The sequence below is a fragment of the Eisenbergiella porci genome (assembly GCF_009696275.1).
Taxonomy (GTDB): domain Bacteria; phylum Bacillota; class Clostridia; order Lachnospirales; family Lachnospiraceae; genus Eisenbergiella; species Eisenbergiella porci.
Window position 1 is genome coordinate 1 of sequence record NZ_VUMI01000004.1, and the last position, 115343, is coordinate 115343.

Below are 115343 nucleotides of genomic sequence, written 5' to 3' on the forward strand. Positions count from 1 at the left end.
CATCATTAAAACGGCATAAGAGGTCCGCATGTGCGACTTGGTTCAAAAGGAAAGTACTAAATCAGGGGCTTGAAGTTCATATCAAGCTCTTGATTTTGAGCCCCTGACTTAGAACTTTCCTAATCTATTCTGAATAATTATATACCTATGTTCGGCATCATAATTGCATTTAAAAAGATTGATTTTCAGAAGGGCATCTTTGGTAGTCCGTGGAATGGTATAAATAACTTTAAATTCCTGTTTGCAACCAAGGATGCATTTATTATTACAAGAAATACAATTTTATATAATATCGCCTTTTTTATTGTAGGAACAATCTGTTCCATTGCGCTGGCGATTTTTATTAATGAAATCCGTTCAAAGCAGATGAAAAAAATTTATCAGACATTAATATTGCTTCCATTTCTGATGAGCTGGGTAATTGTAAGCTATCTGCTTTACGTTTTCCTTTCAGGAGAAACCGGGCTGGTAAATTCCAGCATTCTCAAGCCCCTGGGGCTGGCGCCTGTCAGCTGGTATCAGGAAAAAAAATATTGGCCGTTTATCCTGGTATTTATGAACCTGTGGAAAGGCGCAGGATACAGTATGATTATCTATTTGTCCAGTATTGTGAGTATCAGCACTGATTATTTTGAGGCCGCAAGAATTGACGGAGCAGGAAAATGGCAGCAGATACGGCTGATCACACTGCCATTGCTGAAGCCGACAGTTATAACTTTGTTTATTATGAGCATCGGACAGATCTTTCGTTCAGATTTTGGGCTGTTCTATCAGCTGCCAAGAAACAGCGGTGCAATTTATTCTGTGACAAGAACGTTGGATGTTTACATATATCAGGCATTGATGCAAAATAGTGATTATGCAATGTCCAGTGCAGCCAGTTTCTACCAGTCCATAGTTGGATTGGTACTGATTGTGGCAGCGAATGCCGTAGTCAGAAAATATGAAAAATCCAGCGCGATCTTTTAGGAGGATGCATTATGAAAACAAGAGAATACAAAATTACGCAGTTTATATCCCATTTTGTTCTGATTATTGCATCACTGGTAGTACTCCTCCCTTTTCTGCTGTTAATTGTTGCATCCTTTACAGATGATGTATGGGCGACAGCAAACGGATTTTCTTTTTTTCCGGCAAAATGGAGTCTTGATGCGTACAGTTATATCTGGATGCAGAGGAGTATGATAGGACAGGCATATCTGATGACAATTCTGGTTACCTTTGTGGGGACTGCATTGAGTTTAATTATCACTACGCTGTTGGCCTATGCTACCAGCAGAGATGATATGCCCGTTATGAAGATTATCAACTTTATGATAATTTTTACTATGCTATTTAACGGCGGACTTGTAGCAACCTATTATTCTTATGTAAATTTCCTTCATATAAGAAACACATTCTGGGCATTGGTGATGCCGGGTCTGATGATGAATGCCTTCAATATCATTCTGATAAGGAATTATTTTAGAAACAGTATTCCGGCCAGTCTGCTGGAAGCCGCAAGGCTGGACGGCGCGGGAGAGTTTTTGGTATTCGGAAGAATTGTTATGCCTTTAAGCAAGCCGATTGTAGCTACCATTGGTCTGATGACCGGTCTGTCTTACTGGAATGACTGGCAGAATGGACTGTATTATCTGACACCCCGGGGCGGAAGCAAATATTATACAATTCAGGTTATTCTGAATAACATCAATGAAAATATACAAACATTGCTGCAAAATGCTAACTTCCTTCCGGGAATGACAATTAAACTGCCCTCCACAACCATTCGTATGGCAATTGCAACGGTGGGAATTCTTCCGATAATGATAATTTATCCGTTTTTTCAGAAGTATTTTGTAAAAGGCATTACACTCGGCGGAGTAAAGGAGTGACATACATATGAAAAAATATATGGACAGCACCTTGTGTCCCAAAGAACGGGCAAAAGATTTGCTGGAACAGATGAGCCTGGACGAGAAGATGGGGCAAATTACAGGATTTATGCCAGTTCCCGGGGAAATGGGCCAGTTGGAAATGGAACATCCCCATGGAGTGGGCGCTGTTTCCTGCCTGTGGATGATGGGCTTTGACAGCATAGAAGAAGCGGCAGATTTTCAGCGAAATATACAGAAACAGGTAATGGAACTGAGCGAACATCATATTCCTGCCGTATTTCATTTGGAAGGATTGTCCGGCGTCTTGCTTCGGGAAGCACCCAATTTTCCATCAGGGATTGGCAGAGGTGCTGCATGGGATCCAGGGCTTGAGTATGAAATAGGCAGTTTGATAGGCAGGGAAGCTGCTGCTTTGGGTGTAACACAGGTTTTTGCCCCTGTACTGGATGTGACAAGAGATGCCAGATTTGGGCGTCATGGGGAAAGCTACGGAGAGGATCCTGTATTGGTGTCGGCTCTGGGCTGTGCTTATGCAAAAGGGATTCATGATAATAGAACATATCTTAAGCCGGAATCCGTTGCGAAACATTTTCTGGGGTATCATGCATCTCCTAACGGAATACATGCTACCAGCGTGAATATTACGGAGCGGGAATTGCGGGAAATCTATGCAAAACCCTTTCAGGCAGCAATTTCAAAGGCCGATCTGCGGGGAATTATGCCGGCATACAGCGCTGTCAATGGAGAACCAATAACCGGTTCAAAAAGCTATCTGACGGATCTGCTTCGTACGGAAATGGGTTTCGATGGTTTGACGGTATCTGACTATACTGCAGTCTGGGAAATGTATGATAGGCAGAAGGTAGCGGCTTCCCTTAAGGAAGCTGGGCTGCGCGCTTTGAAGGCGGGAATGGATATTGAACTGCCAAACTGCCGTTGCTGCGGAGAAGAATTAAAAGAAATGTTCGCTTCAGGAAAAGAAAAGATTGAAGTACTTGACCGGGCGGTGATGGATATTCTGGAAGCCAAGTTCCGTATGGGTCTGTTTGAAAATCCTTTTGCAGCTGAGACAGGAAGTCTTCGGAAGATGTTTCATAAAGAAGGAGAGGGAGAGCTTTCCCTTCTGGCAGCACAGGAATCCATGGTACTTTTAAAGAATGACGGCATACTTCCGTTGAAGAAAGAAAAGTACAGGAAAATAGCAGTAATCGGTTATCATGCGGATAAAATACATGCTTTGTTCGGCGGGTATACATATTTAAGCTTTGCAGAAGGATTATTTATTGCAAAGAATACGATGGCCGGTGTGGACACCGGAGTAACAGACGGAAATACAGAAACCTATCCGGATAGTATAGTACAGAAGGAAAAGCCGGAAATTGAGGCACAAGCAAGAAAGGCAAAACCTCAAATTAAATCTTTGTTGGAAGTTATAAAGGATAATTTTAATGAGGCAGAAGTTGCATATGAACCCGGATATGATTTTATTGGGACTGATACGTCCTGTTTTGCTCAGGCATTAAAGTTAGCCGCTGAGGCGGACTTGATTATTCTTACACTGGGTGGAAAATATGGCACTGGTTCCATGTCGTCAATGGGTGAAGGAATAGATAATACCAATATTAATCTACCGGAGTGTCAGGAACTTTTTCTAAAGGAATTAAGCAGTATAAACACACCAAAAGTCGCTATACATTTTGATGGACGACCGATTTCTAGTGACAGTGCTCAGGATATAATGAATGCAATTTTGGAGGCATGGACACCTGCGGACAGAGGGGCAGAGGCTGTTGTAAATATACTTACAGGTAAATATAATCCGTGTGGGAAGCTGCCGGTTACAGTAGCTTATAATGCAGGGCAGGAACCTATATATTATAACCATCCAAATGGTTCTTCCTGGCATCAAAATACGAAATCAGCTTTTAAACGGTATGTGGATTTACCTCATGAGCCCAGATATTGTTTTGGGTATGGTTTGTCTTATACGGAGTATTCTTATTGTTGTATGGAAATCGACAGGAAGGAAATAAAGGGGAATCAGCCGATACATATTTCCGCTGTAATTAAAAATATCGGTAGCTGGGATGGAGTGGAAATAGTACAGCTTTATGTACAAGATCGCAGTGCTTCAGTTTTGAGGCCAAACATGGAACTTGCAGGATTTGTAAGGGTGCCATTGAAGATTGGTGAAAGCCGAAAGATAATATTCAGCTTATGGCCTGATCAGCTGGGGTATATTTGCCCTGACAAAAATTGGATTCTGGAAGCCGGAGAGGTGGAAATTCTACTGGGCTCATCTTCTGAAGATATCAGGCTGCATGAATCCGTAAGAGTGATGCTGGATATCCCTGTGGAAGAAAAGAGTCGGAAATTCTATGCATCAGCAGAAATTTTGAAAACACCTGAGGGAAGAAGCACAGATGAAATGTAAAAAGCATTTTTATTAGTTATGTATAAAAAATTAGCATAATAAAACAGGAAAGGGAAAAACACAATATGTATAATTCGATAAGGCCGGGCCAAGTATGGCTGGACACAGAAGGAAAGAGAATTCAGGCTCATGGAGGTTCTGTGATTTATATTGATGGAACTTACTATTTTTATGGGGAAAATAAGGAAAAGACAGATGGAAAAAACGGTATCTGGCATTGGGGGGTACGTTGCTATGCTTCCAAAGATTTATATAATTGGGAGGATAAGGGGCTGATCATTCCACCGGAACCGGAAAATCCGGCCTCTTCATTGCACCCGGCTTCCCAGATGGACAGACCACACATTATTTATAATATGGAAACAAAGAAATATGTGGCATGGCTGAAAATAATGAATAAAGATAGAACACAAACGGAAACGGTGCTTACAGCTGATAAATTTCTGGGACCATATACAAAAGTACGTGAAGGTTTGAAACCGTTGAATATGAGCGCCGGGGATTTTGATCTGGCAGTGGCGCCGGATGGCAAAGCCTACTATTATTTTGAAAGGGTACATTCCGAAACAATTTGTGCAGATCTGACTTCGGATTATACAGATGTAACAGGATACTACAGTACGCATTTTCCCCATCCTTATCCCCCATATGTAAGGGAAGCAACAGCACATTTTATAAGAAAAAACAAGCATTATCTTATTACCTCCGGAACTACGGGTTATCTGCCTAATCCGTCAGAGATAGCAATAGGTGACAGCTGGCATGGACCATTTGTTATATTGGGAAATCCGCATCAGACAGACGAAAGTAATACTTCCTTTCATTCCCAGATTTCTTCTGTATTCAAAGTGCCGGGGAAAAAGGATCTTTACATTGCTTGTGCAGATCGCTGGCTGCCAGAACATATGGATGAAAAGTATGAAGAGTATTCAAAGCTGTTTGAAGCTATGTTCAATCCGGAGACTGATGTTGACTGGAAAGAACTTGCTAAGGAACATCCTCAGGATATATCGGACAATACTTCTATTGCAGATTATGTTTGGCTGCCGTTACGGTTTGAAGAACCGTCACAGGAGCATCCCTTTGGAATGGTATATATTGACTGGCTGGATGAATGGAAGATTGAAGATTACGAGTAAAGGATGATACATATATGCTTAGAACATTATTTAATGACAATTGGAAGATAACAAAATTAACTGGTGGAATCCTTGGAATGCATATCATGGGATATGGAGAGGCAAAAGATGTTACGTTGCCTCATGACGCCATGATTGAAGAAGAAAGAAAGCCGGATTGTGTGAGCGGAGTCAGCACTGGTTTTTATCCCGGCGGAATCTACCGGTATGTAAAACGGTTTTATGTTCCCGGGGAATGGGCGGAAAAAACGGTTTCCCTTGAGTTTGAGGGCAGCTATATGAATACCCGTGTTTATCTGAATGGTGATTATATGGGAGGCTGTGCTTATGGGTACTCCAATTTTTACATCCCTTTGGATAAAGGGCTTTTATATGGGGAAGAAAATGAAATAGCTGTTCTTGTCAATAACAGTGCACAACCAAACAGCAGATGGTATTCCGGCAGCGGTTTATACCGGAATGTGAACCTGATTGTCGGGAATTATCTTCATATTGCCACGGACAGTGTAAAAATCACTGTGCCTGAAATTGAAAAAGATGCAGCGGTGGTTTGGGTAGAAGGAAGACTGAAAAATCAGGATAACCAGAACCATAGTGTGTTACTGAAAACTGTAATTTTCGGCCCTGATAATGAACCGGCGGCAGAAGAAACAAACAGGGTGACAGTTTATGGAAATACCAGCGCCTATGTGAAGCAAAGAATAACGATAAGGAAACCGGCGCTGTGGAGCTGTGAATCACCTGATTTATATCGGTGTGAGCTTCGCATACTGGAAGCGGGAGAGGAAAAAGACGTTGAAATTGTGAATTTCGGAATCAGGAAGCTGAGTCTGGATGCGGTAAACGGGCTAAGGATTAACGGACAGGAGGTAAAGCTTCGTGGAGCCTGTATCCACCATGACAATGGAGTGATCGGCGCATGCACGCTTCCCCGGGCCGAAGAACGCAGGTGTCGTCTTCTGAAGGAAGCCGGCTTCAATTGTATCAGAAGTTCCCATCATCCGCTAAGCAAGGCCATGCTGGATGCCTGTGATCGCTTGGGCATGCTGGTAATGGATGAATTGTCCGATATGTGGGAACATCCTAAGAATATCAATGACTATGCCATGTTTTTTCCTGATTGCTGGGAACAGGATCTGAAAAGGATGATAGATAAAGACTATAATCATCCATGCGTTATCATGTACAGCACAGGAAATGAAATTCAGGAAGTGGGTACGCCGCGAGGCGCTGAGTTAAACAGGAGAATCTGTGAAAAAATGCGGATGCTGGATCCGTCCAGATATACAACAAATGCGTTTAATGGTCTGTTGGCATCTTTGGATTACAAAATGGAAATCAGCGCGGCACTTCGGGAGAAAGCCTCCAGAGAAAAGAAAGGGCTGAATGATATAATGGGTGAAGCGATAAATCCTTTTCAAAAGGAAGTCATTAATGCATCTTCAGTTCACCCTCTTATGACGGCAAAAATAGATGAGTTTATGGCTCCGCTGGACATTGCAGGCTACAATTACCTTACAGTCAGGCATGAAATGGATCGGGAGGAAAAGCCGAACAGAGTCATTCTGGGTACAGAAACATTTCCATCGGAAATAGCTGAGCTTTGGAAAATCGTCAGGAAAAATAAGTATGTGATCGGGGATATGACGTGGACCGGATATGATTATCTGGGAGAAGCTGCCCTGGGACTGATAACCTATGATGGAGAGCAGAAGGAAGGCGGCATGTATCGGACCGCATATGCCGGGGATATCGATTTAATAGGACACAGGAGGCCTATTAGCTTTTTCAGGGAAATAGTGTTCGGTTTAAGAAAGGATCCATATATTGCAGTTGAAAGGCCGCAATATTTCGGCAGGAAACCGAAGAAATCCCAGTGGGCATTCGAAGACAGTATTTCAAGTTGGACCTGGAGAGGATATGAGAAAAAGCCGGTTATTGTGGATGTTTACGGTGATGGTGATGAAGTGGAGGTCTTCGTTAACGACAAATCCAAAGGGCGCCGGCCGATGGGAGAGAAATTTGGTTTTGCTGCAAAATACCAGTTGGAATATGAACCGGGTGAGATAAAGGCGGTACTTTATAAGGATGGAACGGTTTGCGGATGTTATGAGCTCAGGACAGCAGAGGCAGAAGTCGAATTATTTGCGGAGGAATGTGATACTGTTTTGAAAGCGGACGGTCAGGATATCGTATTCCTTACGGTTGGAATGAGGGATAAAAGAGGAAATATCAATCTGCAGGAGAAGAAAGAAATCAGCATTTGTGTAGAAGGGGAGGGTATCCTTCAGGGATATGGAAGTGCGGATCCTGCGGCGGAGGAAAGCTATAAGGATACCGTTTGCCATACCTTCGACGGCTATGTACAGGCGGCTGTACGTTCCGATAAAAAAGCCGGAACGATTAAGGTTACTTTTTGTACGGAAGGGTGTAAGCCGTTGGAGATAGCTGTGTTAACTGAGGTATAAGTGCCTGCAGATAAAAATCATAATAACCGGAAAAAGAAGCTTATAGTACGTAGATATAGTAGCTGAGAAGACAGAGTGTGCACCACGATGTTTTCTCAGCTGTTTTATTTGGGAAAGTGATGTTGAGAGTTGCTATAAAGAAGGGATGTACCCTGAAAGAATTCAAATGATACAAATGAACTGCCTGGATAATCTTTTAAATACAGCTTAATGTACTTCAACCCTACAAAGCTTTTTATAAAAAGCAATACCATATTTCATAAACGTATGATATCCTTCTGAACGCAAACCTGCATCATACTGCTTTTCTTCAATTTGAGAAAGCGCCTGGATGGCTTTTTCATCCAACTGTTCATAGGAATCTGCTACTTTTGTTTCAATAATAATTGCTATACCTTCATATGGCGCTGAGCGGATAATAATGTCACTTCTCCCCATACCGCTTTTCCGTTTGTATTCGACAATATAGCCTTCCATCATTTTCATCAGTCCTGCCGTGAAACCGTGTATTTCCTCATAAGTGATATCTTCATGAACCTGTTTTTCGATGCATTCTCCTGCAATCAGATTTTCAAGTTCCAGCTTTATACTACTATCCGCATGCTCGATCAAATTACGTATAATATCATTAGATGATGTATTGGCCCAATATGGCCGTGGCAGAGAATTTATATTGACTTCAGCTTCGTTCACATAATTAATCATACTCCACTGTTTGGCCTATTCAATATTTTCAGGGAAAAATTTATCCAGTATTTTTAAATGTTCTTTAGAGGTATATCCCCATAAAATTGCACTCAAAGCCCGGATTGCCTCAGGACGTTTACGATATTAGGTTCGGTGGGAGATATTTGCAATATGAGGACGCAGCTTTTCATCTGTATTTTGCAGCTGCTGTGGGGAGAGATAGCTGTAATAAAGTAGCCAGTAATATTGTTCGCCGTGTTTGTGTTTACTTCGCAGAATTTCTACAGCAGAAGTCAAAAGTGTCAGCATTTTGTTGCTTCTTTCTATGCTCTTTGCATAGCTTTCCAATTTGGTACCTCCGACATCTGCGCCAGCCAGATATATCGAATCAAGGAATTCTTCAATAGTGCTGCCATATTCAATCTGGAAGGTAGTCCGTACCTGTTGAACGGCCAACGCCAGGTTCCACACAGCGTCCCGGTAGTTTTTCAGCAGACGCCAGGTATCATGGAATAATGGGTCATCCTGCTCGGTTGTAATATTTTATTTTTTTTATTTTCACTCATAATTTTAACCTCTTTCTTTATTTTCTGTAGTTTTCTTAGTTTGCATCAAGTACCCATCAGGAGTGGGCTCAGGCGATAAAGTTAGTTCAAACCGATATATCGTCTGCATATCAGGACATCCCAGCCTTAAAGAGTATCTAATAATACCTTACCTGCAGTCGGATAAAGGAGATAACTTATATTGTGTTAGCGGACATTCACAACATGAAACCCCTTGCGTAGCAAGGATTTGCGCTGCTTTTCTTACAATATAGAGAATGTGTATTTTTGAAACGCTGGAGGAATCGTTTGAAACGGAAGAACATTCGGGTATAGTGGATAAATCAATTTGATTTTTATTTATTATGTGTGTATCTGGATCATTTTCAGCTGTTATGTTCACTGGGATTTTAAAAGTCATTGAAACCTCCTCTTTGTCAATCATGATATCGCTGATATTAAACATAGTAGAAAGATAACTGCAAAGATAAATAATACTGCCGTTTCTACCTGTAAAGTTTATTATGGAGAGATATCCTTTTTCCTGAAATTTATTAAGGTATCTGCTGACAGTTGACTTAGAGATGCCCCATCGCAGGGACATTTATATGGAGGTTCTTATCTGATATTAGAGAACGTATAAATTCACGATAGATACGGCATCGTGGATAATCTACAATTTGTTTAATTTCCAATTGATATTCCATTGTTATCCCCCAAGTTAATTTATTGATTGGAATCATTAATATAGGGGAAAGACGTTGTTGTCCTTCCCCTGTGATTGTGCTGTCTGTTTCAGCCACTTTTTTGTTTATGCAGAATGGATGTTAAATTGAATTATTTAGCGAGTTTAGTAGTATGTATCCCTCATGCATCCCTCTAAAGTACCTTTGTTTACGTTTTCACGTGTGGAAATTCAGGTTCTAAAAGCATAAAGCTCTTATGGAGGGCTTACATATAAATAATACTGGATCCCAGCATACTTGATGTGGCGTTGGTTAATGAAGATGTTCATTATTCAAAGGGAACAATAGCGATTATGCTGATACTGGCAGGCCAGGTGGTGACGAACGGTTCGTTCGATCAGTTATTTAACCTGTATTCATCTCCGGTTTACCAGGTGGGAGATACGCTGGATACCTATATTTTCAGAGAATCCTTTATTACAGGCGGACTGAACTATGGATATTCTACAGCAATTGGTATGTTTAAATCAGTTATCGGGGTTATTATGATAACAGTCAGCAATAAAATAGTGACCGCGATAGGTGTGAACGGATTATATTAGGACCGATAAAAACGGGAAGAAATCCTATCCCATGTGGGGATATGCAGGGAGTGAATCCTTTATTAATGCCAGTGTCTCCGATGAAAAACTGGACAAAATACTTCAGCTGTACGATTATCTTTTGTCTGATGAAGGTGCTTTACTGTCCACCTATGGCTCGGAAGGCGATACTAATGGAATTGCTTCTCCTGTAAGCAGTAATATGATAGTGTGAGAAAAAATGTATTTGTTGTGAGTTACAAGTAACAGGAAATTCTCCGCATGCTTATTTCACCCTGGAAAAGTCCTGGGGGGTAAAATACTTTCTGCCCCCCAAGACATCCTTTATATGGTATTATTCTACATCCTGCAATGCTGCAAAATCCTCTTCCCCGGTGCGGACCTTGACAACTCTGTCAACACTGTATACGAAGATTTTACCGTCACCGATATGCCCTGTATATAGAGTTTTCTTAGCCGTATCGACTACGCTGTCAACAGAGATCCTGCTGACCACAACCTCGATCTTGACCTTTGGAAGCAGGGTGGCGTCAACCTCAACACCGCGGTACATTTCTCCGGAACCCTTCTGAATGCCGCAGCCCATAACCTGAGTGACGGTCATACCGGTAACGCCCAACTCATTGAGCGCATTTTTGATTTTGTCATATCTGGAAAGCCTGGTAATAATGACAACCTTGTGAATGTCGGCATCTGCAGCGGAGGTCTGTTTTACGACGCTGATGGCTGCGTTCTTCTGTGCTTCGGAGGCCATTTCGTAATCGGAAGTGCCAAGGCTTGTATTCTGGTTGATATCCATCGTCATAGTGTTGGAAACGTCCAGGATGGAAAAACCGGAGTAGGCGCTTGCCAGGCCGTGTTCTACGGGATCAAGACCCTGAAGCTCTTCTTCCTCGCTGACACGCAGACCTACCAAGGCTTTGATGATTATAAATGTAAGGGTAATGGTAACCAATGTCCACGCAGCAACGCTCAAAAGCCCCAGTAGCTGAATACCAAGAAGTTTAAAACCGCCGCCATAGAAAAGGCCGGTACCTGCGATCTGGTTTGCGCCGAAGCTTACGCCGTCACCGAAACCTCTTGAAAAGGCAGGAGCGGTATCTGTCGCGAAAAGGCCGACAGCGATGGTGCCCCAGATACCGTTTAAACAGTGAACCGCTACAGCACCTACAGGATCATCAATATGTAGTTTATAATCAAGGAGCCATACGCCGAATATCACCAGCAGTCCGGCTACAGTGCCGATGATAATTGCACCAAAGCAGTCGGTTACATCACAGGGGGCGGTAATGGCAACCAGGCCTCCCAGTGAGGCGTTTAAGCACATGGAAACATCGGGCTTTCCATATTTAAGCCAGGTAAAAATCATACATACGATGGTTGCCACAGCAGGTGAGACTGTAGTGGTAAGAAAGATAGAGCCAAGTTCGGAAACACTGGTAGCAGCGGCACCGTTGAAACCATACCAGCCAAGCCACAGGATAAATACGCCCAAACAACCGATGGGAAGGTTATGGCCGGGAAATGCGTTTACTTTTATGACCTTGCCGGATTTATCTCTTTCAAATTTACCGATGCGGGCGCCTAATATCTTTGCGCCGACAAGGGCGCTGATCCCGCCAACCATGTGAATCGCGCAGGAGCCGGCAAAATCATGGAAACCGATTTGCGCAAGCCAGCCGCCGCCCCAGATCCAGTGTGCTTCGATGGGGTAAATCAAGGCGGAGATTACGCCGGAGTAGATGCAGTAAGAAAGAAATTTCGTTCTTTCTGCCATAGCCCCGGATACGATGGTTGCGGTAGTTGCGCAGAACACAAGATTAAATACAAAATTGGACCAGTCGAAACTTTCATAAGCGGTGAAGATGTCAAAACCGGGCTTGCCGATGAAGCCCAATAAATCTTCACCAAGCAGGAATGAAAAGCCGATTAAAATGAACATTACTGTACCGATACAGAAGTCCATCAGGTTTTTCATCAGGATATTTCCCGCATTTTTGGCTCTGGTAAAGCCGGTCTCCACCATGGCAAAGCCGGCCTGCATCCAGAATACCAAAGCGGCTCCAATCAGGAACCATACGCCATACACTTCACTGCTGATGGCTCTCAAAATTTCTTCAGTCATAATAGTTTCCTCCTCATTCTTTTTTTTCGGCTTTAGGGCGGTACGAAAGCATACCGGACATAAGCCGTGTGAAACTGCAGAAACATCAAAAGCGCGGACTCTGTTTTTTGAGTTCGCGCTTTTGCGATGTTCCTTATAAGAGAATTATATCTAATTTGCGGATACATCCGGCAGAAAGTTCAGGGCTTCCTGACGGATGTATCCGCGTTTAAAGAATGCCTGACAGCCGGGGAGAGTTATACAGGGTATTGGCCGTCAAAGCACGCTTTACATAAGGGAAGTTCCCGGGTCATCTGTTTTAGAACTTCGAGTTTCAGATAACCGAGGGAATCTGCGCCGATTTCGGTGCAGATTTGGGAAGCTGTGCGGGAAGAAGCGATCAGCTGGTCGTTGCTGGGAACGTCGGTTCCGTAGTAACAGGGGAATAGAAAGGGCGGGGAGCTGATGCGTACATGAACCTCTCTGGCGCCTGCGTTCTTTAGCATACCAATCAGGCTTGCTATAGTAGTGCCTCGGACAATGGAATCATCGATGAGGACAAGCCTTTTATCCCTGACGACATTTCCCAGTACGCTCAGCTTCAGATGGACAGCTGATTCCCGCTCCTTTTGGGTAGGTTTTATAAAAGTTCTTCCCACATAACTGTTTTTATAAAATGCAAAGGCAAACGGCAGGCCGGAGGCCTGTGCATATCCCATTGCAGCAGTGATGCCGGAGTCAGGCACTCCGGTGACCAGATCTGCATCTACAGGATAAGAAGCGGCAAGCGCCTTTCCGGCACGGATTCTTGCGTCATAGATATTGATTCCATCCAGTATGGAATCCGGCCGGGCGAAATAGATGTATTCAAAAATGCAGTGTGCATGTTTTTCCTGAACGAGACGGCGGTCAGAACGGACCCCATCTTTTGAAATCGTAATGATTTCACCGGGCTGTATGTCACGGATAAAGTCAGCGCCCACTGCGGTCAGGGCACAGCTTTCGGAAGCAAGGATATAGCTGTTTCCGCGTTTCCCGAGGCATAAGGGTTTTAGCCCCAGGGGATCCCGCACACCAATTAATTTTCTGGGACTCATGATGACCAGCGCATATCCGCCTTTCAGCTTTCTGGCAGTCTGCAGTATCGCATCCTCCACACAGGAGGTGTGTGTTCGTTCCCTGGCGATATAGCAGGCAATCACTTCGGAATCCGTTGTCGTCTGGAAAACAGCGCCTTCTTCCTGGAGTTTTTGCGCCAGCTTCTGCGCATTGATCAGATTTCCGTTATGGGCCAGGGCAAGCGTTCCCTTCAGGTAACTTAATACCAGGGGCTGCGCATTTTCAGCGGTGCTTGCCCCGGTAGTAGAGTAGCGGACATGGCCCACGCCCGCACTCCCCTTAAGTTTTTCCAAAATATCAGTATGAAAGACTTCACTTACAAGCCCTGTATCCTTGTGCCACGAGATATTCCCCTTGGGGCCGCAGGGGTCGCATACCGCTATACCGCAGGCTTCCTGTCCCCGATGTTGCAAAGCGCACAGCCCCCAGGCAACATCGGGGGCTGCGGCGCTGCCATCGGTATGATAGATACCGAATACACCGCATTCTTCTTTGAGTTTATCAAATTCTTCACATCGATTATTCATCGTTTTTGTGCCACTTTCCCTTTCCTTTTCTCAGACGGAGAATAACAGCTTTTCATAGTTCGGATAAGGAAGAATCTCATCTGGAAGATACTTTTCAACAGAATCCGCTGCTTTTCTGAGCGCATTCATATCGGAGAGAACCGTTTCATAATAAAATACCGCGGCTTCCTGCATTTCGGTCAATGCTTCCGCTTTGGCCGTATCGGCTTCCAGTTTTTCTTCCGCCCGGAAAATTTCTTCATAATATACAGAGAGCTTTTCCAGAAGCCGTTCCTGTGAGCTGCATGAAAGTTCCGGAAGGAGGGCCTTTTTAGCACGAAGGGAACTGGCGATTTTGTCTGTGTATTCCATCAAAGCAGGCAGGAATTCTCTGCAGATCATATCCTGCATGGTCTTTGCTTCAATGTGGAGTGTTTTACAATAGTTTTCCAACAGAATCTCATATCTGGAGTAAATTTCCTCCCGGGTGAAAATATGATGTCCCGTAAAGAGCGCCACATTTTTTTCAGCGATAAAATGGGGCAGTGCCTCAGAAGTGGACCTTAAGTTATAAAGCCCTCGTGCGGCAGCTTCTTTTACCCATTCCTCCGTATAGCCGTTGCCGTTGAAAATTATTTTTTTATGATTGAAAATGGCCCGCTTTACCAGACCGTGAACCGCTTCCTCCATCTGGTGGGAGGGAGTGTCCTTTAATTCTTCATAAAACTGGCGGAGGGCTTCCGCTACGGCGGTATTCAGTACAATGTTGGGACCTGCGACGGAAATGGAGGATCCCAGCATACGGAATTCAAACTTGTTGCCAGTAAAAGCAAAGGGAGAGGTACGGTTCCTGTCAGTGTTGTCCTTGAAAAAATGGGGCAGTACCGCAGCGCCGGTCTCCATTTGGATCTTTTGCTGCTTTCCGAAAAAAGTGTCGTTTTCAATGGAATTTAAAACAGCTGTCAGTTCATCGCCAAGGAAAATGGAAACAATGGCCGGAGGCGCTTCATTTGCGCCAAGCCTGTGATCATTGCCTGCGCTGGCCACAGAAACCCTCATCAGATCCGCGTACTCATCCACCGCTTTGATGACTGCCATCAAAAAGACGAGAAACTGAATGTTTTCAGCGGGAGTTCGGCCGGGATCCAGCAGGTTAACGCCGGTATTGGTGATCATGGACCAGTTGTTGTGCTTGCCGGAACCATTGATGCCTTCAAATGGTTTTTCATGAAGAAGACATACCAGTCCATGTCTGTCGGCTACTTTTTTCATCATTTCCATGGTAAGCTGATTATGGTCCACGGCAATATTGGCCGTATCAAAAACAGGCGCCAATTCATGCTGGGCAGGGGCTACTTCGTTATGTTTTGTCTTGGCCGGGATGCCCAGCTTCCAGAGTTCTTCATCCAAATCATGCATGTAAGCGGATACACGGGGCTTTAAAGCGCCGAAATAGTGATCCTCCATTTCCTGCCCCTTGGGAGGCATTGCGCCAAGCAGTGTCCTTCCGGTAAAGATCAGATCTTTTCTCTTTTCATAGAGGGCTTTGTCCACAAGGAAATATTCCTGTTCAGGGCCGATGGTTGTGGAAACGCTGGTCACATCGTTTTTGCCCAGCAAATGTAAAATTTTTACCGCTTCCTTATTAAGTGTCTCCATGGAACGCAGAAGGGGCGTCTTTTTATCCAGGGCTTCTCCGCTGTAGGAGCAAAAAGCGGTGGGAATATACAGCGTCCTGTCTTTAATGAAGGCAGGGGAAGTGGGATCCCAAGCGGTGTAGCCCCTTGCTTCAAAGGTAGCCCTCAAACCGCCGGAAGGAAAACTGGATGCATCCGGTTCCCCTTTCACCAGCTCTTTTCCTGAAAAATCCATAATTACCTGGCCGTCGCCGATGGGGGTAATGAAACTGTCGTGTTTTTCAGCGGTGTGGCCGGTCATGGGCTGAAACCAGTGTGTGAAGTGAGTGGCACCATTTTCAACCGCCCACTCCTTCATTGCCACAGCCACAGAGTTGGCCACATCCAGCTCCAGATGCGTATTATTTTCAATGGTTTTGCGTAGCGCCCTGTAAATATCCTTCGGAAGCTTATCGCGCATGACCTTGTTATTAAAAACCAGGCTGCCGTAAAGTTCGGGAATTCCTTTTGTCATTAAAAGTTTCTCCTTTCGGTTTATAGTAAAAAAAGGCACTCTGGAAGGATTTCTTCCAAAGCGCCTTTGCTTTATGGTTCGCATCATACTCCTGTTTTTGCAGGCTGTCAAGAAAAAATTTTGAAAATTTCAGAACCTGCTCCAGGGTTACTGTTCACACCCCATTTGGGTCCCTGCCACCGCCGCCCTATGGCCGTGCCTCTGTGTCCACCAGCCGGCTTAGATGTTGTTTCTTAGAGGGCACGCTTTCGCTCGATTAAAAACGCAACGGTACTAACGCCGCAAAAAACGCGGCGTAAGGACCGGCGTTTTTAGACGACCCTTACAGAAAACAACATCTAGGCCGGCTGGTGGACACAGAGGCGCGGCCATAGGACGGCGGTGGCAGGGACCCAAATGGGGTGTGAACAGTAACGCTCCAGGAAAAATTTTTGAAAAAAAGTCTTTACAAATCAAAAGTATTAGTTTATATTGAAACGCATAAAAACATTGTTAAGAGATAGAATAAGACAGGTTGACAAGGGTGTCAAAGAGCTTGCAGATGCGGGCTCTTTGGCGCCTTTTTATATATGTAGATTTTTCATGCAGGGCAGGAGGAGAGTATGGCGGTAAAATATGTTTTTGTGACAGGCGGCGTTGTGTCCGGCCTGGGAAAAGGAATCACGGCGGCTTCACTGGGACGACTGCTGAAGGCGAGAGGTTACCACATTACCATGCAGAAGTTCGATCCCTATATTAATGTAGATCCGGGAACCATGAACCCCATCCAGCATGGGGAAGTATTCGTGACAGATGACGGTACGGAGACAGATCTGGATTTAGGGCACTATGAAAGGTTTATCGATGAAAGCCTTGACAAAAATTCCAACGTCACCACCGGGAAAATATACTGGTCGGTACTGCATAAGGAACGTCGGGGTGATTATGGCGGCGGAACCGTTCAGGTGATTCCCCATATCACGAATGAAATCAAGTCCCGTTTTTATCGGGCCAGTTCCCCTGAGGAGGAGACCATTTCCATCATAGAGGTGGGCGGGACTGTAGGAGATATTGAGAGCCAGCCTTTTTTGGAAGCGATCCGTCAGTTTCAGCATGAAATGGGACATGAAAATGCGATTCTCATACATGTAACCCTGATTCCTTATTTAAAAGCTTCCGGTGAAATGAAAACAAAACCCACACAGATGAGTGTGAAGGAATTGCAGGGCATGGGGATCTGGCCGGATATTCTGGTGTGCCGCTCCGATTATCCGGTGGATGAAAAAATGAAGGAAAAGATAGCTTTGTTTTGTAACGTAAAAAAAGAGCAGGTGCTGCAAAATATGGACGCTCCCTCTTTATATGAAGTGCCGTTGATGCTGGAGAAGGAAAAACTGGCCCAGGCCGTCTGCGAATGTTTAAGGCTGCCCTGTCCAGTGCCGGACCTGAACGGCTGGAAGGCGATGATAGAGGATCTGCTCCATCCCTGTACCTCTGTGACGATCGCCCTTGTGGGAAAATATGTTGGGCTGCATGATGCTTACTTAAGCGTGGCGGAAGCTTTAAAACATGGCGGCATCGCAAACCGGGCGGACGTGAATATCCGCTGGATTGATGCTGAAGAGCTTACACCTGAAAATCTGGAGGGATATTTGCATGATGCGGACGGCATTTTGGTTCCGGGAGGATTCGGGCAGAGGGGAACAGAGGGAAAAATCCTGGCGATCGAATATGCGAGAAAAAATAAAGTTCCCTATCTTGGAATTTGTCTGGGCATGCAGCTTGCCATCATAGAGTTTGCCAGAAATGTGGCCGGACTGCCTGATGCAGCCAGTGCGGAGCTGGATCCTGATACGAAATGTCCGGTGATCGCGCTGATGCCAGAACAAAATAATGTGATTAATCTGGGTGGCACCATGCGGCTGGGCTCCTATCCCTGTATATTGAAGGATGGGACACTGGCCCAAAGGCTGTATGGAAAAAAAGAAATTTCAGAACGCCACAGACACCGTTATGAAGTAAATAATGCATACCGGGAATGTCTGATCCAAAAAGGTATGTGTCTTTCCGGATTGTCGCCGGACGGACGGATCGTGGAGATGGTTGAGTTGGAGAAACATCCTTTTTTTATTGCCACTCAGGCCCATCCCGAATTTAAATCGCGGCCGAATCATGCCCATCCTCTTTTCCGGGGCCTGATCGCCGCAGCCGTGGAATACACTACCGTCAAGGAGGAGGAATAACAATGAAACAGATACAAACACAACAGGATCTTTACAGTCCGGCATTCGAACATGATAACTGCGGAATTGGCGCTGTCGTTCATATTAAAGGCAGGAAAAGCCATCAGATAGTGGTGGATGCTTTAAAAATCGTGGAAAAGCTGGAACACCGCGCCGGGAAGGATGCAGAAGGCAAAACCGGGGACGGCGTTGGCATACTGACTCAGATTTCTCACCGTTTTTTTACAAAGGTCTGCGGGCAGGCCCAAATTCATATCGGCGGTGAAAGAGAATATGGCGTGGGTATGTTTTTCTTCCCCCAGAATGAACTGAAACGCAGCCAGGCCAAAAAGATGTTTGAAATCATTGTGGAAAAAGAAGGTATGGAATTTCTGGGGTGGCGGGATGTTCCCATCCGGCCTGAGGTGCTGGGACATAAGGCCAGAAAATGTATGCCTGTAATCTGTCAGGGCTTTGTAAAAAAGCCGGAACAGTTAAAAAAAGGACTGGATTTTGACCGCCGTCTTTATGTGGTGCGCCGCGAGTTCGAGCAGAGCAACAATAATACCTATGTGCCTTCTCTTTCCAACCGTACTGTTGTGTATAAGGGAATGTTTCTTGTGGGACAGCTGCGTACCTTTTTTACAGACCTTCAGGACGAGGACTATGAGTCCGCAATTGCCATCGTACATTCCCGCTTTTCTACCAACACAAATCCCAGCTGGGAGAGAGCGCATCCCAACCGCTTTATCGTCCATAACGGTGAAATCAACACCATCAGGGGAAACGCGGATAAGATGCTGGCCAGGGAAGAAACCATGCGGGCGCCGGCATTTCTGGCGGATGATCTGACAAAGGTCCTTCCGGTGGTAAACACAGGCGGTTCCGATTCTGCCATGCTGGACAATACGCTGGAGTTTCTGGTGATGAGCGGCATGGAGCTTCCCCTTGCGGCCATGATCACCATTCCGGAGCCCTGGGCCAACAACGATACCATTTCCCAGGAGGTGCGCGATTTTTACCAATACTACGCCACTATGATGGAGCCCTGGGACGGCCCTGCATCCATCCTTTTTTCCGACGGGGATCTGATGGGAGCGGTACTGGACAGAAACGGCCTTCGGCCCTCCCGGTATTACATCACTGATGATGACCGGCTGATTCTTTCCTCAGAGGTTGGGGTGCTGGATATTCCGGCGGAAAATATTCTCAAGAAGGAACGCCTGCATCCGGGGAAGATGCTTCTTGTGGACACGCAGAGGGGCATGGTGGTAAGTGATGAGGAAATAAAGGAATATTATGCAAAAAAGGAACCTTACGGGGAATGGCTGGACAGCAATCTGGTTACCTTGCAGGAATTGAAAATTCCGAATGAGAAAATTTCCTCCTACACAAAAGAGGAACGCGCAAGACTGCAGAAGTCCTTCGGTTATACCTATGAAGAATACCGGGAAGGCATCTGCGCCATGGCTTTAAACGGCACGGAGCAAATTGGCGCCATGGGTGTGGATACCCCTCTGGCCGTCCTGTCGAAAGAATATCAGCCCCTGTTTTATTATTTCAAGCAGCTTTTCGCACAGGTGACGAATCCGCCCATTGATGCGGTGCGGGAAAAAATTGTAACCTCCACCACAGTATATGTGGGGAAGAACGGCAGCCTGCTGGAAGAAAAACCGGAGAACTGCCAGGTGCTTAAAATCAATAATCCAATTTTATCGGATCTGGATCTTTTAAAAATAAAAGAGATGACGAAACCCGGCTTTCAGGTGGCCTGTGTCCCAATTATTTTCTATAAAAGCACTCCCATAGACAGGGTGTTGGAGCATCTGTTTGTGGAAGTGGATAAGGCTTACCGGGAAGGAGCCAATATCCTGATCCTTTCTGACCGGGGCGTGGATGAAAACCATGTGGCAATCCCCTCTCTGCTGGCCGTTTCTGCGGTACACAAGCATCTTGTAAAAACGAAAAAATGCACAGCGCTTTCCCTCATCCTGGAATCAGGGGAACCCAGAGAAGTACACGATTTTGCAGCCCTTTTAGGCTATGGGGCCTGTGCGGTCAATCCTTATCTGGCTCATTCCACAATCGCGGAACTGGTGGAAGAGGGTTTTTTAAATAAGGACTATTATGCCGCTGTGGAAGATTATGACAGGGCTATTTTACAGGGCATTGTAAAAATTGCCTCCAAAATGGGGATTTCCACAATCCAGTCTTACCAGGGAAGCCAGATTTTTGAAGCCATCGGAATTTCCAGTGAAGTCATTGACCGGTATTTTACCCAGACGGTGAGCAGGGTGGGCGGCATCACTCTGCAGGATATTGCGGCCCAGACCGATGAACAGCATTCCAAAGCCTTTGATCCTCTGGGGCTGGATACGGATTTGACCCTTTCTTCCATGGGACGGCACAAAATGCGGAGCCAGGGGGAAGAACATCGCTATAATCCCCGCACCATCCACCTGCTGCAGCAGTCCACAAAAGAGGGCAGCTATGAAAAATTCTGCGCCTATACAAAGCTGGTGGATGAGGAAAATACCGGATATTTACGCAGCCTCATGGATTTTCGGTATCCGCAGACGGGGATATCCATAGAAGAGGTGGAAAGTGTGGAATCCATTGTAAAGCGTTTCAAGACAGGCGCCATGTCTTACGGTTCCATTTCTGAGGAAGCCCATGAGGCGCTGGCGGTTGCCATGAACCGGCTCCACGGCAAGTCTAACAGCGGAGAGGGCGGAGAGAGTGAGGAACGTCTGGAATCTGCCGGAACCGATCACGACAGAAGCTCTGCCATCAAACAGGTTGCCAGCGGGCGCTTTGGCGTAACCAGCCGGTATCTGGTGAGCGCCAGGGAAATTCAGATTAAGATGGCGCAGGGGGCAAAACCTGGTGAAGGCGGCCATCTTCCCGCCAAAAAGGTATACCCGTGGATTGCCAGAACCCGTCATTCCGCGCCTGGCGTAAGCCTGATTTCTCCGCCGCCGCATCACGATATCTATTCCATTGAGGATCTGGCGCAGCTGATTTATGATCTGAAAAACGCCAATAAATATGCCAGAATATCTGTAAAGCTGGTGTCTGAGGCAGGCGTTGGCACGGTGGCGGCAGGGGTCGCAAAAGCGGGGGCCCAGGTTATCCTGATTTCCGGCTATGACGGCGGCACCGGGGCCGCGCCGGTAAGTTCCATCCACAATGCTGGACTGCCCTGGGAGCTGGGGCTTGCGGAAACACACCAGACACTCTTGCGCAACGGGCTCCGTAATCGGGTGGTCATTGAAACAGACGGTAAGCTCATGAGCGGCCGTGACGTGGCCATAGCAGCCCTTCTGGGCGCAGAGGAATTCGGTTTTGCTACGGCTCCCCTGGTGACGCTCGGCTGTGTGATGATGCGGGTCTGCAATCTGGATACATGCCCTATGGGCATTGCCACCCAAAATCCGGAACTTCGCAAACGGTTTACTGGAAAACCGGAGTATGTGATGAATTTTATGCTCTTTATTGCGCAGCAACTGCGGGAATATATGGCGAAGCTGGGCGTGCGCACCGTGGATGAAATGGTGGGCCGTACAGATCTGTTAAAGAAAAAGGATTTCCTGACAGGACAGGCAGCGAAGGTGGATTTAAGCCTTATTCTGCAGGGAATGAACGAAGGAGAAAGGAAGAACTGTGTATTTGATCCGAACTGTGCCTATCATTTTCAGCTTGAGCAGACAAAGGATGAAGCAGAGCTTCTGAAAAACAAAGAAATTCTGGAGTCGGTGGTTCAGGGAAAAAAGAGCAGCTATCAGGTTCAGCTGACCAACACCGACCGCACCTTCGGAACCCTGCTGGGGGCGGAGGTGACACGGCATCATCCTTCCGGATTGCCGGAGGATACCATTACCATACTCTGTCAGGGAGCGGGCGGACAAAGCTTCGGCGCATTTCTGCCCAAAGGGATCACCTTGTCTTTGTGCGGCGACAGCAACGATTATTTCGGCAAAGGCCTCTCCGGCGGAAAACTGGCGGTTTATGCGCCGCCGGAAGCAAACTTTGTGCCGGAAGAAAATGTCATTATAGGCAATGTCGCTCTCTACGGGGCCACCGGAGGAGAAGCCTATATCGCCGGCATGGCAGGCGAACGCTTCTGTGTGAGAAATTCCGGCGCAACAGCGGTTGTGGAAGGCGTGGGTGAGCACGGATGTGAATATATGACCGGAGGCCGGACGGCGGTGCTTGGACCCACCGGTAAAAACTTTGCAGCCGGCATGAGCGGCGGCATTGCCTATGTGCTGGATGAGGGAAATTGTCTGTATAAAAATCTGAATAAAGAAATGGTGCTCATGGAAAAGGTGGAAACCAAATATGACCAGGAAGAGCTGCGGGCCATGATCGAAGCCCATGTGGCCCACACCAATTCCCGAAAGGGGAAAGAAATTCTGGCACATTTTGCACAATATCTGCCTGCCTTTAAAAAAATCATTCCTGCAGATTACAAACATCTGATTCAGTTGTCTTCCCAGTTTGAAGAACAGGGCATGAGCAGACAGGAGGCACAGATAGAAGCATTCTATGCGGGCGTCAGTAGAAAGTGAGGAAAAAGAATGGGAAAATCGACGGGTTTTTTGGATTATGAACGGAAAACGGGACCGGTGTCAGCTCCGGGCGAAAGAATTAAAAATTTCAGAGACTTCCATGGCGCCCTTTCCGAAGAACAACAGCGCCTTCAGGGAGCAAGATGCATGGAATGTGGCGTGCCCTTCTGTCAGGCGGGAGTGATGATCGCCGGTATGGCATCAGGCTGTCCGCTGCATAACCTGGTGCCGGAAATCAACGACCTGGTATATCGCGGCAACTGGGAGCAGGCCTATATCAGACTGTCAAAAACCCATTGCTTCCCAGAATTCACCTCCAGGGTCTGCCCGGCTTTGTGTGAAGCGGCTTGTACCTGCGGTCTGCACGGTGAACCGGTATCTACAAAGGAAAATGAAAAGGCTGTAATCGAGTATGCCTTCTCGAAAGGACTGGTAAAGGCTGACTCTCCCCGTGTGCGTACAGGAAAGACCGTAGCAGTTATCGGCAGCGGACCGGCAGGACTGGCGGCAGCTTTACTGTTAAACCGCCGCGGCCACAGCGTGACGGTATATGAAAGAAGCGACCGTCCAGGTGGACTGCTTCGCTATGGCATTCCCAATATGAAGCTGGAAAAAGGTATCATAGACAGACGCATTCGTCTCATGGAGGCAGCAGGCGTCCGTTTTGAATGCGGAGTGGATGTGGGAAGGAACCTCCCCGGAAAGGAGCTGCTCAAAAAATATGACCGCATCCTTCTGGCCGGAGGTGCATCAAACCCGAGAGATATTGAAGTGCCCGGCAGAGATGCAAAAGGAATTTATTTTGCGGTGGACTTTCTCAAAAATGTGACTAAAACGCTGCTGGACAGTAATTTTAAAGAAATACCCCATCACCTTGCCAGAGGGAAAAAGGTGCTGGTGATCGGCGGCGGCGACACAGGAAACGACTGTGTGGGAACCGTTATCCGACTGGGCGCCGCCAGTGTGGCTCAGCTGGAAATGATGCCGAAAGCACCCGCAGGGCGGATGGCCAACAATCCCTGGCCGGAATGGCCAAAGGTGTTAAAGACTGATTATGGGCAGGAAGAAGCGATTGACCGATTTGGCCATGACCCAAGAATTTATCAGACGACGGTTACCGAATTCCTGAAAAATAAAAAGGGAGATATATGCGGTGCCAAAACAGTACAGCTGGCGCCCGTACGTGACGAAAAGACGGGGCGGATGCGCATGGAGCCTGTCCCCGGAACCGAAAAAGAAATTCCTGCAGATCTTGTGCTCATTGCAGCAGGTTTTTTGGGCAGCGAGAGTTACAGTGCAGAAACTTTTGGTGTCAAATTAGACGGGAGGACGAATGTGGAGACAGCTCCCGGTTCTTATTGCACCGAAAACACCAGAATTTTTACGGCAGGCGATATGCACAGAGGACAGTCTCTGGTGGTCTGGGCTATCGCAGAAGGCACAGAAGCCGCTGCCCGGATCGACGAATCTCTGATGGGCTATACAGGCCTTTAAGGAACAATATAAAATGTGCAAATCAGAACAGGAGACAGTCATGGAAAAAAGAGAACAGTTATATGAAGGAAAAGCAAAAAAGGTTTTCGCAACTGATGACCCAAACATGGTGATTGTCAGCTACAAGGATGATGCTACCGCCTTTAACGGGCAGAAGAAAGGGACGATTGACGGAAAAGGTTCCATTAACAACCGAATGAGCAATCTCCTGTTTGAACTGCTGGAGAAAAACGGGATTCACACTCATTTTGTAAAGGAACTGAATGACAGGGAAACTCTTGTGAAAAAAGTAGAAATCGTACCTTTGGAGGTTATTGTCCGCAATGTGGGCGCCGGCAGCTTCGCAAAACGCATGGGCATTGAAGAGGGCAGAACATTAAAATGCCCAACAGTGGAATTTTCCTATAAAAATGATGCACTGGGGGATCCATTTATCAATCACTGGTATGCGCTGGCGTTGAATCTGGCTGCCGAAGAGGAAATCGAAAAAATTACGGAGACTGCTTTTGCGGTCAATGAGGTGCTGCGAAATTTCTTTGCGGCCGCAGGCATTGAGCTAATTGATTTCAAGCTGGAATTTGGAAGATTTGATGGCAAGATCCTTCTTGCGGATGAAATTTCCCCGGACACCTGCAGGCTGTGGGACAGTAAAACCAAAGAAAAGCTGGATAAGGACCGTTTCAGGCGGGATATGGGCGGAGCAGAGGAGGCCTACCAGGAAGTATTTTCCAGAATCGGCCGCCTTAAGTATCTGCTCGGTGTTACTCCAAAACATCTGCGGAACATCTGCATATAATAGCGTTGTCCATTAAAACAGCACCTGGCAGCGCCTGCAGGTAGTCCTGATTGATATAACCGACGCTGTGACGAGGGACGGGACTGCGGCAGCATAAAAGAATTTGGATTGAAAGGATGTTTTCAGGCAGTTGAGGGCAGGCTAAAAGATATGGTAAAGTCTGTCGCTCAGGTCCTTTTCGTTGTATAATAAGTTTGTCGTAGAGGACTGCTTCCCTCTGGATATCATGAAGGAATGGCAGGAAAATAAGGAACCCGGAAGCTTGTTTATACAGGAACAGGAGCGGATATGTATGAAAAAGGAATTGGAGTATTTTTATATAGAAAATTCATTTGGTGGGAATCAGGACTGGTTTCGGGATTATTGGATGCACCTGGGCGGGTGTGCTGCCGCCGCGGCTTGTGACAGTTGTATTTCAATGGAAAAAGCAGGTGTGAAGAAGAAGCTGTATCCGTTTGATATTAAAAATCTTAATAAGAGTGATTATCTGGATTTTCCATGTTGATGAAGCCATATCTGCGGCCAAGGTTGAAAGGAATCGATCGGCTGGATATCAGGGGAGCTTTATGTAAAAGAAACAACCTACGGAGGATACCGGTATTTGTCTTTTCAGGAATTGTGGAACAGTGGATACCGGGAAAACGGCGGTATGATATTGTATTCGTAGATTGTATAATCGTTACTTTATTCCGAACTAAAGGAGAAGCCAGGGAAATAAACGGGTGGTGGCGCTGGTGACAGGTATATTGACAGCGCCGGTAACAAGTGGTACAACAGAGACTGTTTCCAATAAGATCATATACTGGCGCTTATTCCTGCAAAGAATCCTTCCATTCCTTTGCCTGCCGTGTCATTTCCGAATAAACCTCATCGGCTCCGGCGGCCTTCAGCTTTTCCTGTGTTGCCTTTATGTCCTTTTGGGGATCATCTGAAAAGCCAAGGTAGAGCAATTTGATATTGGTGTTATAAATATCATTCATAGCTGCAACCTGATTTTTCACACTTTCATTGTTAAAGGTAAATGCTGTGAATTCCCCTGCCTGCGCTGTTTTTATCCACTTGTCATATAATTTGTCATAATTGGGGATTCCGCCTTCCACTGATTTCCAGTATTTATCATTTCGGATGCCCCAGTTGCCGTTGGTGTCGTAGGGATAATTGCTGTTATTTTCCGTTAATTCAATCTTTCCATTGCCAAGGTCAATGTAATGCTCTCCTTCAATCCCATAGCTGAAAAGGTCATGAAGCTCTTCGTCATTGCGCAGCAGATCCAGCGCCATGAGTGCACGCTCAGGGTTTTTGGACTTTGAGAAAATGCACATGCCATTTGCAAGATACGACTGTACGATAGCAGGGACATCTCCCTGTGCGTCCACCACACGGATATCCCATTCGGGGTGCGCAAGGGTATTATTTGTATATTCACTTTTCGCATTATTGATATTCATCAGTGCAGCGGCGCTTTTTCCTGCCGCAAAGCTCTCTTTGTTGTTCTGTGTATTTACCACAGCGCTCTTACTCCAGAAACCGCGGTTTTTCCAATCCTGAAGCTTTTCTACGGCAGTAAGGAAAGCGGGATCCTCCGTCTCATTGAATACGGTGACGGTATCGTCCCCTTTTTTGGAATATCCCATCAGCTGCATGGGATTGATTTTTTCCAGACGGTTCACTGTTTCCTTTTGCCAGAACAGGTCATAAAGCATACGCGCATCGAAGTCGGAGCCGATATCCAGAGGAATCAGGGACGGTTCATTTTTCGCGATCTGATCCAGATAGTTTTCCACATCGTCCATCGTCTCTACTTTCTCAATCCCATATTTTTTCATGAGATCACCGCGTACAAGGAATACAAAGGCAGTGAGCTCTTTATAATTCATGGGAAGCATATAGACCTTCCCGTCTGCTTTAGCCTGTTCCCAGGCATCTTCATAAATGCTTTCGGCGGTCAGGGGAGCATATTTTTCAAGCATATCCTTCGTGATTTCATAGAATCCCTGTTTGCTTGCCTGGGTATTGTACATGGCCCAGTCTGCGGAGTAAATCAGGTCAAAGTCCTCACCGGATGCAAATACCAGGGGATACTTCTGCTCCCATTCCCCCCATCCCATGAATTTAACTTCGATGGTCGCATTGATTTTTTCTTTCAGCTTCTCATTAATCCGGTCAAATACCTTGTCAAAATCCGGCGTCCGCTCACCTAACAGGTACATGACAAGCTTCACTTCCTGGGAAGTATCAATGGCTTCCGTTCCTTCCGTCTCCGCAACAGCCGCTTTACTGTCCGGTTCTTCGGACGGCGCAGCAGCCGGAGCGGTGTCTGCCGGCGGCGCGGGCTTTTGGCCGCATGCGGATAAAAACATGCCCCCAAGCATTATCAGTACCAGAAACATTGCAAGAATTTTAGAGTTTCTTCTCATTTGTAACCCTCCTTAATTAATTTTTCACCGGGGCGGCACTCATCCCTTCACGGCCCCGATAGTAACCCCTTTAACGAAATACTTTTGTAAAAATGGATACAGCAGGACAATAGGACCTGTAGCCACCACAGTCATCGCAAGCTTCACAGGTTCGCTGGGAACCTGTGCGGATGGAATTCCCGCACGGGCTGCGGCATTCATCATTCCCTGGCTTTTGTTGAGAATATCGTTCAAATAATACTGCAAAGGATACATTCTGTCATCATCAATATAGAGCATGGCCGCATACCAGTCATTCCAATAGTTCAATGCAATAAACAGTCCCACCGTAGCAAGGCCGGCTTTGCTTAAAGGAAGCGCGATGCGGCGGTATATTGTCCAGTCATTGGCGCCGTCCAGCCGTGCCGATTCGAAAACTGCCTCCGGGATGTTGGCCATATAGCTTTTGAGTATCAGCAGGTAGGTGACATTGACTAACGTAGGCAGAATCAGGGAAATATAATTGTTTTTAAAGTGAAGATATTTCATATTGAAAATATACCATGGTACAAGGCCGCCTCCGAAAACCGTCGTAAAATAGAAGAAAAAAGAAACGGTATTACGGTATATAAAATCTCTGCTTGAAAGCGCATAGGCAGCCATGCTCGTAACTATCATGCTGGAGAATGTACCAACGGCAGTCACAAAAATTGTGACCCCATAAGCATGCAGCATATCTTCCGGCGCTTTGAACAGAAACTGATATGCTTCCAGGGAAAATATTTTCGGAAGCAGGCGGTATCCATCCGTCAGGATCGAATCCTGGCTGGTGAAGGAGCCTGAGAGGATAAGCCAAAACGGGAGAGTACAAAACAGGGTAAGCAGCGAAAGCAATACCACACTGATGATATTGAATACTCTCCGGTTGCTGCTGAATTTTCTATTGGAACCGGTTTGTGTTTCCATTGCTTTCTCCTTTCAGAAAAGTGTATAGTCGGGTTCTACTTTTTTGACCGCATAATTGGCGAGCATAATCAGGATAAAGGAAAATACGGACTGATACAGGCCTGCCGCGCTTGTCATACCGAATTCCTGCAAATACATCAGGCTGCGCGTCACATATGTGTCAATCACATCCGTAACCTCCAGCGTCATAGGGTTGTTGCCCGTCACCTGCCAGAACATCTGGAAATCCCCTTTCATAATGGTGCCGATGGAAAGCAGTATCAGAATGACCATTGTCGGCCGGATGCACGGAAGCGTAATGTTCCATATTTTCTGCCACATTGTGGCTCCGTCCACATCCGCCGCCTCGTAAAGCTGATCATCGATATTCACCACACTTGCCAGATACATCACAGTACCATAACCCAGGTTTTTTAAAAGGCTTGCGCCGATCAGGATAGGAATCCATACTTTCGGATTGGAATAAATATCAACACTGTTCAGCCCCAGCTGACGCAGCAGGGTATTTACAGCGCCGAATTCATAATTAAACATATTGTATACAAAAGCGCCGACCACAACCCATGAAATAAAATAAGGCAAAAACATCAATGACTGCGTGATGCGTCGGAACAAAATTTGGAAAGGAACACAGAATGTTGCTGTTTCGTCATAATGCCTGATTATATTTGTGCAGCTATAAAAACAGATGTATAATATGTTCATAAAATGAAAGGGGAAATCTGCTATGATATCCGTTTTGATTGTAGATGATGAAAAGCTGGTGCGGGATACTCTGGCAAATTACATAAATTAGGGAGAACTGGGCGCAGATGCCGTATACCTTGCGGAGAACGGCGTATGCGCGCTGGAGCTTGCGGAAAAAGTGCAGCCTTCCATCGTGATAACTGATATTAAAATGCCGCATATGGAGGGCATGGAATTTGCGCAGCTCATCCGGGAACAGTTCCCCGGCAGCCGCCTTGTTTTTTTGAGCGGCTATACGGATAAGGAATACCTGAAGGGCGCCATCCATTTACATGTTGACGGGTATATTGAGAAACCTCTTGATTTACCGGAGATTTCATCCATGGTTCGTCAGCTTGTCTGTCTGTGCCTCCGGGAAGAGGCACAGAAGAATCCTGAGCTGTTTTTTTACCATGGGGATACAAAGGCAAGAAGGTAGAGGATGGAGACGTGGAGGTCCGCTTCAACAGCGAGGGAAAAGATGAAATCGGACAGCTCATTCTGCATTTCGACCATATGATGGGGCGTATCCAACAGCTGATGGAGGAAAAAATCCGGTATGGTTTTGAAATTAAGAATCTGGAGCTGAAAGCGCTCCAGGCACAGATCAACCCCCATTTCCTCTATAATACGCTGGATACCATTAACTGCATGGCGATCCAGAAGGCCGTGCCGGAAATCGCCGGTGTGGCCACCTCCCTGGCCACCTTTTATAAAATTTCACTGAGCAGGGGAAAAGACAGGATTCCTGTCTGCGATGAAGTCCTGCATGCAAAGATGTACCTGAGGATCCAGAATGCACGCTTTGAAAACCGGATTCAAACCAGATGGGATATTTCTCCTGAAATCGAAAATCTGTACATTATAAAAATAGTGCTCCAGCCAATCATTGAAAATGCGGCTATCCATGGAATTTATGAACGGGAGGACGGAACGGGGACCATTACGGTACATGGATACCGGAAAGGGGAAGGCGTATATATAGAGGTGGCCGATGCTGGAATCGGAATGCCACAGGAAAAAGCCGATGCGGTATTTTCTTCTCCGCCGGGTGAAATCGCACGGGAGCCGGGCGGATATGGTGTTAAAAATATTATTGACCGTTTAAAGATAGCCTATGGATACGAATATGGATTATCCTGCAAAAGCGTCCCGGGCGCCGGGACGGTGGTCACAATCCATATTCCGGCAGTCATTGAAATTTCCAACGAATAAAAGGAGCATATTTATGGAAAAAATATATTGTTTTACGCTTGATGATAACATCCGTTTTATGGAAAATGTCTGCCGGCGGAAGGAACCGTCTTTACTACAAAGCCCTTATCTGGCGATGCTCTTCCGTCAGCATAAAGAGTTTGGCTGCAAGTTTCAGCTCAATATGTTCTACAGCTATTATCCCGGAAGTTTTTCACTGGCTGATGTTCCCGATACTTATAAAAAGGAATTAAAAGAAAATTCCGGCTGGCTTAAATTTTCTTTTCATGCGCGCCATAATGATCCCCCATATCCTTATGAAGATGATGTAGCGCTTTTGAAGCGCGATTTTGAAGATGTAATGTCACAGCTTTACCGAATCGTAGGCCCGGACGCTGTGGCTCACACCACTACCATACATTATGCGGCAGCGTCCACGGAGGGCTGTTCCATGCTTGGAAATCACGGTATCAGGGGCCTGATTGGTATGTTTTATGAAAAAACGGGAAGGGAAGCCCTTCATTATCATCTTTCGCCGGATGAGGCGGAAAAACTTCGCAGGGGAGAATTCGTATATGATGCACAGACGGGCCTGACCTTCGCGCACAACGATATCATTCTGAACCAGCATGGGCTCGGTGAAACGGAAGCTATTATTGAAAACATGATTCAGAATGTGGAACGGGGGCAGCATACGCCGTTTATCCAGTTGATGACCCATGAGCAGTATTTTTATGAAGATTATGCTGCCTGGCAGCCGGACTTTGAGGAAAAGCTTCATTCCGCCCTGCGCATTCTCCACCAAAACGGATACCGGCCGGTTTTCCTGGAGGATGTTATAGGGGGGAAAACAGAAGGAGGGAATACGGAAAAACAGTAATTATTTTTTTCCTCCCCATTTTGGGAAAATCTTGAGAATTACCGTTTATACTTAACATAATAGGATAGAAATAAATGAGAGAAAAAGGTGATGAAACAGAAAATATTGATCGTGGATGACGAGTACGGCATAGTGGATATGATGAAGAGTTATTTTCAGGCGCGATATGAGGTCCTGACCGCATACAGCGGCAAAGAAGCGCTGGAAAAGGCCGCCCGGAATCCGGAGCTTATTCTTCTTGACATCAACATGCCTGAAATGGATGGCCTTGCGGTTTGCCGGAGGCTAAGGGAATATATCAGCTGACCCATTTTATTTCTGACGGCGGCGGGCCTTCTGGTGGGGACGTTGGTCCTGTTGGCGGCGGGGCTGGTCATTTATAACATTTTGAAAATCGCCGTATCCAAACGGATCAGACAGTTCGGGACGCTGCGGGCCATCGGAGGAGAAAAAGGACAGCTCTATGCCATCGTCACCACCGAAGTCCTCCTGTTATGTATTGGCGGAATCCCCGCCGGAATGCTGTTGGGGATGCTTTCGGCAGAGGGGATTCTGTCCGCCGCGGCCGGAATGCTGTCACCGGACATTTTTTTAGTGAATGACGCCGCACAGCTGAAACGGCTGATTACGGAAAACAGCGGCGGGAAAGGCCTTTTCCTTGCGCTGAGCGCCGTTATCACTTTAGGCTTTGCTTTGATTGCGGCTCAGCCTGCCGCCCGGTTGGCCGCGAATGTGCCGCCTGTCGTGGCGATATCCCATACCGATACCAGAGTCAGGCGCAGAGGGCGGAAGGCGAAACGGATCAGGAGCTTTGAACGGAGATATTGGAAGAGCTGGAACATTACGGCGGCTATATCAGCATCGGAAGCAGCGGGTTTGTCAACGGTGTTCAGATGATTGTAAACAACGGCCTGTACACAGAGCTTACAGGCAAAAGCGTCTATGAGGAGATACTTCCTGTTTTGAAAAAGGATGCGGACAGAAAAGCATTCGACACCACGCTGGAGGAGCTGTCCCGCCGGATACCGGGAACCACTGTCTCTCCTTTGAGCAGACGGACAAACAGCTGGAGGAAAGCTTCGCCCAGATTAAAATGCTCGCCTGGGGGCTGATACTTTTTATAGGACTGATTGGGCTGCTTAACATCGTTAACACCGTCTATACCAATATCCACACAAGGATCAGTGAAATCGGGCAGCCAGTCAATAACATTAATTACTTTGATACCGTTGTAATTTCCGGCGGTGAATCTGTCCAGAGTGAGGACACTTTTTTCATAATTGTCACGGATGGATTCCAGCGGCCTCATTTCCCTGGAGAAGGTTTCTTCAGAGGTCATGTCCGCAGTTACCTGGAAATAGTAGCAGGCATCCTGTCTGTGTGCGACGAAATCAACCTCCGTGTTCCCTGATTTTCCGATATTGACCTGGCAGCCGCGGCGCAGCAGCTCAAAATAGACAATATTTTCAATGGAGAAGCCTAAATCATACTTCTGTCGGGGGAGCATGTGGCTGCGCAGCCCCAAATCAACAACGTACCATTTGGAATTGGATTTCAGAAGTTGTTTTCCAATGATATCGATACGATCGGCTTTATAAAATATAAAAGATTCCTTCAGGGCTTTTATGACGGAAGCGTGCGCCGCGTGGCGGTCGTGCATAATTCGGACAAAACCCGCACGATGGAGGTCTATACGGATCTGCCCGGCATGCAGTTTTTATACCGGAAACTTTATTGAGTCGGACAAGGGAAAAGACGGCAAAACCTATGATTTCAGAGGCGGATTCGCGATGGAGACGCAGTTCTTTCCGGATACGCCGAACAAACCGCAGTTTCCTACGTCGGTGTTTGGACCAAAGAGACATTATCATACGGTGATGGAGTATCGGTTCGGCTGATAGGAAATGAAAATAAAAACGCAGAAAAGGATTTTTGATGAAATTTCTTTTCTGCGTTTATTAAGTTAGATGGTAATACTTAGCCCGTCATAGGCGGCTAGAAAGCCATGCTGTTTTGCTGCGGCAGAGAGTTCATTATGAAGCGGACAACATCCATGGGAAAAGTGTGTAATAATAAAAATGGTAGAGGAATCAGCGCATCCGTCAGCAAGCATTTTTTCTCTGATCTGAGAACATTTCTCAAGATTGAGGTGACTGCTGCAGGAAGCATTGGTACCCATAGTACAGTCAAGGCTGACAAGATTAAAGTGCATGGAAGAAATAGTTGCCCATGTTTCTTCACAGATAGATCCAGTATCATTACCATAAAAAACAGCTTTTCCATAATTGTCTGTAATTGCATACAGTAAACAGTTTTCGCGGGGGTCGTGCATTGCTTTTAAAGGCATAATTTGATACTGCCCGGTATAAAATGGAGAAAATGCAGATACTGTTTTAAAATCTATATAGTTTTTTAATTCTGTGGGAGCTTCTGGATGAACCAGAAGCTCTTCGTACATGGAACGGCATTTTTCATTTCCGTATAGGCATAAAGTTTGGGCGCGCAGATTATAGGCATAAGGAGCAGCCCGGAGAATAAGCTGCAGAGGATAAAAATGATCTGAATGCGAGTGCGTGAGCAAAACAGTTTTTACAAGATCAAGTTCCAGGCCATAGTGAATGGAATGATAGAAAGTATCTGGTCCATAATCCATCAATAAGTCATCATTGATTAGTACCTGCGGACGGCTCCGGAGATTTTTTCCTCTCATGATACGGGCATTTTTGCAGTTACTGCATTGGCAAAAAGGAGCAGGCCAGCCTTCTGCAGCGGCAGTGCCGAGATATTGAAATTTCATGGGAATCCTCCTGTGGTTTTAGCGGTATAAATAAATATCAAGCAGACCGCTGCATTGTTCCAGTATTTTGCGGCTTATCAGAACGGCACCGGAACGATATGGATTGGGCTGAATCTGTATAGCTAATTCCTGACTGCCATCAAAAACTTTCAACGGACTGGTATTTTTGCCGGATTTTATGTGATAGCAGAACATAAAAGGTTTTCCGAAACAACTGTAACAAAATTTCAGACCATCCATTTTTTCAGGTAAAATCGGGTCGATCAAAAGACCATTTTCACTGAAACGTATGCCAAGCACATTTTGAATGAGCTGGCGGATGTAGATCCCGGGACCGCTGGAATATAGACGCCATCCTCCTTTTACGCCGATAGAGCCGGATTTCAGGAGATCAAAATGCTGCGCGTATTCATAGCGATCATTATAAGCTCCATCAGAACTGCTGAAGTAAAGATTGCTTTGTCTGATGAGAGCGTTTGGAACGCTGTGCTGGATTAAAATAGGATTGATTGTAAAGAGGCAGTCCCATGCCTCTGATGCATAACCTAATTTTGTAATTGCTTCAATATAGCGGATATGGGCGTGAGTATATTGGAGGCTGATCTCACGTCCTACATTAGCAGCCTGTTCGGCACGTCGGAACAGATGGCTGACGCCTCCCTGATAATCAGCTGGTTTATCCATCAGTCGAACGCCATCAGGGCATTTAAGCTGCGTATGGATTAAAGCGACATTGCATTTAGCCTGATCGGCATCAGCAAGTTCTGCGATGATACTTCTGGTCATAGGGAGAAGCCTGTGATGAATGCCCGTTATTTGGTCGCTGGGGTGGATCATGTGGGTATAGTGTTGCCCGCAATCAAGAAAACCGGCAATAACTCCGTCTTTGATCAGGATATTTTCAAAGGCATCTTTTACTTGAAGTTTTAAATCTTTGAATTTTGCAGCCAGGGAGATTGCCGTTGCTGAATCTGCAAAATTTTGAAGTCTTTTTGAAGCTTCTTGCAGACTGCCCTCGAGTGCTTCAAAAGTTTGAAAGGCAAGTTCGACAGTCCATGAGCTTACGAGCCTCTGCTTTAAATCATCATTGGCAGGTTGGAGTGTATCATCCCAGTCGCCTCCTGCATAAGTGATCAGACCTGTATTTCCGATCATGCGTGTTTCAACGATATTTGATAGGGCGAGGGCAATATGCGCAAGCAGAGAATCTTTTAAATCTCCATTTTCGTAAGGAATAAGTTCTGTCAAAATGGAAAAATCTCCGGATGCATATAGATAATCGGCAGTACACTTAAGCGGCCAGAATATGACATCACCATGACATTCGCCGGGATTGATGGAATATCTGTCGAACATAAACCATTGAGGCCATTCGCGAGTAAGAAAATCCTGATGAGAAAAAATGTTGAGGAGAATGGATCTTACTAAGTGGTAGCGCTGTGTGGTCAGGAAAAATTCAATCGGTCCTTGACAAATATCCCGTGTTCCCCAGGCTGCTCCGCAGGGCTGTTCCAATCCGTGCGGCATGGAAAAGTGAATCATCGCATTGTGGGCATACCATCGAACCGTTTCATTAAGTATAGCAACCTGTTCTGTGTCTGATTTTGGAATCAGGCAAAAATGGTTGATCAGGGATTCGTAATATTCTATTCCTTTTTGCTTTTCCCTTTCGAAAGAGGTTGTCTGACGAATATCTTCGTATTCTTCCAAATATCCGCGGATTACTACAGAAAATTCGGAGCGCGCAGATATGGAGAGTGTCAGGAAAGATTCGTCAAAGGGGGCGTTGTCCTCGAAAAAAATTCTGTCGTCGCTGGCAGAAAATGAACACTCTGGGAGAGAGAGATTATAATGCAAGCCGGGATAGACATCACTTTGTAGGGTAAAACAAAATTCGTTTCCGGAGGTTGAGAAGTATACAGGGTTTGTATATTCATTTGTTCCCATGACAAGCTGAGAGGTAAGGATAAAATCATAGCTGTTTCCATTAACACTGCTGACATCTAAGGTCAGATTAGGAGCATTTACGGAGGTGTATGAGGTAATCAAAAGAATGTCCGTTTCCAATTTATAGTACCATCTGGAATAATTCATTCCCATTTCATACAAGGCGGGCAGATTAAGAAGACGATAAGTGTCGTTTATTTTGACATATAATCGCTGACCGCTGTTTTTCATTAAATTCAGAAAACCTCTGGGGGTCGAAAGCAGTTTGTGGAGATCAGTGTTCCCTATTACAACATGGCTGTTAAAGATGCCATACATATATTGCGTGGAAGAAATAAGAGAGCTGCTGATCTGCTCCTGGTCGGGAGGCGTAATGATGATTGTGCCATGAGGACGTTCTGATAACAGTTCTTTTTCTTTTGTTACAACATGGGTATGGTCTTTCGTAAAGAAAGAGAGCAGGGTATTATCCTGATATTCTTCCAGAGTGCGTTCCGGGAAAAAATGATTCAGTTCTTCTGGCAAAAAGGAATCAGAAGAAAAAGGCATTCCAAAACTCTTTCTGATTTTGACAGGATTTATGTACTGGAAGCATAGCTCTGTTTCGGAAGACGATAAAAAGGCATCTTTAATTTTATCCTGATATTCTGCTTCTGTAACGGCGTCCGGATGATCTGGCAGGAAATATCCATAAAAAGAAAGTCTTTTTTCGCCGTTCAAAGCAAAGCGTTCTGTCTGCAGAGCAGTATATGAGAATTCATATTGAAGATTTTTATCGCTAAGATTTCCGATAAGGGCTTCAGGAGCATTATTTTCTTTGCTGGAAAGACCGAAAAACTGCAGACCGTCAGTGGAATAATGAGCAGCTTTTGCGCCGAGGATACCTTGCTGCAGGTATGGAAAACAATTATCTGCGGGCATATTTTGTCTGGAGCAGATGATGTATCCGTTTTTCGTGTTAAAAATGGAATGCCCTAAATATTGTGAAGTATATAATTCATTTGTATAGATATTGTTTTCGGGGGCGATTCCAATATCCTGGCCGTAAACAAGGTCGACAGACTGGGCACAGCCATTGAGAACAACATCCCAAAACCAGCAGTTTTTTACTGGGCGGAAAGTTACAGTATAAGAGATTTTTGCAATTGTTCCACGATATTGAAGGGCTTTTTTGTGATAAAAGATACTGCTGCCGGAGTGTATGCCGAGCAGGGGATAGGATATAGGACCGTTTGGAGTATGGATACGAAGATATATATTATTTACGGATCCATCTTTGGCATTTCCCCGGAGTTGATTTATGAGGAAGTGTCCCTGCTTGAAAGTAAATACATCGCCGGTGGGCAAAAATGTGTAAGCCGCGTCGCCTTGTGTTAAGGACAGGAAGCGGTTCATTCTACTCATGATACTCATGGAAAAGAATCCTTTCTTAAATATTAAATAGTAGCATCAAAATGGAAACGTTTTCCTATAAAGTAAATAGAATTCAGAAAAATAAATGGGATAACTGGATTATATGAAAAACAGAAAATTATGTCAACAGGAACAATAAAATTATTTGAAAATATAGTAAAGTACATAATATATATAATTAAAGAGGAAAGGGGTGACGACTTGTTTAAATTGAATAAAAAATAAGAATGTAAACTGGCGAAAATAATATATTGACATTAAAACAACGATGATTTATGATAAATACATCAAAAGAAATGGAAACGTTTTCAGAAAAATAAGGAAAATACAAAAGAATGGAGGAACAAAATGAAAATAAAACAGGGACTCCGAAATCTTTCAAAAGAATTGAGGAAGAATTGGGTATTGTTTTTGATGCTGATTCCGGCGTTGATATATTTTATTATTTTTTGTTATATCACCATGCCGGGAGCTTATGTGGCGTTTGTAAATTATAATCCCAATAAAGGAATCTTTCACAGTGATTTTGTAGGATTTCAAAATTTTGAATTTTTGATCCGAAATGGAGATTTGGCGAGGATAACAAAGAATACACTTCTTTATAATGCGGTATTTTTACTTCTGGGACATTCTATTCAGATTGTTTTGGCAATAATGTTGTCAGAAATTATGAATAAAGCATTTAAGAAAGTATCACAGTCAGTTATTCTTCTGCCTCACTTTATTTCTTATGTAGTAGTTGGCGTATTTGCTTATAATTTTTTTAATTTTGATAATGGATTTATTAATTCTTTGCTGGTTAATATGGGCATGGAAAGAATTTCGTTTTATTCTACGCCGGGTGTATGGAAGTATATTATTGTTTTCTTTTATATATGGAAAACAACCGGATATGGAATGATTGTTTATATGGCAGCGATTACGGGAATCAGCAGTGAAATATATGAAGCATGCTATATAGATGGGGCGACCAGGTTTCAAAGAATTTGTTATGTAACGCTGCCTCTTCTGAAACCAACATTTATTCTTCTGGTTTTATTTGGATTGGGAGGAATTTTGAGAGGGTCATTTGATTTGTTTTATAATCTGATCGGTACAAATTCGACCCTTTATGCGCAGACGGATATTATTGATACATATGTATACAGGAGTCTTGTTGGTTCATTTAATTTTTCATCGAGTGCTGCAGTGGGATTATATCAGTCGGTATTTGGGTTAGTATTTGTTTTGATAATTAATTTGATTGTGCGAAAAATCGAGCCGGAAAGTGCTCTGTTCTAAGGAGGGGCGAAAATGAAAAAGGCAAGAAAAGAGAATCGGCCGGCAACCCATATTAAGATGGGGAAAAGCAATCGGACGTTTTCGATCATTTGCTATATAGTAATTGGACTTTTTGCGGTCGTATGTTTGTTTCCGTTTGTGCTTATGATTACTTCGTCTTTTATGACTGAAAATGAAATTGTGAGCGAAGGATATAAATTATTCCCGAAGGAGTGGACAGCATCAGCATATGTATATCTCCTGGATAATCCGAAAAAATTATTGGATGCATATAAAACGACGATTATTATTACGGTAGTAGGAACGATACTGGGGCTGGTCATTATGTCTATGGCGGGCTATGTCTTGAATAGAAAAGATTTTAAATACAGAGGATTCTTTTCTTTTATGATTTACTTTACTACATTGTTTTCGGGTGGTCTTGTTCCTACATATATTTTGTATGTCCGTTATCTTAATCTTAGAGATAATATTTGGGCGATGATTTTGCCGGGACTTGTAAGTGCGTGGTCAATATTCCTAATGAGAAATTTTATGAAGTCTATTCCGGATGAACTGTATGAGTCGGCGACAATGGATGGAGCCGGGGCGTTTACGATTTATCTGAGAATTTTTATGCCGCTGGCAATCCCTTCGCTTGCAACGGTAGGATTATTCTTGGCGCTGGGATATTGGAATGAGTGGTATAATGCCAGTCTGTATATTGATACAGCATCAAAATATCCGCTGCAATATTATTTGCAGAAAATGATCAATCAGACAAGCATAGAGGCTTTGACAAATACGGGGCATGTCATTGATGCGGGCTTGGTTCCTACGCAGTCTGTAAAAATGGCAACAGCGGTTCTGACTACGGGACCTATTATTCTGCTGTATCCTTTTGTGCAGAAATATTTTGTTAGCGGACTGACGGTGGGGAGCGTAAAAGGATGATTCGCAATAAAGAAAAAAATAAGATGGAAAACTATGAAACAGGAGTAAAATCACCTTTACTTTTAAAAGGAAGGTTGATAAAATAAAGGAGGAAAAAATGAAATTCAAGAGACTTATGAGCACTATTTTATGCACGGCGATGGTGGGGTCACTTTTGGCCGGGTGCGGAAGCGGCAAAAACACAGAGACTGGGGGCGGTACAGAGCCTATTGGAGAGAAGCAGGAAGCCGAAGCGGGTAAAGTGGATCTTTCGGAGCATGTAACATTATCACTTTATTTGTATGGTTCTCCGGGAGCGGCAAATGAAGATATTTTGGCGGAGATCAATAAGAAACTGACTGAAGATATTAATACTTCCATAGAGGTTAAATATATTGACTGGGGAGATATTAATACGAAGTATCCCCTTTTGTGGGCGTCGGGAGAAGAGTTTGATATGGCATATGCTTCGGTTAATACAGCAGTGCCGTTTTATACACTTGCGAAGCAAGGCTCACTGTATGAGATTTCTGGACTTTTAGATAGCTGTACTCCTACTTTAAAAGAGGCAATAGGAGAATCTGGATGGACGGCAGCATCTACTTCGGAAGGGATATTTGGCGTTCCGAGTTTAGGAGCAGGATATAATAGTTACGCATTTGTTTATAATAAAGCCAATTGTGAGAAATGGGGCATTTCGGAAGTGAATGATCTGGAATCGTTTGAAGCTTATTGTGATGCATCTGTGAAAAATGGTATTTATCCGATTAATGGAAATGCAGAAGTAGCGATGGACTTTTATCATATGCTGGAGCAGACAACGGGCAACTGGGTTCCGGCTCCTGGCATTGCAAGCAACGAAATGTATCTTATGTGTGAAAATTATCATAGTCCTGAGAAAATAATACATCCGGCATTTACAGAGGAATTTGAACAGTTTGTTATTAAGCTGGACGAGTGGTCAAAGAAAGGGTATTGGCCTACGGACATTTTATCGGCTTCAACCGGGGATAAAGAAATGTACAAGAATGGTCAATGTACTTCATATATCACACATATGGGAGACTGGACAGGAAATTATACAGCTATCCACGGACAGCTTCCCGATCAGGATATTGATGCATGGTATTTTGCAGAGGATAACAATAAAGTAATGAAAAGTTCTCCGGCACAGGATTTGACAGTTATCAATGTGAACAGCAAATATCCGGAAAGATGCTTGATGGCGATTGAGAAGTTTATTACAGATGAATCATATTACAGATTGTGGCAGAATGGTATTGAGGGGCGGCAGTATGAGATTGTGGATGGTTATCTTGAAAAGCCGGCATCGTTTAATGAGGAAGTTGATGGAGGCGGATTTTCAGCATGGGCATTTAGCAATAATGAGTTTAAGATTCCGCTGAGAGTAGAGCATCCGAGCCGCTATGAGAAAATGGAGGAATGGGGAAAGAATCACATTGATGATCCATATATTGGATTCAGTTTTGATGATTCTGCAGTAAAAGCAGAATTGTCCGCAATTTCCAATGTGAATTCAACTCTTGGAATTCAGTTGATGCTGGGAAAAACAGAGAATGTGAAAGCGGCGCTTGAGCAGTATAGGGAGCAACTCAAATCGGCAGGTATTGACACTGTGATCGAAGAAGTAAAAACACAGGTTCAGGAATTCGCATCCGCCGGATGATAAATGGTTTCTGGAAAAAGTCACATACTGTTTCAATGTGTGTGGTTGCGGCGGGGGTGCAGTATTTTGCAGCCCCGCTTTTGATAATCCGGCAGAAAGAGGGAAGAAGAAATGGCAAACATCAATATTAAAGATATTGCGAGATTGTCGGGTGTAGGTATCGCGACAGTTTCCCGAGTTATTAATCAGACGGGATCGGTAAGCGAAAAGACAAGGAAAAAGGTAATGGACGTTATCAATGAATATAATTATATACCGAATAACAATGCCCGCAATTTAAAATTAACACAATCAGAAAATATTGCGCTTTTTGTAAAATATATTTCAAATCCCTTTTTTGAAAAAATGATAGAAATAATTCAGCAGGAAGTAGCATCACGAGGGTATCCGCTGCAGATTCAAAATGTAGATGAGAATTCGGATGAACTTGATTTTGCAATCAGTGAATCTATGCAGAGAAATTTATGCGGTCTGATCATTATGGGGGGATCTTACTCTTCTTATACAGAGGCAAAGTTCAAGCAATTAGGGATTCCTTGCGTATTGCTCACAGTAAGTTCTGAGGGGAATGTGGATCCTTCTTTGTATTCAAGCGTTACGATTGATGATGAGCTTGAAGGGTATCGGGCAACAAAATATCTGATAGATATGGGGCATCGCAAGATTGGCTTTCTTTATAAGGATATAGAAGGAGTGGTAACGCCGAATTTATTACGTTATAGAGGATATGTTAGGGCTTTGGAGGAAAGCGGTATACCAGTGGAAGACAGGTTGATTGCATCAGCAATTCCTACAAGCGGTGTCGGATACTGGGCAGGGTTTCAAACAATGAAAGGCTTGATGCAGAGGAATCCGGATATGACGGCTATTTTTGCCTTTTCGGATGTTTTGGCAATCGGCGCGGCAAAAGCTGTTTTGACTTCGGGGAAAAAAGTTCCGGATGATATTTCCATTATTGGATTTGACGGCATAGAGATGACGGAATTTTATAATCCGACATTAGATACCGTATATCAGCCTGCGGCGGAGATGGCTCTTTCGGCTGTGTCCCTGCTACATGGGATGATGAATGGAGAAAAAGCACAGCATTTAGTTTGTGATTCGGTTATTATGAAGCGCGGATCAGTAAAAAAGCTGCAATAAAGAGGGAATATGAAAGAAATAAAAATTTTGGCGGTAGGCAACAGCTTTACAGAAGATGCTTTTTATTATTTACATGATATTTTTGAGGCATCAGGAATCAACTGTCTCGCAGTTAATCTTTATATCGGAGGATGCAGCCTGAAACGGCATTGGGAGAACATTGAGACAGGGGAAAGGGTATACGAATATCAAAAAAATGGGAAAACTGAGGGGAAATATGTATCCTCAGAAGAGGTATTGAATGCAGAAAAATGGGATTATATTTTGACGCAGCAGGCCAGCCATGACAGCGGAATGTGGGAAACTTATGAACCGTGGCTGGAGAAAGTGATTGGATTTTTCAGACAAGAGTGCCCGACGGCGGAGATTTTGCTTCAAAAAACATGGGCATATGAGACTGATAGTACGCATGAGGCGTTTTCGCGCTATCATAACAGTCAGTATGAGATGTATGAAAGGCTGTCAGAGTGCTATGAAAAGGCGGTAGAGAAAATAAAGGCAAGGTTGATTCCGAGTGCGGATGTGATTCAAAAGGTGCGGGAAGAAAAAGGGTTTAGATACAGTGAAGGAGAGAAAAGTTTGTGCCGGGATGGCTTTCATATGGATATGATTTATGGAAGATATTTGGTAGCGGCGCTTATTTTTTCGTTTGTGACTGGAAAAGATATTAGGAAAAATTCATTTATACCGAATGGGGCGCAGAAAGAATTGGTGGAAACAATTCAAAGGACGATCATAGATGCGCTGAAATGAAAATAGAGCGGAGGGTAAAATGGAACAAAATAAACTTCGAGAGCTTCTGGAAAGTATGTCGATTGAGGAGAAAACAGACCAGCTTCTTCAGGTAAGCGGAATATTTTATGAAGAGGATGGAGTAATTACGGGGCCGGCCAATACGATGGGGTATACGGAAGAGGAAATAGAACAGGCAGGAAGTGTTCTTGGATCTGTAGGGGCTGAAAAATTAAAAAATATCCAAAGAGAATATATGAAAAAACAGCCGCATCGTATACCGTTGATTTTTATGGCTGATATTATCAATGGTTTTAAAACGGTTTTTCCAATTCCGCTCGCGCAAGGGTGTTCGTTTGAGCCGGAGATGTCAAGGCGATGTGCCGAAATAGCGGCAAAGGAGTCTGCTGCGTCAGGGCTTCATTTGACCTTTTCTCCAATGGTTGATCTTGCGAGAGATGCCAGATGGGGAAGAGTTATGGAATCAACAGGGGAAGATCCATATCTGAATAGATGTTTTGCGAGAGCGATGGTAGAGGGGTATCAAGGGGTGCATGAATTGAGAGAAAAAGGAAGGATTGCATCGTGTGTAAAACATTTTGCAGCGTATGGAGCGCCGATGGCGGGGAGAGATTATAATACAGTAGAATTATCTGAAAGAACGCTGAGAGATGATTATCTTCCTTCCTATAAAGAAGCGGTAGATGCGGGAACGGCAATGGTCATGACCAGTTTCAATACGTTGGATCGCATTCCGTCTTCGGGTAATAAAAAACTTCTGAGGGATATACTGAGAGGAGAAATGGGCTTTAAAGGGGTTGTTATTTCAGATTGGGCATCTATTGAGGAGATGTGCAACCATGGAATTGCCCAGAATCGAGAGGAAGCTGCTCGATTGGCAATGGAAGCGGGAGTGGACATTGACATGATGACTGGATGCTATTGCAAAAATTTAAGAAAACTGATTGAAGAGGGGAAAATTGAAGCGGCATTGATTGATGAGGCGGTTTTTAGAATTTTAAATTTGAAAAATGAGCTGGGGCTGTTTGAAAATCCTTATAAAGATGCGGATGAAAAAGAGGAAAAAGAAATTTTATTATGCAAGGAACATCGGAATGAGGCGAGAAGGGCGGCTTTAGAGACGTTTGTTCTTTTGAAAAATGAAGGAGTTCTTCCGCTGAAAAATGAAGAAAAGGTTGCATTTATCGGACCTTATGTCTCCAATTGTGAGATTTACGGAGCCTGGTCTATGTTTGGCAGACCGGAAACGACTGTTTCGGCTGAAATGGGAATTAAGAGTAGGTCTGGGATAAATGCAGAATTCCTGACGGGTTGTGCAATGCTGAATGAGTTCGATGGGCTGGAATACATGAAGGGTAAGGGAGAAGAAACTGGAAACGAAAGTGAACAGCTTTTGGAGGAAGCGGAAGAGGAGGCTCAAAAAGCGGATAAAGTGGTATTGTTTTTAGGGGAGCATCGGATGCAGTCAGGAGAGGCGGCTAGCCGTGCAGATATTTCATTGCCGGAGTGCCAGATGGAGCTTTTTCGCAAAGTACGTGCGGTAAATCAGAATGTAGCAGTTGTGCTGTTTACAGGAAGACCGCTTGATATTAGGGAAATCAGTCGTTATGCGGCATCTGTTTTGGTGGTGTGGATGCCAGGAACAGAAGGAGGGAATGCGATTGCAGATGTTTTGTACGGGGACGTGAGTCCGTCTGGTAAGCTGGCAATGAGTTTTCCGTATTGTGTTGGACAGGTTCCGGTATTTTATGGGCAGTTTGCGACGGGAAGACCATACAAAGAAGGGACAGATGAGAAGTATGTATCTCGTTATTTAGATATTCCGAATAAGCCGCTTTATGCATTTGGATATGGGCTTTCTTATACAGAATTTCAGATTGGTAAGGTGTGTCTGAGCGCGTCGCACATGAATAGGGAAGGCGTGATCTTGGCATCTGTACAGGTAAAGAATATCGGCGGAATGAAAGGAAAAGAGGTTGTGCAGCTTTATATTCAGGACGTTTGTGCAAGCGTTGTGCGACCGGTGCGGGAATTGAAAGGAATCAAAAAAATTGAGTTGTTTCCTGGCGAAGAAAAGACAGTTTCTTTTGAAATCAGGGAAGAGATGCTTCGCTTCCATAATGTTGATATGAATTATTTGAGTGAGCCGGGAGAATTTAAAATTTTTATAGGCAATTCAAGTGAAACGGAAAATGGAGCTATTTTTGTACTTGAATAAAATATAGCATAGTTTTATGAATCGAGATATCCGAAACGCATTAAGCAAAGGAAATACGGATTCCAAAAAGGAACGCAGCCGGATGAGCCGTGAACTTTCCAAATTCAGGGTGCATGGGCTGATACGGAAGATACCACACTCCAGAAGATATATGGTGAGCGATAAAGGTCGCCGCATCATGGAGGCACTGATAGAAACCAAACACAGAATCTATCCTGAATTAGCTGTCGGTTAAATCAGCCATAATAAAATATTGCTTTTCATTCCTGCCAGAAAGGACGGGGTGAATACTTGTGGGAGAATATCGCTATTGACGTTTTATTTTTATGTTCTGCTAATACAATAACATACAGACCTGCCAGCGGCAGGTCTGTATGTTATATTGTGTCACAGTAAAAAATAACCCCCCTGCTATGCAGGGGGAGAGAAGTTCTTTAGATATAAGTATGAGCTCCTGTGCTAGAATAAATGTGGGTCTGCAAAACCACAAATAAAAAGCACAGGAGGTCCAAAGAATGGACAATAACAGTTTAGCTCATAGTGCGCCACGAAACAAGGGTGCATTTGTTATGCGGGTGGAAACCCCGTTCGGTAAGGTGCAAGCCACACCATCGGAAGCGAGTCTTGGGATTGTACTGGTAACGATACAGTCTAAGCGTAGACAGTAAGGCAGTAGAGTAGCCATTGAGCACCGAAATAAACTTAGATCCAGCAGGCCGACGCTGTTATGTGAGCGGAAGGTAAGACATCAGTTTATCGATATGGCGAGATTTCGGATGCTGCTGCGGTGTCGGAGAACCTATCATGCTGTACAAGAACAATGCATCAACGTGGGAGAGCCAGCACTCCCCGGCAGAGAAAACTGCCGGTATGCCGTATAACCGCAAGGGAGGAAAGCAAACAGGGTGAGGGCAGTCGGACAGCCGGATAGTACCGGAGAAAGTGGTGAAAGCCGCTGGAGTCAAAGGAGGAGCGGATGAAGCTGGAGAGGGCCAATCCGCTGACACTTGATTTTCGGCCGCATATTTTCTGCAATGGAAAGGAGCTTCTATATTCCCGCAGTTGCAGCATGAGCTATCAGCCATATCTGGAAGGAATCCAGGATATGGAGGTGGAAGAAAAATAGATTTCAACAGAATCAAAAGCCGCGTCACCCAGGAAGATTCTGGGATTGATCAGTAGGTGCTTTAGAAAAAAATCCTTTAATACAGGGATCAAAGCTTTGGAATCAGCAAGGCTCTTATCCTCATCCGGGGAATCGGATTTTTTTTCCACAGGGATTTCCGGGTGCGCCTTAAGAAAATTCTTGTTATAAAAAGTAATATCCCTGACAATACCAAGCCCATTGGTGATGATGCCAAACTTATAGGCGTAGCAGAAATGTCCGTTGATATACATCTGCTGGATGGCCGGATTGGCGGCGGCATGGGAAGGCATGGAGGCATAAGCGGCTTTATAAGGGTCGTAGGAATCATGCAGTTTTTTTGCTTTTTTAAACGCTTTCAGTTGTTTGATAATGGAATTGGCATATTAGGGATAAAGAAGATGCCTGCGGGGTCTGCAGGTGGCAGCATGAAAATGGGAAACAAAGGATACCGGAACAATTTCATCAAGGTTAATGGTTTCATCAAGAAGAGAAAGAAACTTATACTTATCGTTATCAAATTTATTTTGGCAATCGGTAAAAATATCTGCCAAAGAGAGCTGTTTATATGTTATCATGTAAGTACATCTCCTTTTTGGTGGATTGGTTGATAGCTGTTCGTAACTCTATTGTACCATAAACCATTGAGGAGATGTTTTATTTTGTAGAAAAAAGAATCCCGCATTTATGCAGGTTCTGGCGTTTCGCAAACGCCTAAAGTACGCTCAAATACAGAAAGGAGAATTTAAACATGGCTACTGTACGAACTTTAATCAGCCGCAGCTGACGGAGTATCTGAATGGTCTTGCCGGAATGGAAAAACGGCCGGATATTAAATATTTTCAGCTGGATGTGGGGTACTGTACCTCCATCGGAGATTAAACAGAAGCCGGCTTTACAGGGAGCATCCGGACTGGATTCTGTATGATACGGAGGATAAGCCGGTCAGACCCTGGATAACGGATAATGAGCCAAAGCCCTGGGGATATCAGGATGAGGAGTACTATTGTCTGGATACCTCCCATCCTGGGGCGATGGCCTATATGAAAAATGTATTTGAGACACTTCACGGCTGGGGCGCGGAAATGTTTAAAACAGATTTCATGCTCTGGGGGCTGCAGGACAGCAGCCGGGTAAAAAGGCACATGCCGGGAAAAACCTCTGTGGAATACTTTAGAGAGTATCTGCAGATGATCAGAGAAGCCATTGGTGAAGAAAGCTATTGGCTGGGCTGTATCGCCCCCTTCCTGCCGTTTGTGGGTTATGCGGACGGTATGCGCATAGGCGGGGATGTGGGCTCAAGCTGGGACGGGGAGTTCGGTCCGCAGAATATGATGCGCTGCCTTGCGGGAAACCATTATACCAATCATCACTATTATCAAACGGATCCGGATGCTGTAATGCTAAAGCAGGAGCGGCTGATTGGAAAGGTTGCTCCGCACACAAACAGAAAGGAGCAGCTTATGGCAGAAGAACTGCACGTAGTAAGAAATCAGAAGGATACGGTTTTCCGAATGCTACAGCCCGAAAAGCAGATCCTGCGGCTGTCGGATGCGTTTGAAAAAGAGACGGCAGAACCGGAGCTTGAGCTTAAAGTACTTATGCTGAACATTAATTTTGGACATAACCAAGAGCTGATGGAGAAATGCCGGACATTGAAGGAATATGCACAGTATGTGGACCGGGTCAGAAAATATGCAAAGAGAATGCAGATTGAGGAAGCGGTTGAGCGGGCGGTAACGGAATGCATCAGAGAAGGCATTCTGGCAGATTTCCTGTCGTCACAGAGAGCGGAGGTGATAGCGGTGTCAATCTTTGAGTATAATGAAGAAGAGGAAATGAGAAAAATCCGTGACAGCGAGTATAAGAGCGGCAAAGAAGATGGGATTGCCCAGGGAATTGCCTGCGGTGAAGCCGAGGCGATAATATCTTTGATCAGAAAAAAAATCCGAAAAAGGCTTAGACATAAATGAAATAGCCGACATACTCCAGCTGGATGTTTGTTATGCAAAGAAAGTGCTTGATCTGCTGGCGGAAAATCCCGATAAAACTGATATGCAGGTTGCGGAACTTATTATCGGCCAGGTATAGGCGTTTAGATGTATTGAGCATGAGTTATTGTAACAGACCGAATGCCTGAACGATTACAGAGCATGATAAAAAGTCTGCAATAAAAAAAGTCTTGTGTATTCAAGGCTTTTTTTATTTGCTATAATATGGATGATATCCCAAAACTTTTAAATAACTAGAAGGAAATCAAAGCCCCCGCTGCAAGCAACGGGGTATCAAACTTGCAGAGCTGCAGAGCAGCGGGGTCTTTGACCCTCGCGGCAGTCGCCAAATATCCATGCAAGCATGGCTGCTTGGCTCGTTGCTAGCGGGAATAAAGATAAGTCAGGAGGAAGCAGCTTGCGCAAACTTAAAGGAATATTATTGTCCGTCCTGCTTTCCGGCGCCGTATTTTTTACCGGCTGCCAGGGAAATGGGGGCGGTGAGGCGGCGGTTATGAGCCAGGACGAAATCAGCGTAATCAGCCATACATTTAATCATAACAGCTTTGTGGACAGTATTTTTATGATCCTGCCGAAGGACTGGACCTATGATACCTATGAAAAGATCAATGCAGGCGAGAAAATGGACAGCTACGAATGGGGCTATGACCTGTACATTGACGGAGACAGCGGCAATGAAATTTCCATTTACGGAACCAAAGGCGTGGAAGAAATGCCGGAGGATGAAGGGATGGATTTCAGTACGGCAAACGGGCTGCAGGGAAAAAGGTATGTGAAAGAGATTGAAGAGGACGACGGCAGTGTGGTGCGGGAGGAGTATCTTGTGCTGCGCATACCGGACAATGATTTTGCTGTCTATGTCGTTTCTTATTCAATATCAAATGAATTATATCAGGAAAAGAAAGAAATTTTGGAAAACTTCCTGATTAATATCGGGGTATCCAGCGTTGCGGTGGAATGATGCGGCGCTGGATTTTTTCCTGTTAACTGAAAAAAGCGGCAAAACAGGAAATGTTTTTCCAATGCCTCAATGCTAAGATAGAGTCAGCAGAAAAACTGGCGGGTAACACAACGGCAGAGATTAACTGCGATGGCCGGGAAGCCGGAAATCAGAAAAAGGAGATACACGCTGTGGATTACCGGGATACAATACAGGAGAGCCTGGATTATATTGAAGATAACCTGGATACGGAGATTATGGCGGAAGAGCTGAGCAGCCGTGCCGGATTTTCCCTGTTTTATTTTTACCGGCTGTTTCAGGCGCTGGTGGGCATGCCTGTCATGCAGTATATTCTGCGCATACTTCGCCCACCCGGATGTGGATAAGTACTGGACCCAGCTGAACCATGTGGTGAATACAGCCATGGCGTTTAAATCCCGGGCGCTGATGTCCCTGCTTACCGGGGAGAGCGCGGACGGCTTTGCACGGGAAATGTATGAAAAAGTGATGCGGTATAACAGCATGGCAACCGGGCATTTTACAGGGGACGAATGCCTGTCCGGGGATTCGCCCGTCCAGGGAAGCGAATGCTGCAGCGTGGCCGAGGCTATGTATTCCTATGAAATCCTCCTGGCGGTGAGCGGGAATCCCTTCTGGGGCGATCTGCTGGAAAAAGAGGCCTTTAACTGTCTGCCTGCCACTACGACGCCGGATATGTGGGCGCATCAGTATGTGCAGATGACAAACCAGATCTGCTGCAGCAGGATTGCGCCGGATCAGGTGCCCTTTAATTCCAATGGCGGGGAAGCCCATATGTTTGGGCTGGAGCCGAATTTCGGATGCTGCACGGCGAACTTTAATCAGGCCTGGCCGAAATTCGCATTGTCGGCGGTTGCGTTGAGCGCAGACGGGCTGGCCGTGATGTCGCCGGTTCCCGTTTCCGTAAGGATAGAAAAGGAGGGAACGGCAGTTTCACTGCAGGTGATTTCCGGATATCCCTTCCGTGATGAAGCCGTCATTGAAATCACGGCGGAGCGGCCGGTGGAAATGGAGCTTCTTGTCCGCATTCCCGGTTTTGCACAGGGAGCGCTGGTGGATGGTGAAAAGGCGGAGCCGGGAAGCTTTTACCGGATTTACCGCAAATGGGAGGGGAGTACCCGGGTGAAGGTGAGTTTTTCCTTTGTGCCTGTCCTTACAGACCGGCCGAACGATATGAAAGCCCTGGTGAGAGGCCCGCTGGTTTTTTCCCTGCCCATCACGGAAACCTGCAGAAAGCTGGAATATGTGAAGGACGGCGTTGAACGCAAGGCTCCTTACTGCGATTATGAGCTGACGCCGGCCTCTGACTGGAATTACGGCTTCTGCACGGAAACGTTTGAGGTGCGCGGCAATGAAATAGGAGAATTTCCTTTTGCTGTGGATAATCCGCCCCTGCAGATAAAAACGGAAATGGTAAAAATCCCCTGGCAGGAAAATGGCGGAGTCTGCGCCCCTCTGCCGCAGGAGCGCAGGGCATTGTCGCAGCCGGAGGAAAAGCTTCTGCAGCCCTATGGATGCACCAATCTGCGTATGACGGAGATGCCCCTGGTCAGCCGGTGAGACGGGACAGACAATTCCGGCTGTCAGGCCGGACAGGGGACAGGGCTTTCTGCAACTATACTGCAATCAGATTAAAGAAAAGGAAGCGTTACTGGCCACGGAGCGAACAGTAACAAGGAATCATAAAATAATAGAATCTTTTGCCTGGCATTCTTCCATTTTGTTTCTGATATGATAGAATAAAAGTAACTGTTCGGCAGGCCAGTATATTTACTGCGCCGGCTGTAAAAAAGGAGTGGTTGAATGAAAACAGGCAAAAGGGGAATAGCAATAATAACGGCAGCGGCCCTGGCAATAATGTGGCAGCTGCCTTCCTGGCGTACACAGGCCGCGGAGGCTGTCCCGGGAATTCCCGCGGAAGCCGTCCCGGGAATACCATCAGGGGCGGAAAATACAACCGGCATGCTTCTCGGCGCGGTGGCGGCCGGGGCAATGCAGGCGGAAGGAACCGAGCTGAAGGTCTATGTGGCGGTTCAGGCGCTGTCTGGACCCGCCGGAATCGATCATGTCAACATCCAGTTTAAAAATACGGCAAACGACAGGACCGTTACCAAGATACTCCGTGATAAGGACTTTGCGAATGGTGTTTATGCGGGATGGATGACCATGAGTATTTATGAGCCGGCCGGTTTTTTTGTGCTGGATAAGGTGATACTGCAGGATAATAACGGAGGGTATCTGAAATATTGCAGGGCAGAGGACCGGAAGGAAAACGACAAATACCAGACGCTTCCTGTGACCGCCGGCTTCCAGATTATGAACGGCGTGGCGGCAGCTGACGAAACACCGCCAGTGCTGGGAGCGGTAGTGGTGACGCCTGCCCGGGCGGCCAGGGAATCCGAAATTACGGTGACTGCTGCGGTTGCGGATGATTTTTCCGGCGTGGATACGGTAGCGGTGCGTTTTGAGAACGAAAACGGAAAGGCCGTCACCGTGAATCTGGAAAAGACGGGCGATTTATATTCGGCGGTGATAAAGAAAAGCCAGACCAAAGAAGCGGGCACCTACCGGCTGAAGAGAGTTTCCGTTTCTGATAATATGGGAAACAGTAAGATTTATAACGGAGGAGACGGTCCCTTTGCCAGCGATTGTTTATTTGTGATTCAGTGAGCGCCTGCGTGGTGAAAAATCCGGAGGTATATAATACAGTAAAAAGGCAGGAAAACAGCAATGGAAATGTTTGATGTCCGCACGCCGCAGGGAGATCCTACGGGTGAGGTGAAGGAAAGAAGCGCGGTCCACAGGGACGGTGACTGGCATGGTACCGCCCATATATGGCTGGTGCGCCGCCGGGAAGGGCGGATTGAGCTGCTGCTGCAGAAACGCAGCCGGACGAAGGAAAGCTTCCCGGGCTGTTATGATACCTCCTGCGCAGGGCATCTTTCTGCCGGAGACACCTTTCTGGAAGCGGCATTAAGGGAGCTTGAAGAGGAGCTGGGGATTGCGGCCTCCGGTGAAGAGCTGTATTTTGCAGGAATCTATCCCTGCCAGGTGGATGATTATTTTGGAGGAAAGCATATCCTTGACCGGGAAATATCTGCGGTATATTTGTACGAGAAGCAGGTAAACGAGGCGGACTTAAGGCTTCAGGCGGAAGAGGTGGATTCGGTCTGCTGGATTGATTTTGAACGGCTGAAGGAGCTGGCGACGGCAGGCGCAGAGGGATACTGCATTTTCCCGTGGGAGACAAGTGCCCTGGAATCGGCGTTTCAAAGGCGTTACGGAATATGATGAAAGGATTCAGGAATATTACATAAAAAGAAGGAGGGATGCGCGGCGCAGACCGGTGAATAGCCGGCGCCGCAGCAGGAAAATGATATGAAAAAACTGAGAATGGCAATTATGGGAGCGGGCGGAATCGCTTCCTGTATGGCAAGAACCATTGCGGAAATGGAAAATGTGGAGCGCTATGCGATAGGCTCCAGAAGCCTGGAGAAGGCGGAGGCTTTTTCTTCAGAATATGGCTTTGCAAGGGCTTATGGCTCCTATGAAGAGCTGGTACGGGATGAAAATGTGGATTTGGTATACATTGCGATGCCTCATTCCGAACACTTTGAAAATGCAAAGCTCTGTATCGCCCATGGCTATGTTATCAGCCAGGTTCCCAGGCTGCGCAGGCGGTGCGCTTTTGGATGTGGGCGTTTATCCGCTTAATTTTGCCCTGATGATTTTCGGGGGCGAGGTGGCAAAGGTTTCTTCCGTCTGCACCTATACGGATACGGGAGTGGACGAGCAGAACAGTGCAACGCTGATTTATGAAGACGGAAAAGTTGCCGTCCTCAACAGTTCCATGCTTTCCCTGAGTGACAGGAAAGGAATCATTTACGGGAGAAAAGGTTTTATGATAGTTGAAAACATCAATAATTTTGAAAGCATTACTGTTTACGATCAGGATCGCAGGAAAATCAAGCACATTGACTGTCCGCCGCAGATCAGCGGGTATGAATACGAAGTGGAAGCCTGCATCAGGGCACTGGAGGAGGGACGTCTGGAATGTCCTCAGATGCCTCATGCCGAAACCATCCGCGTGATGAAAATGATGGATGCGATGAGAGCCGAGTGGGGAATCAGGTATCCGTTTGAGTGATGGTTAAGCTGCATGGTATTGTAATAGTTACGGAACATAAAAATAGTATCTTTAAAAAAGTTAAGACCTCCGGTGTGTATTTTTATTAAATACATGACCGGAGGCCTTATTATTTACGTTCTGCCGATAAATGGAAATTTGCTGAAATGTAATTATCACGGAGGCAAATTACAAGAAACATATAAAATCTATTGCAGGACAGTTCTGTTTTTAACGAAGCGTCTGCTCTGTCATGATTTCCCACCGGTTCCCGAATCTGTCTATCAGAGAAAGAAAACAGGAGCTGTAGGTGGTGCTTTGCGGCGGCGAAAGGATTTCTGCACCGTCCTTCATTGCCTCAAATGCCTGCATTACCTGCTCCTTCGTGTCCATTGTCACAACCAGGGAAAGCGGCAGATAAGACGGACGCTGCGCCGGTACCGCAGGCTCCATATCCGACATCATGATTCTTGTGCCATGCAGAAGCATTTCCGCATGGTATATATAATCGTCCCATCTGCTGTCGGCGGAATAATCCTCTGGATTGGCATCCCGATAGCGGAGCATGCAGGTGATTTCTCCGGAAAAAGCCTTCTGGTACAGCAGCATGGCTTCTTCACAGTCTCCATGAAAATGAAAATTCGGTGTAAGCAGCATTTTTTTATCCTCCCGGTATATGATGGGAATCCATGGATGCAGTGTATGAAAGCACCTCCCGCCACTTTTTCCGCCACTTTCTTCCTGCGGCTATTATTCCTGCGGCTGCGCCCCTTTATAGTGCACATGCAGCAGCTCATGCTCTCTGCCTTCCAGCAGCCCGCCGTGATACAGATTGTAAATCACGGGATTTTCCTCACTTCTCTTGATGGGAGCGGCTTTATCGGAGCGGTACATGCCTGCCATACGCTCTTTTTTGTCCACCTTATGGCAGAAGGGCTGGCCGGCGCCGGCAATACATCCGTAAGGACAGGCCATGACTTCCACAAAATCAAAATGCTCTTCGCCGCTCTTAATTTTTTCAATGAGGTTATCGGCATTTCCCAGCCCGCTTACCACGCCGATGCGGAGGGTGCGGCCGTTCAGCTCCAGGACGGCTTCTTTGACGCCTTCCATGCCGCGGATGCCGGAAAACTTGATATCACGCAGCGACTGGGTGCTCTTTTCCTGAACCAGGCGGCGGAGTGCGGCTTCGGTTACGCCGCCGGTTACGCCGAAAATAACGCCTGCGCCGGAGGAGATGGAGAAGGGCATGTCGGGGGCCTCCGGATCGATTTCATCAAACTGGATGCCGCTTTCACGGATCATGCGGATCAGCTCCTTGGTGGTGATGACATAGTCGATGTCCGGCACGCCGTCCCGGATGAATTCATCACGGACCGCTTCCATCTTTTTGGCTACGCATGGCATAACGGCCATGGAGATGGTTTCTTTTCCTTCCTCTTTATCTTTATCCTTATAATACTCCTTCAGGACAGCGCCGAACATTTCCATCGGGGATTTGCAGGAGGAAATGTAGGGCATGATGTCGGGATGCTTCGTTTCTGCAAAACGGATCCAGGCGGGGCAGCAGGAGGTGAACAGCGGGAAACGGTCGTCTCCGCTTTCCAGTTTTTCACCCAGCTCCTTTGCCTCTTCCATAATGGTCAGGTCGGCGCCCACACAGGTATCGTGCACAGCGTCAAAGCCCAGCATACGGATGGCGGTAAAGATTTTGCCGATGCTGTCTTCGCCGGGAGCAAGACCGAAGGCTTCGCCCAGGGCGACACGGACGGCGGGAGCAACCTGTACGACGACACGTTTGCCTGGATCGTAGAGCTGACGCCATACCTTATCCAGGTTGGTTTTTACCTTGATGGCGGCGGTGGGGCATACGGCGGCGCACTGGCCGCAGTTTACGCAGTTGGTTTCCGCCAGCTTCTTGCCGAAGGCCGGGGTGACAATCATGGAGGAACCGCGGTTTGCAAAATCAATTGCCCCTACGTGCTGTACCTCATTACATACCCTGACGCAGTCGCCGCAAAGGATGCATTTGCTGGGATCCCTGACGATGGAAACTGAGGAATCATCCACGGGCTGTGCTTCTCTCGTATTGGGAAAACGGACATCAGTAAGGCCAAGGCGGCCCGCCAGTTCCTGAAGACGGCAGGTCTGGTTTTTCTCACAGATAGTGCAGTCGCGGCAGTGGGCGGCGAGCAGCAGCTCCAGAATCATTTTCCGGTGGTGCTGCAGCCTGGGGGTATTGGTGCGGATGACCATTTTATCCTTGGGAGGAGTGGAACAGGAAGCAATCAGATTGCCCCGTTCATCCTCCACCATGCACATACGGCAGGCGCCGTATATGGAAAGATCGGAATAATAGCAAAGGGTGGGAACATGGATGCCTACGCTGTTGATTACCTGCAGGATGTTTTTTTCCTGATCGAAATCCGCCCTTATGCCGTCAATTATCATGTATTTTGCCATTTCAAATTCTCCTCTTAGCTTTTCATAACGCGTGCAAATGTCTGATTATGTACCGCAGCCGTATTGGTAAAGGTAACTGTCCAATACTTTCACAGTTACCAGTGAAGATATCAACAGTATACCTGCGGCCCAAATCAGCTGATTGCATGGAACGGGCAGCCTTCCTTACAGGCTCCGCACTTGATGCATTTGCTGACATCGATGGTGTGAGGCTTTTTCAGTTCTCCGGTAATGGCGGAGACAGGGCAGAGCCTTGCACATTTGGTACAGCCCTTACACAGCTCGGGATCGATCTGCAGGTTAACAAGCGCCTTGCATTGTCCGGCAGGGCATTTTTTATCCACAACATGGGAGATGTATTCGTCCCTGAAATATTTCATGGTGCTGACAACAGGGAATGCCGCGGTTTTTCCAAGGCCGCAGAGCGCGGTATCGGAAATGGTCTGGGACAGTTCCTCCAGCATATCCAGATGCTCCATGGTTCCCCGGCCCTCTGTGATATCCGTAAGCAGCTCCAGCATACGCTTGGTGCCTTCCCGGCAGGGTACGCATTTGCCGCAGGATTCGTTCTGGGTAAAATTCATGAAGAAGCGCGCAACCTCTACCATACAGCTTTTATCGTTCATGACCACCAGACCGCCGGAGCCGATCATGGCGCCTACTTTTTTGAGGGAATCAAAATCCAGGTGCATATCCAGGTGATCCTCAGTAGCACTGATGCACAGGCAGCCGCCGGAGGGGCCTCCGATCTGGACGGCCTTAAAGCTGCCGCCTTTTACGCCGCCGCCGATGTCGAAAATAACCTCGCGCAGCGTCGTACCCATGGGAACCTCGATAAGCCCGGTGTTATTTACGTTTCCGGTGAGGGCGAAGGCCTTGGTGCCGTGATTGTTTTCAGGCCCCATGGTCTTATACCAGTCCGCGCCCTTTAAGATAATGGGAGCAACGTTACAGAAGGTTTCCACGTTGTTGAGTACGGTAGGCTTCTCAAACAGGCCTTTTTCCACGGTTCTGGGGGGCTTTACGCGGGGCATGCCGCGGTTGCCTTCGATGGAGGAGGTGAGGGCGCTGCCTTCACCGCATACAAAGGCGCCTGCGCCCTGGCTGATTTTCACGGTAAAGCCGAAGCCGGAGCCAAGGATATTGTCTCCCAGAAGCCCCATTTCCATAGCCTGGTCGATGGCGTTCTGCAGTCTGGAAACGGCCAGGGGGTATTCCGCACGCACATAGATATAACCGTAATGTGCGCCGGTGGCAATTCCAGCAATGATCATGCCTTCCAGGACGCGGTGGGGTTCGCCTTCCATCATGGAACGATCCATGAATGCGCCCGGGTCGCCTTCATCACCATTGCAGACAACGTACTTGATTTCTTCGGGCTGACGGAGCACCTGCGCCCATTTCCGGCCGGTGGGGAAACCGCCGCCTCCTCTGCCCCGCAGGCTGGAGTCTGAGATCTCGTCCACGATCTGCTGGGGCGTCATATCAAAAAGCGCCTTTGCCACGGCGGAATAACCGCCTACGGCTATGTATTCCCTGACGGATTCCGCGTTGATATGTCCGCAGTATTCCAGGGCAACGCGCGTCTGCTTTTTATAGAAGGGAATGTCCTCCTGTCTGGGATAGGATTTCAGGGACTGATCCTGATAGACGAGACGTTCCACAATTTCATCCTTAAGGATGCTTCGTTCAATAATTTCTTCGCAGTCCTCCACCTTTACCTTAATGTAAAGAAGGCCTTCCGGATCGATGCGCAGAAGGGGGCCCATTTCGCAGAAGCCGTGGCAGCCGCTTTTTTTCAGGCCGATACGCGCGCCTTCGGGGGCGGATTCTTCACAATGGCAGGTGTGTCCGGCGCCGTCTGCATGTTCGTGGGGCTCTTCCTCAAGAACCACCTCACAGCGGATGCCCTGTTCCTCCATCAGCTCTTTTAAGCGGGCATAGATTAAAAGGGAGCCGCCCGCAACACAGCCGGTGCCGGCACAGACGAGAATCCTTTTAGTCTGCGCATGAAGCCTGCTGCTGTAAAATTCCTGCAAGTGGTTTAATTCTTCGCGGCTGTTAATTTTCATCTGCTGCTTCCTCCCTCAGTTCTTTAATGAGTTCCCGTGCTTTTTCCGGTGTCATGGCGGCATGGACCTTGTCGTTTACGGTGCATACCGGCGCCAGGCCGCAGGCTCCCAGGCAGGATACGGTTTCCAGGGTAAAAAGCATATCGTCCGAATTATGCTTGGTTTCGGACAGCCCCAGGATATTCCGGAATTCCTCCAGGATGGGAATTGATTTGCGGACATGGCAGGCTGTCCCATCGCATACTTTGATGACATATCTGCCTTTTGGTTCCAGAGAAAAGTTTTCATAAAAGGTGGCTACGCCATAAATTTTGGCTTCGCTCATCTTCAGCTTCCCGGCGATATAGGTCAGCGCCTCCTGGGGAAGATAGCGGTACGTTTTCTGGATGTCCTGCATGATTGCAATAACGGATGCGCTGTCGTAATCATGGCTTGAAAGAATCTCATCGAGGCTGGTGATTTCTTCGTGCGTCAACATGTGAACTCCTTTCGTTCTTGCGGACAAATCTGTGGGATGGGCGGCGAATGCCGCGCTGTGATAAAAATAAGAATCCCGGCAGCTGCCCGCAGGGTAACTCCCTGCTTTACATTATTATTCCAGCTGTCAATACATAAACGCCTGACCTTGATGAAAAGGCAGACGGACGGCAACAGCTCAGATCACTGAACTGTCTGTTACGGTGACTAACAACGGTTTTAATATTTTACCATGAATGAGTGGAGTAAGCCATAAAATTTCTATGAATTTTGATAAAAAAACTCATTTTATACACAAATTAAAGAAGAATATACAATAAATACAATCAAAATATAAAAAAATATGCATATTGCACTAATGCTGAAAAGGGAGAAAACGGGTATCGTTCTGGCGGGATTCTCTGGTTGCTGGAATATGCAGCAAAAGCAGATATCGGGCCCATCGCACATCGATTTTAAACGGCAGGATGCCTGTAACAGTCCGGTTGTCTGAACTGTTATGGAGGTTGGTGTTGCCCGAACGCCTCTTTTTCTATAGAATAATAGAAAAATAATGTGACTGTTCAGCAGGTCAGCGCATTTAGCTGCGCAGGCCAACGCTTTGCGTTGACCGTAAGAAAGTGATTCAAGAGTGCTAAAATCCATCGCCAAAGGCGATTTAGGATGGATTTTAGCAGTAACTGTGAGGGGTACTGAACAGTTACAAAATAATTAACTGTGGACTGAGCGGACAGTTACAAAAAATGAAAAAGAGGGATCAGACGTGAAGGAAAGAAAACATGGCACAGGAAGAAAAATTATCATAGGAGTACTGGCTGTCCTGTTATTTGCGGCGGCAGGAATTTTTATTTATATCCAGGCATATTACCATGCGCTGCCGGATATTCAGGAGGTTTTTGCACAGGGCGGCGGGGAGCAGATACAGGTGGATGCATTGGATGCCTGGATTACGTACGGGGATACAAAAAGCGGTCGCGGTTTTATTTTTTATCCCGGCGCAAAGGTGGAGGAAGAGGCTTATGGCCCTCTGATGCGCGAAATTGCAGCTGAGGATTTTTTCTGCGTGCTTGTGCGGATGCCGGGGCGACTGGCGGTGCTGGGAAGCGGCGCGGCTGAGGACGTGATGTCGGCATATCCTGAAATAGAAGAATGGTACCTGAGCGGGCATTCCCTGGGCGGAGCCATGGCAGCGGGCTATGCGGCGGAGCACGCAGAGCAGCTGTCCGGGCTGGCGCTTTTGGCCGCTTATTCCACAAAGCCGCTTCTGGAGGCTCTGCCGGTGCTGTCTGTGTATGGCAGCCGGGACGGGGTGCTGAACCTGGAAAAGTATGAGGAGTGCCGGGTAAATCTTCCAAAGACGGCAGAGGAGTATGTGATTGAGGGTGGCAATCATGCCGGCTTTGGCTGGTATGGGGAACAGAAGGGCGACGGCAGGGCGGAAATTACGCCGCAGGAGCAGTGGAGGCTGACGGCGGCGGAGATTGGCAGATGGGCCGGGGACAGCAGGCAGCGGGAGCAGTGACCTCAGGATTACAGCCGGGAAGCGGTCAAAGATATCGATTGAAAAGCCTGGAACAATAACAATGCTTCGTAAGCTTTGAAAAAATAAATAAAAAAGTAATCATTTACATTCCTCCCATACGTTTCAATCTATGAGGGGACGCCCTCAGGAGGAAAAACTTGACGCGTGAAGATGAAATATTCAGAAAAATAGAACAGGGGGACAGCGGCGGGCTGGATGAGCTGGTGAGCCTTTATTACCCTGAAATACTGCGGTACTGCAGATGGCATACGCCGGATCAGGCAACGGCGGAGGATGCGGCGCAGGAAACCTTTCTAAAGGCGGTGCGGCATTTTAACCGGTATGTACATAAAGGCAGGTTCAAGGCCTTTCTTTATCAGATTGCCGCCAATACCTGTGTGGACATGTGGCGGAAAAAGAAACCGGAGGCCCTGCCGGAGGAGCTGGTATATACGGAACGGGAATTTGACCGGGCCGAGCAGGAGGCAGATCTCGCCCGGCTGGTGGAACGGCTGCCCGAAAAGCAGAGGGAAATCGTGCTGCTCCGGTTTGCCCAGGATCTTACGCTGCGGGAAACCGCCGATGTCCTGGGGCTTCCGCTGCGGACGGTACAATCGCGGCTGCGCGCCGCATTGAAGTACCTTAAGAAAATTCTGAAGGAAGGAGGAGAGACAGATGCAAAATAACTGGGAAAAAGAGCTGGGAAGGGCATTGAAGGAGAGCGTCGGGGAACCGGACGCCGAACGGATGGCCATGACAGCGGAAGCGCTGCATAAAGCTTACCGGGGAAAACACAGGGAGCGAATCGGTTTTACAGGCTTTCTGCTGCGGCAGATCCGGTTTAACGGCTGGAAAATATGGCTGATGCAGGGTGTGCTTCTTGGCCTGCTGCGCTTAGTACTGACCTTTACTTATGGCAGCCTGAAGGTGGTGAATCAGGAAAAAATCCCGCTGCTTCTTTGCTGTATATCCGTTCTTATCGTGATGACGGCGGTACCGTTTTTATGGCGTTCCCTGCGTTATCGGATGTTTGAAACTGAAATCGCTACGCGGATGTCCATGGGCAGGCTGACAGGAGCATGGCTTGTTCTTGCGGGGCTGGGGGATGCGGCAGTTCTTTCCTGCGTATTTTGGTACACGGTGCGCAGTACCGCCATAAGCCGGAGCGGCGCGGTATTATATTTGCTTGTGCCGTTTCTTCTTGCGGCGGCGGGGCTATGCTATCTGTTGGGCCATGTGAGGCCGGAACGGTTTTGTGCGGGCTGTGCGGGAATGTGCGCTGTGCTTCTTCTTCTTTTTCTGGCTGCCGGCGAGTATTGCCCGGTGGTGTTCCGGCAGAACTTCAGCCTTGGCTGGGGCGGTATCTGTCTCTGCCTGCTGGCCTTTGGGGCACGGCAATGCCGCTTTATCCAAAAAAGGTATGCGCTGTAACCGTTCAGGCCGGTCTGTGCATTCACTGCACAGACCGTGAGAAAACGTGGAGGCATCAGGCGTCCGCCCCTCGCCGAAGGCGACTCTAATGGGCGGATGCAGTAACAGTTCGGCCGAAGGCTGAACTGTTACTATGCGTTCTGTGGTATGGATTTATAAGCGGTAAACGGAAAGGAGAATGGAAATGGAATTATGCTTGGAGCATGTATCCAGGGAATTTAAAGATAAAAAAGCAGTGGATGATGTGAGTCTGCGGATCGGTCCCGGCGTCTGGGGGCTTCTGGGAGCCAACGGCGCGGGAAAAACAACGCTGATGCGTATGATAGCCGGTATTTTAAAGCCAGGTTCAGGACAGATAACCTATGACGGCATCAGAATAGATGCGCTGGGGGAGGCATACCGGGATATTTTCGGATATCTGCCTCAGGAATTCGGCTTTTATCCGGAGTTTACAGTAAAGGATTATCTGGAATATATCGCGGCCCTGAAAGGGCTGACTGTAAATAATACAAATAAAAAAATAGCTGAGCTGTTGGAAACACTGACGCTGTATGAGGTGAGGAATAAGAAGATAAGCAAGCTGTCCGGCGGTATGAAAAGAAGGGTGGGAATTGCCCAGGCGTTGCTGAACGAGCCGGAAATCCTGATTCTGGACGAGCCTACCAGCGGTCTGGATCCGGGGGAGCGCGTGCGTTTCCGGAACCTGCTTTCGGAGTTCGCCCATGACAGGATCGTCCTGATTTCCACACATATTGTGCCGGATGTGGAATATATTGCCATGCAGAACGCCATCATGAAGGACGGGCGCATTATTGAAACCGGGACGACGCAGGAGCTGGTGGAGCGGATGAAGGGGAAGGTTTGGGGCAGCACGATTTTGGCCCGTGAGCTTCCTTCCTGTGAAAAACGCCTTCGCATCGTCAATCTGAAGAATGAACCGGACGGCCGGATAACGATCCGTTATCTTTCCGAAGAGCCGGAAACGGAAACCGCCGTGGCTTTGGAGCCAAGGCTGGAGGATCTGTATCTGTGGCTGTTCCCGCAGGGAATGTATCCTGAGGATCAGGTTGCTGCGGAAAAAGAATCCGGGATAAAGAAACCAGGAAAAAAAGGAGGAAGCGGCAGATGAAATTATTTACTCTGGAAATCAAACGGGTCCTCAGGACGAAAACCACCTGGCTGCTGCTGGCGGCATCGCTGGCACTTTCCGGAATCATGGCATGGCTACCGGTCACTTTTGAATCCCGCTATATCGGCGGGCTGGACGGTATAGAGCAGACCGAGGTCAAAGGCATGGCTGCCATACGGCTGGTCAGGGACGCACAGGCGGATCTGGGCGGCGTGATCACTCAGGAGCAGCTGAGAAATGTGCTGGAAACGGCGCAGAAAACGCTTAATGATTCCGGAAAAGCCTATACCTATCAGCTGTCTCCCGGTATTTATCAGGAAAATATCCTCCCCATAGCTCCTTTGCTGTCGCGGATTACCGAGGTCTATGCAGATCCGGAAACCGGGATGGCGCCAGGGCTGACAGACCTTGCACCGAAGCAGCTGGATTATTATTATGAAAGCTGCGTCACACATCTGGATGATTTAATGAAGCTGGAGCAGAAGGAGCACCCGGCTGCGCAGGAAAAGGCCAGGGCCTTATATTCGAAGGTAAAAATGCCCTTTGTGTTCTATCCGGGCTACAATACGAATGCCTATGACTATCAGATGCTGCTGATTTTCCTGGTGGTTCTATTTTGCACCGTCATTGCTGCGCCGGTATTTTCAGCGGAATACCAGACCCAGGCGGATGACATCCTTCGGTGCACCAAATATGGAAAAGCCAGGCTGGCAGTGATTAAGCTGCTGTCAGCGCTGTTCATAACATCGGCTGCCTTTCTTTGCTGTGCGGCGCTGTATCTGGTGCTGTCCAACAGCTTTTACGGCTGGGATATGTTGAAAACCTCCATACAGCTTATCTTTTCCTCTGTAAGCCTGGGCAGCATGAACATCGGGCAGCTGCAGCTGGCGGTGACGGCCGCGGGATGGGCCAGCCTGCTTGCAACCATCAGCTTTACGCTGTTTCTTTCCTCACGCTGTAAAAATACGGTCACAGCCCTTTCCCTGGCCCTGCTGTTTTGCCTGGCGCCCATCATCCTTTATATGGCTTCCTCCGGAAACGCCGTATCCTGGCTGAGATGCCTTCTGCCCTCTGGCGGCGTAAGTATACTGGGGGGATTTGCGGGAGAAATGACGGATTTCAATTTCCTCCACCTGGGAAATTTCAGCGTATGGTCCCCTTATGTGATAGCAGCGGCATCACTGATTGAAATTCCGGTATTTCTTGCGGCGGCATCCTGGTCCTACTGCAGGCATTCGCAATAATAAGGAAAACTGGACAGCAAGTTTTTTTTCTGGTGGATGTTTGCGCATGAAAATGGTATGATTAATCCGTCCCTGACAAAGGAGAAAATCACGAAAGGAAGCAAGCCATGCTGAGCAGAACCGATATCCGCCGCGAATGCCATAAAGTTACGTTTCTCAAGGGAGATGATCTGAACCAGCGGGGAGCGGTGCAAAATCTGCACTGGACAAAGGAGCTGGAGGACGGCTTTGAGGTGGTATCCATGGAAGCCAGCGTCAGCGGAAGCCATGGAAATCTGTACGATGTTAAATTAAAGATTGATGAGGATTACAGAGAAGTTCTGGAAAGCGACTGTGAATGCCCGGCGTTTTACAGCTACAACGGACTGTGCAAGCATTGTGTGGCTGTGCTTCTCGATTATATAGAAGAAAGAAAGGAACAGAGAATGCGGCCGCGCGCGCTTTCTGCGGTTCCTGCGGCACCCCGTCCCAGAACCTCAACCTATGGCTTTGACGGGATTCTCAACCAGTATGTTTACCGCGACAAGGTGAATCTGATGCAACCGGATATTCTGGGCAGGGTGCGGCTGGAGCCGTATTTTTATCTGTCTGCGGAAAACATGAGGGTGGAATTTAAGATCGGATGCACCCGGATGTATGTGCTGAAAAATATCGGTGATTTCGTGAATGCCGTTGCCAGGAATGAACAGGTATTCTATGGTAAGGAGCTGGAATTCTACCACCATCCGGAGGCCTTTACCTCGGAGAGCAGGCCGTTGGTACGTTTTCTCCAGTATTCGCTGCTCAAGGGCAGCAGCTATATGGGAAATTATCTTTCCACCGTATATAAACGGGATCTGAATGTCACTCCGGAACTGATCGATGATTTCCTGGATGCCGCTGGGGCAGGGCCGCTTATGGGAGAGACGGCGGATGGGATTGCCAGGGAATGGTCGTTCCGGGAAGGGGAGCCGGTGCGGCGTTTGGAAATAAGCGGCGATTCTTACGGGATTTCCGTAAAGCTGCAGCGGATGCAGATGGTGACCGGGAAGCGGTATGGGTACTTTTTCGACGAGGGAACCATATGGAAAACGGATCGGGAACGGATAGAGGAAATCAGGGAGTTCCTGATTTATATGGACAGCTTCGGCAAAAGCGGCCTGTATGTGGCAGGCACGGAGCTTCCGGCTTTTGCCAGGGATATGCTGCCGGTCCTGCAGGAGCATTTTGAGGTGGAAATGAGGAATTTTTCACCGGAGGAATACCTGCCGGAGGAGGCGTCCTTTGAAATCTACCTGGACGCGCCCCAGAGGGATCTGCTGACCTGTGAGCTTTACGCGGTGTATGGGGAGGAAAAATATAACCTGTTTGACAGCCTGGATCTGACGGAGCGGAGGGATGCGCGGCGGGAAATGCTGATGAAGGGCCTGGTGGGGGAATTTTTCAACGCCTATGATCCCGGCAAGCGTCAGATGGTGCTCTCTTCAGATGAGGAGCGGCTCTTTCTCTTTTTGCAGGAAGGGATCCCCAGGTTGCAGGAGCTGTGCGAGGTATATATTTCCGATGCAGTCAGAGCCATGCGCGTGCTGCCCGCGCCGCATGTGAGCGTGGGCGTATCCATAGCGGGGGATTTGCTGGAGCTTACGCTGCAGTCGGAAGAAATGCCCATGGATCAGCTGATTTCCATTCTGTCCCGTTATGACAGGAAAAAGAAATACTACCGGTTGAAAAACGGCAGCTTTGTGGATTTGGGCGATGAAGGGATCCGCACGCTGGCACAGCTGAAGCAGGAGCTGATGATAGCCGATTCCGCCATGGAGGACGGCGTAGTCAGCCTGCCCCGCTACCGGGCCATGTATCTTGACGGCAGCCTGAAGGAAGACAGCGGCCTGTCCCTGCAGAAGGGGAAAAGCTTCCGCGCGCTGGTGCGGAATATGAAGACCGTGGAGGACAATGATTTTGAGGTGCCTCCGGAGCTGGACGGTATTCTTCGCGGATATCAGAAGCAGGGCTTTCTGTGGATCAAAACCCTGAAGGCCAATGGCTTCGGCGGGATTCTGGCGGATGATATGGGGCTGGGAAAAACACTGCAGGTAATTGCTTTTCTTTTATCGGAGTGGAAGGAGAGCGGGGGAAATCCGGGACGGCCCTGGCTGATCGTGTGTCCGGCTTCCCTGGTCTTCAACTGGAAAAGCGAAGTGGAACGCTTTGCCCCTGTGCTTCCGGTTTATGCGGCGGCAGGCGGGGCCGGGGAGAGAAAGCAGCTTCTGGAGCAGGCGGCGCGGGAGAAAAAAGGTGTGATAATCACCTCCTATGAGCTGCTGCGCCGGGATATTGATATTTATACCGGCATGGATTTCGCCTGCGAGGTAATCGACGAGGCGCAGTTTATCAAGAACCATTCCACCCAGGCGGCCAGGGCTGTGAAGCAGGTCCCCGCAGGCTTCCGGCTTGCGCTGACGGGAACGCCGGTGGAAAACCGGCTCAGTGAGCTGTGGAGCATTTTTGATTACTTGATGCCGGGCTTCCTGTTTTCCTACAGCCGTTTCCGGGAGGAGATGGAAACGCCAATCGTATCCAGGGAAGATGAGGAAACCGCGGTGCGCCTCCATAAAATGATCCGGCCGTTTGTGCTGCGCAGGCTGAAAAAGGATGTGCTCACCGACCTTCCGGATAAAATCGAAAAGCCCATGATGGCCGTGATGGAGGGCGAGCAGAGCAGCCTGTATGACGCCCATGTGCAGCGTCTGATAGCTGTGCTCACCAAACAGACGGATCAGGAATTTGCGGGAGCGCAGATACAGGTGCTTTCGGAGCTTACCAAGCTGCGGCAGATCTGCTGCGATCCGGGGCTTTTGTTTGACGGCTATGAAGGGGACAGCGCCAAAACAAGGCTTTGTATGGAGCTGATACGCAATGCGGCGGAGGGCGGGCATAAGGTGCTGCTTTTCTCCCAGTTCACCTCTATGCTGGAACGGCTGAAGAGCGCGCTTGCCAAAGAAAAAATCTCATATTACACGCTGGACGGCAGCACGCCCAAGGTAAGGCGCCTGGAGCTGGTGGAGAGCTTCAACAGGGATGACACGCAGGTTTTCTGCATTTCCCTTAAGGCAGGAGGGACAGGCCTGAACCTGACGGCGGCTGACATCGTGATTCATTTTGATCCCTGGTGGAACGTGGCTGTGCAGAACCAGGCCACCGACCGGGCGCACCGTATCGGCCAGAGGAACGTGGTGACCGTTTATAAGCTGATTGCAAAGGGCACCATAGAAGAAAAAATAACAGCCCTTCAGGAAAAAAAGAAGGCGCTGGCGGACAGCATTCTGGGCGGGGAGGAAATGGGAAGGGCGTCCTTTACCAGGGAAGAGCTGATGGAAATTTTAAAATAGCCAAAGACCCGCTGCGGCCGAAAAGGCAGACAAGCCTGCGCCTGGCCGGATACCTGCGGGAATAAAAAGGAGTACGGACGATGAATGAAATGAAGCTGTGGTACGTAAGGAGCGCAGAAAAATGGGAGGAAAGCCTGCCCATTGGAAACGGGAGCCTGGGCGCCATGATTAAGGGCGGGACCGACGAGGAAATCCTGGGATTAAATGAAGAAAGCCTGTGGTCGGGCTATTATAAGGACAAAAACAACCCGGGAGCAGCCGCGCAGCTGGAGGAGGTGCGCCGCTTTATTTTTGCCGGGAAAAATAAAGAAGCGGAACGTCTGATCCAGAAAAGCATGCTGGGGGAATTTAATGAATCCTACCTGCCCCTGGGCAGCCTCAGCCTCCGGTTTTCCTATGAAGGGGAGACTGCGGCAGCGGATTACCGCAGAGAGCTGGATATTGATCATGCATGTGCCCGGGTAGACTATAGCTGTTGCGGCACGCATTATGAAAGAGAGTATTTTGCCAGCTATCCGGCAAGGGCCATCTGCATCCGTCTGAAGGCGGATCGGGCAGCGATGGATTTTACCATGTCCTTTGCCTCCGAACTGGAGCACACCTGCGAGGCAAAGAAGGGGGGACTTGAAATCGCAGGAAGATGTCCGGAGCATGTGGACCCTTCCTATATTCCCCACCGTGAGGATTCGGTGGTTCAGGGAACCAGGGGGAAAGCGTTTACGGCAGCTGTCCGCATTCTGGAATGCGACGGCCTTGTGGAAAATACAGGGGACAGGATCCGTGTAAGCGGCGCATCCGTCTGTGTCCTCATTTTGTCGGCGGTAAAGGAGCCGGCCTTACCCGAAAATGCTTCCTACGACTCTTTGAAGGCGGAGCATATCCGGGATTATGAATCGCTTTACGGCAGGGTGGAGCTGTATCTGGGAGAGCAGAAGGCGCTTCCCACGGATGAACGCCTGGAGCTGTTAAAAAAGGGAGAAGAGGACAATGGCCTTTACAGCCTGTTTTTCCAGTACGGAAGGTATCTGCTCATCGCTTCCTCCAGAGAAGGAAGCCTTCCCGCCAACCTGCAGGGAATCTGGAGCTGGGAACTGCGCGCTCCCTGGAGCAGCAACTGGACGATCAATATCAATACCCAGATGAATTACTGGCATGCCCAGAGCTGCAACCTGGGAGAGTGCGCGGAGCCTTATTTCCGCTTTATGGAAAAAATCTGTGAGGAAGGAAAGAAAACGGCTTCCGTCAACTATCACTGCAGAGGCTTTGTGGCGCATCATAACATCGATTTCTGGGGGAATACCAATCCGGTGGGACTGCTTCCCGGACAGACGGAGGGCGGCGATGGCTGCGTGAACTGGGCATACTGGCCCATGGGCGGCGCATGGCTGACCCAGGAGCTGTTCCGCGCTTATGAATACAGCCAGGATGAACGCTATCTGAAGGAGGTGGCGGCGCCGATTATCCGGGAGGCCGCGCTGTTCCTGAATGACTGGCTGGTGGAATATCAGGGCGAATACGTGACCTGTCCCTCCACCTCTCCTGAAAACCAGTTCCGCCTTCCTGACGGACAGACCACAAGCGTAACCTATGCTTCCTCCATGGACATGGCCATTGTGCGGGAGGTATTCGGGAACTACATGAAAATCTGTGAAATTCTGGGCACACAGGATTCACTGCTGGATGAAATCAGGGAAAAGCTGCCCCGCCTGGCCCCCTTTCGGACAGGAAGCTTCGGACAGCTTCTGGAATGGCATGAGGAGTATGAAGAACCGGAACCCGGCCATCGTCATATTTCCCATTTATATGGATTGTTCCCTTCAGAGCTGTTTGCAGGAAATGAAAAGCTGACGGAGGCCTGCAGGATATCCCTGAAGCACCGGCTGGAAAACGGAGGCGGGCATACCGGCTGGAGCTGTGCCTGGATCACCAACGTATTTGCCATTCTGGAGGATTCGGAAAATGCCTATGCCTACCTGCGCACCCTGCTCACCAGATCCACCTATCCCAATCTCTGGGACGCCCATCCGCCGTTCCAGATTGACGGGAATTTCGGCGGCACGGCTGCCATTGCCAACATGCTGGTGCAGGACAGGGGCGGAGAGGTGAAGCTGCTTCCGGCGCTGCCCAGGCAGTTTAAGGATGGCTATGTGAAGGGGCTTTGCATTAAAGGAAGAAAATGTGTGGATATCTCCTGGAAGGATGGAAAGGAAGAAGCGCATAGGATTTACAATAGGGAAGAAGCAAAATAAATAAAAATGGGCCTTCCGGGCCGTTCGGTAACTGCCGGCGGCTATGGAGGGCCCTTTTGAAATCAGGTGGATAAATGCAGGATATCAGCCAGGTTAATTCCCATATTTGCAGCAATAAAAAAACTGCAGAATAAAAATTCTGCAGCTTTAAACAGCGTGCGCGAGAAGATTCGAACTCCCGGCCTTCTGATCCGTAGTCAGACGCTCTATCCAGCTGAGCTACGCGCACATTTTGTTACCAATTAACTCCGGCAACGTTCTATATTTTAACCGATGTGGAAGAGAATGTCAATAGGGTTACAAGAAAAAATAAAAATAAAAAAGCATAACGATACAGGCCGGTTATCTGTACGGTTACAATATTTCATTGTCTGGAATATTACGGCAGATATTACACGTTTTTATGATGTAAAATATCGTAATGCATACAAAATATCGTAAATAATTTTCCTTGACACGCTTGCATACCCATGGGACAATAATATATGAATCGGCTGGTTTTTCTGGTTTTCAGAGGAAATACGTATTTACCATAAACTGAGGGTGCAGCTGAAAATGTTAAGAAGCGGAGTTATGACATCATGCCAATCCATTTGAATACCAAAGAACTGACTAAGCTGACGGAATGCTATAAGGAAGCGAGAAAGTCTACGGCGGCAATCCTTTCAGGAAACAGAGGTTTGGGAAAGTCCTGGGTCATCCAGAACTTCTGTCAGCAGTGTGATAATGTTATCAACATTTCCCTTTTGGGAGAGGGGAACTACGGGATAAGGTCATTTGCCAATGACATTAATGCCTACATACTCACCACTCCGGAGCTGGAGGGCAGCATCCCCCTGATTTCCATGAACTCTGCGGATGAGACCCAGCTTACGGATGAAATAAAATACACGGTGCTTAAGCTTTGCACCAGGAAAAGAACCGTGCTCTGCTTTGAGAATATCATGGGGCTGGAGCATTCCCTGCTTTTATATATCTGTGATCTCATCAAAATGATACTGACTTATTATTCCCGGCTGAACACTTTTGTTTTAATGGAGATCGATACGAACAGGGAAGGGGAAAGTGTTTTTAACGAGGTGACGAGGCATCTGTATTCCATTACCCCGGATTTTGTATTCATTCCCTTCCGGCCTCTGAAGTATCAGCAGATGAAGGATTATTTTTATGCCTACTTCCGTAACCTGATCCGGATTGAATCAGAGGATCTGAATATAATACTTACGTCCTCCTTCGGTAATATTATGTGCCTGAATGCGATTATCAATTATCTGAAGCAGTCGGGGATCATAGAAAAGGAAGAGGGCCATTACATCTGCAAAAGGCTGAGCAGGGGCTATCTGGATCAGTTTATGAAGACTTATCGGGAGAAGCCGGAGACGGACAGATAGGGAAGGTGGAACTGATGCAGTCCTGAGTGAGTATTGTTATATTTTTTAACTGTTTTTTGAAGCCGTTATGTTGCCGGAACAGACAGTATAAAATAAACGATAAAACAATAGTTTATGCAGCGCAATGCAATAACTATGGACATTCTGAAGTTTTCTTCTGCAAATCTGCTTTTTTCAATTCTTTTCCAACAACAATCAGCATAGTAACAAAACAGGCAGTGCCGCCGATAAAGTTGGAGATTGGTTCTGCCAGGAATACGCCGTTTACAGCAGGGGAAATCCATCTTGGCAGCAGGATGGTAAGCGGGGCGACAATGACAACCTTACGCAGGACGGAGAAGAAAATGGCATATTTCGCCTTCCCCAGCGCCTGAAATACAGTCTGGCCTGAAAATTGCAGGGACATCATAAAAAAACCAAAATAATAAATCTGCATGGAGGGGACCGCCGCTTCCACCAAATCCGCCTGGGTATTGAAAATATGGATAAAAAAGACGGGGAACAGGTGCAGGATACCCCAGATTGCGGTAGTATAAACGATACAGCTGACGGCCATGAAACGGATGGCCGTTTTTATCCGATCATATTTATCCGCGCCGTAGTTAAAGCTGATAACCGGCTGGGAGCCGTTTGTAACGCCGGACACAGGCATGGAGACGATTTCGCGGATGGAGTTGATAACCGTCATGACGCCTACATAAAGATCCCCGCCGTAGATGGAGAGCGTGGCGTTGCAGACCACCTGCACAATACTGTTGGTGATTGCCATCATGAAGTTGGATAGCCCCAGAGTGATGATATCACGGATGGTTTTGCCGCAGGGACGCATACAGGATACACGGATGCGCAGGATGGCCTTCGGGCTGGTAAGAAAACGCACGGTCCAGGCTGCGGAAGCGAATTGTGAGATAACGGTGGCGATTGCCGCCCCCTGAATTCCCATACCCAGTGTAAAAATAAAAAAGGGATCGAGAATTATATTCAGCACGGCGCCGATGAGCGTGGTGACCATACCCACCCGGGCAAAGCCCTGGGCATTGATATAGCTGTTCATTCCCAAGCTTACGGTGACAAAGACGCTGCCCAGCAGGTAAATGGAAAGATAGCTGTCCGCAAAGGGAAAGGTGGCGTCGCTGGCGCCGAATGCGTATAAAAGAGGCTTTTTAAACAGCAGCCCTATGATGGTGAGCAGCAGCCCGGTGCACAAAAGCATGGTAAAGGCGTTGCCGACAATTTTTTCCGCGCCCTTTGTATCCCCTTTGCCTCTTGCGATGGAGCAAAGCGGCGCGCCGCCCATCCCGAACAGATTGGCAAAAGCGATGACTACCGTGATGATGGGCATGGAAAGCCCCAGTCCGGTAAGGGAAAGCGTGGCATGTTCAGGAATGCGACCGATATACATACGGTCAACGATATTATAAAGAATATTAATCAGCTGGGCGAGGGTCATAGGCAGTGCCAATGAGATGATATTTTTTACTACGCTGCCTTTGGAAAAATCATTTTTTGTATTTTCGGGAATCATAATCAGCCTCTTTTGTTTTTTTATAATTTCTGTTATAGTGTGATTATATGCTTGCATTTTGCCTTTGTAAAGGCGGTGCAGGTTTCCTTTTGCCCGGAAGCGTGACGGCAGTGCAGGTTCTCTTTGCAGCTTCCGGTAGCTGAAGATACCGCAACCGTGTGGGGGAAGGGCCTGTATCCTATGGGGCGCTGCATAGACAACACATCAGAAAGACGAGGTTTTTAAATGGCAGCACGTGTTCAGAATATGACGGAGGGAAAGCCCTTAAGGCTTATCCTGGCTTTTTCCCTTCCGCTGATGATAGGGAATGTTTTTCAACAGCTGTATACCGTGGTGGATACCATGGTTGTGGGACAGGCGCTGGGAGTCGGGGCGCTGGCGGCGCTGGGTGCGGCGGACTGGCTGAATTGGATGATTCTGGGAACCATTCAGGGCTTTACCCAGGGCTTTTCCATAAAAATGTCCCACGAATTCGGCGCAGGGGATTACCGGAGGCTGCGCAAGACGGTGGCCAATTCCATACTGCTGGCAATCCTTACCTCACTGGTGCTGCTTGTGGCGAGTGAGCTTCTGGCCAGGCCGGTCCTGGGGCTTCTGCAGACGCCGGATACGATTATTGATGATTCGTTGAAATATCTGCGTATCATGTTTGCCGGGATTCCGGTGGTGATGGCTTATAATATTCTGGCGTCCATCCTGCGTGCGCTGGGCAATGGCAGGACTCCTCTGTATGCCATGATTGTGGCCGCGGTGATAAACGTGGCGCTGGATCTTTTGTTTGTACTGGGCTTTCACTGGGGGATTCAGGGCGCGGCGGCAGCGACGGTAATCGCACAGCTGTGTTCCGGAATTTTCTGCCTTCTTGCCATCAGCCGGGTGGAGGTGCTGGCTTTTACCAGGGAGGACTTCAAAATGGAAGGGACTCTCTGCCTGTACCTGATGAAGCTGGGGCTTCCCATGGCATTCCAGAATGCGATTATTGCAGTGGGCGGCATGATTGTCCAGTTTGTAGTCAATGGCTTCGGCGTACTGTTTATTGCCGGCTTTACGGCAACCAACAAGCTTTACGGCATTCTGGAGGTGGCGGCCACCTCTTACGGTTATGCCATGGTTACCTATGTGGGACAGAATCTGGGCGCGAAAAAAATAGACCGTATCAGCAAGGGAATGCGCTCCGCGCTGATCGTGGCCATGGTCACCTCTGCCGTGATTGCGGCGGCTATGCTCCTTTTCGGCAAAGCGATTCTGGGCTGTTTCATCTCAGGTTCGCCTGAGGATGTGGCGGTGACGATGAATATCGCATATCATTACCTTGCTATTATGAGTGTTTTCCTTCCTATCCTTTATGTTTTGCACGTTACACGTTCCGCCATGCAGGGGATGGGGGATACGCTGCTTCCCATGGCCTCCGGCATTGCGGAGTTTGTTATGAGAACCGGCACGGCAATTCTGCTTCCTGTGTTCCTGGGAGAGGAGGGCATCTTTTATGCGGAAATTCTTGCCTGGATCGGGGCGGACGTAATCCTGGTAACCAGCTATTATCTGCGGATGAAAAAAATGAAGGCCTTACAGAGTGCCTGATATGAAATACGGCGGAGCTATACTGCCAAAACCGATTGAAAAAACGGGCGGCTTCCATCGATGGGTGGAGGCTGCTTTTTTGTAACAATTCAGCCTTCAGCCAAACTGTTACTTTTTTTATATACTTATTTATTTTCTGACTTGCAAAATGCAGGCATTAATTATATAATTTAGAGAGAACTCAATTATTTTAATAAAATCTAAATTATGCATCATGAATGCAGCCTGATTCCTGTATAATTTTAGTCATGTGCGCCAGAGCGCACGGATGGGAGCAAAAAATGGAGAAACAGCTTAAATTCAATGAACCCTGGATTGTGCAGCGGGCGGACCCGTATATCTGCCGCCATACGGACGGTATGTATTATTTTACCGCATCCGTGCCTGCTTATGACAGAATCATCCTGCGCAGGGCGGACAGTCTGGCCGGGCTTGCGGACGCTGAAGAAATCACTGTCTGGAAGGAGCATGAAAGCGGCATCATGTCGTACCACATCTGGGCGCCGGAGCTGCATTATCTGGAAGGAAAATGGTATTTGTATTTTGCGGCGGGCGAAGCGGAAGATATCTGGGCAATCCGTCCTTATGTGCTGGAATGTGCGGATGCGGATCCAATAACCGGTACCTGGAAAGAGCTAGGGAAAATGCAGTGCGCGCCGGAGGATGAATTTTCTTTCAGGGCCTTTTCACTGGATGCCACGGTATTTGAATGCAAAGGAAGCCATTATTATGTCTGGGCGGAAAAAGTGGGCGTGGGCAAAATGATTTCCAATCTGTACATAGCGCGTATGGCTGCGCCGAACCGTCTGGAAACCGTGCAGGTGCTGCTTACCACACCGGACTATGACTGGGAGAGAGTAGATTTCTGGGTGAATGAGGGACCGGCCGTAATCAAACGCGGCGGCAGGATTTTTCTCACCTATTCCGCCAGCGCTACCGGAGCCTGCTATTGCATGGGCATGCTGAGCGCTTCTGAGGACGCGGATCTCCTTGATCCGGCTTCCTGGACAAAGGAACGGTATCCGGTGCTGGCTTCCGATAAAGCCCTTGAAATTTACGGGCCGGGGCATAATTCCTTTACCACGGATGAAGAATGCGGCGATATCTGCGTTTATCATGCCAGGAAGGAAGCTGTCATCGAAGGCGATCCGCTGTACAATCCCAACCGTCATACCATGCTTATGAAGGTACAGTGGAGTGAAGAAGGAAAACCGGTATTTTCTTACCGCTAAACAAACTGCGGCAATTCAGATCTGCCTGACCAGTTACAAACTGCGGGGCAGCTGTTCCGGCGCCGGCGGCGGTAAAGCCCGGGAAAAGCAGCCGGACACGCTGCACGTGTAAATAAAAAGAAAAGGGAGAACAAGGCAATGGCAAAAATTTTCATCAACGAAAAGAAGAAACAGGGGCACATCAATCCGGAAATTTACGGACATTTCAGCGAGCATCTGGGACGCTGTATTTATGAAGGCCTCTACGTAGGGGAAAACTCGGATATTCCCAATGTGAACGGCATGAGAACGGACGTGGTGGAAGCGCTGAAGGAAATGCAGATTCCGGTACTGCGCTGGCCGGGCGGCTGCTTTGCTGATGAATACCATTGGAAGGATGGCATTGGGCCTAAAGAAAAACGGAAAAAGATGATCAACACCCACTGGGGCGGCGTCGTTGAAGACAACAGCTTCGGAACCCATGAGTTTTTTGAACTGTGTGAGCAGCTGGGCTGCAAAACCTATGTAAACGGTAATGTGGGCAGCGGTACGGTTCAGGAAATGTCCGAATGGGTGGAGTATATTACTTTTGAAGGCGTATCCCCTATGGCGGATCTGAGAAAACAGAACGGCCATGAGAAGCCCTGGAAGATTGATTTCTTTGGCGTAGGCAATGAAAACTGGGGCTGCGGCGGTAACATGACGCCGGAATATTACGCGAATCTTTACCGCAGATATCAGACCTATGTGCGTCAGTATCATCAGGACGCCCCTATTTATAAGGTGTGCGGCGGCCCTAACGTGGCTGATTATCACTGGACCGAAAAGGTGCTTGATACCTGCGCGCCCACCCCGTCCCGTTTCATGAACGGTCTTTCCCTGCATTATTACGTACATCCGGACGGATGGGATGAAAAGGGAAGCGCAACAAAGTTTGACGAGAAAACCTGGTTTAAAACCATGGCTAAGGCCCTCTATATGGAAGAACTGGTTACCCGTCACGGCGCGATTATGGATCAGTATGATCCGGAGAAAAAAATCGGTCTGATCGTGGACGAATGGGGCGACTGGTTCGATGTGGAGCCGGGCACAAATCCGGGCTTTTTATATCAGCAGAACACCATGCGTGATGCGCTGGTTGCCGGAATCACGCTGGATATTTTCAACAAGCACTGCGACAGGGTAAAGATGGCCTGCATCGCCCAGATGGTGAACGTACTGCAGTCCGTAATCCTGACGGAAGGCCCTAAAATGCTCAAGACTCCCACCTATCATGTATTCCATATGTATAAATACCATCAGGATGCGGATCTGGTGGAAAGCTATATTGAAGGGCTGAAGGAAGTGGGAGAGGATGAAATCCGCGTTCCTTCCCTTCATGAATCCGTATCCGTATCCGCAGACGGGACCGTCAACCTGACTCTGAATAACCTTTCCGTGACGGAGGAGAGCGAGGTGGAGGTAAGCTTTGCAGAATTGAAGCCCTCCAGTGTTACTGCCAGCATCCTTACGGAAAAAATGGATGCCTATAACACCTTTGAAGAACCGGAACGCGTGAAGGAAGTGGAATTCACCAATTATGAGATTACGGAAAACGGCGTGAAATTCAGCGTTCCCGCATCAAGCGTGGTACTGCTTCGCATCCGTTAAGCAAAGGAAAGCAGGCAGGAGCGGCTATGGAAACAGACGGTAAAAAGCATTGCCTGAAATGTCTTCTCCGGGAGATGGATCAGGATGCATATTTTCAAAACCTGCATGATTACATTGCCAACCTGGATGAGGATATCAAAGCGGACGGCGTGCTTTATGAAGAAAGGCTCGCCGTCTGCAAGCAGTGTGACATGCTGCTTCAGGGGATGTGCAGGGCCTGCGGCTGCTTTGTGGAGCTGCGGGCCGTGATTGCTGTGAACAGCTGTCCCTATGACAAGTGGTGAGATGTAACAGTCCGAACGGTTACGGGGGCTGCAAAACAAAAGGAAGCTGTGCCAGACAGGCTTGACGCGGCGGAAGAAAAAAGGAATTTCCGCGGGGGTAGAGAATGCTTCATATCAAATCACTGGAGGAGGGGCTGGATATTTTTAAGGCCCTTGGCTCCGACATCCGTATAGAAATCATCAGAATCCTTCTTGAAAACAGGGATATGAATATGAATGAGCTGGCCTCCAGGCTTAAGATTACCAACGGGGCGCTGACCAGCCATGTGAGGAAGCTGGAGGAATGCGGCATTATTACCGTAACCAGCGAGTCGGCAGGGCATGGCAACCAGAAGAAGTGCTCAGTAGCCCTGGATAAAATTCTGATAGAGGTGGACAGCCCCGCACAGAATAAGAATGTATATGATACGGATTTGAAGGTGGGGCATTTTACCGGCTTTGAGGTGTATCCCACCTGCGGGATGGCATCGGCGTCAGCGTTGATTGGAGAAGTGGACGATACCAGGTATTTTGCCCATCCGGACAGATATAACGCAGATATTCTGTGGTTTACCAAAGGATATGTGGAATATGTGATACCCAATTTTATCCCCTTCGGAAATAAAATTGATCAGATATCGGTATCCCTGGAGCTGGGAAGCGAGGCTCCGGGAGTGAATAACGTATGGCCGTCGGATATCAGTTTTTACCTGAATGACGTACTGCTGGGAAAATGGACTTCCCCGGGGGATTTCGGGGATGTAAGAGGCGTATTCACGCCGGACTGGTGGTATCCCAATTGGAACCAGTACGGCCTGCTTAAGTTCCTTGTCATTAATGATAAAGGGACCTTCATTGACGGGATTCAGATTTCCAAAGTTGATATCAGCCGTTTTCACCTGGACTATAGGAGCAATATCCGTCTCCGCTTCGCCGTGGACGAAGCTTCGGAGCATGTGGGCGGCCTGACGATATTCGGGAAATCCTTCGGTAACTACAACCAGGATATTCATGTGAAGATGAGCTACAGTGAACCGGAGGAATAAGCGCTTTAATAAAGCAGAATTGTTGGAAACGTTTTTGCGCGGAGGCAGCTGTTGTTCGCAGAAAATCACCTTTCAATAAAAAAACAGTCCAAATATCCAAAAAATATATGGATAGGGAGGCCGAAGATTTCCGGCTTCCTTTTTTGTTGCCGGAACACTCCCAGTACTGTTCTGAAAAAATGTTTCTGTAAATTCTCGGATGAAAAATATCCTCCTGAAATGCCTGGCTTGTCTGCCGCCGCAACCATTTTTTATTTATCACTAAAATCATTTATTTGCTCCCACCAAGTTTCTTCTTGACACACTCGTTCTACTGGAGTAGAATAAAAATATATTCTACTGGAGTAAAATGAAAGGTAATGAAAGGCATATCATTTTTACTCCGCTTGCGAAAATTAATGACAGCGCGGAAGCATGCGCAGACAGGAGTGGATATGAACGGAAAATTATTTGATTCGGAACGGCGGGTAATGGAATGTCTCTGGGACGAGGGTGATCTTTCCGCCAGGGAGATCGCGGAGCGCCTGAATAAAAAGGTGGGCTGGAGCAAGACCACCACCTATACCATCATCAGGAAATGTGTGGAAAAAGGGGCGGTTGCCCGTAAAGAACCGGGATTTATCTGCCATGCGCTTCTCAGCAGGGAAAGCGTAAGGGAACAGGAAACGGAAGAACTGATCCAGCGGAATTACGGCGGCTCGGCGGATCTTCTGGTAGCCTCCCTTTTGGGGAGCAGGAAGCTTTCCTCTGAGGAAATCAGCCGGATGAAGGAAATGATTGAAAAGTGGAGGTGACGTCATGGATGTATTGGTCAAAATGAGCGTAAGCGGGGCGGTATTGATAGCGGTAATCGTCATCGTCCGCGCTCTGGCAGTCAACCGGCTGCCGAAAAAGGCTACGCGACAGCCTGCTGGAAAACGTCGAAAAGGAAATGCAGACGTTTCTGGAAAAACAGGATGCCGGGAAGCTGAAGGATGAAAAAACCATGGAAAAAACGCTGGATGCCGAGCTGGGCCGTATCCTGGAGAAGCTGGAGGGCGGCCTGGCCTGGGGCGGACAGAAGGAAATCTGCTATTATTGGGACAGCAGATATGATGAGCGGGACGATTCAAAGGACTGGGAGGATGAGGAGGACGAAGAAGAAAAGTATACGCCTCAGGAAAAATACGACCTTGTGCTGAAAGCCCTGAAACCGGACGGCTATGAAAAGATGTCCCTGGCTGAATTCAACCGGAAGACCCATGCGGCATTATCGGAATATGACGAGATTATGGATATTTCTTATTTATATGAAATGGTTTTGATGGAGCTGGAGGAAGAGCAGAGCCGGATCACCAATAAGACGGATGCCGATGTGAAATTCCTGCAGACCACGGTCAGCAAATCCATGGATGAATATTATGCCGCAGAAAGGTCACTGTATGCCAGGAAGCAAATCGATCCCGAATATGCCGTGTCCATCAACGCTTCCCGAAAGGAGGATGTATACGGCGATGAGGTTGTGGTGGATCTGGCGGAAGGCTATTATTCCTTTACCTACCATATCCTGGATGCGGATAAACTCACCGTTGCCGAAAGGGATAAGTTCCTGGAGGATGTGGTTTCAGAGGTGCAAAAACGGGTGGATAATGCGGAGCGCGGACAGAAGCTGGATGAAGCCTTCCTGAAAAAGACGGTTGACGAGGCCGGAAAAGCCGCGGGGAACGCATATATCGAATATACAGGCTGCACCATTGATTATATGGAACAGTACGAATGGGATTAAATACGGATACAGCTATCATAAAGAAGTGATAAATAAAGAAATACACAAACAGCAGCCCGGGGGCCTTGCCCCGGGCTGTGCTGTTTGCTATACCTCAGATTACCCCATAACTGCAGTTACATGATACTCTTTCTTGCCTTCTACGAAAGGAACCACATTTCCTTCGATGGTTTCTCCGTCTACGATAAGGGAGGAAACACCTTTTTCCAGATGGCCGGGGTCCTTTACCTCAATATGGTAAACTGCGCCGCGGAAACGTCTGGTGATGGTGAAATCGCCGAAATCTGCGGGTACGCAGGGATTGATGCAAAGACCGTCCAGGCTGGGCTGAATACCCAGGATATACTGGGAAATATTCACGAAGGTCCAGGCAGCGGTGCCGGTGAGCCAGCTGTTCTTGGCTTCGCCGAAGGTTGCCGCGTCGCGGCCGGCGATCATCTGGGAATAGCAGTAAGGCTCGGTCCTGTGGATTTCACTGATTCCCTCCAGATAAGCCGGGCAGGTCTTTTTGTATATTTCAAACGCCCTGCCGCCTCTTCCGATAACGGTTTCCGCGATGGATACCCAGGGATTGTTATGGCAGAAAATACCTGCGTTTTCCTTGTATCCCGGCGGATAGGAGGTGATTTCGCCAAGCTCCAGATGATAACGGGTATAGGCGGGCTGCAGAAGCATGATGCCATACTTGCTGTCCAGCCGCTCCTTTACGCTGTCCAGCGCCTGCTGCGCCTTGCCTTCCTTAACACCAACGCCTGCCAGGACACAGAAGCCCTGGGGCTCGATGAAAATCTGTCCCTCTTCACATTCGGAGGAGCCCACCTTCTGGCCATAAGCATCATAAGCGCGCAGGAACCAGTCTCCGTCCCAGCCGGCCTGAAGAAGTGTGTCATACATGGCTGCTACCTCCCTGCGGGCATCCTCGGCAATCTCCTTTTTGCCAAGGCTATCTGCGATCGCAGCGTATTCCTCTCCGTATTTTACGAACATGCCGCCGATGAAAACAGATTCCGCAACAGGCCCTTCGCTGGGGCCGAAGGTCTGGAAGGATTCTCCGGGCTGTGCGGAGAAGCAGTTCAGGTTCAGACAGTCGTTCCAGTCGGCGCGGCCAATGAGGGGAAGCCCGTGAGGACCCTTATGGGTTACGGTAAAACGGAAGGAGCGGGTCAGATGCTCAAACAGGGTGCCTTCGCCGCCGTCGTCAAAGGTTACCACCTCATCCAGAATTGAAAAATCTCCGGTTTCTTTAATATAAGCGCTGGTGCCAGCAATCAGCCACAGAGGGTCGTCATTGAAGCCGCCGCCGATATCCGCATTTCCTTTTTTGGTAAGCGGCTGGTACTGATGATAGGTGCTGCCGTCGCCAAACTGTGCGGAGGCAATATCCAGGATACGCTCCCTCGCCCGTTCGGGAATCAGATGAACGAAGCCCAGCAGGTCCTGACAGGAATCACGGAAGCCCATGCCGCGGCCGATGCCGGATTCATAATAGGAAGCGCTGCGTGACATGTTGAAGGTTACCATACACTGATACTGGTTCCAGATATTTACCATGCGGTTGACTTCTTCACAGTCGGACTGGATCTGATATCCGGAAAGCAGCTCCTGCCAGTATTCCTTAAGCTGTACAAAAGCTTTTTCCACATCATCGTCGGACTGATAACGGGAAAGCAGCTCGTGAGCTTTTGTTTTGTTGATGATGCCGGGAGCTTCCCATTTTTCTTCCTCTTTGTTTTCCACATAAGCCAGGACGAAAATAAAGGAGCGGCTTTCGCCGGGAGCCAGGGTAACATTGATCTGGTGGGAAGCGATGGGGGACCAGCCGTGGGCAACGGAATTGGAAGCCTTGCCGTTCATGACAACCGCCGGATCGGAGGGGCTTCTGTAGGCGCCCAGGAAGGCGTCCCTGCTGGTGTCAAATCCATCCACCGGACAGTTGACGGAATAAAGCGCATAATGGTTGCGGCGTTCTCTGTATTCTGTTTTATGATAAATGGTGGAGCCTTCAATTTCCATTTCCCCGATGCTTAAATTCCTCTGGAAATTCTTCATGTCATCGTCCGCATTCCACAGACACCATTCCACATAAGAAAACAGGGAAAGCTCTTTCGCCGCGCTTCCGTTATTGGTCAGGACCAGACGGCTGACCTCGCAGGAATCATTCAGCGGAACAAAGGAAAGCACCTGGGCGCTGACCTGGTTCAGGCTGCCGGTAAAACGGCTGTAGCCCAGGCCGTGGCGGCATTCATAGGAATCCAGAGTGCGTTTCACAGGCTGCCAGCCCGGATTCCACACATCCGCGCCGTCTTTGATATAGAAATACTGACCATTGTTGTCATAAGGCACGTTATTGTAACGATACCGGGTCAGACGCAGAAGCTTGGCGTCCTTATAAAAGGAATAGCCTCCGCAGGTATTGGAAACCAGTGTAAAGAAATCCTTGCAGCCCAGATAGTTGATCCAGGGCAGCGGTGTTTCGGGGGTGGTGATGACATATTCACAGCTGGCGTCATCAAAAAAACCGTATTTCATGCTTGACCTCTCATTCCGCCGTCATCCGGCAAATAATAATCCTGTTTTGCAGCCGCGCCATATTTCCATGGCCGTCTGCTTCCCTGCTATATTTACGAAAACGATTAAGTAACGGAGTGGAAAATCCTCCTGTAGTTTGGATTATATAGAATACCCCGGGCATTTTCAAGAGGGAAAACTTAAAATTATAAAATTTTACCGGCCTTCATGCAGGTTCCTGTTCCCACGGAATAAAGAGAGGGTGAAGGCAGCGGAAGAATAAAAAGAAAAACAGCTTGGAGAAAATATATATTTTTTATATGTTATTATGGTTATATATAACAAAAATAGGCAAGGTTACGGAAAAAGAAAAAGTTGCTATTGAATTACCCTGTAAAAATGATATATGATAGTATTACGAAAACGATTAAGGTAAGTAGAACGGCGGAAGGGCACAAGCCAGTCCCGCCTGCACTGTTACAGCAAAAGGAGAGTAGCATATGGTTTCCATGAAAGATATCGCAGAAGCGTGCGGCGTTTCCGTGGCGTCCGTGAGCAAGGCGCTCAATAACCATACCGATATCGGAGAAGAGACCAGGCAGCTGATCCGCCGGACGGCAAAGGAAATGGGATACTTCCCCAATTCCGTAGCCAGGGCCCTGAAAACGAACAGAAGCTATAACCTGGGCGTCCTGTTTACCGATGAGGCGAACAGCGGGCTGACCCATGATTATTTTGCCAGCGTGCTGGAAAGCTTCAAGGAAACAGCGGAAAAAAATGATTATGACATCACCTTTGTCAACCGGAACCGGGAACGGCGCAGGAAAATGACCTATCTGGAGCATGTCCGATACAGAGGCTTCGACGGCGTGGTCATCGCCTGTGTGGATTTTGAGGACCCGGAGGTGGCCCAGTTGGTGGCCAGCGACATTCCGGTGGTCACTATCGACCATATTTTCAATAACAGGATTGCCGTGATGAGCGACAACGTGAAGGGCATGCAGTCGCTGCTGCGCTATATTTACAGCTGCGGGCACAGGCTCATTGCCTATATCCACGGGCATCCCTCTTCGGTTACAGGCAGCCGTCTGTCTTCCTTTTACAAGACGGCGGAGGAACTGGGGCTTAAGGTGCCTGATGAATATGTGCTGGAGGCAGGCTACCGGGATACCGACGGGGCCGCGGCGGCGACGCAGCAGCTTCTCGCGCTTCCCTGCCCGCCCACCTGCATCCTGTATCCGGATGATTTTGCCTGCCTGGGCGGCATGAATATACTTAGGGAAAAAGGCCTGCGCATTCCGGAGGACATTTCCATTGCGGGTTACGACGGCCTGCGCATCGGACGGCACATGGATCCGAAGCTGACCACCCTGAAGCAGGATACGCAGAAGCTGGGAGGCTATGCTGCCGAAAAGCTTATCAGCCTCATTGAACACCCCAAAACCAGCGTGCCCGAAATCCTTGTAGTGGAAGGCGAAGTTTACGAAGGCAGATCAGTAGGGAATATCGGATAATTTTTTTAAAAAAAAAAGAGAGGAAAAGAACATGAAATTTACGGAAGGGTATTGGCTGCGCAGCGAGAAAGCGAACATTCTTTACGCATCCCAGGCCTATGAGGTTCAGGAAATCCCCGGCGGCATGCGTGTGCTGGCTCCGGTGGGCTATATCAGCTCCAGGGGCGCCACGCTGAACATGCCTACGATCACAGTGGAGTTCACCGCGCCCATGGAGAACATCATAGCAGTGAGAGCCTGGCATCACGAGGGCTATGAAAAAAGAGAGCCTGTCTGCCCCAAGCATCCCCAGGCACAGGCTGTGACGGTGGAAATCGGCGAAGAAGAAGCCGTAATGACCGCAGGAAAGGTTTCCGTGCACGTAAACCTGAAGGAATGGGGCTACCATTTCGAGGCGGACGGCAAGGTGCTGACAAGATGCGGCTTCCATAACCTTGGCTATGCGCGCTGGGACAGGACGCCGTCTACCATGTTCCCCGCGGACAATTATATGATGGAAAACGGAAAGCCTTATATGGTGAACGAGCTGTCCCTGCAGGTAGGGGAAAACGTATACGGCTTCGGCGAACGTTTTACCTCTTTTGTGAAAAACGGACAGGTAGTGGACACCTGGAACGAAGACGGCGGCACCGCTTCCCAGGTTGCCTACAAGAGCGTACCTTTCTATATGACCAACAAGGGCTACGGCATTTATGTGGACCATACAGACAATGTTTCCTTTGAGGTTGCCAGTGAAAAAGTGGAATATGTGGGCTTTTCCGTACCCGGCGAAGAACTGAAATACTGCTTTATCTACGGCCCCACACCCAAGGAAATCCTCAATGCCTATACCTCCTATACCGGACGCCCCGCGCTTCCTCCGGCATGGAGCTTCGGCCTTTGGCTGTCCACCTCCTTTACCACCAACTATGACGAAGAGACAACCAGCTCCTTTATCCAGGGAATGGCCGACAGGGATATCCCCTTAAGCGTATTCCATTTTGACTGCTTCTGGATGAAGGAATTCCAGTGGTGTGATTTTACCTGGGACAAGAGAGTGTTCCCCGACACCGAAGGAATGCTGAAAAGATATCATGACAGAGGCCTGAAGATCTGCGTATGGATTAACCCCTACATCGCACAGGGAACCCCCTTCTTTAAGGAAGGCGCCCAGAACGGCTATCTTGTAAAAAGAGCGGACGGCAGGGGCGTATGGCAGACCGACAACTGGCAGGCCGGCATGGGACTGGTTGATTTCACCAACCCTGATGCCTGCAGATGGTATGCGGATAAGCTGAAAACCCTGCTGGATATGGGCGTTGACTGCTTTAAAACAGATTTTGGCGAAAGAGTTCCCGTGGATGTGGAATGGTTCGACGGAAGCGACCAGGGAAGCATGCACAATTACTATACCTACCTGTACAACCAGTGCGTATTCAACCTGCTGAAGGAAGTGAAGGGAGAAGGCGAAGCCGTCCTCTTTGCAAGAAGCGCGGCGGCGGGCGGACAGCAGTTCCCCGTCCACTGGGGCGGCGACTGCTCCGCGAATTATCCGTCCATGGCGGAAACACTGCGCGGCGGCCTTTCCTTTGCCATGTCCGGCTTCTCCTTCTGGAGCCATGATATTTCCGGCTTCGAAAGCACCGCAACACCGGACCTGTACAAAAGGTGGGCGGCCTTCGGACTGCTTTCTTCCCACAGCAGGCTGCACGGTTCAGGAAGCTACAGAGTGCCGTGGGTGTTTGACGATGAGGCGAGCGATGTGGTACGCTTCTTCTCCAAACTGAAATGTACCCTGATGCCCTACCTGTACGCAAAGGCTGTGGAAGCCCATGAAGACGGCACGCCCATGATGCGCCCCATGGTATTCGAATACCCCTGCGACCCGGTGGCAGCATACCTGGAAACCCAGTATATGCTGGGAGATGCACTGCTGGTAGCCCCGGTTCTCAGAGAGGACAAAAAGGTACAGTACTACCTGCCTGAAGGAAGATGGACGGATTACTTTACCGGCGAGGTAAAAACAGGCGGCCGTTACTACGAAGGCGAGTACGATTACTTCTCCCTGCCTTTGTATGTAAAGGAAAACACCCTGCTTGCCACAGGCGCGGTAAACGACAGGCCCGACTACGACTACAGGGACGGCGCCACCCTTCACCTGTATGAGCTGGCTGACGGCGCTTCCTGCACCTGCCGCATGGTAGACGTAAAGGGCGCAGACGTATGCGCCATTACCGCAGAAAGAAAAGGCGGCGTTTACAGCTTTAAGGCGGACGGGGATATGAACGGCCTCACCATAATCCTCCACGGAATCTGTGCGGAAGGCGTAAAAGCAGAAAATGCACAGATACACACCGATTCTGTAAGCGGCTGTGTATCCGCAGCAATCGACACAAGCACCCGCGAAGTCAAAATAACCGTTGAATAAAACAGGAATTTACACACAGCTTGGCCGGCAGCCCATTACCGGCCAGGCTGTTTTTAGTTTTTTTTAATCCTTTTTTCATAAACCGTTTCCTTGTAATATACGTCCTTGTGGGGTATGATACGAATAGGAAGCAAAATAAGGAGAAAAAACAGATGACAAAATCAGAATTCCTGGACGCTCTGCGGCGTGCACTGAACGGGAATATGGCGGCTGCATCCGTAGACGATAACATCAGATTTTATGACAGCTATTTTAATACAGAAGAAACAAAAGGAAGAAGTGAGGCGGAAATCCTTTCCGAGCTGGGAGATCCCAGGATTCTTGCCAGAACCCTGATAGATGCGGCTGACCGCGCAGGAGACGCCTGCGCCCACGAAGCCAACGAGACACAGTTCAGGGGCGCATCAGGCACAGGCCCCCAGGATTCCTTCAATGAAGAAACCTTTACCAGGAGAGGCGCCGGCACCGTCCATAAGGTACGCATGCCCGGCTGGCTCATAGCCATCCTTGTCCTCATGGCAGTAGCAGTGGTTATCAGCGTGGTAGGCTCCCTCATGTGGGCTATCCTCCCCTACCTCATTCCCATCATCCTGGTAATCTACATCGTAAAGCTCATCCGACGAAATTAAAAATAAAAAAATTCTTTGCATAAAAAAATGATTTTTTCAAATACTACTCCTGTAACAAAAATGAATCAGGAGGTTTACAATTATGTCTAAGAATGATTACAACCAGAACAACCAGAACAGTGAAAAGCAGAACCAGCAGAACAAGTCTGAGAATTCCAGCAGCAACAGCCAGAAGAATCAGAACCAGAACAAGAATAGCTACTCTGACTGCCACGACAGCAACAACAACAATAACAACAGCAAAAACAGCAGCAAAGAAAACAACTACTAATCAGTACACCTGAAAAGTAACCTCCGCCGCCCAAGCTCAACCGCAAAGGCCCGGCGGAGCTTAAAAACTGCAAAAAGCCGGGAAGCCCTGTGTAACCACACACCGCTTCCCGGTTTTTTATTTATTTTCCAGCCTTTTAAATCAGAGGCCTGCCACTACCCCAGGAATGAATCATTGCGCGTGGGCTGTCCGGGGTGTGCGGCATAGGGCTTTGAGGTGCGGACGGTGGGAGGGAGGGGCGCCCCTCAAAGCCCTCGCCGCGTCCCCGGACAGCCCACGCGCAATGATTCATTCCGTCCTCCCGCCACTTATGACAAAATTTCATTGACGCAGTGGAGAAATAAACGTAATATATAGCTATGAGAAAATTTGAATTGATAGCCCCATGCCACTTCGGCCTGGAGGCAGTATTAAAAAAAGAAATTATTGACCTGGGATATGACGTAACGCTGGTGGAAGACGGGAGAATCACCTTTTTCGGAGATGAGGAGGCGGTGAGCCGTGCAAATGTATTCCTGCGCAGCGCGGAGCGTATTCTGATTAAGGTGGGAAGCTTTCATGCGGAAACCTTTGAAGAGCTGTTCCGGGGAACAAGGAGCCTCCCCTGGGAGGAATTTATCCCGTCGGACGGGAAGTTCTGGGTAGCCAAGGCGGCCAGCGTGAAAAGTAAGCTGTTCAGCCCCTCGGATATCCAGTCAATTATGAAAAAGGCCATGGTGGAACGTCTGAAGGGCGTCTATCATGTGAGCTGGTTTGAAGAGGACGGCGCGCCTTTCCCTGTCCGCGTTTTCCTGATGAAGGACGAGGTGACTGTGGGACTGGATACCACAGGGGAATCCCTGCATAAGCGGGGCTACCGGAAGCTGACGGCCAAGGCTCCCATTGCGGAGAACCTGGCGGCATCGCTGATTATGCTCACCCCCTGGAGAGGGGACCGGATTCTGGTGGATCCCTTCTGCGGAAGCGGCACCTTTCCCATCGAGGCGGCCATGATGGCGGCTTCCATGGCACCCGGCATGAACCGCAGCTTTACCGCTGAGGAATGGCCTTCGGTGGTGGGAAAGCGGAACTGGTACGATGCCGTGGATGAGGCTCAGGAAATGGTGGATCTGCAGATCGAAACCGATATCCAGGGCTACGATATTGATGACGCCATGGTTTCCATTGCCAGGGAAAACGCTAAGCTGGCTGGAGTGGACAAGCTGATCCATTTCCAGCGCCGCCCGTTATCCCAGCTGAGCCATCCGAAGAAGTACGGCTTCCTCATTACCAACCCGCCTTACGGCGAGCGCCTTGAGGAAAAGTCGGCGCTTCCCGCTCTCTATAAAGAACTGGGGGCACGGTATGCAGCGCTGGATTCCTGGTCCATGTATCTGATTACCGCCTATGAGAATGCGGAGCGGGACATCGGCAGGAAAGCGGATAAGAACAGGAAAATTTATAATGGAATGATGAAGACCTATTTTTACCAGTATATGGGTCCAAAGCCGCCCAGGCGGCAGAATTTACCGGATGGAAGGTAAGAAGCATGAGCAGAAGAATTATTTTTGCAACGGGAAATGAAGGAAAAATGCGGGAAATCCGCATGATATTAGGAGATTTGGACATGCAGGTGCTGTCCATGAAGGAAGCGGGCATTGATATAGACATCGTGGAGGACGGAACCACCTTTGAAGAAAATGCGCTGATTAAGGCAAGGGCGGTGGCGGCCTGTGCAGGCAGGGACGACATTGTGCTGGCGGATGATTCCGGCCTGGAAATTGATTGCCTGAATGGGGAGCCCGGCATTTATTCTGCAAGATACATGGGGGAGGACACCTCCTACCGCATTAAAAATGCCAATCTCATCGGCAGGCTGGAGGGCGTCCCCAAAGAAAAAAGGACGGCCCGGTTCGTATGCGCCATTGCGGCCGTACTGCCGGAGGCGACAGAGGGAATCGTAGTAAGAGGAGTGATAGAAGGATATATCGGCTGGGAAGAGAAAGGCACCAATGGTTTTGGCTATGATCCCATCTTTTATGTGGATGAATACGGCTGCTCTACGGCAGAGCTGGACAGCGAGACGAAGAACAGCATCAGCCACAGAGGCAATGCTCTGCGCCTGATGAAGGAGCGGCTTGCCGGGATCCTGTAAGGATCCGGATACCAATGAGGAAAGAAGGTGCCATTAGATGAGGGTACTGATAATCAGCGATACTCATCGCAGAGATGACCGTTTTCTGGAGCTGATCAAACGGGTGAAGCCAATAGACATGCTCATACACTGCGGTGATTCTGAGGGAAGCGAAGACCTTTATCTGGAATATGCGGGCTGTCCGGTGGAAATCGTGTCGGGGAATAATGATTTTTTTACGGATTTGCCCCGGGAGAAGGAATTCCAGCTGGGAAAATATAAGGTGTGGCTTACGCATGGACACAACTATTATGTATCCATGGGGAATTCCATGCTGAAGGAAGAGGCGCAGGCAAGAGGCGTTGACATTGTTATGTATGGTCATACGCATAAGCCTGTCATTGATATGGAAAGGGATATCACGGCGATCAATCCCGGCAGCCTTTCCTTTCCCCGCCAGGAGGGCAGAAGGCCTTCCTATATCCTGATGGAGTTGGATAAGGACGGACAGGCCCACTATCATCTGAATTATCTGTAAAAAAACGATGTAAAAAAATTTGTAAAAAAAATTTGGAAATAGTGTTGACATAGGTCAAAAGGTATTATATAATAACTTCTGCGTCACGGCTAAGGGTGAGCAGAAAACGGGGTGTGGCTCAGCTTGGCTAGAGCGCCTGGTTTGGGACCAGGAGGTCGCAGGTTCGAATCCTGTCACCCCGATTTAAGCCAGACACCAATATGCGGGTGTAGTTCAATGGTAGAACACCAGCCTTCCAAGCTGGATACGTGGGTTCGATTCCCATCACCCGCTTACGGCGAATTACCCGCTTGCGGGAAAGGAACCGTTTGAATACGCAGTTGGCTTTCAGCCGGATTGTCCTTGGCTTTTCAGAGCGGACAAGCGTATTCTGGCAGGTTTATCTACAGATAAATCTGCAATGCATTAGTCAGAATAGCCCTGTCGCATTATTGCCAGGCGTTCCCGTAATATGTGTTCGTAGCTCAGCTGGATAGAGCAACGGCCTTCTAAGCCGTGGGTCGGGGGTTCGAATCCCTTCGAGCACGTTAGTGGTTATGAGATTTCTCATAATCCATATGGTGGGTATAGCGCAGTTGGTTAGCGCGCCAGATTGTGGCTCTGGAGGCCAAGGGTTCGAATCCCTTTATCCACCTTCTTGGGCTATCGCCAAGCGGTAAGGCACAGGACTTTGACTCCTGCATTCGCTGGTTCGAATCCAGCTAGCCCAGTTGCAGAATGCTGAAAAGGAATCTTCCTCAATGGTTCTTTTTTTTATTCTCTTTTATGGGAATGAATAATTTTTACAACACAGGGCATCTTAATTGTTGGTATGGAGCACTAGCTCAGTCGGTAGAGCACCTGACTTTTAATCAGGTTGTCGGGGGTTCGAATCCCCCGTGCTTCATTCAGAGAAAAGACCGGGAATCCGCAATATCAGTGGGTTCCCGGTCTTTTTAACATTTCTTCGGAAAAGGTAAATCCCCAAAAATATGACTCACATCCGGCTCATTTCAGGAAATGCCAAAATGACCGGAAACCGGATCACGGAATAAGGGCAGCTGCGGCGGCCGGAAGGTGAAGAGGAAGAACAGCAGCAGGTAAATAATAAGTAGAACGGCGCTGAGAAACGGCAGCACGCGGGTTTTTGTCCCGGACAGTGTTGTGGTTGTGTCACTGATTTTTTTCTCAAGCAGGGCGCTTATCAGGAAGGCGAGCAGAATTCCCAGCAGGAAGACCATGATATCCAGCGCCAGATGATTGGTGCCAAGCAATGCGGTATAGGCATAAAACAGCAGGGGAATGGCAGCCATGCCTGCGGTAAACCCGGCTGTCCTGGCGGGGAGAAAGGAAGCCGGCCTGCGTGAGGCATGAAAATAATCCCAGACAGAAAACAGCAGGCCGGGAAAGAACAGCAGCTTGATATGCTCCCACACAGATTCATTTACCGGGGCAAACAGGCCCACGATGACGGTGCTTCCCGACCATTCATAAACAAAGTGGAGCAGCGTACCCGCCGCTGCGATAAAAAGTACGCCGTAGATTTCATAACGATATTTTTTCCAGAACATGAGAATTCCTTCTTTCTCTTTTATTTCTACAGAAAGTATTCCCTGTGAGCGCAGAAACACACATTTTTTATCAAAGCAGGATGAAATTGGAAAAATGAGTAGCTTTTAACATCTCAGGTATGGTATATTGATACAGTAAAGTGTTGTAGCGTGTCTTACCTGATGAGGTAATATATATGCATAAAGGATACGTTTTTTCAAAATACGCATTGGATAAAGAATTAAAGGATATAGGAGGTCTCTGGAGCCGGATAGACTTCAGGGATTATATTATTACGCCTAAAAAGGTCTGGCTGATAAACCGCTGGTTCCAGGCGGGATGTTTTCTTCAGCAGCCTGCAAAGGGAATTAAAAGGCGGAAAAAATATGTGCGTCTCAAAGGCGGAGGCAGAATCGGTCTGACAATTTATGAGCCGGAGAATATCGGCAAGAATGCGCCCTGCCTGGTTTATTATCATGGAGGCGCTTTTGTGCTCAGGGACAGGCCGTCTACACACCGTCTGGCACAGGTTTATACAAGAGAGGTAAGGTGCAAGGTGGTGATAGTGCATTACCGGCTTGGAAAGCCTTATCCTGAGCCTGTGAAGGACTGCTACCGGGCGTTAACCTGGGTGGCGCGCAATGCGGATGCCCTGGGGATAGACAGGGAGAGGATTGCAGTGATTGGAGACAGTGCGGGAGGCGCGCTGGCGGCGGCTGTAACTTTGATTGCCAGGGACAAGAAGGGGCCGTCCATCTGTTTCCAGATGCTGATTAATCCGGTGGCGGATAAGAACATGACCTCCTGGTCCATGCGGCAGTTTGTGGACTCTCCGGGATGGAATGCGAATCTGAACCGGCAGATGTGGGATCTTTATATGAGAAAAGGGGATTATGGCAGGCCGGAATATGCCGCTCCCATGAGCGCGCCGTCGCTGAAAGGACTGCCGCCTGCTTATGTGGAAACACAGGAAATCGACTGCCTCCGGGATGAGGGAAATGCTTATGCGGACAGGCTTGCAGCGGCCGGTGTCCCTGTGGAGCTCAATGAAATCAGGGGAACCTTTAACGGCTATGATGTTTATGACAAAAATAAGTTGGTACAGCTTTCCGTTACCCGGCGCTGCCTGGTGCTGAAGCGTGCCTTTGCTAAGATTCCGCTAATAACCCGCTCATGATACGTTAAGAAAACCGGTAAACCATAGTATCCCTGCCCTGTTTATGCTATTGTGTCAATTAAGAAGATACAACGGTATACAGGAGGAAAAAATTATGTGGGATATCTGGTCTGTTTTATCAATAGTGATTATTGCGGTTGGCGTAATCGGCGGTTTTTATTATGAGAATATCAGGAAATAAGAACAGAACCGGCCTGGAAGGATCGATGTAATACGGATGCAATCATGCATCTGAGTTACATTGGTCCTTATTTTATTTGTACTATCCGGATTCTGTATATACAGGCAGATATTATGCATGTTTTTTTCGATAATAAGGAAAATATTCTTTCTATTTTTCGCAAAACAATGTAAAATATTAATAAGAATGCCGGCGGTGCGGCGGACGGGAGGAAGAAAGGGATGCAGAACGAATACAGGCTGATTGCGCTGGATATGGATGGAACACTGCTGAATTCCAGACACGAGATCACGCCACGGGCAAAACGGGCGATAGAGAAGATTCTGACGCGGGGAAAACAGGTTGTTTTTTCTACCGGAAGATGTATTGGTGAGATGGAAACCTATCTGGAGGCTTTTCCGGGTATGCGGTATCTGATTTGTGAGAGCGGAGCCTGTGTCTATGATCTGCAGGAGAAAAAAAATATAGCCAGAATACCCATTTCTCCCCGTCTCGTATGCAAAATTATTTCCTGCATTAAGGATGCTGATATCATGGCTTCTTTTTTCATTGGAAACCGTTCCTTTATGGATGCGGCCTATATGAGCAGGCTGGAGGAATTCGGCCTTGGCGGCTTTGACGATGTGTTTGACCGGAGCGTTGTGCGGGTGGCGGCCCTGTTTGATTTTTACCAGGAAAATCCGCTGGAGGTGGAGAAAATCAATCTTTTTTTCAATAACAGAAAGGATCGGGCGGCGGCGCTGGCGAAAATGTCCCGGCTTCCTCTTTCCCTTGCAAGCTCCCTGGCGGGAAATCTGGAAATCAATGACCGGAATGCGAATAAAGGAGAAGGGCTCAGGATACTGTGCGGGCATCTGGGAATTCCCATGGAGCAGGTAATTGCGGTAGGGGACAACAGCAACGATTTCGGCCTGCTTCAGGCCGCCGGCCTGCCGGTGGCCGTGGGGAATGCGATTCCCGGAATCCGGGCGCTGGCCAGGATAGTTGCAGCCGACTGCGATCATGACGGAGCAGCAGCTGTGATGGAAGAATATATGCTGGCTTAAGGCGGGGAACAAGGTGCATCGGAAGGGATAAACAACAGAACAGGAACACAAAAGAGAAGACCGGGCCGTGCGGCGTCATACGCGGAATAAATGGCGCTGCCGGGCACAGGGTCTTCTTTTTTATAGGCAGAACGGCCGATGTCAGTATCCTTCTGTATTTTTATACATTTTCCCGAAACAGAGACAGTAAAAGGTATGAAAATAAAATATCGCAGCTATTTGGAAGGCCGGCATGTCCAGCTATGCAGGCCGGCGCCTTGCACTGACCATAAGAATGCGGATCGGGAGAGTAAAAATATACCGACGAAGGCGGATCAGGGCGGGGTGACAGTATCTGTAAAGAAGCTGAGACTCTGCAAAATATATAATAAATGAATTTTTTGTGCGTATTATACAGAAAAAAGTCTGTTTAAAGTCATCATAAATTGTGGAAAAAACTCATAATTATACAAAATGCATATCAAAATTTAGAAAAATAAAAATAAATATAAAAAATATACAAATACACTATTGCAATTCAAAAAATGATGTGGTAATATACAACCATAGTAATTGGAAACGTTACCGACAACGTTACCGATAACGGTTCCGGCAATTAAGCATTCAAAGAAAAGGAGAGGTAATTATGAAAAAGAAACTGATTAGTGCATTACTGAGTGTAGCAATGGTTTCTGCACTTCTGGCCGGCTGCGGATCAAGCGCAGGGACAGAGAGCAGCACACCGGCACCTGCCGATACACAGCAGGCGGAGGAAAGCTCCGAAGCAGCGCCTGCATCAGAAGCGCCCGCAGCGGAAACAACCGCGGCATCAGGCGGGGAAGGAAAGGTGTATTACCTGAACTTTAAGCCCGAGCAGGCTGATGACTGGGTAGAGCTGGCCAAGACATATACGGATGAGACAGGAGTTCCGGTAACCGTGGTTACGGCAGCATCCGGCACCTATGAATCCACACTGAAGTCAGAAATGGCTAAGTCCGAAGCGCCTACCCTGTTCCAGGTTAACGGCCCTGTTGGCCTGGCATCCTGGAAGGATTACTGCTACGACCTGAAGGACAGCGATGTTTATAAGAATATTGAGAGCGATGATTACGTGCTCAAGGATGGCGATTCCGTTCTTGGTATGGCATATGTAATTGAAACCTACGGCATTATTTACAATAAGGCTCTGCTGAATGATTATTTCGCACTGCCCGATGCAGAAATCAAATCCATCGATGAGCTGAATAACTTCGAAGCGCTGAAGAAGGTTGCAGACGGCATTCAGGCCCACAAGGATGACCTGGGAGTAGAAGGTGCATTCACCTCAGCCGGCTTTGATGCTTCCTCAGACTGGAGATTCAAGACACACCTTGCCAACCTTCCCGTTTATTATGAGTACAAGGCTGACGGAATTACCTCCACGGATGCAATCAAGGGAACCTATCTGGACAATTACAAACAGATTTTTGACCTTTATATTACAGACGCTACCTGTGAACCCAGCCTCCTTTCCGGTAAGACCGGCGAAGATGCAGCTTCCGAATTCGCACTTGGCGAAGCAGTGTTCTATCAGAACGGTACATGGGCTTACAACGATATTAAAGACAACGAAGTAGCAGATGAAGATCTGGGCATGCTTCCTATCTACATCGGCGTAGAGGGTGAAGAAAACCAGGGTCTGTGCACCGGTTCCGAGAACTACTGGTGTGTAAACAAAAATGCAGCGCCGGAGGATATCCAGGCAACACTTGATTTCCTGAACTGGGTTGTAACAAGTGATGCAGGCAGGGATGCCCTTGCAAACAAGATGGGCTTCGTTACACCTTTCAAGACCTTTGCTGATGGTTATCAGTCAACCAATCCTCTGATTCTTGCCAACGATGAGTACACAAAGGCCGGCAAGACACCTGTTTCATGGAACTTCACAACCATGCCTTCCGAAGAATGGAAGAACGGTGTGGGCAGCGCGCTTCTTGAGTACGCACAGGGCACAGGCAAATGGGATAACGTAGTAACTGCTTTCGTAGACGGCTGGAAGACCGAATACGATGCGGCAAATGCACAGTAAGTATTAAAGGTGAAGGGCGGGCGCAGGTTACCCGCCCTTTTTTGAAAAATGTAACTGTGAAAATACGGAACAGCTGCAAAAAAGAAAGGAAAGAAAATGGCAAAAGCAATAAAAAGATACTGGCCGATTTTTGTGCTCCCTACATTTCTTGCTTTTATCCTGGGATTCATAGCGCCGTTTATTATGGGTATCTATCTGTCCTTCTGCAAGTTCACTACCGTAACGGACGCCAAATTTATCGGCTTTTCCAATTACCTCAAAATTTTTACGGATCCCTCCTTCGTCCATGCGCTCTGGTATACGGCCCTGTTTACCGTAGTATCGGTGATCCTGATCAATGTACTGGCTTTTACGGTGGCATTGCTTCTGACGAAGGGCTTTAAGGGAACCAATATTTTCAGAACAGTTTTTTTCATGCCGAACCTGATCGGCGGCATCATTCTGGGCTACATCTGGCAGCTACTCTTAAACGGCATCCTGCTGTATTTTAACAGGACGCTGACCTATTCCTCAACCTATGGCTTCTGGGGGCTGATCGTACTGATGTGCTGGCAGCAGATTGGTTATATGATGATTATCTATATTGCCGGTATCCAGAATATTTCAGGAGATTTGATTGAAGCGGCAAAAATCGACGGAGCCAATGCCAGGCAGATTCTTAGGAATGTAACGATTCCCATGGTTATGCCTTCCATTACTATATGCACCTTCCTGACGCTTACCAACTCCTTTAAGCTGTTTGACCAGAACCTGGCGCTGACCAACGGGGAGCCTTCAAAGATGTCGGAAATGCTGGCGCTGAATATTTACAATACCTTCTACGGCCGGACCGGCTGGGAGGGCGTAGGCCAGGCGAAGGCGGTGGTATTCTTTATTCTGGTAGCCATCATTGCGCTGGCGCAGAATAAGATCACCCGCAGGAAGGAGGTACAGCAGTAATGAATGCAAGAAAAGCAAAACACGGCGGAATCCTTACCTTTGTTTTTATGCTGATTTCTTTGATTTATGTATTTCCAATTGTGCTGGTGCTCATCAACTCTTTTAAGAAAAAGGCCTATATCAGCAGAAAGCCCTTTGCCATTCCCACGGGAAAGATGTATGTGGGACTGGAAAACTATGTGAACGGCATTAAGAAAACAGGCTTTATCGACGCCTTCTGGACATCTCTTTTCATTACGGTTCTTTCGGTGGCGGTTATCATCATCTGCACCTCCATGTGCGCATGGTATATTTCCCGGGTAAAAAATAAATTTACCACAGCGCTGTATTTCCTTTGCCTGTTTTCCATGATTGTGCCCTTCCAGATGGTAATGTTTACACTGTCCAAGCTGGCGGATATGATGCATCTTGGAAATCCGCTGGGCATTGTGGTGGTTTACCTGGGCTTCGGCGCCGGGCTGTCGGTATTCATGTTCTGCGGCTTTGTGAAAAGCATTCCCCTGGAAATAGAAGAGGCGGCCATGATTGACGGCTGTACGCCCCTGCAGACCTTTTTCCGGATTGTTATGCCGATTCTGAAGCCCACCTGTATTACGGTTGCCATACTGCAGGCCATGTGGATATGGAACGATTACCTGCTTCCGTACCTGGTGCTGGATATGACAAAGTACAAGACAATTCCTATTGCCGTCCAGTATCTGAGAGGCGGCTACGGCTCCATTGATATGGGAGCCATGATGGGCGTCCTGGTGTTAGCCATCATTCCCATCATCATATTTTACCTGGCGTGCCAGAGATATATCATTGAGGGTGTTGTTGCCGGAGCGGTGAAAGGATAGAGTAACAGTCCGGCCAAAGGCTGAGCTGTTGCAGGATAAGTGCCGCGACAAAAGGATACGGTTGACTTACACCACATTTGTCCTTTAAAATAAAGTGGCAGTTCAGGACGTCCTGAATTGTTGCAAAATAAATCAGGGTTTCCTGTCGGAATCCGTAGAAAATACCTGCTTGAGCGGGGGACGGGTGTTTGAATATGAGGATAGAAGAAGATGTGGAAGAGATCACAATCAAGGATATTGCCAGAATCTGCAAGGTAGGAGTCAGCACGGTATCCAGAGCCATCAATAACCATCCGGACATCAATCCGGAAACGAAGAAAATGATTATGGACACCATTCAGAAGTACGGCTACATTCCCAACAACAGCGCCAGAAATCTGAAGCGTACGGACGGAAAGTGCGTGGCGGTGCTGGTTAAGGGAATTACCAATCCTTTTTTTGCGGATGCCATACAGATAATGGAAGATGAAATAAAGAAGAAAAAATATTCCATGGTAATCAGGCATGTGGAATTCAATGAGGATGAAGTGGATGTGGCCCTGGAGCTGGTGAAGGAAAAACGCCTGGCGGGAATTATTTTCCTGGGCGGATATTTTTCCCACTCCGAGGAGAAGCTGCATAAGCTGCGTATCCCTTTCATCCTGTCCACTGTAGGCTGCGCGCCTGACGGAATGCATCATGACAATTACTCCTCCCTTTCGGTGGACGATGAGAAGGAAGGTTACAGGATGACGGATTTCCTCATCCGTCAGGGACATGAGAAAATCGCCATACTCGCCGCCCAGCCCAATGATGCGAGTATCGGCAGGATGCGTCTGAACGGTTACCGTAAGGCCCTTAAGGACCACGGAATCAAGCCGGACGAGGATTTGATCCGACACATGCGTCCGGAAATCAAATCCTACTCCATGGAAAGCGGTTATGTCCTCACCAGGGAGCTGCTGGATTCCGGAAAAGAGTTTACTGCCATTTTCGCTCTTTCGGATACCATGGCCGTGGGAGCCTGCAGGGCCATTGTGGAAGCGGGCAAAAAGGTGCCGGAGGACTATTCGGTGGCCGGCTTCGACGGCATTGAGCTGTGCAGCTATTATAATCCGACGCTGACCACCATCCGCCAGCCGATACAGCATATCGCGGAGGCCTCTGTGAAGCTTCTGTTTGATATCCTGGCCGGGAGGAGCGGGCATCAGCATAAGGTGTTCGCCGGAGAGCTGCTGGAGCAGGAATCGACCGCAAAAAGATAATAACAAGGCACAGCATATTCCGGTTTGGTTTAGGAAGATGCTGTGCCTTGTTTTCTTCCTCCGCCGACTCTTTTACTGTTGCTTTCCTAATATTCCCTGCTGGCAGTGGAGAGATATTTTTTGGAGGTTCCATTTTCCTGATTAATGGAAATCAGACCGCCGCGGATCTCTTCCACTTCACCTCCGTGCTCTAATGCCAGATGGCTGTCGAAGTATTCAAGTTCTGGTAAGGGATTCACTATTTTGTAGGAAAATCTATCAACAGTGCCGTTGACCTGGATTTCATATCCGCTGATTATCACACTGACGCCTCTGCTTTGATCATCATAAGGAACATACTCACCCTGTAGTTTTTGGACAAAATTATATTCCCGTTTCTGCTCCCGATCCAGGTCAAAGAAATTTGACAGTACTTTAATCATATAAGTCCCCATTTTTGTTCATTCCCTCAGTGGCCTTTATCGCTTCTCCAGAATTTCCAAATTGACGGCATCCTCCCTGGCAGCAGCTTCGGCATCTGCACGGGTCTCCACGTCTGCGGCTGTTCTTATCTTCTCATCAACGGAATCAGTGCCTGGGGCTCTGCTTACCTCTTTATCTGCTAATTTAGAGCCCGCGGCTCTGCCAGCCTTTTTATCAGCTGATTCAGTTTCTGCTGATTGGGCGGTGTCTCCTTCTTCGGAAGATGGTTCCTCAGCAGAGCTTATAGCTGTGGTCTTCTTGGAAGAAGCAGGCCAGGCATCGCATCCTGTCAGGATTAGGGCATGAACTGAAATGCTGCATAATATAAAAACTAATATTTTTTTATGCTTCTGCATCCTAAATATCCCCCTTTTAATAATTCTGTAATTGGAAGCAATTATCCGTCAGGCCTGCACTTGTATTTGTGCGGGCCGGTTTTTTATCAATCTTAAGAAAAATAGCGCAGAAATGACAAAATACAGCGCCGAAGGCGGGCCAGTACGGATTATGCCAGTAACAATGAAGGTTCTGTATAATTACAATTATAATATATCTCCGGATAAAAAGCTGTATCAATGTGGAATAAAACCCAGGACAGTTTATTTTTATCAATTAAGCTAAAATACCAGTTTTGTTAAAGAAATATTTAGAAATTACGGGACTCTTCTTTAAGCTTTGGCTGTTACGATATAGGAAATGAAGGAAAGATAAGTAAAACAGTTCACAGACAGAACAGGAGTAAGCTATGGAATATGCGGCAGGAGTAAAAAAGGCACAATACAATAAAGTTAAGCTGGAAAACAGGAAAATGCTGATTAAGCCCTCGTATCTGATTACGGCAGTGGGGATTGCCTTCTGCGTGGCATTTACGGTATACGGAATGCAGAAGGGGCTGTTTACCTCTCAGGAAGCAATGGAGCAGTTCCTGAAGCCTCTTGGTATCTGGGGCCCATTGTTTTTTATACTGATACAGGTGGTACAGGTCGTGGCGCCAATCATTCCGGGCGGGGTGTCATGCCTGGGCGGCGTGCTGCTTTTCGGGCCTCTGTGGGGCTTTATATATAATTATGTGGGAATCTGTATCGGCTCAGCTTGTGCGTTCCTGATTTCCAGGCGGCTGGGAATGAAGGCTGTGGAACGGGCGGCCGACGGACAGAAATATGGGAAATATCTGAAATGGATGGAAAACGGAACCTTTGATAAATGGTTTGCACTGGCAATCTTTTTCCCAGCGGCGCCGGATGATCTGCTGTGCTTTCTGGCCGGTGTGACTTCCATGTCATTTAAAAAATTTTTATTTATCATTCTTCTGGGAAAACCGCTGTCAATTGCGGCATATTCTCTGGGACTGCAGTTGGTGTTTACGCAGGTGCTTCAACTTATCAGATAGGCGAAAGGGAAAGAGGGTGCAGGTATGCTTAAGGTATTACTTTATGACGGCGGTATGAAGCTGGCAGGGAAAAGCGGCGTGGGACGTGCAATGGAGCATCAGGCGCGCGCACTGCAGAATGCGGGGATTCCTTATACACATGCTCCCGGAGAGGACTATAACATCGTGCAGCTGAATACCGTATTTCCCGATTCCCTGTGGATGGGAATGAAGGCAAGGATGCAGGGGAAAAAGGTGGTTTATTACGGGCACTCCACCATGGAGGATTTCAGAAATTCTTTTACAGGCTCCAATCTGGCGGCGGGGCTGTTCAAGCGGTGGATAAAACGGTGCTATGAAAGCGGTGATGTGATTATCACCCCCACTCCTTATTCAGCGCGCCTCCTGAACACCTACGGGCTGAGAAAGCCGGTGGTTGCATTGTCAAACGGAATTGATCTGGCCGCATATAAAAGAAGTGAGGAAGGCGCCAGAAGGTTCCGCGAGGCCTACTGCTTCACAGAATCCCGGAAAGTGGTTCTGGGCGTGGGGCATTATATAGAAAGAAAAGGTATCCTGGATTTTGTGGAAATGGCAAAATGGTATCCGCAGTATGATTTTATCTGGTTTGGCTCCACGCCGTCCGCGCTGATTCCGGCAAAGATAAGAAAGGCTGTAAGAACACAGCTTCCCAATCTTCAGTTTCCCGGTTTTGTGGGCAAGGAAGAGCTGATGGATGCCTACAGCGGCAGCGATTTGTTTTTCTTCCCAACGCTGGAGGAAACGGAAGGGATTGTGATGCTGGAGGCAATGGCCATGGAAACCCCCGTCCTGACAAGGGATATCCCCGTATATGAGGGCTGGCTGGAGCATGGCAGGACCGTATATAAAGGCAGGGGGCAGGAAGATTTTGCAAGGCTTCTTCCGGATATTCTGGAAGGCAGGCTTCCCAGGCTGACCGAAGAGGCGTACCGGCTGGTGCAGGAAAACAGCATCACCAAGATAGGCGATGCGCTGGCAGGGATTTATGAAGGTTTATTTGCGGAGGAAAAGGCAGAAAGCAAGAACTTGCAGCTGCTGTAAAAATAGAGGTTGCAAAGCACACAGAGGGGAGCATAATATGAGAATTTTGATTACAACTGACTGGTATGAACCGGTTATTAACGGTGTAGTTACATCTGTACTGACTTTGAAGAGAGAGCTTGTAAAAAGGGGACATGAGGTAAAGGTGGCCACTCTTTCCGATTGCGGGCATTCCTATAAAAAGGATGATGTTTATTATATGCGTTCTGTGGATATCAGTAGGATTTATCCCGGCGCCAGAGCTGTTTGCTTTCCGGACAGCAGCCTTTATGAGGAGCTGATCGAATGGCAGCCGGATCTCATACATTCTCAGTGCGAGTTCAGCAGCTTTCTGATTGCCAGAAAAATAGCCGGGAAGCTTGGAATTCCGGTGGTGCATACGTATCATACGGTATATGAGGATTATAACCACTATTTCAGCGCCGGAAGGCCCTGGGGCAGGCAGGCGGCGGCCTGGTTTTCACGTTTTATCCTGGAGAAAACCGACTTTGTCATCGCTCCCACAGCAAAAGTAAAGAAGCTGCTGGAATCCTATGGCGTAGATCGTCCGGTAGCGGTAATTCCCACAGGAATACGGCTGGAACGTTTCCTCCCCGTAAGCTGGGAGCAGGTGGATGAGGATAGAAACAGGATCAGAGAGCAATATGGAATCGATGAAGGGCAAAAGGTTCTCCTCGTCTTGGGAAGGCTTGCCAAAGAAAAAAATATCGAAGAAATCATAAGCTTTTTCGGACAGATGAACCGTGATGATATGGAACTTCTCATTGTGGGTGACGGCCCTTACAGAAAAGAACTGGAGGAGCTGGCGGATTTGCAGAAGAACAGCAGCCGCATTCATTTTACGGGAATGGTTTCCCCGGAGGAAACAACGGCTTACTATCGGGCGGGTGACATGTTCGTCAGCTCCTCCCAGAGTGAAACTCAGGGAATTACCTATCTTGAGGCGCTTTCCAGCGGCCTTCCCGTAATATGCAGAAAAGACCCTTGCGTAGAGGGCATTGTAAAAAGAAATGAAAATGGTTTCCAGTATGAAACCTATGAGGAATTCAGGGATGAAATCCTGAAAATCGCAGGGGATACAGCCTGGAGAAATTTCCTGTCCGCAGGTGCGGTCCGCACGGGGCTGGAATTCGGTGCGGGGCAGTTCGGGGAAAAGGTATGCGCTGTATACGCGGCAGCGCTGGCAGGCCGTCGCAGCCGTATGAAGCTGTGCATGAAACGGGCCGCAGCCTCATGACGGAAAAAACATAATAAATTTGAGGAAAGCATGGTGAAAAAGCCATGCTTTTTTGACGGCCCGTTTTTAATTTATTTCATAATTTATTTCACAAAGCTTATTTATTTGACTAATCTCTTAAACCTGTTATAATAAATACATATTAATTTAAGTATTACTAAAATAAATGAAAAGCGTAGGTGAGTCGGATGCTGCATATCAAATCGCTGAAGGAAGGGCTGGATATTTTTAAGGCGCTTGGTTCAGAAGTCCGTATAGAAATTATTGAAGTGCTTTTGGAAAACCGCGGGATGAACATGAATGAACTGGCCAGCAAACTGAACATCAGCAATGGCGCTCTGACCGGCCATATAAAGAAGCTGGAAGAATGCGGTTTGGTGAGTATTTCCAATGAGTCTGCCGGACACGGCAATCAGAAGAAATGCTTTGTGCACCTGGATAAAATCCTGGTCGATCTGGATGGCAGGGCTGATGATAAAAATGTCTATCAGACTGATATTAAGGTGGGACATTTTTCAGATTATAAGGTATATCCCACATGCGGCCTTGCTTCCAGCAAGGCAATTATCGGCGAAGTGGATGACGTAAGGTATTTTGCACATCCTGACAGATATAATGCGGATATGCTGTGGTTTACACAGGGCTTTGTAGAATACATGATACCGAATTTTATTCCCTGTGCACAGAAAATCGATCAGATTACTATTTCGCTGGAAATCTGTTCGGAGGCTCCCGGCGTCAATGATATATGGCCTTCAGACATATCCTTTATCTTAAACGACAGAAAGATCGCACAATGGACAAGCCCCGGAGATTTTGGCAGCGTAAGAGGAGTCTTTACGCCTGACTGGTGGTACCCCAACTGGAATCAGTACGGTCTGCTGAAGATCCTTGTCATTAATAAATCCGGCACCTTTATTGACGGCTTGCAGGTATCGGATATTTCTGTAAAGGATTTTAATTTTGATTATCAGAGCGTGATAAAGTTTAAAATGGAGGTTGCGGAGGATGCGGCGCATGTGGGCGGGCTGACCATCTTTGGCAAAGGATTTGGCAATTACAATCAGGATATTTCCGTAAGAATAAATTACAGCCCCATGAATGGACCGCAGGGGTGGGAAACGGAGCACTGAAGGATCGGTTAAAGGTACGGCAGAATATTGCAGGGGTTATGCTCCCTTTCGGACAGACAAGTGAAAAAAGCTTGCTGCCCGGAAGGGAGTTTTTTGTTGCCGAGTTTAGCTGTAAAATCATATTACAAAAAGGTTAAATAAATAAAGTAATTTGTAAATAATAAAATAATATAAGTAATTATGTAATATTTATATTTATACATAAAAATATAGTTGAAACTTAGTGATTAGTTTGATATTCTTTTATTTAATATAAAATTATTTTATATAATTGTTGATTGTTTGGAAAAAGATTTAGGAGGGTAAAGAATGAAAGAAAGAAAAAGACTGGGAAGACAAATATCATTATTGTGCGGACTGGTATTCCTGCTGGCTGCTCTGCAGGGGTGCGGTGCAAAGGAAGAGAATTTTGATAATATTCCCCTGACTGCCAAGGAAGAGACGGACATTGGTTTTAAAAATGTATCGGTGCATGATCCCTCAATTGTGAAGGACAATGGAAGCTATTACATTTTCGGCTCCCACCTTGCAGCAGCGAAATCACAGGATTTGATGAACTGGAGCCTGATCGGGAGCGGAGTGACAAAGGGAAATCCGGTAATACCGGATGCTATGAATGAAATGCCGGAGGCCTTTGAGTGGGCAAAGACGGATACCTTTTGGGCACCGGATGTTATCAGGCTGAAGGATGGAAAATATTATATGTATTACTGCAACTGTGAAGGGAGTTCCCCACTTTCCTGCATGGGGCTGGCAGTTTCCGACAGTATTGAGGGTCCTTATTCGGACAAAGGGATTTTTCTGAAATCCGGTATGAACGGGGAGAGTGAGGATGGAAATCCTTACGATGCAACCGAGCAGCCAAATGTGGTGGATCCCTGTGTTTTTTATGATGCGGACGGCCGTTTGTGGATGATTTACGGCTCCTATTCAGGCGGGATTTTTGCGCTGGAAATGGATGAGGACACCGGCCTGCCGCTGCAGCCGGGCTATGGAAAGAAACTGCTCGGAGGGAATCATCTGCGCATAGAGGCGGCTTATGTGCAGTACAATCCAGATACGGAGTATTATTACATGTTTTTATCCTTTGGCGGCCTGGCGTCAGATGGCGGCTATAATATCAGGGTATGCCGTTCCGGAACACCGGATGGCCCGTATTATGACAGCGCAGGACACGATATGATAGATTGCGCCGGTCCTGACGGAAGCTTTTTTGATGACCGGACGGCAGAGCAGTATGGCGTGAAGCTGATAGGAAATTACAAATGGGCCTGGCAGGAAGGCGAGGATGGCAAAAACCGCAGGGGCCTTGTTTCCCCGGGTCATAACTCCACATATTTTGACGAAGAAACAGGAGATTATTTTATTATTTTCCATACGCGGTTTGAGAATATGGGGGAAAGTCATGAGGTCAGGGTACATAGAATGTTTTTCAACGAAGAAGGCTGGCCGGTTATCTCGCCTTACCGTTATGCGGGTGAGGATCCGGAGGCATATGAAGAAAAGGCGGTGCCGGGCAGATATAAACTGCTTAAGCATGGCCGGCAGATTACCACACAAATGAAAGAATCGGTAAATATAACCCTCTTTTCTGACGGCAGAGTCGAGGGAGCCTATACTGGGAGCTGGGAACTCGCGGAGGATCACCATATAAAAATAACTCTTGGTGAGGATACCTATGAAGGAATCGTGTGCAGGCAGTATGATGAATTTGGCAAAAAATATGTAATTGGCTTTACAGCCCTGTCTGAGGATGGGACAGCGATCTGGGGAAGCGGACTGGCTGCCATTGAATAAGTGCCGGTGGGATAGCTTCTTTCCGGCAGGCAGAGATAACGGCTAAAAACTTTTTTCAGCCATAAGGCAAATGCTAAACAAGTTTGATAGTTAGTGATATGCAAAAATATTTAAGAAAAAGCTAAAATGATGGTTGACAGAATAAAGGACGTAGTGTAATATATCGATATAAGAAACCTAAATGGTATAGAAAATATACATAATGTCTAATCACTTGGCCGGAAAGGTCCAACTTATACAGTGAAATTTACCACTGTGAACATCAATAAAATATTACTTCAAATTATTCAAACATTAATTGTTGTTTGGCACGACGGGTTTCCTATGATGAATTCAAAACATTTACAGGAGGTAGAGTTATGAGGAAAAAGTTTTTAGCTGTTTTTCTGACAGCAGTAATGACAGCATCTATGCTGGCAGGGTGCGGCAGCAGCGCTGCATCAGGAGAGGGCGCCGGAGAGGCACCTGCGGACAGCGGCACTGAAGCGAATCTTACCGAAGAGGTGGCTGAGGGGGAGTCTGCAGCTGAGGCTGAAGCGGATGCGGTTACCACCGTGGGAGATCCCAACGGAACACATATGGAATGCTGGTCCTTTGTAGAAGCACACAACACGTTTTATGCAAAGATGGTTGAAAAATGGAATACGGAAAATCCCGACAAAACAATTGAAATCACTTTCACCACATACCCCTATTCGGATATGCATACGAAGCTGCTGACCTCCCTGACGGCCGGCACTGGCGCTCCGGATATCTGTGATGTGGAAATGGGGCAGGTTCCGAACGTATATGCGGGACTTGATACCTGGCTGTATCCTCTTGATGAGGCTATGAGCCCTTATGCGGCGGATATGCTGACCTCCCGTCTGGATGCCTATAAGGGATCGGATGGAAAGCAGTATGGCGCACCCTTCCATGTAGGCGCTACGGTAATGTATTACAACATGGCCGTTCTGGAAGAAGCAGGAATCACACAGGCGGATGTTGACGCTGTGGTAACCTGGGCTGATTATCAGGCGCTTGGTGAGAAATACCTTGAAGCAATTGGTAAGCCCGATGGAAAATACTGGACCTCCGTTGATACAGCAGGTGTTGACTGGATGTGGATTGCAATGGCGGAATATGGTGAAGACTGGACAGGCGGAAGCAGTGATGCAACAGCAAATGTACAGCTTGATTCCGTTAAAACAATGCTTACAATGCAGCAGGATTGGATCAACTCCGGTCTGGCAGAGGTATCCCCTGACGGCCATGTAGACCTTGAGGCAGGTTTCCAGAATATCCTGGATCACAATATCGTTTCCTTCCCGAAGGCTATGTGGTATATGAGCCGTTTTATTAACTACATGCCTGAAGAAAAGGGCAACTGGTACATTGCCAAATGTCCTGTATTTGAAGAAGGTCAGGATTGCTCGGTCGGCATCGGCGGAACAGGCACTGTTGTGACAAATCAGGCGGCGGATACGGCGCTGGCGGCAGATTTCCTTTGCTATGCGAAGATGTCTCCGGAAGGTGAAACGATGATTTGGGAAGACCTCGGATTTGATGTATGCAATACTTCTCTTTGGTCGGATGATGCTTTTGCCCATGACGAAAGCAACCAGTACAATACCTTCTTCAGAAATTATCCTTATGATGTGCTTAACAGCATTAAGGATCAAATCGGAACAATCATGACGGTTAAAATCAGTCCTACGATTAATGAGCAGTTCTGCAATATTACTTTAAATGACGTACTTGAGAACGGTGTTGATGTTGACGAAGCTCTTAAGGCGGCGCAGGATGTAGTGGCGCTTGAACAGTAACCCGTCGGAGAAACAGGTTTTAACAGTTAACTGAAGGTATTTATGAGGTGTCTGGAGCAAGAGGTGTAACAGTTCAGTTCAGTGGACTGCAGCCAGAAGTTTTCCAGGCACTCTCATTTATACCCAATTCGATTGGAAGGCATTTCCTACAAGGAGTGAGTATTGTGAAGATAAAAAAATTTCTATATTCACAAAAAGTAGCACCATATGTTTTTGTATTGCCATTTATAGTAAGCTTTTTGTTATTTTGGGTATATCCGCTGTGCAGCACGGTGATTATGAGCTTTCAGGATATTGGGCCTGCGACAACGGAATGGGTGGGATTTAAAAATTTTTCCAAGCTTTTGAAGGATACTGTATTCCATACGGCTATTTTAAATAGTGCGGAATATATGCTCCTGACACTCGTTTTCTTAATCCCTTTCCCAATGCTGTTTGCAGTGCTTATTGATTCAAGGCTGGTTAAGGCAAAGGGGTTGTGGAAAGCATGCTTATATTTGCCTGCGTTAACTTCTGTTGTAATTTCGGGGACACTGTTCAGGCTTATGTTTTCCGAGTACCATACGGGCCAGATGAATATCATAACCGCCGCCCTTGGCCTGGGAACCTTTAAGTGGCTGAAGGCCAAGGCGACAGGGCTGATGGCTCTGCTGGTGGTTTGCTGTTGGAGATGGACAGGAGTTAATATGCTTTATTTTATCTCCGGACTGAAGTCGATTGATACCAGTCTGTATGAGTCTGCGGAGATAGACGGTGCTTCCTCCTTCCAGAAATTCCGCTATATTACGATTCCTTTGATTAAGCCGACCTCTATTTATGTCCTTACAATCAGTATTTATGCAGGCCTGGCGATGTTTATGGAATCCTATATGTTATGGGCCGGACCGGATTCACCCAATAACATCGGTCTGACTATTGTCGGTTATCTCTATAAGCGCGGCATCACTAAAAATGATCTTGGCTATGGAAGTGCAGTTGGTCTGGTGCTCCTTGTGATTGCCCTTGTTATCAATGTTGTTCAGCTTGTACTGAATGGAACATTCAAGAAGGAGGAGAGATGATATGGCTGAAAAAAAGAATGAAGCCGACGCAGGCAAAAAAGCCCGCAAAAAAAGCAGTGTTCTGACTGTCCTTGCCACCTGCTGGTTTGCGATTCTCTCCCTGATAATAATTTTCCCTCTTTTTGCCGGACTGCTTGCATCCTTCCGCCCCGGCAAAGAATTAATCAGAAGGGGACTGAGTATTGACCTTGATATAAGCACTATGACACTGGACAACTATATTTACCTGTTTTCCGGAAACGTGGATTCCCAGAAATATTTTATGTGGTTTAAGAACAGTCTGGTTCTTACCTTTATTTCTGTTGTGGGAACGCTGCTTATCTGCTATCTGGTGGCCTATGGACTGTCAATGTATGAATACCCGCTGAAGAACTTCTTATTTTTCCTGGTAATAGCCACTATGATGGTTCCTTTTGAAATACTGATACTTCCCCTTTACAGGGAAATGATAACCCTGAAGCTTATTGATACTATGGCCGGAGTTGTGCTGCCCGGAATATGCGGCGCATCTACGATTTTCTTTTTCAGGCAGTATATGATAGGGCTGCCTAAAGAGCTTTTGGATGCCGGACGTATTGACGGGGCAACTGAATACGGCATCTGCTTTAAAATCATGCTTCCGATCACAAAGCCTGCTTTTGCGGCCATGTCGATACTGTGTGCCATGGGAGCATGGAATAATGTGCTCTGGCCAATGCTGGTATTCAGGGATGCCTCCAAATTTACGCTGCCCATAGGCCTGAATACGCTGCTGACGCCTTACGGGAACAACTATGATGTGCTCATCGCCGGATCCATGTTTGGTATTATCCCTGTATTCGTTGTATTCCTTTGCTTCCAGAAATACTTTATTGGCGGTATGACGGTTGGGGCCGTTAAGGGATAAGTGCGCCCAGAAAAGGGCGGATGGTTTAGCGGGTGGAACACCCGCACGGCAAAGCGTAGCGAGCTGCCGTTAGTGAGTCTTGAGTGTTGCCTGGTAACAGGCAGGGCTAAGCGTAGACAACAAGGAAGCAGGGTTGCAATGCTATTGAGCCCCGAAATTTTACAGAGTTCCAGAGGCCAACGTAGTTTATCCATACGGAAGGCAGCATCACGGCATGCGATAACGCGAGTGTGTCGTGGCTCTGGCGGGGTCTGAGGGCCAATCATGCTTTACAATGACCATCCAGTCAACTGGGGAGAGCCTGTGGTCTCTTGAAAAGTTTTTTTCAAGTATGACGTACAACAATAAAACGGAGGAAATCAAATGGACCACAGGCAGTCGGATGCGGGTACAGTACCAAAGAAACCGGTAATGACGGCGGAGGGAAGGCCTGCACATAATAACACTCTTTCTGAGGACACATTTACCGTACTCAGGGACGGAGGAATAGATGGAAACGAAATTAGAAAGAATAGCAGATAAGTCGGCCCAAGAAAGCCGGCCCATATTCACCTCGCTGTACCACTTGCTGAATGAGGAACTACTGCTTCAATGTCATAAAGAATTAGATGGAAAGAAAGCAGTAGGAATTGATGAAATGACCAAAGAGGAATACAGCCGTAACCTGGAGGAAAACATCAGAAACCTGGTGGAAAGGCTGAGGAATAAGGCCTATAAACCGAAGCCGTCCCTGCGTGTATACATACCAAAAGCCAATGGAAAGAAGCGTCCTCTGGGCATAGCAGCCTATGAAGATAAGATAGTACAGTCAGGGCTGAAGAAGATACTGGAAGCAGTATATGGACCGAAGTTTCAGGAGAACATGTATGGATTCCGCCCGAACAGAAGCTGCCATATGGCAATCAAAGCCCTCTGCACAAGCATCATAAGGAAACGAATTAATTACGTAGTGGATGCAGACATCAAAGGATTCTTTGACCATATGAGCCATGAATGGACCCTTAAATTTGTGGGATATTATATCCAAGACCCGAACCTCCTGAACCTGATAAAGAAGTACCTGAAAGCGGGAGTACTGGAGGATGGGAAATATCAGACAAATGAAGCGGGAAGCGCCCAGGGAAACATTATCAGCCCGGTACTGGCCAATATCTATATGCACCATGTACTGGTATTATGGTACAAAAAGTACTTTGAGAAACAAGGAATAGGAGAGAGCTTTTTGGTGGTGTACGCGGATGACTACCTGGCAGGATTTGAAGAGAAGTCAGAAGCGGAGCGGTACTATGAAGAAATGCAGAAGCGATTGGGAAAATACGGGTTGGAAATAGAGACGAGTAAAAGCCGTCTGTTGGAATTTGGGAGATACGCGAAGGAGAGAAGGAAGCGGAGAGGGAAGGGAAAACCGGAAACCTTTGACTTCCTGGGCTTCACATTCTATTGTGGGGAGACGCAGGCAGGAAAGTTCTGTGTAAAAGCGAAAACGAGCGGAAAGCGGATGAGAACGAAGCTGAAAGAGACGGAAGAGTGGCTGAAGAAGAACCGGACAAAGCCCCTAAAGGAGCTGATGCCGGCCCTGAACCGAAAACTGACAGGCCACTACCGCTACTATGGAATAACGTACAACATCCATGCGCTGGTAAAGTATCACTACTACATAACAAAAATGTTATATCGGTGGATGAATCGGAGAAGCCAGAAGAGAAGCTATAACTGGGAGGGATTCAAGCAGATGCTGGAATATTACCCGCTGGCATATCCGAAAAGATACTATAATCTCTATGCGTAGACAGAAACTGTGAAAGTTATTATGAAGAGCCGTATGCGGGAAAGCCGCACGTACGGTTCTGGAAAGGACTTCATATCGTGAGATATGATTTTACTAAACAAAAATACATATATAATTGTGAAAATCTTCAGATCCTATAAAGACGATTGCTGCAGTTAGCTGCGGCAGTCGTTTTTTGATCAATTAGATTTGCAGCGGCAGGAGGTAAATTCATGCAGGAGGTAATTCTATTTTTAACTTGCAATAATCGAACATATGTACTATAATATGAAAAAGGAGAACGAATGTTCGATAAATAGGCGCTTAAAATACGGCGCCGTTTGAGCGGAGAGACAGGAATATGGATTACTCAATAGCCGACAGACAGATGAGCATTATGGATAAGCTGGGTATTCTTACGGATGCTGCAAAGTATGATGTGGCATGCACCAGCAGCGGAAATGAACGAAAGGGAGACGGGACAGGTATGGGCAATACCATTAAGGCGGGGATATGCCACAGCTTTTCCGGGGACGGTCGTTGTATCAGCCTGCTGAAGATCCTGTTCACCAACGAGTGCATTTATGACTGCAAATACTGCGTGAACAGATGCTCCAATGATGTGCCCAGGGTATCCTTTACGCCTGATGAGGTTTGCAGGTTAACTATAGAATTTTACAGGCGCAATTATATAGAGGGGCTTTTTTTAAGCTCCGGAATCCTTTACAGTCCGGATTATACCATGGAGCTTTTGTATCAGACGCTGTATAAGCTGCGCAGGGAATATAATTTCCAGGGCTATATTCACGTGAAGGCAATCCCGGGGGCCAATCAGGAGCTGGTGAGGATGACGGGCTTCCTGGCGGACAGGATGAGCATAAACCTGGAGCTGCCTACGGCGGAGGGCCTGAAGAAGCTGGCGCCCAACAAGCACAGGAAGAATATCCTCACGCCCATGCGCCTCATACAGAATGGAATTGCCGTCAATAAGAATGAAGTGGCCGTATACAGGCATGCGCCGGTTTTTGTGCCCGCAGGACAGTCCACGCAGATGATTATCGGGGCTACGCCGGAGAATGATTACCAGATTATGTCGGTGGCACAGAACCTTTATGATAAGTTCAGCCTGAAGCGGGTTTTTTATTCCGCATTCGTACAGGTAAATGAGGATAAGGATCTTCCGGCGCTTCCGGGAGGGCCGCCGCTTTTGCGGGAGCACAGGCTTTATCAGGCGGACTGGCTGCTGCGTTTTTACGGCTTCCGTGCCGATGAACTGCTGGATGAGAAAAGGCCTAATTTTAATGTGCTTCTTGACCCCAAGGAGGACTGGGCGCTGCGCCACCTGGAATTTTTCCCTGTGGAGATCAACCGGGCGGATTACCAGGTCCTTCTCCGGGTGCCGGGAATCGGGGTGAAGAGTGCGCAGAGGATTGTAAAGGCAAGAAGAAACGGGAACCTGTGCTTTGAGGATTTGAAGCGGATAGGAGTCGTACTGAAGCGGGCGCTGTATTTTATTACCTGCAGCGGTCATATGATGTATAAAACGAAGATAGAAGAGGATTATATCACACGGAATCTGCTGGCGGTGAAGGAAAAGCTTCCCGCGGAGGCGGGTGGCATGACCTACAGACAGCTTTCCCTGTTTGATGATGTCCGTTTTGCCCCGCAGCGGCAGGAGATCAGACAGGCGGCGAAAATGGCTTATTAAGTACCCTCCGGGTCTAACAGTTACAGGTGATGGAGTCAGGTGGATGGCATATGGAAAAGATACTGATATGTGAGGATTCCCAGGAGGGGATTTTTACGGGAATATATGAGGCTTATGCGCAGAAATGTGATCATGACAGTACGCGGATTCAGCTGGGAGAGGAAGGAAATCTGTGTTTATTTGCCGAATACAGGGAAATTGTGCCGGACATACAGAAGGCAGACAAGGTAAGACGGACGATACTCACAAGGTTTGGGGAAGAATGCTATGAACAGATCTGTTATGCGCTGTCTTCCTGGGAAACGGATAAAGGGCAGGCTGTCTACCAGACTGTTGTGGAAGGGCTGAAGGGACGGATTAGGGGAAGTCTGATGGATCATCTGGGAAACCGCTATGTCTACCGTGCTTTTGAACTGAGCAGGGCGGCCGGGAATGAGGCCCATCATCTGCTGGGCTTCCTCAGGTTTGAGGAAACGGCCGGAGGCATCCTGTTTGGGGAAATAGGGCCGAAGAATAATGTGGTGCCGTTTATGATGCCCCATTTTGCAGATCGTTTTCCAAAAGAGAATTTCATTATCTTTGATAAGGGAAGGAAGCTTTATGGAATCCATCAGGCCGGTAAGTCCTGGTTTTTGGCGGGAATGGAGAACGGGCCGGAGAAACAGGATCTGGAGTTTAGCGAGGAGGAAAGGCAGATTCAGGAACTTTTCAGGTATTTCTGCCGTAAGATAACGATAAAGGAAAGGGAAAATGAGAAACTGCAGCGGCAGATGCTTCCTTACAGGTTCCAAGATTATATGGTGGAATTTGTAAACAATGAGCAGAAGACAGGCCGGCGGAAAAGCCGGTAACTGCCGGGTATCACACTTTTAAACAAAAAAAGAGTTTGATTTTGCTCCGCAGGTGACATTATGCAGTATGGCTGTATTTACTGTCATTTTATGTAGAAAAATGGGGGGTTTACATTTACCGCCAATGCTGTATAATATGATAAATCTAAGAAGGTACACGGCGAAAATGCCGTGTTTGTAGCAGTTTCTATTTTATGAAAGGATGAAAGTGTGTGGTAAGTATGAATGGAATCAATCAGTATAAAATTGTGCTGAGACCGGACGAGGTGCAGGAATTTGTAAATGAAGCCTCAAGGTATGATTTCGATATTGACATAGCGTATAACAGCTATGTAGTAGACGCTAAATCTATTCTTGGTGTTTATGGCCTGGACCTTACCCGTGTGTTAACCGTATCCTGCCATGGGTACGATAAAAAATTTGAAAACTACCTCAGAAAATTTGCAATGGCCGGTTAACTGTCTTTCCAAAGCATAATGGATTTGACTCCCTGTAAAGAAGTGTGTACTATCTTTATAGGGAGTTTTTTGATTCTTTTTACAGGCAACAAATAAGGAGGACGGCTTAACGTGGAAATAAGAATATCTGTGCGCAATCTGGTGGAATTTATCCTGCGCAGCGGCAGTATAGACAACCGGAAAAAGGCGGCGCCTGACAATGCAATGGCAGAGGGTGGACGGATACACCGTATGATACAGCGTAGAATGGGATCGGAATATCAGGCAGAGGTGGTCATGCGTTATGTGTGGAATACACCGTCCTATGATCTGATCGTAGAGGGCAGGGCCGACGGCGTAATAAACGGAGAAACCGTGACTATAGATGAGATTAAGGGAACCTACCGGGATCTGGAGAAAAT

Annotated in this window: 97 protein-coding genes, 7 tRNA genes and 2 pseudogenes (1 of these 106 running past the window's edge); 82 read left to right on the plus strand and 24 right to left on the minus strand. The window is 47.5% G+C overall.

The annotated features are described in order from the left end of the window. Positions 1-147: 147 nt before the first annotated feature. From FYJ45_RS03210 to FYJ45_RS03230, 5 genes are all read left to right on the plus strand, one after another. The gene (locus tag FYJ45_RS03210; RefSeq protein WP_154463463.1) at positions 148-969 is read left to right on the plus strand and encodes an ABC transporter permease; all 822 of its coding nucleotides are present in this window, start codon (positions 148-150) and stop codon (positions 967-969) included. A gap of 11 nt (positions 970-980) precedes the next feature. Beyond that, positions 981-1874 carry a carbohydrate ABC transporter permease gene (locus tag FYJ45_RS03215; protein ID WP_154463464.1) on the plus strand — a complete coding sequence of 298 codons (894 nt, stop codon included), beginning with the start codon at positions 981-983 and terminating at the stop codon, positions 1872-1874. A gap of 88 nt (positions 1875-1962) precedes the next feature. Next, complete coding sequence (locus FYJ45_RS03220) at positions 1963-4311, plus strand: beta-glucosidase family protein (protein WP_408609483.1); 2349 nt, start codon at positions 1963-1965, stop codon at positions 4309-4311. A gap of 140 nt (positions 4312-4451) precedes the next feature. Then, on the plus strand, positions 4452-5450 hold the full coding sequence (locus FYJ45_RS03225) for a family 43 glycosylhydrolase (RefSeq protein ID WP_276891039.1): 999 nt from the start codon (positions 4452-4454) through the stop codon (positions 5448-5450). A gap of 14 nt (positions 5451-5464) precedes the next feature. Next, positions 5465-7918 (plus strand): glycoside hydrolase family 2 protein, encoded by a 2454-nt coding sequence (locus FYJ45_RS03230; RefSeq protein WP_154463467.1) that lies wholly within the window; start codon positions 5465-5467, stop codon positions 7916-7918. Between the two features lie 207 nt (positions 7919-8125). Here FYJ45_RS03230 and FYJ45_RS31645 read toward each other — a convergent pair whose 3' ends face one another. The 3 genes from FYJ45_RS31645 to FYJ45_RS03245 all read right to left on the minus strand — a co-directional run bounded on the left by FYJ45_RS31645 (position 8126) and on the right by FYJ45_RS03245 (position 9571). Beyond that, positions 8126-8611 carry a PD-(D/E)XK nuclease domain-containing protein gene (locus FYJ45_RS31645; RefSeq protein ID WP_276891037.1) on the minus strand — a complete coding sequence of 162 codons (486 nt, stop codon included), beginning with the start codon at positions 8609-8611 and terminating at the stop codon, positions 8126-8128. A gap of 138 nt (positions 8612-8749) precedes the next feature. Then, positions 8750-8953: a hypothetical protein gene (locus FYJ45_RS33390; RefSeq protein WP_330588509.1), complete on the minus strand. Its 204-nt coding sequence runs from the start codon at positions 8951-8953 to the stop codon at positions 8750-8752. Positions 8954-9319: 366 nt separating this feature from the next. Next, positions 9320-9571 carry a hypothetical protein gene (locus tag FYJ45_RS03245; RefSeq protein WP_154463469.1) on the minus strand — a complete coding sequence of 84 codons (252 nt, stop codon included), beginning with the start codon at positions 9569-9571 and terminating at the stop codon, positions 9320-9322. A gap of 618 nt (positions 9572-10189) precedes the next feature. Here FYJ45_RS03245 and FYJ45_RS03250 point away from each other — a divergent pair. Then, entirely contained in the window at positions 10190-10438 is a 249-nt protein-coding gene (locus tag FYJ45_RS03250; protein ID WP_154463470.1) for a hypothetical protein, read from the plus strand. A gap of 31 nt (positions 10439-10469) precedes the next feature. Beyond that, a complete protein-coding gene (locus FYJ45_RS03255; protein WP_154463471.1) occupies positions 10470-10652 on the plus strand; it encodes a hypothetical protein in 183 nt (60 codons plus the stop codon). A gap of 120 nt (positions 10653-10772) precedes the next feature. On the opposite strand, the gene FYJ45_RS03260 is transcribed toward FYJ45_RS03255, so the two are convergent. The 3 genes from FYJ45_RS03260 to FYJ45_RS03270 form a co-directional block, all read right to left on the minus strand. Continuing rightward, positions 10773-12563 (minus strand): ammonium transporter, encoded by a 1791-nt coding sequence (locus FYJ45_RS03260; protein ID WP_154463472.1) that lies wholly within the window; start codon positions 12561-12563, stop codon positions 10773-10775. Between the two features lie 236 nt (positions 12564-12799). After that, positions 12800-14188, minus strand: coding sequence for an amidophosphoribosyltransferase (gene purF, locus FYJ45_RS03265; protein WP_154463473.1), 1389 nt, complete (start codon positions 14186-14188; stop codon positions 12800-12802). A gap of 30 nt (positions 14189-14218) precedes the next feature. Next, positions 14219-16318 (minus strand): glutamine synthetase III family protein, encoded by a 2100-nt coding sequence (locus FYJ45_RS03270; RefSeq protein ID WP_154463474.1) that lies wholly within the window; start codon positions 16316-16318, stop codon positions 14219-14221. Between the two features lie 602 nt (positions 16319-16920). On the opposite strand from FYJ45_RS03270, the gene FYJ45_RS03275 reads away from it, so the two are divergent. The 5 genes from FYJ45_RS03275 (at position 16921) to FYJ45_RS31650 (ending at position 25885) form a co-directional block, all read left to right on the plus strand. Then, positions 16921-18540 carry a CTP synthase gene (locus FYJ45_RS03275; protein WP_021637730.1) on the plus strand — a complete coding sequence of 540 codons (1620 nt, stop codon included), beginning with the start codon at positions 16921-16923 and terminating at the stop codon, positions 18538-18540. Between the two features lie 2 nt (positions 18541-18542). Beyond that, positions 18543-23090 (plus strand): glutamate synthase large subunit, encoded by a 4548-nt coding sequence (gltB, locus tag FYJ45_RS03280; protein ID WP_154463475.1) that lies wholly within the window; start codon positions 18543-18545, stop codon positions 23088-23090. Positions 23091-23099: 9 nt separating this feature from the next. Continuing rightward, positions 23100-24584, plus strand: coding sequence for a glutamate synthase subunit beta (locus FYJ45_RS03285; protein WP_154463476.1), 1485 nt, complete (start codon positions 23100-23102; stop codon positions 24582-24584). Positions 24585-24624: 40 nt separating this feature from the next. Next, a complete protein-coding gene (purC, locus tag FYJ45_RS03290; protein ID WP_154463477.1) occupies positions 24625-25380 on the plus strand; it encodes a phosphoribosylaminoimidazolesuccinocarboxamide synthase in 756 nt (251 codons plus the stop codon). A 292-nt stretch (positions 25381-25672) separates the two neighbouring features. Then, entirely contained in the window at positions 25673-25885 is a 213-nt protein-coding gene (locus FYJ45_RS31650; RefSeq protein ID WP_320620633.1) for a hypothetical protein, read from the plus strand. Between the two features lie 304 nt (positions 25886-26189). On the opposite strand, the gene FYJ45_RS03300 is transcribed toward FYJ45_RS31650, so the two are convergent. Genes FYJ45_RS03300 through FYJ45_RS03310 form a run of 3 tightly spaced genes read right to left on the minus strand, consistent with a single transcriptional unit; the run spans position 26190 to position 29447 of the window. Beyond that, a complete protein-coding gene (locus FYJ45_RS03300) occupies positions 26190-27797 on the minus strand; it encodes a DUF3502 domain-containing protein (protein ID WP_154463478.1) in 1608 nt (535 codons plus the stop codon). Between the two features lie 39 nt (positions 27798-27836). Further along, positions 27837-28742, minus strand: a complete 906-nt coding sequence (locus FYJ45_RS03305) for a carbohydrate ABC transporter permease (protein WP_154463479.1) — start codon at positions 28740-28742, stop codon at positions 27837-27839. Between the two features lie 12 nt (positions 28743-28754). Further along, a complete protein-coding gene (locus FYJ45_RS03310; RefSeq protein WP_154463480.1) occupies positions 28755-29447 on the minus strand; it encodes an ABC transporter permease subunit in 693 nt (230 codons plus the stop codon). Positions 29448-29544: 97 nt separating this feature from the next. On the opposite strand from FYJ45_RS03310, the gene FYJ45_RS03315 reads away from it, so the two are divergent. The 5 genes from FYJ45_RS03315 to FYJ45_RS29390 all read left to right on the plus strand — a co-directional run bounded on the left by FYJ45_RS03315 (position 29545) and on the right by FYJ45_RS29390 (position 32439). Continuing rightward, positions 29545-29907, plus strand: coding sequence for a response regulator (locus tag FYJ45_RS03315; RefSeq protein WP_154463481.1), 363 nt, complete (start codon positions 29545-29547; stop codon positions 29905-29907). 11 nt (positions 29908-29918) lie between these two features. Continuing rightward, complete coding sequence (locus FYJ45_RS31325; RefSeq protein ID WP_154463482.1) at positions 29919-30683, plus strand: sensor histidine kinase; 765 nt, start codon at positions 29919-29921, stop codon at positions 30681-30683. Positions 30684-30696: 13 nt separating this feature from the next. Then, entirely contained in the window at positions 30697-31542 is an 846-nt protein-coding gene (locus FYJ45_RS03325; protein WP_154463483.1) for a hypothetical protein, read from the plus strand. A gap of 90 nt (positions 31543-31632) precedes the next feature. Further along, positions 31633-31848: a response regulator gene (locus FYJ45_RS03330; protein WP_154463484.1), complete on the plus strand. Its 216-nt coding sequence runs from the start codon at positions 31633-31635 to the stop codon at positions 31846-31848. 33 nt (positions 31849-31881) lie between these two features. Continuing rightward, a complete protein-coding gene (locus FYJ45_RS29390) occupies positions 31882-32439 on the plus strand; it encodes an FtsX-like permease family protein (protein WP_195841633.1) in 558 nt (185 codons plus the stop codon). A gap of 43 nt (positions 32440-32482) precedes the next feature. Here FYJ45_RS29390 and FYJ45_RS29395 read toward each other — a convergent pair whose 3' ends face one another. Then, positions 32483-33160 carry an ATP-binding protein gene (locus FYJ45_RS29395; protein WP_330588525.1) on the minus strand — a complete coding sequence of 226 codons (678 nt, stop codon included), beginning with the start codon at positions 33158-33160 and terminating at the stop codon, positions 32483-32485. On the opposite strand from FYJ45_RS29395, the gene FYJ45_RS30275 reads away from it, so the two are divergent. After that, positions 33050-33280 carry a hypothetical protein gene (locus FYJ45_RS30275; protein ID WP_235930560.1) on the plus strand — a complete coding sequence of 77 codons (231 nt, stop codon included), beginning with the start codon at positions 33050-33052 and terminating at the stop codon, positions 33278-33280. The two genes, FYJ45_RS29395 and FYJ45_RS30275, sit on opposite strands and share 111 nt — an antisense overlap. A gap of 225 nt (positions 33281-33505) precedes the next feature. Here FYJ45_RS30275 and FYJ45_RS03350 read toward each other — a convergent pair whose 3' ends face one another. Both FYJ45_RS03350 and FYJ45_RS03355 read right to left on the minus strand, forming a co-directional pair. Beyond that, positions 33506-34339, minus strand: a complete 834-nt coding sequence (locus FYJ45_RS03350) for an MBL fold metallo-hydrolase (protein ID WP_154463485.1) — start codon at positions 34337-34339, stop codon at positions 33506-33508. A gap of 18 nt (positions 34340-34357) precedes the next feature. Beyond that, entirely contained in the window at positions 34358-37699 is a 3342-nt protein-coding gene (locus tag FYJ45_RS03355; RefSeq protein ID WP_154463486.1) for a GH36-type glycosyl hydrolase domain-containing protein, read from the minus strand. Positions 37700-38047: 348 nt separating this feature from the next. Between FYJ45_RS03355 and FYJ45_RS03360 the strand changes: the two genes are divergently transcribed. From FYJ45_RS03360 to FYJ45_RS03395, 8 genes are all read left to right on the plus strand, one after another. After that, positions 38048-38980, plus strand: a complete 933-nt coding sequence (locus FYJ45_RS03360) for an ABC transporter permease (protein WP_320620632.1) — start codon at positions 38048-38050, stop codon at positions 38978-38980. Positions 38981-38992: 12 nt separating this feature from the next. Next, positions 38993-39913, plus strand: coding sequence for a carbohydrate ABC transporter permease (locus FYJ45_RS03365; RefSeq protein ID WP_235930539.1), 921 nt, complete (start codon positions 38993-38995; stop codon positions 39911-39913). Between the two features lie 97 nt (positions 39914-40010). Continuing rightward, positions 40011-41579, plus strand: coding sequence for an ABC transporter substrate-binding protein (locus tag FYJ45_RS03370; protein ID WP_154463487.1), 1569 nt, complete (start codon positions 40011-40013; stop codon positions 41577-41579). Between the two features lie 111 nt (positions 41580-41690). After that, on the plus strand, positions 41691-42722 hold the full coding sequence (locus FYJ45_RS03375) for a LacI family DNA-binding transcriptional regulator (RefSeq protein WP_154463488.1): 1032 nt from the start codon (positions 41691-41693) through the stop codon (positions 42720-42722). Positions 42723-42731: 9 nt separating this feature from the next. Further along, positions 42732-43475 carry a DUF4886 domain-containing protein gene (locus tag FYJ45_RS03380; RefSeq protein ID WP_154463489.1) on the plus strand — a complete coding sequence of 248 codons (744 nt, stop codon included), beginning with the start codon at positions 42732-42734 and terminating at the stop codon, positions 43473-43475. A gap of 19 nt (positions 43476-43494) precedes the next feature. Then, positions 43495-45693 (plus strand): beta-glucosidase BglX, encoded by a 2199-nt coding sequence (gene bglX / locus FYJ45_RS03385; RefSeq protein WP_154463490.1) that lies wholly within the window; start codon positions 43495-43497, stop codon positions 45691-45693. Between the two features lie 16 nt (positions 45694-45709). Next, a complete protein-coding gene (locus tag FYJ45_RS03390) occupies positions 45710-45928 on the plus strand; it encodes a hypothetical protein (protein ID WP_195841636.1) in 219 nt (72 codons plus the stop codon). A 741-nt stretch (positions 45929-46669) separates the two neighbouring features. Continuing rightward, positions 46670-46819: a hypothetical protein gene (locus FYJ45_RS03395; protein WP_154463491.1), complete on the plus strand. Its 150-nt coding sequence runs from the start codon at positions 46670-46672 to the stop codon at positions 46817-46819. Here the strand turns inward: FYJ45_RS03395 and FYJ45_RS03400 are convergent. After that, positions 46816-47415 (minus strand): annotated as a pseudogene (locus tag FYJ45_RS03400) (ISNCY family transposase); the annotation flags it as partial. The gene FYJ45_RS03395 and the pseudogene FYJ45_RS03400 sit on opposite strands and share 4 nt — an antisense overlap. A 109-nt stretch (positions 47416-47524) precedes the next feature. On the opposite strand from FYJ45_RS03400, the gene FYJ45_RS03405 reads away from it, so the two are divergent. From FYJ45_RS03405 to FYJ45_RS32530, 8 genes and pseudogenes are all read left to right on the plus strand, one after another. After that, positions 47525-47719: a hypothetical protein gene (locus FYJ45_RS03405; RefSeq protein WP_154463492.1), complete on the plus strand. Its 195-nt coding sequence runs from the start codon at positions 47525-47527 to the stop codon at positions 47717-47719. 161 nt (positions 47720-47880) lie between these two features. Then, a complete protein-coding gene (locus tag FYJ45_RS29400) occupies positions 47881-48810 on the plus strand; it encodes an alpha-amylase family protein (protein ID WP_195841637.1) in 930 nt (309 codons plus the stop codon). A 436-nt stretch (positions 48811-49246) separates the two neighbouring features. Continuing rightward, on the plus strand, positions 49247-49810 hold the full coding sequence (locus tag FYJ45_RS03415) for a hypothetical protein (protein ID WP_154463493.1): 564 nt from the start codon (positions 49247-49249) through the stop codon (positions 49808-49810). Between the two features lie 170 nt (positions 49811-49980). Next, positions 49981-50175 carry a helix-turn-helix domain-containing protein gene (locus tag FYJ45_RS31655; RefSeq protein ID WP_276925179.1) on the plus strand — a complete coding sequence of 65 codons (195 nt, stop codon included), beginning with the start codon at positions 49981-49983 and terminating at the stop codon, positions 50173-50175. Further along, positions 50168-51388, plus strand: coding sequence for a glycoside hydrolase family protein (locus FYJ45_RS03425; protein ID WP_154463495.1), 1221 nt, complete (start codon positions 50168-50170; stop codon positions 51386-51388). Before FYJ45_RS31655 ends, FYJ45_RS03425 begins: the two co-directional genes overlap by 8 nt. Positions 51389-51631: 243 nt before the next feature. Beyond that, positions 51632-52498 (plus strand): hypothetical protein, encoded by an 867-nt coding sequence (locus tag FYJ45_RS03430; RefSeq protein ID WP_154463496.1) that lies wholly within the window; start codon positions 51632-51634, stop codon positions 52496-52498. Positions 52499-52558: 60 nt separating this feature from the next. Then, on the plus strand, positions 52559-53119 hold the full coding sequence (locus tag FYJ45_RS03435; protein ID WP_154463497.1) for an NUDIX hydrolase: 561 nt from the start codon (positions 52559-52561) through the stop codon (positions 53117-53119). 96 nt (positions 53120-53215) lie between these two features. Then, positions 53216-53975, plus strand: a pseudogene (locus FYJ45_RS32530) (Gfo/Idh/MocA family protein). A 210-nt stretch (positions 53976-54185) separates the two neighbouring features. Here FYJ45_RS32530 and FYJ45_RS03445 read toward each other — a convergent pair. From FYJ45_RS03445 to FYJ45_RS03460, 4 genes are all read right to left on the minus strand, one after another. Then, positions 54186-54611, minus strand: a complete 426-nt coding sequence (locus FYJ45_RS03445) for a VOC family protein (protein ID WP_154463498.1) — start codon at positions 54609-54611, stop codon at positions 54186-54188. A 93-nt stretch (positions 54612-54704) separates the two neighbouring features. Next, positions 54705-56417 (minus strand): [FeFe] hydrogenase, group A, encoded by a 1713-nt coding sequence (locus tag FYJ45_RS03450; protein WP_154463499.1) that lies wholly within the window; start codon positions 56415-56417, stop codon positions 54705-54707. Positions 56418-56551: 134 nt separating this feature from the next. Then, a complete protein-coding gene (locus FYJ45_RS03455) occupies positions 56552-58489 on the minus strand; it encodes an NADH-quinone oxidoreductase subunit NuoF (RefSeq protein ID WP_021638848.1) in 1938 nt (645 codons plus the stop codon). Next, positions 58479-58967 (minus strand): NADH-quinone oxidoreductase subunit NuoE family protein, encoded by a 489-nt coding sequence (locus FYJ45_RS03460; RefSeq protein ID WP_021638847.1) that lies wholly within the window; start codon positions 58965-58967, stop codon positions 58479-58481. The genes FYJ45_RS03455 and FYJ45_RS03460 overlap by 11 nt, the downstream gene beginning before the upstream one ends. Positions 58968-59729: 762 nt before the next feature. Here FYJ45_RS03460 and FYJ45_RS03465 point away from each other — a divergent pair. From FYJ45_RS03465 to FYJ45_RS03495, 7 genes are all read left to right on the plus strand, one after another. Further along, on the plus strand, positions 59730-60488 hold the full coding sequence (locus FYJ45_RS03465) for an alpha/beta hydrolase (protein WP_276891012.1): 759 nt from the start codon (positions 59730-59732) through the stop codon (positions 60486-60488). A 158-nt stretch (positions 60489-60646) separates the two neighbouring features. After that, the gene (locus tag FYJ45_RS03470; RefSeq protein ID WP_154463501.1) at positions 60647-61174 is read left to right on the plus strand and encodes an RNA polymerase sigma factor; all 528 of its coding nucleotides are present in this window, start codon (positions 60647-60649) and stop codon (positions 61172-61174) included. After that, positions 61164-61919, plus strand: coding sequence for a hypothetical protein (locus FYJ45_RS03475; RefSeq protein WP_154463502.1), 756 nt, complete (start codon positions 61164-61166; stop codon positions 61917-61919). Before FYJ45_RS03470 ends, FYJ45_RS03475 begins: the two co-directional genes overlap by 11 nt. 184 nt (positions 61920-62103) lie before the next feature. Further along, positions 62104-63048, plus strand: coding sequence for an ABC transporter ATP-binding protein (locus tag FYJ45_RS03480; RefSeq protein WP_154463503.1), 945 nt, complete (start codon positions 62104-62106; stop codon positions 63046-63048). Further along, a complete protein-coding gene (locus tag FYJ45_RS03485) occupies positions 63045-64292 on the plus strand; it encodes an ABC transporter permease (RefSeq protein WP_154463504.1) in 1248 nt (415 codons plus the stop codon). The genes FYJ45_RS03480 and FYJ45_RS03485 overlap by 4 nt, the downstream gene beginning before the upstream one ends. Before the next feature lie 107 nt (positions 64293-64399). Further along, positions 64400-67660 carry a DEAD/DEAH box helicase gene (locus FYJ45_RS03490; protein ID WP_154463505.1) on the plus strand — a complete coding sequence of 1087 codons (3261 nt, stop codon included), beginning with the start codon at positions 64400-64402 and terminating at the stop codon, positions 67658-67660. Positions 67661-67740: 80 nt separating this feature from the next. Continuing rightward, a complete protein-coding gene (locus tag FYJ45_RS03495) occupies positions 67741-69909 on the plus strand; it encodes a glycoside hydrolase family 95 protein (RefSeq protein ID WP_154463506.1) in 2169 nt (722 codons plus the stop codon). Positions 69910-70064: 155 nt separating this feature from the next. On the opposite strand, the gene FYJ45_RS03500 is transcribed toward FYJ45_RS03495, so the two are convergent. Next, positions 70065-70138, minus strand: a tRNA-Arg gene (locus FYJ45_RS03500). Positions 70139-70490: 352 nt separating this feature from the next. Between FYJ45_RS03500 and FYJ45_RS03505 the strand changes: the two genes are divergently transcribed. After that, positions 70491-71300, plus strand: coding sequence for a hypothetical protein (locus FYJ45_RS03505; RefSeq protein WP_154463507.1), 810 nt, complete (start codon positions 70491-70493; stop codon positions 71298-71300). 133 nt (positions 71301-71433) lie between these two features. Here the strand turns inward: FYJ45_RS03505 and FYJ45_RS03510 are convergent, their stop codons facing one another. Next, positions 71434-72825 carry an MATE family efflux transporter gene (locus tag FYJ45_RS03510; protein ID WP_154463508.1) on the minus strand — a complete coding sequence of 464 codons (1392 nt, stop codon included), beginning with the start codon at positions 72823-72825 and terminating at the stop codon, positions 71434-71436. Positions 72826-73050: 225 nt separating this feature from the next. Between FYJ45_RS03510 and FYJ45_RS03515 the strand changes: the two genes are divergently transcribed. The 8 genes from FYJ45_RS03515 (at position 73051) to FYJ45_RS03550 (ending at position 80341) form a co-directional block, all read left to right on the plus strand. Beyond that, positions 73051-74406, plus strand: coding sequence for an MATE family efflux transporter (locus FYJ45_RS03515; RefSeq protein WP_154463509.1), 1356 nt, complete (start codon positions 73051-73053; stop codon positions 74404-74406). Between the two features lie 281 nt (positions 74407-74687). After that, positions 74688-75638 carry a family 43 glycosylhydrolase gene (locus FYJ45_RS03520; protein ID WP_154463510.1) on the plus strand — a complete coding sequence of 317 codons (951 nt, stop codon included), beginning with the start codon at positions 74688-74690 and terminating at the stop codon, positions 75636-75638. A gap of 138 nt (positions 75639-75776) precedes the next feature. Continuing rightward, on the plus strand, positions 75777-77267 hold the full coding sequence (locus FYJ45_RS03525; protein WP_154463511.1) for an alpha-N-arabinofuranosidase: 1491 nt from the start codon (positions 75777-75779) through the stop codon (positions 77265-77267). Positions 77268-77293: 26 nt separating this feature from the next. Further along, positions 77294-77551 carry a DUF6171 family protein gene (locus FYJ45_RS03530; RefSeq protein WP_021638821.1) on the plus strand — a complete coding sequence of 86 codons (258 nt, stop codon included), beginning with the start codon at positions 77294-77296 and terminating at the stop codon, positions 77549-77551. Positions 77552-77655: 104 nt separating this feature from the next. Continuing rightward, a complete protein-coding gene (locus tag FYJ45_RS03535) occupies positions 77656-78576 on the plus strand; it encodes an ArsR/SmtB family transcription factor (RefSeq protein ID WP_154463512.1) in 921 nt (306 codons plus the stop codon). Positions 78577-79010: 434 nt separating this feature from the next. Next, positions 79011-79370, plus strand: a complete 360-nt coding sequence (locus FYJ45_RS03540) for a BlaI/MecI/CopY family transcriptional regulator (RefSeq protein WP_154463513.1) — start codon at positions 79011-79013, stop codon at positions 79368-79370. 4 nt (positions 79371-79374) lie between these two features. After that, a complete protein-coding gene (locus FYJ45_RS03545; protein ID WP_154463514.1) occupies positions 79375-79554 on the plus strand; it encodes a hypothetical protein in 180 nt (59 codons plus the stop codon). Continuing rightward, complete coding sequence (locus tag FYJ45_RS03550; RefSeq protein ID WP_154463515.1) at positions 79508-80341, plus strand: hypothetical protein; 834 nt, start codon at positions 79508-79510, stop codon at positions 80339-80341. The genes FYJ45_RS03545 and FYJ45_RS03550 overlap by 47 nt, the downstream gene beginning before the upstream one ends. Positions 80342-80440: 99 nt before the next feature. Here FYJ45_RS03550 and FYJ45_RS03555 read toward each other — a convergent pair whose 3' ends face one another. Next, positions 80441-82870, minus strand: coding sequence for a GH36-type glycosyl hydrolase domain-containing protein (locus FYJ45_RS03555; RefSeq protein WP_154463516.1), 2430 nt, complete (start codon positions 82868-82870; stop codon positions 80441-80443). Between the two features lie 479 nt (positions 82871-83349). On the opposite strand from FYJ45_RS03555, the gene FYJ45_RS03560 reads away from it, so the two are divergent. The 13 genes from FYJ45_RS03560 to FYJ45_RS03620 all read left to right on the plus strand — a co-directional run bounded on the left by FYJ45_RS03560 (position 83350) and on the right by FYJ45_RS03620 (position 91207). Beyond that, entirely contained in the window at positions 83350-84363 is a 1014-nt protein-coding gene (locus tag FYJ45_RS03560) for a LacI family DNA-binding transcriptional regulator (RefSeq protein ID WP_154463517.1), read from the plus strand. Positions 84364-84394: 31 nt separating this feature from the next. After that, positions 84395-86770, plus strand: coding sequence for an alpha-xylosidase (gene yicI, locus FYJ45_RS03565; RefSeq protein WP_154463518.1), 2376 nt, complete (start codon positions 84395-84397; stop codon positions 86768-86770). 152 nt (positions 86771-86922) lie between these two features. Then, positions 86923-87399 carry a DUF1700 domain-containing protein gene (locus tag FYJ45_RS03570; protein WP_154463519.1) on the plus strand — a complete coding sequence of 159 codons (477 nt, stop codon included), beginning with the start codon at positions 86923-86925 and terminating at the stop codon, positions 87397-87399. An 82-nt stretch (positions 87400-87481) separates the two neighbouring features. Continuing rightward, positions 87482-87670, plus strand: a complete 189-nt coding sequence (locus FYJ45_RS03575) for a hypothetical protein (RefSeq protein ID WP_154463520.1) — start codon at positions 87482-87484, stop codon at positions 87668-87670. Positions 87671-88029: 359 nt separating this feature from the next. Then, positions 88030-89193, plus strand: coding sequence for a THUMP domain-containing class I SAM-dependent RNA methyltransferase (locus FYJ45_RS03580; RefSeq protein ID WP_154463521.1), 1164 nt, complete (start codon positions 88030-88032; stop codon positions 89191-89193). A gap of 5 nt (positions 89194-89198) precedes the next feature. After that, entirely contained in the window at positions 89199-89804 is a 606-nt protein-coding gene (locus FYJ45_RS03585) for an XTP/dITP diphosphatase (RefSeq protein ID WP_154463522.1), read from the plus strand. Between the two features lie 37 nt (positions 89805-89841). Further along, positions 89842-90321 carry a metallophosphoesterase family protein gene (locus tag FYJ45_RS03590; RefSeq protein WP_154463523.1) on the plus strand — a complete coding sequence of 160 codons (480 nt, stop codon included), beginning with the start codon at positions 89842-89844 and terminating at the stop codon, positions 90319-90321. A gap of 107 nt (positions 90322-90428) precedes the next feature. Beyond that, a tRNA-Pro gene (locus FYJ45_RS03595) sits at positions 90429-90503 on the plus strand. 20 nt (positions 90504-90523) lie between these two features. Further along, positions 90524-90594, plus strand: a tRNA-Gly gene (locus FYJ45_RS03600). A 180-nt stretch (positions 90595-90774) separates the two neighbouring features. Next, a tRNA-Arg gene (locus FYJ45_RS03605) sits at positions 90775-90848 on the plus strand. A 33-nt stretch (positions 90849-90881) separates the two neighbouring features. Next, positions 90882-90955 (plus strand) — tRNA-His (locus tag FYJ45_RS03610). 4 nt (positions 90956-90959) lie between these two features. After that, positions 90960-91031 (plus strand) — tRNA-Gln (locus FYJ45_RS03615). A gap of 103 nt (positions 91032-91134) precedes the next feature. Beyond that, a tRNA-Lys gene (locus tag FYJ45_RS03620) sits at positions 91135-91207 on the plus strand. A gap of 106 nt (positions 91208-91313) precedes the next feature. Here FYJ45_RS03620 and FYJ45_RS03625 read toward each other — a convergent pair. Then, positions 91314-91871 (minus strand): DUF6512 family protein, encoded by a 558-nt coding sequence (locus FYJ45_RS03625; RefSeq protein ID WP_154463524.1) that lies wholly within the window; start codon positions 91869-91871, stop codon positions 91314-91316. A gap of 176 nt (positions 91872-92047) precedes the next feature. On the opposite strand from FYJ45_RS03625, the gene FYJ45_RS03630 reads away from it, so the two are divergent. The 6 genes from FYJ45_RS03630 (at position 92048) to FYJ45_RS03655 (ending at position 99324) form a co-directional block, all read left to right on the plus strand. Next, positions 92048-93028, plus strand: coding sequence for an alpha/beta hydrolase (locus FYJ45_RS03630; protein WP_154463525.1), 981 nt, complete (start codon positions 92048-92050; stop codon positions 93026-93028). Between the two features lie 402 nt (positions 93029-93430). Next, positions 93431-94255: a Cof-type HAD-IIB family hydrolase gene (locus FYJ45_RS03635; protein ID WP_154463526.1), complete on the plus strand. Its 825-nt coding sequence runs from the start codon at positions 93431-93433 to the stop codon at positions 94253-94255. 625 nt (positions 94256-94880) lie between these two features. Continuing rightward, complete coding sequence (locus tag FYJ45_RS03640; RefSeq protein WP_154463527.1) at positions 94881-96302, plus strand: ABC transporter substrate-binding protein; 1422 nt, start codon at positions 94881-94883, stop codon at positions 96300-96302. A 96-nt stretch (positions 96303-96398) separates the two neighbouring features. Continuing rightward, on the plus strand, positions 96399-97241 hold the full coding sequence (locus FYJ45_RS03645; protein ID WP_021635418.1) for a carbohydrate ABC transporter permease: 843 nt from the start codon (positions 96399-96401) through the stop codon (positions 97239-97241). After that, entirely contained in the window at positions 97241-98080 is an 840-nt protein-coding gene (locus FYJ45_RS03650; RefSeq protein ID WP_154463528.1) for a carbohydrate ABC transporter permease, read from the plus strand. The genes FYJ45_RS03645 and FYJ45_RS03650 overlap by 1 nt, the downstream gene beginning before the upstream one ends. 194 nt (positions 98081-98274) lie before the next feature. After that, positions 98275-99324 (plus strand): LacI family DNA-binding transcriptional regulator, encoded by a 1050-nt coding sequence (locus FYJ45_RS03655; protein ID WP_154463529.1) that lies wholly within the window; start codon positions 98275-98277, stop codon positions 99322-99324. An 86-nt stretch (positions 99325-99410) separates the two neighbouring features. Here the strand turns inward: FYJ45_RS03655 and FYJ45_RS03660 are convergent, their stop codons facing one another. Both FYJ45_RS03660 and FYJ45_RS03665 read right to left on the minus strand, forming a co-directional pair. Beyond that, positions 99411-99746 carry a hypothetical protein gene (locus FYJ45_RS03660; RefSeq protein ID WP_154463530.1) on the minus strand — a complete coding sequence of 112 codons (336 nt, stop codon included), beginning with the start codon at positions 99744-99746 and terminating at the stop codon, positions 99411-99413. Between the two features lie 36 nt (positions 99747-99782). Beyond that, positions 99783-100142 carry a hypothetical protein gene (locus FYJ45_RS03665; protein ID WP_154463531.1) on the minus strand — a complete coding sequence of 120 codons (360 nt, stop codon included), beginning with the start codon at positions 100140-100142 and terminating at the stop codon, positions 99783-99785. Positions 100143-100531: 389 nt separating this feature from the next. On the opposite strand from FYJ45_RS03665, the gene FYJ45_RS03670 reads away from it, so the two are divergent. The 6 genes from FYJ45_RS03670 (at position 100532) to FYJ45_RS03695 (ending at position 108210) form a co-directional block, all read left to right on the plus strand. Beyond that, positions 100532-101176, plus strand: a complete 645-nt coding sequence (locus FYJ45_RS03670) for a TVP38/TMEM64 family protein (protein ID WP_154463532.1) — start codon at positions 100532-100534, stop codon at positions 101174-101176. Between the two features lie 24 nt (positions 101177-101200). After that, entirely contained in the window at positions 101201-102238 is a 1038-nt protein-coding gene (locus tag FYJ45_RS03675; RefSeq protein ID WP_154463533.1) for a glycosyltransferase family 4 protein, read from the plus strand. A 37-nt stretch (positions 102239-102275) separates the two neighbouring features. Beyond that, positions 102276-103475 (plus strand): glycosyltransferase family 4 protein, encoded by a 1200-nt coding sequence (locus FYJ45_RS03680; RefSeq protein WP_154463534.1) that lies wholly within the window; start codon positions 102276-102278, stop codon positions 103473-103475. Between the two features lie 188 nt (positions 103476-103663). Then, complete coding sequence (locus FYJ45_RS03685; RefSeq protein ID WP_154463535.1) at positions 103664-104608, plus strand: ArsR/SmtB family transcription factor; 945 nt, start codon at positions 103664-103666, stop codon at positions 104606-104608. Positions 104609-104917: 309 nt separating this feature from the next. Further along, complete coding sequence (locus tag FYJ45_RS03690; RefSeq protein ID WP_154463536.1) at positions 104918-106405, plus strand: glycoside hydrolase family 43 protein; 1488 nt, start codon at positions 104918-104920, stop codon at positions 106403-106405. 359 nt (positions 106406-106764) lie between these two features. Beyond that, entirely contained in the window at positions 106765-108210 is a 1446-nt protein-coding gene (locus FYJ45_RS03695) for an ABC transporter substrate-binding protein (RefSeq protein ID WP_154463537.1), read from the plus strand. A gap of 286 nt (positions 108211-108496) precedes the next feature. Here the strand turns inward: FYJ45_RS03695 and FYJ45_RS32070 are convergent, their stop codons facing one another. After that, positions 108497-108793 carry a hypothetical protein gene (locus FYJ45_RS32070; RefSeq protein ID WP_330588530.1) on the minus strand — a complete coding sequence of 99 codons (297 nt, stop codon included), beginning with the start codon at positions 108791-108793 and terminating at the stop codon, positions 108497-108499. Between FYJ45_RS32070 and FYJ45_RS32075 the strand changes: the two genes are divergently transcribed. The 7 genes from FYJ45_RS32075 to FYJ45_RS03730 form a co-directional block, all read left to right on the plus strand. Next, a complete protein-coding gene (locus tag FYJ45_RS32075; RefSeq protein WP_330588526.1) occupies positions 108756-109271 on the plus strand; it encodes a carbohydrate ABC transporter permease in 516 nt (171 codons plus the stop codon). The genes FYJ45_RS32070 and FYJ45_RS32075 overlap by 38 nt on opposite strands. 1 nt (position 109272) lies before the next feature. Continuing rightward, the gene (locus FYJ45_RS03705) at positions 109273-110157 is read left to right on the plus strand and encodes a carbohydrate ABC transporter permease (RefSeq protein ID WP_154463538.1); all 885 of its coding nucleotides are present in this window, start codon (positions 109273-109275) and stop codon (positions 110155-110157) included. Positions 110158-110647: 490 nt separating this feature from the next. Then, positions 110648-111946, plus strand: a complete 1299-nt coding sequence (ltrA, locus tag FYJ45_RS03710; RefSeq protein ID WP_154463539.1) for a group II intron reverse transcriptase/maturase — start codon at positions 110648-110650, stop codon at positions 111944-111946. Positions 111947-112286: 340 nt separating this feature from the next. Beyond that, a complete protein-coding gene (locus FYJ45_RS03715; protein ID WP_154463540.1) occupies positions 112287-113633 on the plus strand; it encodes a putative DNA modification/repair radical SAM protein in 1347 nt (448 codons plus the stop codon). 50 nt (positions 113634-113683) lie between these two features. After that, a complete protein-coding gene (locus FYJ45_RS03720; protein ID WP_154463541.1) occupies positions 113684-114484 on the plus strand; it encodes a TIGR03915 family putative DNA repair protein in 801 nt (266 codons plus the stop codon). Positions 114485-114705: 221 nt separating this feature from the next. After that, entirely contained in the window at positions 114706-114942 is a 237-nt protein-coding gene (locus tag FYJ45_RS03725) for an HPr family phosphocarrier protein (RefSeq protein ID WP_021635433.1), read from the plus strand. A 111-nt stretch (positions 114943-115053) separates the two neighbouring features. After that, positions 115054-115343, plus strand: the 5' portion of a protein-coding gene (locus tag FYJ45_RS03730) for an ATP-dependent DNA helicase (RefSeq protein ID WP_321170201.1). 2101 nt of this gene lie beyond the right edge of the window; the window shows 290 of its 2391 coding nt (coding positions 1-290); its start codon is at positions 115054-115056; the stop codon falls past the right edge of the window.

Coding starts and splice junctions, on each gene's coding strand:
- FYJ45_RS03570 (WP_154463519.1), top strand. CDS start 86,923: ATGACAAAATCAGAATTCCTGGACGCTCTGCGGCGTGCACTGAACGGG.
- FYJ45_RS03365 (WP_235930539.1), top strand. CDS start 38,993: ATGAAAAAGGCAAGAAAAGAGAATCGGCCGGCAACCCATATTAAGATG.
- FYJ45_RS03370 (WP_154463487.1), top strand. CDS start 40,011: ATGAAATTCAAGAGACTTATGAGCACTATTTTATGCACGGCGATGGTG.
- FYJ45_RS03220 (WP_408609483.1), top strand. CDS start 1,963: ATGGGGCAAATTACAGGATTTATGCCAGTTCCCGGGGAAATGGGCCAG.
- bglX (WP_154463490.1), top strand. CDS start 43,495: ATGGAACAAAATAAACTTCGAGAGCTTCTGGAAAGTATGTCGATTGAG.
- FYJ45_RS03450 (WP_154463499.1), bottom strand. CDS start 56,417: ATGGCAAAATACATGATAATTGACGGCATAAGGGCGGATTTCGATCAG.
- FYJ45_RS32075 (WP_330588526.1), top strand. CDS start 108,756: ATGTTTTCCGAGTACCATACGGGCCAGATGAATATCATAACCGCCGCC.
- FYJ45_RS03330 (WP_154463484.1), top strand. CDS start 31,633: ATGAAACAGAAAATATTGATCGTGGATGACGAGTACGGCATAGTGGAT.
- FYJ45_RS03445 (WP_154463498.1), bottom strand. CDS start 54,611: ATGCTGCTTACACCGAATTTTCATTTTCATGGAGACTGTGAAGAAGCC.
- FYJ45_RS03360 (WP_320620632.1), top strand. CDS start 38,048: ATGAAAATAAAACAGGGACTCCGAAATCTTTCAAAAGAATTGAGGAAG.
- purF (WP_154463473.1), bottom strand. CDS start 14,188: ATGAATAATCGATGTGAAGAATTTGATAAACTCAAAGAAGAATGCGGT.
- FYJ45_RS29400 (WP_195841637.1), top strand. CDS start 47,881: ATGAAAAATGTATTTGAGACACTTCACGGCTGGGGCGCGGAAATGTTT.
- purC (WP_154463477.1), top strand. CDS start 24,625: ATGGAAAAAAGAGAACAGTTATATGAAGGAAAAGCAAAAAAGGTTTTC.
- FYJ45_RS03210 (WP_154463463.1), top strand. CDS start 148: ATGTTCGGCATCATAATTGCATTTAAAAAGATTGATTTTCAGAAGGGC.
- yicI (WP_154463518.1), top strand. CDS start 84,395: ATGAAATTTACGGAAGGGTATTGGCTGCGCAGCGAGAAAGCGAACATT.
- FYJ45_RS03430 (WP_154463496.1), top strand. CDS start 51,632: ATGAAAACAGGCAAAAGGGGAATAGCAATAATAACGGCAGCGGCCCTG.
- FYJ45_RS03455 (WP_021638848.1), bottom strand. CDS start 58,489: ATGAAAATTAACAGCCGCGAAGAATTAAACCACTTGCAGGAATTTTAC.
- FYJ45_RS03310 (WP_154463480.1), bottom strand. CDS start 29,447: ATGAACATATTATACATCTGTTTTTATAGCTGCACAAATATAATCAGG.
- FYJ45_RS03525 (WP_154463511.1), top strand. CDS start 75,777: ATGGCAAAAATTTTCATCAACGAAAAGAAGAAACAGGGGCACATCAAT.
- FYJ45_RS03665 (WP_154463531.1), bottom strand. CDS start 100,142: ATGCAGAAGCATAAAAAAATATTAGTTTTTATATTATGCAGCATTTCA.
- FYJ45_RS03690 (WP_154463536.1), top strand. CDS start 104,918: ATGAAAGAAAGAAAAAGACTGGGAAGACAAATATCATTATTGTGCGGA.
- FYJ45_RS03585 (WP_154463522.1), top strand. CDS start 89,199: ATGAGCAGAAGAATTATTTTTGCAACGGGAAATGAAGGAAAAATGCGG.
- FYJ45_RS03485 (WP_154463504.1), top strand. CDS start 63,045: ATGAAATTATTTACTCTGGAAATCAAACGGGTCCTCAGGACGAAAACC.
- FYJ45_RS03260 (WP_154463472.1), bottom strand. CDS start 12,563: ATGACTGAAGAAATTTTGAGAGCCATCAGCAGTGAAGTGTATGGCGTA.
- FYJ45_RS03510 (WP_154463508.1), bottom strand. CDS start 72,825: ATGATTCCCGAAAATACAAAAAATGATTTTTCCAAAGGCAGCGTAGTA.
- FYJ45_RS03380 (WP_154463489.1), top strand. CDS start 42,732: ATGAAAGAAATAAAAATTTTGGCGGTAGGCAACAGCTTTACAGAAGAT.
- FYJ45_RS03515 (WP_154463509.1), top strand. CDS start 73,051: ATGGCAGCACGTGTTCAGAATATGACGGAGGGAAAGCCCTTAAGGCTT.
- ltrA (WP_154463539.1), top strand. CDS start 110,648: ATGGAAACGAAATTAGAAAGAATAGCAGATAAGTCGGCCCAAGAAAGC.
- FYJ45_RS03560 (WP_154463517.1), top strand. CDS start 83,350: ATGGTTTCCATGAAAGATATCGCAGAAGCGTGCGGCGTTTCCGTGGCG.
- FYJ45_RS03480 (WP_154463503.1), top strand. CDS start 62,104: ATGGAATTATGCTTGGAGCATGTATCCAGGGAATTTAAAGATAAAAAA.
- FYJ45_RS03405 (WP_154463492.1), top strand. CDS start 47,525: ATGCAGGTTCTGGCGTTTCGCAAACGCCTAAAGTACGCTCAAATACAG.
- FYJ45_RS03580 (WP_154463521.1), top strand. CDS start 88,030: ATGAGAAAATTTGAATTGATAGCCCCATGCCACTTCGGCCTGGAGGCA.
- FYJ45_RS03635 (WP_154463526.1), top strand. CDS start 93,431: ATGCAGAACGAATACAGGCTGATTGCGCTGGATATGGATGGAACACTG.
- FYJ45_RS32070 (WP_330588530.1), bottom strand. CDS start 108,793: ATGATATTCATCTGGCCCGTATGGTACTCGGAAAACATAAGCCTGAAC.
- FYJ45_RS03215 (WP_154463464.1), top strand. CDS start 981: ATGAAAACAAGAGAATACAAAATTACGCAGTTTATATCCCATTTTGTT.
- FYJ45_RS03720 (WP_154463541.1), top strand. CDS start 113,684: ATGGAAAAGATACTGATATGTGAGGATTCCCAGGAGGGGATTTTTACG.
- FYJ45_RS03650 (WP_154463528.1), top strand. CDS start 97,241: ATGAATGCAAGAAAAGCAAAACACGGCGGAATCCTTACCTTTGTTTTT.
- FYJ45_RS03475 (WP_154463502.1), top strand. CDS start 61,164: ATGCAAAATAACTGGGAAAAAGAGCTGGGAAGGGCATTGAAGGAGAGC.
- gltB (WP_154463475.1), top strand. CDS start 18,543: ATGAAACAGATACAAACACAACAGGATCTTTACAGTCCGGCATTCGAA.
- FYJ45_RS03270 (WP_154463474.1), bottom strand. CDS start 16,318: ATGACAAAAGGAATTCCCGAACTTTACGGCAGCCTGGTTTTTAATAAC.
- FYJ45_RS03725 (WP_021635433.1), top strand. CDS start 114,706: ATGAATGGAATCAATCAGTATAAAATTGTGCTGAGACCGGACGAGGTG.
- FYJ45_RS03715 (WP_154463540.1), top strand. CDS start 112,287: ATGGATTACTCAATAGCCGACAGACAGATGAGCATTATGGATAAGCTG.
- FYJ45_RS03590 (WP_154463523.1), top strand. CDS start 89,842: ATGAGGGTACTGATAATCAGCGATACTCATCGCAGAGATGACCGTTTT.
- FYJ45_RS03490 (WP_154463505.1), top strand. CDS start 64,400: ATGCTGAGCAGAACCGATATCCGCCGCGAATGCCATAAAGTTACGTTT.
- FYJ45_RS03555 (WP_154463516.1), bottom strand. CDS start 82,870: ATGAAATACGGTTTTTTTGATGACGCCAGCTGTGAATATGTCATCACC.
- FYJ45_RS03435 (WP_154463497.1), top strand. CDS start 52,559: ATGGAAATGTTTGATGTCCGCACGCCGCAGGGAGATCCTACGGGTGAG.
- FYJ45_RS03395 (WP_154463491.1), top strand. CDS start 46,670: ATGAAGCTGGAGAGGGCCAATCCGCTGACACTTGATTTTCGGCCGCAT.
- FYJ45_RS03640 (WP_154463527.1), top strand. CDS start 94,881: ATGAAAAAGAAACTGATTAGTGCATTACTGAGTGTAGCAATGGTTTCT.
- FYJ45_RS03520 (WP_154463510.1), top strand. CDS start 74,688: ATGGAGAAACAGCTTAAATTCAATGAACCCTGGATTGTGCAGCGGGCG.
- FYJ45_RS03275 (WP_021637730.1), top strand. CDS start 16,921: ATGGCGGTAAAATATGTTTTTGTGACAGGCGGCGTTGTGTCCGGCCTG.
- FYJ45_RS03575 (WP_154463520.1), top strand. CDS start 87,482: ATGTCTAAGAATGATTACAACCAGAACAACCAGAACAGTGAAAAGCAG.
- FYJ45_RS03550 (WP_154463515.1), top strand. CDS start 79,508: ATGCAGACGTTTCTGGAAAAACAGGATGCCGGGAAGCTGAAGGATGAA.
- FYJ45_RS03350 (WP_154463485.1), bottom strand. CDS start 34,339: ATGAAATTTCAATATCTCGGCACTGCCGCTGCAGAAGGCTGGCCTGCT.
- FYJ45_RS03230 (WP_154463467.1), top strand. CDS start 5,465: ATGCTTAGAACATTATTTAATGACAATTGGAAGATAACAAAATTAACT.
- FYJ45_RS03695 (WP_154463537.1), top strand. CDS start 106,765: ATGAGGAAAAAGTTTTTAGCTGTTTTTCTGACAGCAGTAATGACAGCA.
- FYJ45_RS03495 (WP_154463506.1), top strand. CDS start 67,741: ATGAATGAAATGAAGCTGTGGTACGTAAGGAGCGCAGAAAAATGGGAG.
- FYJ45_RS03645 (WP_021635418.1), top strand. CDS start 96,399: ATGGCAAAAGCAATAAAAAGATACTGGCCGATTTTTGTGCTCCCTACA.
- FYJ45_RS03705 (WP_154463538.1), top strand. CDS start 109,273: ATGGCTGAAAAAAAGAATGAAGCCGACGCAGGCAAAAAAGCCCGCAAA.
- FYJ45_RS03460 (WP_021638847.1), bottom strand. CDS start 58,967: ATGTTGACGCACGAAGAAATCACCAGCCTCGATGAGATTCTTTCAAGC.
- FYJ45_RS03680 (WP_154463534.1), top strand. CDS start 102,276: ATGAGAATTTTGATTACAACTGACTGGTATGAACCGGTTATTAACGGT.
- FYJ45_RS03540 (WP_154463513.1), top strand. CDS start 79,011: ATGAACGGAAAATTATTTGATTCGGAACGGCGGGTAATGGAATGTCTC.
- FYJ45_RS03670 (WP_154463532.1), top strand. CDS start 100,532: ATGGAATATGCGGCAGGAGTAAAAAAGGCACAATACAATAAAGTTAAG.
- FYJ45_RS03375 (WP_154463488.1), top strand. CDS start 41,691: ATGGCAAACATCAATATTAAAGATATTGCGAGATTGTCGGGTGTAGGT.
- FYJ45_RS03535 (WP_154463512.1), top strand. CDS start 77,656: ATGCTTCATATCAAATCACTGGAGGAGGGGCTGGATATTTTTAAGGCC.
- FYJ45_RS03390 (WP_195841636.1), top strand. CDS start 45,710: ATGAATCGAGATATCCGAAACGCATTAAGCAAAGGAAATACGGATTCC.
- FYJ45_RS03625 (WP_154463524.1), bottom strand. CDS start 91,871: ATGTTCTGGAAAAAATATCGTTATGAAATCTACGGCGTACTTTTTATC.
- FYJ45_RS03505 (WP_154463507.1), top strand. CDS start 70,491: ATGCCAATCCATTTGAATACCAAAGAACTGACTAAGCTGACGGAATGC.
- FYJ45_RS03325 (WP_154463483.1), top strand. CDS start 30,697: ATGGAAAAAATATATTGTTTTACGCTTGATGATAACATCCGTTTTATG.
- FYJ45_RS03305 (WP_154463479.1), bottom strand. CDS start 28,742: ATGGAAACACAAACCGGTTCCAATAGAAAATTCAGCAGCAACCGGAGA.
- FYJ45_RS03630 (WP_154463525.1), top strand. CDS start 92,048: ATGCATAAAGGATACGTTTTTTCAAAATACGCATTGGATAAAGAATTA.
- FYJ45_RS03300 (WP_154463478.1), bottom strand. CDS start 27,797: ATGAGAAGAAACTCTAAAATTCTTGCAATGTTTCTGGTACTGATAATG.
- FYJ45_RS03655 (WP_154463529.1), top strand. CDS start 98,275: ATGAGGATAGAAGAAGATGTGGAAGAGATCACAATCAAGGATATTGCC.
- FYJ45_RS03660 (WP_154463530.1), bottom strand. CDS start 99,746: ATGATTAAAGTACTGTCAAATTTCTTTGACCTGGATCGGGAGCAGAAA.
- FYJ45_RS03255 (WP_154463471.1), top strand. CDS start 10,470: ATGTGGGGATATGCAGGGAGTGAATCCTTTATTAATGCCAGTGTCTCC.
- FYJ45_RS03530 (WP_021638821.1), top strand. CDS start 77,294: ATGGAAACAGACGGTAAAAAGCATTGCCTGAAATGTCTTCTCCGGGAG.
- FYJ45_RS03250 (WP_154463470.1), top strand. CDS start 10,190: ATGCTGATACTGGCAGGCCAGGTGGTGACGAACGGTTCGTTCGATCAG.
- FYJ45_RS03675 (WP_154463533.1), top strand. CDS start 101,201: ATGCTTAAGGTATTACTTTATGACGGCGGTATGAAGCTGGCAGGGAAA.
- FYJ45_RS03355 (WP_154463486.1), bottom strand. CDS start 37,699: ATGAGTATCATGAGTAGAATGAACCGCTTCCTGTCCTTAACACAAGGC.
- FYJ45_RS03245 (WP_154463469.1), bottom strand. CDS start 9,571: ATGACTTTTAAAATCCCAGTGAACATAACAGCTGAAAATGATCCAGAT.
- FYJ45_RS03285 (WP_154463476.1), top strand. CDS start 23,100: ATGGGAAAATCGACGGGTTTTTTGGATTATGAACGGAAAACGGGACCG.
- FYJ45_RS03685 (WP_154463535.1), top strand. CDS start 103,664: ATGCTGCATATCAAATCGCTGAAGGAAGGGCTGGATATTTTTAAGGCG.
- FYJ45_RS31650 (WP_320620633.1), top strand. CDS start 25,673: ATGAAAAAGGAATTGGAGTATTTTTATATAGAAAATTCATTTGGTGGG.
- FYJ45_RS03545 (WP_154463514.1), top strand. CDS start 79,375: ATGGATGTATTGGTCAAAATGAGCGTAAGCGGGGCGGTATTGATAGCG.